Origin of the sequence: Maribacter sp. MAR_2009_72 (genome assembly GCF_007827235.1) — a bacterium.
In the GTDB taxonomy this organism is placed as follows: Bacteria; Bacteroidota; Bacteroidia; order Flavobacteriales; family Flavobacteriaceae; genus Maribacter; species Maribacter sedimenticola.
Genome location: NZ_VISB01000001.1, coordinates 1,960,830 through 2,076,172, shown reverse-complemented (window position 1 = coordinate 2,076,172; position 115,343 = coordinate 1,960,830). Strand labels below are relative to the sequence as shown.

The 115,343-nt window shown below is 37.7% G+C and carries 106 protein-coding genes, 2 tRNA genes and 1 pseudogene (2 of these 109 cut by a window edge); 32 read left to right on the top strand and 77 right to left on the bottom strand.

The features are described 5' to 3' along the window. On the bottom strand, positions 1-287 hold the beginning of the coding sequence (locus JM81_RS08625; protein ID WP_144802359.1) for a head GIN domain-containing protein. The gene continues 394 nt to the left of window position 1, outside the view; 287 of the gene's 681 nt are visible here — the first part of the coding sequence; its start codon is at positions 285-287; its stop codon lies off the left edge, out of view. Positions 288-352: 65 nt separating this feature from the next. Here JM81_RS08625 and JM81_RS08620 point away from each other — a divergent pair, with 65 nt between their 5' ends. From JM81_RS08620 to JM81_RS08605, 4 genes are all read left to right on the top strand, one after another. Beyond that, complete coding sequence (locus JM81_RS08620; protein ID WP_144802356.1) at positions 353-2,776, top strand: glycoside hydrolase family 113; 2,424 nt, start codon at positions 353-355, stop codon at positions 2,774-2,776. A 248-nt stretch (positions 2,777-3,024) separates the two neighbouring features. Beyond that, positions 3,025-3,405: a hypothetical protein gene (locus JM81_RS08615; protein WP_144802353.1), complete on the top strand. Its 381-nt coding sequence runs from the start codon at positions 3,025-3,027 to the stop codon at positions 3,403-3,405. Between the two features lie 86 nt (positions 3,406-3,491). Continuing rightward, a complete protein-coding gene (locus JM81_RS08610; protein ID WP_144802351.1) occupies positions 3,492-4,565 on the top strand; it encodes a sensor histidine kinase in 1,074 nt (357 codons plus the stop codon). Further along, positions 4,562-5,323: a LytR/AlgR family response regulator transcription factor gene (locus JM81_RS08605; RefSeq protein ID WP_144802348.1), complete on the top strand. Its 762-nt coding sequence runs from the start codon at positions 4,562-4,564 to the stop codon at positions 5,321-5,323. Before JM81_RS08610 ends, JM81_RS08605 begins: the two co-directional genes overlap by 4 nt. 13 nt (positions 5,324-5,336) lie before the next feature. On the opposite strand, the gene JM81_RS08600 is transcribed toward JM81_RS08605, so the two are convergent. Together JM81_RS08600 and JM81_RS08595 are read right to left on the bottom strand one after the other, a co-directional pair. Continuing rightward, complete coding sequence (locus tag JM81_RS08600) at positions 5,337-5,882, bottom strand: hypothetical protein (protein ID WP_144802345.1); 546 nt, start codon at positions 5,880-5,882, stop codon at positions 5,337-5,339. A 120-nt stretch (positions 5,883-6,002) separates the two neighbouring features. Beyond that, on the bottom strand, positions 6,003-7,244 hold the full coding sequence (locus JM81_RS08595; protein ID WP_222430298.1) for a DUF2130 domain-containing protein: 1,242 nt from the start codon (positions 7,242-7,244) through the stop codon (positions 6,003-6,005). A 176-nt stretch (positions 7,245-7,420) separates the two neighbouring features. Here JM81_RS08595 and JM81_RS18605 point away from each other — a divergent pair, with 176 nt between their 5' ends. Then, positions 7,421-7,555, top strand: coding sequence for a hypothetical protein (locus JM81_RS18605; RefSeq protein WP_261375001.1), 135 nt, complete (start codon positions 7,421-7,423; stop codon positions 7,553-7,555). 5 nt (positions 7,556-7,560) lie between these two features. On the opposite strand, the gene JM81_RS08590 is transcribed toward JM81_RS18605, so the two are convergent. From JM81_RS08590 to JM81_RS08400, 39 genes and pseudogenes are all read right to left on the bottom strand, one after another. Further along, positions 7,561-8,097 carry a DinB family protein gene (locus JM81_RS08590; RefSeq protein WP_144802342.1) on the bottom strand — a complete coding sequence of 179 codons (537 nt, stop codon included), beginning with the start codon at positions 8,095-8,097 and terminating at the stop codon, positions 7,561-7,563. 432 nt (positions 8,098-8,529) lie between these two features. Next, on the bottom strand, positions 8,530-9,525 hold the full coding sequence (locus JM81_RS08585; protein ID WP_144802339.1) for a family 43 glycosylhydrolase: 996 nt from the start codon (positions 9,523-9,525) through the stop codon (positions 8,530-8,532). 835 nt (positions 9,526-10,360) lie between these two features. Then, complete coding sequence (locus JM81_RS08580; RefSeq protein ID WP_144802336.1) at positions 10,361-10,981, bottom strand: hypothetical protein; 621 nt, start codon at positions 10,979-10,981, stop codon at positions 10,361-10,363. A gap of 347 nt (positions 10,982-11,328) precedes the next feature. Further along, positions 11,329-12,048: a hypothetical protein gene (locus JM81_RS08575; protein ID WP_144802333.1), complete on the bottom strand. Its 720-nt coding sequence runs from the start codon at positions 12,046-12,048 to the stop codon at positions 11,329-11,331. Between the two features lie 208 nt (positions 12,049-12,256). Further along, a complete protein-coding gene (locus JM81_RS08570; protein WP_144802330.1) occupies positions 12,257-13,492 on the bottom strand; it encodes a hypothetical protein in 1,236 nt (411 codons plus the stop codon). A 342-nt stretch (positions 13,493-13,834) separates the two neighbouring features. Beyond that, entirely contained in the window at positions 13,835-14,671 is an 837-nt protein-coding gene (gene blaOXA, locus JM81_RS08565) for a class D beta-lactamase (RefSeq protein ID WP_144802327.1), read from the bottom strand. Between the two features lie 151 nt (positions 14,672-14,822). Further along, positions 14,823-14,996, bottom strand: coding sequence for a hypothetical protein (locus tag JM81_RS18415; protein ID WP_186435551.1), 174 nt, complete (start codon positions 14,994-14,996; stop codon positions 14,823-14,825). A 99-nt stretch (positions 14,997-15,095) separates the two neighbouring features. Then, positions 15,096-15,317 carry a hypothetical protein gene (locus JM81_RS08555; protein WP_144802321.1) on the bottom strand — a complete coding sequence of 74 codons (222 nt, stop codon included), beginning with the start codon at positions 15,315-15,317 and terminating at the stop codon, positions 15,096-15,098. Between the two features lie 225 nt (positions 15,318-15,542). Further along, on the bottom strand, positions 15,543-16,031 hold the full coding sequence (locus JM81_RS08550) for an AAA family ATPase (RefSeq protein ID WP_144802319.1): 489 nt from the start codon (positions 16,029-16,031) through the stop codon (positions 15,543-15,545). Positions 16,032-16,427: 396 nt separating this feature from the next. Then, entirely contained in the window at positions 16,428-16,901 is a 474-nt protein-coding gene (locus tag JM81_RS08545; protein WP_144802316.1) for a GyrI-like domain-containing protein, read from the bottom strand. Between the two features lie 6 nt (positions 16,902-16,907). Then, entirely contained in the window at positions 16,908-17,669 is a 762-nt protein-coding gene (locus JM81_RS08540) for a helix-turn-helix transcriptional regulator (RefSeq protein ID WP_144802314.1), read from the bottom strand. A 164-nt stretch (positions 17,670-17,833) separates the two neighbouring features. Next, positions 17,834-19,060: a DUF418 domain-containing protein gene (locus tag JM81_RS08535; protein WP_144802311.1), complete on the bottom strand. Its 1,227-nt coding sequence runs from the start codon at positions 19,058-19,060 to the stop codon at positions 17,834-17,836. A gap of 527 nt (positions 19,061-19,587) precedes the next feature. Further along, positions 19,588-20,658 carry a hypothetical protein gene (locus tag JM81_RS08530; RefSeq protein WP_144802308.1) on the bottom strand — a complete coding sequence of 357 codons (1,071 nt, stop codon included), beginning with the start codon at positions 20,656-20,658 and terminating at the stop codon, positions 19,588-19,590. Positions 20,659-20,871: 213 nt separating this feature from the next. Further along, a pseudogene (locus JM81_RS18675) lies at positions 20,872-20,958 on the bottom strand (GNAT family N-acetyltransferase); the annotation flags it as partial. 677 nt (positions 20,959-21,635) lie between these two features. Further along, the gene (locus JM81_RS08520) at positions 21,636-22,991 is read right to left on the bottom strand and encodes an amidohydrolase family protein (protein ID WP_144802306.1); all 1,356 of its coding nucleotides are present in this window, start codon (positions 22,989-22,991) and stop codon (positions 21,636-21,638) included. Between the two features lie 391 nt (positions 22,992-23,382). Continuing rightward, on the bottom strand, positions 23,383-24,162 hold the full coding sequence (locus JM81_RS08515; RefSeq protein ID WP_144802303.1) for a hypothetical protein: 780 nt from the start codon (positions 24,160-24,162) through the stop codon (positions 23,383-23,385). A gap of 114 nt (positions 24,163-24,276) precedes the next feature. Then, positions 24,277-24,675: a hypothetical protein gene (locus tag JM81_RS08510; RefSeq protein WP_144802301.1), complete on the bottom strand. Its 399-nt coding sequence runs from the start codon at positions 24,673-24,675 to the stop codon at positions 24,277-24,279. 231 nt (positions 24,676-24,906) lie between these two features. Further along, positions 24,907-25,548, bottom strand: a complete 642-nt coding sequence (locus JM81_RS08505) for an HAD family hydrolase (protein WP_144802298.1) — start codon at positions 25,546-25,548, stop codon at positions 24,907-24,909. A 97-nt stretch (positions 25,549-25,645) separates the two neighbouring features. Beyond that, positions 25,646-26,770, bottom strand: a complete 1,125-nt coding sequence (locus JM81_RS08500; RefSeq protein WP_144802296.1) for a hypothetical protein — start codon at positions 26,768-26,770, stop codon at positions 25,646-25,648. A gap of 88 nt (positions 26,771-26,858) precedes the next feature. Further along, positions 26,859-28,508, bottom strand: a complete 1,650-nt coding sequence (locus JM81_RS08495; protein WP_144802293.1) for a S41 family peptidase — start codon at positions 28,506-28,508, stop codon at positions 26,859-26,861. Positions 28,509-28,723: 215 nt separating this feature from the next. Further along, the gene (locus JM81_RS08490) at positions 28,724-29,503 is read right to left on the bottom strand and encodes a toxin-antitoxin system YwqK family antitoxin (RefSeq protein WP_144802290.1); all 780 of its coding nucleotides are present in this window, start codon (positions 29,501-29,503) and stop codon (positions 28,724-28,726) included. Between the two features lie 499 nt (positions 29,504-30,002). Further along, complete coding sequence (locus JM81_RS08485; protein WP_144802288.1) at positions 30,003-30,446, bottom strand: GNAT family N-acetyltransferase; 444 nt, start codon at positions 30,444-30,446, stop codon at positions 30,003-30,005. Between the two features lie 74 nt (positions 30,447-30,520). Next, positions 30,521-32,041 (bottom strand): serine hydrolase, encoded by a 1,521-nt coding sequence (locus JM81_RS08480; protein WP_186435549.1) that lies wholly within the window; start codon positions 32,039-32,041, stop codon positions 30,521-30,523. Between the two features lie 86 nt (positions 32,042-32,127). Then, positions 32,128-32,805 (bottom strand): DUF6624 domain-containing protein, encoded by a 678-nt coding sequence (locus JM81_RS08475; protein ID WP_144802282.1) that lies wholly within the window; start codon positions 32,803-32,805, stop codon positions 32,128-32,130. Between the two features lie 226 nt (positions 32,806-33,031). Beyond that, positions 33,032-33,430 carry a hypothetical protein gene (locus JM81_RS08470; RefSeq protein WP_144802279.1) on the bottom strand — a complete coding sequence of 133 codons (399 nt, stop codon included), beginning with the start codon at positions 33,428-33,430 and terminating at the stop codon, positions 33,032-33,034. A gap of 230 nt (positions 33,431-33,660) precedes the next feature. Beyond that, positions 33,661-35,388, bottom strand: coding sequence for an AIPR family protein (locus JM81_RS08465; protein ID WP_144802277.1), 1,728 nt, complete (start codon positions 35,386-35,388; stop codon positions 33,661-33,663). A gap of 413 nt (positions 35,389-35,801) precedes the next feature. Then, positions 35,802-39,092, bottom strand: a complete 3,291-nt coding sequence (locus JM81_RS08460; protein ID WP_144802274.1) for a S41 family peptidase — start codon at positions 39,090-39,092, stop codon at positions 35,802-35,804. Positions 39,093-39,338: 246 nt separating this feature from the next. Next, a complete protein-coding gene (locus tag JM81_RS08455) occupies positions 39,339-39,851 on the bottom strand; it encodes a hypothetical protein (RefSeq protein WP_144802271.1) in 513 nt (170 codons plus the stop codon). A 189-nt stretch (positions 39,852-40,040) separates the two neighbouring features. Beyond that, on the bottom strand, positions 40,041-42,335 hold the full coding sequence (locus tag JM81_RS08450; RefSeq protein WP_144802268.1) for a glycoside hydrolase family 3 protein: 2,295 nt from the start codon (positions 42,333-42,335) through the stop codon (positions 40,041-40,043). Positions 42,336-42,346: 11 nt separating this feature from the next. After that, complete coding sequence (locus JM81_RS08445; protein WP_144802265.1) at positions 42,347-43,963, bottom strand: carboxylesterase/lipase family protein; 1,617 nt, start codon at positions 43,961-43,963, stop codon at positions 42,347-42,349. Positions 43,964-43,988: 25 nt separating this feature from the next. Continuing rightward, a complete protein-coding gene (locus JM81_RS08440; protein ID WP_144802262.1) occupies positions 43,989-44,867 on the bottom strand; it encodes a sugar phosphate isomerase/epimerase family protein in 879 nt (292 codons plus the stop codon). A gap of 30 nt (positions 44,868-44,897) precedes the next feature. Continuing rightward, positions 44,898-45,596 (bottom strand): NUDIX hydrolase, encoded by a 699-nt coding sequence (locus tag JM81_RS08435; protein WP_144802259.1) that lies wholly within the window; start codon positions 45,594-45,596, stop codon positions 44,898-44,900. Between the two features lie 208 nt (positions 45,597-45,804). Further along, positions 45,805-46,653: a putative beta-lysine N-acetyltransferase gene (ablB, locus tag JM81_RS08430; RefSeq protein WP_089262563.1), complete on the bottom strand. Its 849-nt coding sequence runs from the start codon at positions 46,651-46,653 to the stop codon at positions 45,805-45,807. A gap of 36 nt (positions 46,654-46,689) precedes the next feature. Further along, positions 46,690-47,889, bottom strand: coding sequence for a glutamate-5-semialdehyde dehydrogenase (locus JM81_RS08425; protein ID WP_144802256.1), 1,200 nt, complete (start codon positions 47,887-47,889; stop codon positions 46,690-46,692). After that, complete coding sequence (proB, locus tag JM81_RS08420; protein WP_144802253.1) at positions 47,889-48,677, bottom strand: glutamate 5-kinase; 789 nt, start codon at positions 48,675-48,677, stop codon at positions 47,889-47,891. The genes JM81_RS08425 and proB overlap by 1 nt, the downstream gene beginning before the upstream one ends. Continuing rightward, positions 48,670-49,485, bottom strand: a complete 816-nt coding sequence (gene proC, locus JM81_RS08415; protein WP_089262569.1) for a pyrroline-5-carboxylate reductase — start codon at positions 49,483-49,485, stop codon at positions 48,670-48,672. The genes proB and proC overlap by 8 nt, the downstream gene beginning before the upstream one ends. Positions 49,486-49,522: 37 nt before the next feature. After that, a complete protein-coding gene (locus JM81_RS08410) occupies positions 49,523-49,714 on the bottom strand; it encodes a hypothetical protein (RefSeq protein WP_143815227.1) in 192 nt (63 codons plus the stop codon). 131 nt (positions 49,715-49,845) lie between these two features. Then, positions 49,846-50,706, bottom strand: coding sequence for an RNA polymerase sigma factor RpoD/SigA (locus JM81_RS08405; protein ID WP_144802250.1), 861 nt, complete (start codon positions 50,704-50,706; stop codon positions 49,846-49,848). 161 nt (positions 50,707-50,867) lie between these two features. Then, a complete protein-coding gene (locus JM81_RS08400; protein WP_144802247.1) occupies positions 50,868-52,208 on the bottom strand; it encodes an MBL fold metallo-hydrolase in 1,341 nt (446 codons plus the stop codon). A gap of 335 nt (positions 52,209-52,543) precedes the next feature. Between JM81_RS08400 and JM81_RS08395 the strand changes: the two genes are divergently transcribed. Next, positions 52,544-54,211 carry a sensor histidine kinase gene (locus JM81_RS08395; protein ID WP_144802244.1) on the top strand — a complete coding sequence of 556 codons (1,668 nt, stop codon included), beginning with the start codon at positions 52,544-52,546 and terminating at the stop codon, positions 54,209-54,211. A 36-nt stretch (positions 54,212-54,247) separates the two neighbouring features. Here the strand turns inward: JM81_RS08395 and JM81_RS08390 are convergent, their stop codons facing one another. Continuing rightward, a complete protein-coding gene (locus JM81_RS08390; protein WP_144802241.1) occupies positions 54,248-55,465 on the bottom strand; it encodes an ATP-binding protein in 1,218 nt (405 codons plus the stop codon). A 149-nt stretch (positions 55,466-55,614) separates the two neighbouring features. Here JM81_RS08390 and JM81_RS08385 point away from each other — a divergent pair, with 149 nt between their 5' ends. From JM81_RS08385 to JM81_RS08370, 4 genes are all read left to right on the top strand, one after another. After that, positions 55,615-56,175: a helix-turn-helix domain-containing protein gene (locus JM81_RS08385; RefSeq protein WP_144802238.1), complete on the top strand. Its 561-nt coding sequence runs from the start codon at positions 55,615-55,617 to the stop codon at positions 56,173-56,175. Between the two features lie 9 nt (positions 56,176-56,184). Then, positions 56,185-56,625, top strand: coding sequence for a response regulator (locus JM81_RS08380; protein WP_144802235.1), 441 nt, complete (start codon positions 56,185-56,187; stop codon positions 56,623-56,625). A 146-nt stretch (positions 56,626-56,771) separates the two neighbouring features. After that, the gene (locus tag JM81_RS08375; RefSeq protein ID WP_144802232.1) at positions 56,772-58,697 is read left to right on the top strand and encodes an ATP-binding protein; all 1,926 of its coding nucleotides are present in this window, start codon (positions 56,772-56,774) and stop codon (positions 58,695-58,697) included. A 280-nt stretch (positions 58,698-58,977) separates the two neighbouring features. Next, complete coding sequence (locus JM81_RS08370; RefSeq protein ID WP_144802229.1) at positions 58,978-59,982, top strand: helix-turn-helix transcriptional regulator; 1,005 nt, start codon at positions 58,978-58,980, stop codon at positions 59,980-59,982. A 77-nt stretch (positions 59,983-60,059) separates the two neighbouring features. Here the strand turns inward: JM81_RS08370 and JM81_RS08365 are convergent, their stop codons facing one another. From JM81_RS08365 to JM81_RS08340, 6 genes are all read right to left on the bottom strand, one after another. Then, positions 60,060-60,482, bottom strand: a complete 423-nt coding sequence (locus JM81_RS08365; protein ID WP_144802227.1) for a BLUF domain-containing protein — start codon at positions 60,480-60,482, stop codon at positions 60,060-60,062. Positions 60,483-60,626: 144 nt separating this feature from the next. Next, the gene (locus JM81_RS08360) at positions 60,627-61,073 is read right to left on the bottom strand and encodes a response regulator (RefSeq protein WP_144802225.1); all 447 of its coding nucleotides are present in this window, start codon (positions 61,071-61,073) and stop codon (positions 60,627-60,629) included. 189 nt (positions 61,074-61,262) lie between these two features. Next, positions 61,263-61,709 (bottom strand): response regulator, encoded by a 447-nt coding sequence (locus JM81_RS08355; protein ID WP_144802222.1) that lies wholly within the window; start codon positions 61,707-61,709, stop codon positions 61,263-61,265. Between the two features lie 19 nt (positions 61,710-61,728). Then, the gene (locus JM81_RS08350; protein ID WP_144802220.1) at positions 61,729-62,586 is read right to left on the bottom strand and encodes an SDR family oxidoreductase; all 858 of its coding nucleotides are present in this window, start codon (positions 62,584-62,586) and stop codon (positions 61,729-61,731) included. A gap of 235 nt (positions 62,587-62,821) precedes the next feature. Then, positions 62,822-63,343, bottom strand: coding sequence for a DUF421 domain-containing protein (locus JM81_RS08345; protein WP_089262597.1), 522 nt, complete (start codon positions 63,341-63,343; stop codon positions 62,822-62,824). A 67-nt stretch (positions 63,344-63,410) separates the two neighbouring features. Then, positions 63,411-63,674, bottom strand: coding sequence for a SemiSWEET family sugar transporter (locus JM81_RS08340; RefSeq protein ID WP_245838970.1), 264 nt, complete (start codon positions 63,672-63,674; stop codon positions 63,411-63,413). 214 nt (positions 63,675-63,888) lie between these two features. Here JM81_RS08340 and JM81_RS08335 point away from each other — a divergent pair, with 214 nt between their 5' ends. The 3 genes from JM81_RS08335 (at position 63,889) to JM81_RS08325 (ending at position 67,184) form a co-directional block, all read left to right on the top strand. Then, a complete protein-coding gene (locus JM81_RS08335; protein WP_144802217.1) occupies positions 63,889-64,329 on the top strand; it encodes a hypothetical protein in 441 nt (146 codons plus the stop codon). A 203-nt stretch (positions 64,330-64,532) separates the two neighbouring features. Continuing rightward, entirely contained in the window at positions 64,533-64,976 is a 444-nt protein-coding gene (locus tag JM81_RS08330; protein ID WP_144802214.1) for a response regulator, read from the top strand. Positions 64,977-64,979: 3 nt separating this feature from the next. After that, positions 64,980-67,184: an ATP-binding protein gene (locus JM81_RS08325; RefSeq protein WP_144802211.1), complete on the top strand. Its 2,205-nt coding sequence runs from the start codon at positions 64,980-64,982 to the stop codon at positions 67,182-67,184. 114 nt (positions 67,185-67,298) lie between these two features. Here the strand turns inward: JM81_RS08325 and JM81_RS08320 are convergent, their stop codons facing one another. Beyond that, positions 67,299-69,116, bottom strand: a complete 1,818-nt coding sequence (locus JM81_RS08320; protein WP_261375000.1) for an alpha-amylase family glycosyl hydrolase — start codon at positions 69,114-69,116, stop codon at positions 67,299-67,301. Positions 69,117-69,130: 14 nt separating this feature from the next. Then, positions 69,131-69,574 carry a hypothetical protein gene (locus tag JM81_RS08315; RefSeq protein WP_144802209.1) on the bottom strand — a complete coding sequence of 148 codons (444 nt, stop codon included), beginning with the start codon at positions 69,572-69,574 and terminating at the stop codon, positions 69,131-69,133. A 256-nt stretch (positions 69,575-69,830) separates the two neighbouring features. Here JM81_RS08315 and JM81_RS08310 point away from each other — a divergent pair, with 256 nt between their 5' ends. Continuing rightward, entirely contained in the window at positions 69,831-69,986 is a 156-nt protein-coding gene (locus tag JM81_RS08310) for a lmo0937 family membrane protein (RefSeq protein WP_143815229.1), read from the top strand. Between the two features lie 92 nt (positions 69,987-70,078). On the opposite strand, the gene JM81_RS08305 is transcribed toward JM81_RS08310, so the two are convergent. After that, positions 70,079-70,152, bottom strand: a tRNA-Arg gene (locus JM81_RS08305). Between the two features lie 106 nt (positions 70,153-70,258). After that, positions 70,259-70,705 (bottom strand): MarR family winged helix-turn-helix transcriptional regulator, encoded by a 447-nt coding sequence (locus tag JM81_RS08300; RefSeq protein ID WP_144802206.1) that lies wholly within the window; start codon positions 70,703-70,705, stop codon positions 70,259-70,261. Between the two features lie 113 nt (positions 70,706-70,818). Here JM81_RS08300 and JM81_RS08295 point away from each other — a divergent pair, with 113 nt between their 5' ends. The 5 genes from JM81_RS08295 to JM81_RS08275 all read left to right on the top strand — a co-directional run bounded on the left by JM81_RS08295 (position 70,819) and on the right by JM81_RS08275 (position 76,504). Further along, positions 70,819-71,922, top strand: a complete 1,104-nt coding sequence (locus tag JM81_RS08295; protein ID WP_144802203.1) for a pyridoxal phosphate-dependent aminotransferase — start codon at positions 70,819-70,821, stop codon at positions 71,920-71,922. Positions 71,923-71,982: 60 nt separating this feature from the next. Beyond that, entirely contained in the window at positions 71,983-73,113 is a 1,131-nt protein-coding gene (hppD, locus tag JM81_RS08290) for a 4-hydroxyphenylpyruvate dioxygenase (RefSeq protein WP_144802200.1), read from the top strand. A gap of 75 nt (positions 73,114-73,188) precedes the next feature. Beyond that, a complete protein-coding gene (locus JM81_RS08285) occupies positions 73,189-74,343 on the top strand; it encodes a homogentisate 1,2-dioxygenase (protein ID WP_144802197.1) in 1,155 nt (384 codons plus the stop codon). A gap of 17 nt (positions 74,344-74,360) precedes the next feature. Continuing rightward, a complete protein-coding gene (fahA, locus tag JM81_RS08280; protein WP_144802194.1) occupies positions 74,361-75,596 on the top strand; it encodes a fumarylacetoacetase in 1,236 nt (411 codons plus the stop codon). 17 nt (positions 75,597-75,613) lie between these two features. After that, positions 75,614-76,504: a flavin reductase family protein gene (locus JM81_RS08275; RefSeq protein WP_144802190.1), complete on the top strand. Its 891-nt coding sequence runs from the start codon at positions 75,614-75,616 to the stop codon at positions 76,502-76,504. A 28-nt stretch (positions 76,505-76,532) separates the two neighbouring features. Here JM81_RS08275 and JM81_RS08270 read toward each other — a convergent pair whose 3' ends face one another. The 9 genes from JM81_RS08270 to JM81_RS08230 all read right to left on the bottom strand — a co-directional run bounded on the left by JM81_RS08270 (position 76,533) and on the right by JM81_RS08230 (position 83,569). Continuing rightward, entirely contained in the window at positions 76,533-77,006 is a 474-nt protein-coding gene (locus JM81_RS08270; RefSeq protein ID WP_144802187.1) for a DUF305 domain-containing protein, read from the bottom strand. Between the two features lie 203 nt (positions 77,007-77,209). Further along, positions 77,210-78,100, bottom strand: coding sequence for a cation diffusion facilitator family transporter (locus JM81_RS08265; RefSeq protein ID WP_144802184.1), 891 nt, complete (start codon positions 78,098-78,100; stop codon positions 77,210-77,212). A gap of 68 nt (positions 78,101-78,168) precedes the next feature. Continuing rightward, positions 78,169-78,711 carry a DUF4287 domain-containing protein gene (locus tag JM81_RS08260; protein WP_144802180.1) on the bottom strand — a complete coding sequence of 181 codons (543 nt, stop codon included), beginning with the start codon at positions 78,709-78,711 and terminating at the stop codon, positions 78,169-78,171. A gap of 92 nt (positions 78,712-78,803) precedes the next feature. Beyond that, complete coding sequence (locus JM81_RS08255) at positions 78,804-79,220, bottom strand: OsmC family protein (protein ID WP_144802177.1); 417 nt, start codon at positions 79,218-79,220, stop codon at positions 78,804-78,806. Between the two features lie 59 nt (positions 79,221-79,279). Continuing rightward, positions 79,280-80,026, bottom strand: a complete 747-nt coding sequence (madM, locus tag JM81_RS08250; protein ID WP_144802175.1) for a malonate transporter subunit MadM — start codon at positions 80,024-80,026, stop codon at positions 79,280-79,282. 2 nt (positions 80,027-80,028) lie between these two features. Beyond that, entirely contained in the window at positions 80,029-80,403 is a 375-nt protein-coding gene (madL, locus tag JM81_RS08245) for a malonate transporter subunit MadL (RefSeq protein ID WP_144802172.1), read from the bottom strand. A gap of 8 nt (positions 80,404-80,411) precedes the next feature. Beyond that, positions 80,412-81,893 (bottom strand): acyl-CoA synthetase, encoded by a 1,482-nt coding sequence (locus JM81_RS08240; protein WP_144802169.1) that lies wholly within the window; start codon positions 81,891-81,893, stop codon positions 80,412-80,414. A 149-nt stretch (positions 81,894-82,042) separates the two neighbouring features. Continuing rightward, positions 82,043-82,771 (bottom strand): hypothetical protein, encoded by a 729-nt coding sequence (locus JM81_RS08235; RefSeq protein ID WP_144802167.1) that lies wholly within the window; start codon positions 82,769-82,771, stop codon positions 82,043-82,045. A gap of 294 nt (positions 82,772-83,065) precedes the next feature. Further along, positions 83,066-83,569 carry a hypothetical protein gene (locus tag JM81_RS08230; RefSeq protein WP_186435548.1) on the bottom strand — a complete coding sequence of 168 codons (504 nt, stop codon included), beginning with the start codon at positions 83,567-83,569 and terminating at the stop codon, positions 83,066-83,068. Positions 83,570-83,715: 146 nt separating this feature from the next. On the opposite strand from JM81_RS08230, the gene JM81_RS08225 reads away from it, so the two are divergent. Then, positions 83,716-85,968 carry an FUSC family protein gene (locus tag JM81_RS08225; RefSeq protein WP_144802162.1) on the top strand — a complete coding sequence of 751 codons (2,253 nt, stop codon included), beginning with the start codon at positions 83,716-83,718 and terminating at the stop codon, positions 85,966-85,968. Positions 85,969-86,237: 269 nt separating this feature from the next. Here JM81_RS08225 and JM81_RS08220 read toward each other — a convergent pair whose 3' ends face one another. From JM81_RS08220 to JM81_RS08190, 6 genes are all read right to left on the bottom strand, one after another. Further along, the gene (locus tag JM81_RS08220; RefSeq protein ID WP_144802159.1) at positions 86,238-86,861 is read right to left on the bottom strand and encodes a hypothetical protein; all 624 of its coding nucleotides are present in this window, start codon (positions 86,859-86,861) and stop codon (positions 86,238-86,240) included. Positions 86,862-87,041: 180 nt separating this feature from the next. Beyond that, the gene (locus tag JM81_RS08215; protein ID WP_144802157.1) at positions 87,042-87,875 is read right to left on the bottom strand and encodes a DUF4886 domain-containing protein; all 834 of its coding nucleotides are present in this window, start codon (positions 87,873-87,875) and stop codon (positions 87,042-87,044) included. 202 nt (positions 87,876-88,077) lie between these two features. Further along, entirely contained in the window at positions 88,078-89,307 is a 1,230-nt protein-coding gene (locus JM81_RS08210; RefSeq protein ID WP_144802154.1) for a transglutaminase domain-containing protein, read from the bottom strand. 482 nt (positions 89,308-89,789) lie between these two features. Further along, positions 89,790-90,689 carry a PD40 domain-containing protein gene (locus JM81_RS08205; protein ID WP_144802151.1) on the bottom strand — a complete coding sequence of 300 codons (900 nt, stop codon included), beginning with the start codon at positions 90,687-90,689 and terminating at the stop codon, positions 89,790-89,792. 156 nt (positions 90,690-90,845) lie between these two features. Continuing rightward, entirely contained in the window at positions 90,846-92,021 is a 1,176-nt protein-coding gene (locus JM81_RS08200) for a P1 family peptidase (protein ID WP_144802148.1), read from the bottom strand. A 666-nt stretch (positions 92,022-92,687) separates the two neighbouring features. Continuing rightward, positions 92,688-92,760, bottom strand: a tRNA-Met gene (locus JM81_RS08190). 188 nt (positions 92,761-92,948) lie between these two features. Here JM81_RS08190 and JM81_RS08185 point away from each other — a divergent pair. The 3 genes from JM81_RS08185 (at position 92,949) to der (ending at position 96,572) form a co-directional block, all read left to right on the top strand. Then, the gene (locus JM81_RS08185) at positions 92,949-94,313 is read left to right on the top strand and encodes an alanine/glycine:cation symporter family protein (RefSeq protein ID WP_144802146.1); all 1,365 of its coding nucleotides are present in this window, start codon (positions 92,949-92,951) and stop codon (positions 94,311-94,313) included. Next, positions 94,300-95,184 carry a GTPase Era gene (era, locus tag JM81_RS08180; protein ID WP_144802143.1) on the top strand — a complete coding sequence of 295 codons (885 nt, stop codon included), beginning with the start codon at positions 94,300-94,302 and terminating at the stop codon, positions 95,182-95,184. Before JM81_RS08185 ends, era begins: the two co-directional genes overlap by 14 nt. 83 nt (positions 95,185-95,267) lie before the next feature. After that, on the top strand, positions 95,268-96,572 hold the full coding sequence (gene der / locus JM81_RS08175) for a ribosome biogenesis GTPase Der (protein WP_144802141.1): 1,305 nt from the start codon (positions 95,268-95,270) through the stop codon (positions 96,570-96,572). An 89-nt stretch (positions 96,573-96,661) separates the two neighbouring features. Here der and JM81_RS08170 read toward each other — a convergent pair whose 3' ends face one another. The 5 genes from JM81_RS08170 to JM81_RS08150 are packed head-to-tail and all read right to left on the bottom strand — an operon-like array spanning position 96,662 to position 99,804. Further along, positions 96,662-97,447 carry a TPM domain-containing protein gene (locus JM81_RS08170; RefSeq protein WP_089262675.1) on the bottom strand — a complete coding sequence of 262 codons (786 nt, stop codon included), beginning with the start codon at positions 97,445-97,447 and terminating at the stop codon, positions 96,662-96,664. Continuing rightward, a complete protein-coding gene (locus JM81_RS08165; protein WP_144802138.1) occupies positions 97,428-97,865 on the bottom strand; it encodes a TPM domain-containing protein in 438 nt (145 codons plus the stop codon). The genes JM81_RS08170 and JM81_RS08165 overlap by 20 nt, the downstream gene beginning before the upstream one ends. A 7-nt stretch (positions 97,866-97,872) precedes the next feature. Continuing rightward, complete coding sequence (locus JM81_RS08160) at positions 97,873-98,472, bottom strand: LemA family protein (RefSeq protein WP_144802136.1); 600 nt, start codon at positions 98,470-98,472, stop codon at positions 97,873-97,875. A 25-nt stretch (positions 98,473-98,497) separates the two neighbouring features. Beyond that, on the bottom strand, positions 98,498-98,827 hold the full coding sequence (locus tag JM81_RS08155) for a MerR family transcriptional regulator (RefSeq protein WP_144802133.1): 330 nt from the start codon (positions 98,825-98,827) through the stop codon (positions 98,498-98,500). Then, positions 98,827-99,804 (bottom strand): M23 family metallopeptidase, encoded by a 978-nt coding sequence (locus tag JM81_RS08150; RefSeq protein ID WP_089262683.1) that lies wholly within the window; start codon positions 99,802-99,804, stop codon positions 98,827-98,829. Before JM81_RS08150 ends, JM81_RS08155 begins: the two co-directional genes overlap by 1 nt. Before the next feature lie 105 nt (positions 99,805-99,909). Between JM81_RS08150 and alaS the strand changes: the two genes are divergently transcribed. From alaS to JM81_RS08130, 4 genes are all read left to right on the top strand, one after another. Next, positions 99,910-102,546, top strand: a complete 2,637-nt coding sequence (gene alaS, locus JM81_RS08145) for an alanine--tRNA ligase (RefSeq protein ID WP_144802129.1) — start codon at positions 99,910-99,912, stop codon at positions 102,544-102,546. Between the two features lie 95 nt (positions 102,547-102,641). Further along, the gene (locus JM81_RS08140) at positions 102,642-103,493 is read left to right on the top strand and encodes a tetratricopeptide repeat protein (RefSeq protein WP_261374999.1); all 852 of its coding nucleotides are present in this window, start codon (positions 102,642-102,644) and stop codon (positions 103,491-103,493) included. Then, complete coding sequence (locus JM81_RS08135; RefSeq protein ID WP_144802126.1) at positions 103,490-104,449, top strand: GSCFA domain-containing protein; 960 nt, start codon at positions 103,490-103,492, stop codon at positions 104,447-104,449. The genes JM81_RS08140 and JM81_RS08135 overlap by 4 nt, the downstream gene beginning before the upstream one ends. Continuing rightward, positions 104,446-105,060 (top strand): DUF4230 domain-containing protein, encoded by a 615-nt coding sequence (locus tag JM81_RS08130; RefSeq protein ID WP_089262689.1) that lies wholly within the window; start codon positions 104,446-104,448, stop codon positions 105,058-105,060. The genes JM81_RS08135 and JM81_RS08130 overlap by 4 nt, the downstream gene beginning before the upstream one ends. Here the strand turns inward: JM81_RS08130 and JM81_RS08125 are convergent. Beyond that, positions 105,050-106,816 carry an aromatic amino acid hydroxylase gene (locus JM81_RS08125; RefSeq protein ID WP_144802123.1) on the bottom strand — a complete coding sequence of 589 codons (1,767 nt, stop codon included), beginning with the start codon at positions 106,814-106,816 and terminating at the stop codon, positions 105,050-105,052. The genes JM81_RS08130 and JM81_RS08125 overlap by 11 nt on opposite strands. 220 nt (positions 106,817-107,036) lie before the next feature. Between JM81_RS08125 and JM81_RS08120 the strand changes: the two genes are divergently transcribed. Beyond that, positions 107,037-107,504, top strand: a complete 468-nt coding sequence (locus JM81_RS08120) for an Lrp/AsnC family transcriptional regulator (RefSeq protein ID WP_089262738.1) — start codon at positions 107,037-107,039, stop codon at positions 107,502-107,504. A gap of 67 nt (positions 107,505-107,571) precedes the next feature. Here the strand turns inward: JM81_RS08120 and JM81_RS08115 are convergent, their stop codons facing one another. Together JM81_RS08115 and JM81_RS18410 are read right to left on the bottom strand one after the other, a co-directional pair. Continuing rightward, positions 107,572-108,141 (bottom strand): DUF4136 domain-containing protein, encoded by a 570-nt coding sequence (locus JM81_RS08115; RefSeq protein ID WP_089262694.1) that lies wholly within the window; start codon positions 108,139-108,141, stop codon positions 107,572-107,574. A 77-nt stretch (positions 108,142-108,218) separates the two neighbouring features. Continuing rightward, positions 108,219-108,377, bottom strand: a complete 159-nt coding sequence (locus JM81_RS18410; protein WP_179213220.1) for a DUF5522 domain-containing protein — start codon at positions 108,375-108,377, stop codon at positions 108,219-108,221. A 192-nt stretch (positions 108,378-108,569) separates the two neighbouring features. Between JM81_RS18410 and JM81_RS08110 the strand changes: the two genes are divergently transcribed. Genes JM81_RS08110 through hemL form a run of 4 tightly spaced genes read left to right on the top strand, consistent with a single transcriptional unit; the run spans position 108,570 to position 111,937 of the window. Continuing rightward, the gene (locus JM81_RS08110) at positions 108,570-108,899 is read left to right on the top strand and encodes a hypothetical protein (RefSeq protein ID WP_089262696.1); all 330 of its coding nucleotides are present in this window, start codon (positions 108,570-108,572) and stop codon (positions 108,897-108,899) included. A gap of 10 nt (positions 108,900-108,909) precedes the next feature. Beyond that, complete coding sequence (locus JM81_RS08105) at positions 108,910-109,815, top strand: 1-aminocyclopropane-1-carboxylate deaminase/D-cysteine desulfhydrase (protein ID WP_144802120.1); 906 nt, start codon at positions 108,910-108,912, stop codon at positions 109,813-109,815. A 14-nt stretch (positions 109,816-109,829) separates the two neighbouring features. Beyond that, on the top strand, positions 109,830-110,651 hold the full coding sequence (locus tag JM81_RS08100; protein ID WP_261374998.1) for a glucosaminidase domain-containing protein: 822 nt from the start codon (positions 109,830-109,832) through the stop codon (positions 110,649-110,651). A gap of 5 nt (positions 110,652-110,656) precedes the next feature. Beyond that, positions 110,657-111,937 carry a glutamate-1-semialdehyde 2,1-aminomutase gene (gene hemL / locus JM81_RS08095; protein ID WP_144802114.1) on the top strand — a complete coding sequence of 427 codons (1,281 nt, stop codon included), beginning with the start codon at positions 110,657-110,659 and terminating at the stop codon, positions 111,935-111,937. A gap of 76 nt (positions 111,938-112,013) precedes the next feature. Here hemL and JM81_RS08090 read toward each other — a convergent pair whose 3' ends face one another. Further along, a protein-coding gene (locus tag JM81_RS08090) for a DUF2194 domain-containing protein (protein WP_144802110.1) crosses the window boundary here: on the bottom strand, positions 112,014-115,343 show its 3' portion. It continues 618 nt past the right edge of the window; only the last 3,330 of its 3,948 coding nucleotides appear in the window; the start codon falls outside the window, past its right edge — the gene reads right to left on this strand; its stop codon occupies positions 112,014-112,016.

Sequence of the window (115,343 nt, the reverse complement as noted above, 5' to 3'; positions counted from 1 at the left end):
GTTAGGGGTTCCGTATAATGAAGTTTTATGGTAACGGTATTCCCGGACAAAAATTCATGGATCGCCATTTTGATCTTTAACTGCCCATTGCTTTCCTGAATGCTAACATCATCTTTGTCCTCGCCACGTATTACAAGCTTGTTCTCGTTGTCCTTGACCAGGCTTACACTGATACGATCGTACACTTTTAGTTCATTGAATTTCTGTAAGGGTATGGTTTGGTTGTGTTGGCCCCAACACGTTATAAACGTGCAAAGGAACAATAGGGGGAGGGTCAAAATTTTCATGTGACTGAGCTTGGTTATGCATCAAAGTTACACCACAGCTTTGGTTATACAAGAAAAGATTTAAAATGAACAATACTATTTTTTTTATAGGAATAGTTAAATATGCCGGTATTGTCGCTTGGTTTTTATCCTTTCACTATCTTAAACAAGTAATAGGGATTAAGGTAGACATGAAAAGAAATCATATTGTCGTTACGTTGGTCATTGCACTTTTGGCAGTGGGTATGGCAAGCGTTCAGTTAATGTCCGGTGCAGAGCATGCCCCAGTTGATACGGGTTTGGATTCCGTACCTACAAAACGCCAACTACGCCGTAGTTTTTTTGATAAACGAGAAATCTTGGTGGTCTACGGCGCTACGGATTCCCTATTGGCACAACGCTATAAGGAACTGTTGAAGCCCCTTTCCCGCCAAGAGGTGACCTCATCATGGAGAAGTGCCAAGGTCACCTTTAAAAATGCGTCATCCGTCAATGAGGAAGATTTGCAACAACAGGTAGTCTTCATGGTCGGTGCCATAGATGAGCATGCCGTCTTACAACGTTTTTTGGCGAATACTCCGTTTTATGTGGATAACGCAAAAATTAAGATCGGTGCCAAGAGTATAGCAAATGACAATGCGCTCCTATCGGTGGGCTTTTATCCTAGTCCCTTGAACCCTACACTGCCCTTTACGTTTATAACGGGCACGGACCCCACACGAATTTTCAACTTTTTTGCCGAACGGGTTACCAATGGCGGACAGGGATTTTATAGACAAAATTTGGACTATGAAGTATACCATGGCCCCAAACGTGTGGTGTTAGGCGATTTTGATGCGCAATGGAAGATAGACGCCACCACCTTTTTTGATTTTTCCAAAGGACCCAAGGAACTGTTGAATACGGAATCCTATAGGTTTGTGGCCCACAATAATGCTGCGGATGTTGCTACTGCACGGGAAACCCTGGACCGTATGCAACGCATGACCGCCACCATCAATGATGTTGTTCCCGGTACGGTAACCGCCTCCAAGATTACCTATCATTATTATGCCAATATGGAGGAAAAGGGCTTAATGACGGGCAATACCGATCAAGCCCATATGGATACCTTGAGCAATACGGTTCATATCATTGCCAATGAAGCGTATAAGGATAATCATACGGGTAAGGATTATGCCTTGTTGTTGCATCGCAAATTGGGAAGTTCCAATACCGATATCCTCACCAAGGGGCTGCCCATATATTTTACGGAAACATGGCAGAAGAAAGGGTATCGTTATTGGGCGGGGCAATTGATAGCATCTGACAATTTTTTGACCGTTTCCCAATTGTTGGACAATGATTTTCTTCAATGGGAATCTGCCCTGGTTCGCGATTGTATGGCAGGTCTGTTCACCGAATTTTTGCTGGATACGTGGGGTAGGGAAAAATATCTTGCTGCCTATGCCGATCTTGACCTAACTCCCAAGGAATTGGAACTTTTGGAACTCCAGTGGCAAGATTATCTGCTTACTGTAGCAAACAATCATTCACCGGAAAAGCGACCCGTCAAAGCGCTTCCGTACGTAAAAGGATTCAATTTTGCCCATGAGGGGTACAACATCTACAACGGTTATGGCTCCGGTAAGGCAACGGAATCCTTACGCAAGCAAAAGGATATGGGCAGTAATGCCGTAGCTATCGTACCCTATAGTGGGATCAATGATATCCATACCCCCACGGCGTTCCGTTTTAGCGACCATGCCGGAGGTGAGAATGACGAGTCCGTTGTACATGCGGCATCCGTGGCCCGTACTATGGATATGTATACCGTACTGAAGCCACAAATATTTGTGGGCGGTAGTTGGCCCGGAGGTATCGATATGCAGACCGATGCGGATTGGGAACTGTTCTTTGACCACTATTACCGCTGGATCAGGCACTATGCGTTTTTAGCCGAGATTTATGATATAGATGCGCTATGTATCGGCGTAGAATTTACCAAGGCCACTTTGTTACACCCCGATGCCTGGCGCAAAATGATTCAAAAAACCAGGGGGCTGTACTCGGGCCAGATTACCTATGCGGCAAACTGGGGAGAGGAGTTCGAGAATATCGCGTTTTGGGATGACCTGGATTTTATTGGCCTTAATTCATATTATCCGCTCAGTAAAAAGGACAATCCTACCAATGTGGAAATGGCCGCAAAGTTCGATACCATCAAGACCAAGATCAAGACCGTTTACGATCGTTTTAAAAAGCCCATAGTATTTACCGAAATTGGGTTTAGAAGTATAGATGCCCCTTGGAAGAACCCACATGCCGAGGCAGATGAAAGCATCAACCAAGAAATGCAGCAGCGGTGTTATGAAATCATTTTTCAGGGTATAGAAAATGAACCTTGGTGCCAGGGCATCCTTTGGTGGAAATATCCCAGCTACTTGGAATACCGCGGGGTGGACAATAATGCCTTTACCCCCAACAACAAATTGGCCGATGAGACCGTGCGGAAATGGTTCTCCAAATAAATCCCTTTTTACATACCGGTTAAGGTTATACGGTTCAAGTGAACAAAATGGTGTAGGTGGTTCCTATGTGGTTCAACCCTAATCAATTGCCATAAACGTGCATGTTTTTTAACAGGTGGAAAAATTCATTTTGTCCTCTGGTTGCTTTACTTGGTAATATGGTCGCTTCGGGTATATAAATACTTATTGGGGGAGCTTTAGGAATACCTTTGGGGTATAGAAAATAAGTACACCTAAAAATAAGTATCATGAAACATATCAAGAAATTAGTAGTCGTGGTCGTAGTGGCCGTAGGATTTTTTTCCTTTAAGGGCATACACCAACACCACCAAATGGAGCATCAGGTCAATGAACTTTTTGCGGATACCATTGCGGCCGTAGAGCAGGAAATGAGCACATATATTCAACCGGAACTTACGGACCTAAATGAATTAACGGTCCTTGAGGACGAACAGGCCGTAGCATTGGGTTTTGAGGTCTATAATTATTTGCCCATTGGTTTTGATGCCTATGCAGGTGCCAATTTGACCGAGGCGGATTTTCAGGTATTTGAACAAGAAGAACCAGTGGAGCTAGGGTTCAATACCGCCGCGTATCTGCCCAAAGACTTTTCCGCGCATGCGCTTTAAGAAGTTTGTTTAGTTTTTGTGCAGGTCTTCAAGTTTTTGGGGGCCTGCACATTGTTTGTAAGAATTCACTATAGAATACAGTACATTTGAAAAAACCTTTTCCAATTACAGATACATACAAATACATGGGCATTACCAAGGTCAAGCAAGGAGAAATTGTCAAGACGGCATTGCTCTTGGGTATTTTGGTTTCCCTGCCCAAGACCATTTACCTCTACAACGCTATAATGGAGGGTAATATGGATTTCTCGTTTTTATGGGTGGCCGATTTTTTATACCGATATCTCTTCTTTTTTGGGTTTTCATGGGCCGTTATCCAGCTGAATACCAATGTGGATTTTGATAGGTTTCAATGGCCGACCCCTGTAAAATGGATGGTGGTCGTGCTTCTAAATGTGCTCATATTACTTTTGGTCATTGTACTGATAAGGATGCTTTACCCCGTATGTTTTGGCAAGGAAATGGACCATAGGGAAATTGGCTTCGTCAATTTTACCTTGATCAACCTGTCCGTGGTATTGTTTTTTATTGCGCGATCCCTTAGGCTTAAGACCGATCGGCAAGATGATCGTATAGAGAACGAACAGCTAAAGCAACAGAATCTGGAAAACGAGCTGGCCGCACTGAAAAACCAGATCGACCCCCACTTTTTGTTCAATTCATTGAATTCATTGACCTCCTTGGTCCGTGAGAACGAAAAGGCCACACAGTTCGTGAACAAGCTGTCTTACATGTACCGCTATATATTACAAAGCAGTGATACCAATTTGGTAACCTTGAAAGAGGAGCTTAAATTTTTGGAAAGCTATGCCTTTTTGATGAATACAAGGTACAGGGACCGTTTACGTATTGCAATTGATATTGCCCCGGAAGTATTGGGCCACCGGTTACCGCCCTTGGCCTTGCAGTTGTTGGTAGAGAATTCCGTAAAGCACAATGAAATATCCGCTACCAACCCATTGACGGTAAAGGTATATTCGCACAACGGAAAGATTATAGTGGAGAATCCCATTCGTGGCCGCAGTACCTTGGCGGAAGGGACCGGCACAGGATTGATCAATCTAAAAAAGCGCTATGTACTGCTTTTGAAACAGGAGGTGGTCGTTTCCACAACAGATGGTATTTTTAAAGTAGAACTCCCCTTAATTGAAAAGTCATGAAGGTAATTATTGTGGAAGATGAGCTTGCGGCAAGTGATAACCTGTCCTATCTATTGACCAAGATCGACCCGGAGATTGAGGTCATTGCCACTCTTGATACCGTAACCGCCACGGTCGCATATTTTTCCCAGCCCCATGAGGGAGAGCTGGTCTTTATGGATATTCATTTGGCAGATGGCTTGTCCTTTGAGATTTTTGACAAGGTAACGCCCAATATACCCGTCATCTTTACCACGGCCTATGACCAGTACGCCTTAAAGGCCTTTAAGGTAAATAGCATTGATTATTTGCTAAAGCCCATAGATGGGGAGGAACTGCAGGATGCTTTGGAGCGGTTTAAGGCACAGCGTCAACAAACGGGCATGGATGAGGGGCAGATGAAAAGCCTGTTGCAGCTTATACAGCATAAACCCATGTCCTACAAACAGACCTTTCTGGTGACTATCGGTGATCAGTTGTTGCCCATAAAAACATTGGATATTGCCTATTTTTATATAGATACGGGCGTAGTTAAGGCCGTAACCGCTCAGGACAGGTCCTATGTGTTGGATATTAAGTTAGAGGATATAGAAGATGCTTTGGACCCCAATTTGTTCTACAGGGCCAATAGGCAGTTCATCGTTAGAAGGGAAGTCATCACCACCATCAAGTTCCATTTTAACAGCAAACTTTTGGTAGAAGTGCATCCGCCCTGTGCGGAGCGTATTGTGGTGAGCAAGGCTAAGGCATCGCATTTTAAAAGTTGGATAGACCGTTAAGAAATCCCACTGGTCAGGGTATGGTAGCCACTTCCTTAAATTTCCATCCGGCATCGGTTTTAATAAACGTAAAACTGTACTGGGCACCTTCAAAATTTAGTGTTGGCGGGGTGGTGGTCACTAAAATATCTGCCGTAATGGTATCATCAATAGTATCCGTTAGTTGTATTGTTTCATTGGTGCGAAGTAGATTGATGAACGGCTTGTTGAACATAATATCATAATCCTTCGCAATAAAACTATCCACGGCAATATAGATGAGGTCCTGATAAATGGTCTCGTACCAGAGTGAATCCGTATCTCTTAGCCTACTGATGTATTCCCTTTCCGTAGGGGTGTTCTCCAGGCAGTCATAGCAACGGATGACGTTGCCCGATGCGTTTTTAAATGCCACCTTATCCCTTGCCGCTAAATCGGATAAAAAGGAGGACCACATGGTGGACAGTTCATCATTAGACCCTTTTTTCTCCTGTTGGCAGGACCAAGATGAAGTGAACAGCAAGAGAACAAGTATCCTCAACAATGGTTTTATAAAATACGTTTTAAACTTTTCTGCCATAGCGGTATCCTGTGGTGTACACGTGTATAAGGGCCGCGTTCAAACTAGTAGGAATGACCGCTGGTCCCGTTTTAAAATCAGCAAGGACATCAAGGTTGCCCGGCACCCTGTGTACCAATGTTAATCATCGATTTCCGCATCCGGTAAATTAAGGATGGTAGAGGTAGAAAGGGAGTTGCCCGCAATACCTTTAATGGAGCCAAAGAGCACGTTAATGTTTTCCTGTACGCCCCAAATCTGTTTCTCCCGTACGGCAAAATTCTTGTAGGCCGCTTTCTTCTCGTAGTTCAGCTGTTTGATCATGGCATCATAGTTCTCAATGATGCGGTTAATGTTCTGCACAAATTCGTTGCTGGTCAGGTAGGTGTAGAGCAGCTCCATTTTATCGCCCTTGTTCTCGTCAGATGATTTTATGGATTGGGTCTTCAGCAATAGTTCCCGCAATACCAAGGACACACTTTTTACTTCGTTAAATCCGCAGATCCACACCCCGTTCTTGGCACCAAAACGGTCCATATCCGGTGGAAAGGTCTCCGTAACGATCACGGCAAGGTCTGCCTTGCAGTTGATCTGGTCCTGTTTTAATTTATTGATCCAGTCGTTGCTGAAATTTTTGGTACGCTTGCTTTCATAGACAATGGATCCGCAGGTCTGTTGCAGGGAATTGATGACCGTTTGTATACAGTCCGCACCACGTATGCCTTTGCCCACCTCCTCGATCTCGTCAAAGGGGTAGGAGCTCCTCAACAGTTCCTCTAGGGCAAGTTCCTGAACCTCTCCCTGCATTTGCATGGATCCCTGTTCCGCCTTGCGCTTCATTTCGTCAATGAGCTTTTTCTGGTCCTCCAATTGTTTTTGGTATTCCTTTTCCTTCAATGCCATGGCCTCACGTTCCTTGGCCTTGGCCTTTTCCTCTATGACGGACTGCTTTTCCAGCAGTTCTTTCTGTACGTTCAGCTTTAGGTCCTCCGCTTTTTCCTTGAGTTCGTTCTCCCGTTTTAGCAGGTCCAACTCTTGGGCGCGCAAGGTCCTGTTTTCCTCCTTGCGCTTTTCGTTTTCCTGTTGCAGGGCACGCAGTTGCTGCTCAAAGGTTTCATTGGTCTGTTTCTGTATTTTTTCCGATTCCTTGGCAAGGCGCTGCTCCAACTTTTCCTTAAAAAGCTCGTTTTCCTTTTCCTTCTTTCGTTCAAACTCCTCTTTCTCCAGGGCAAGCTTGTTACGCTCCTTGTTGAATATTTCTGCCTGTTCTGCCACTTTACGCTCATACTCGGCCTTAAAATGCGCCTGCATTTTGCCGGATAGGGCCTCTTCCACATCAAACTCGTGTGCACAATTGGGACACTTAATTTTATCTACCATCATTTTAATACTACCAAATTCAACTATAAAAATACAGAACCCATGCCAAGCCTACAATGTTTGGCGGTACTCTTATGCCATGAACGGGAACAAATTTTAAAAACGGTTTCTTTTCCTGACAATGGTCATATCCTAGGTGGCCGGCCCGTGTTATTTTTAGACCCTTAAAAGTAGAATCTATGATGTTACAACAGCTACCCTTGGTCAATTGGAGCAACGGCGTGATCATGATCATTGTATTTGCAGGCGTTTGTATTGCCCTTGTGGGTATTGTGCTTATGCTCATGAACGGCGATAAGAAAAAGCAGGAATAGCTTTCTTATTGGTACAGTACATAACGGGGCGGCACTAGACCGTTCAACCGCATGGATACCAGCATTTGGGCCCTGTGGTGGGTAATGTGGTCCGCCAGGAGCATAACGATCTGTCGCTTGGTTCTCGTAAGTCCAAAATAGTCCAGCTGCTCTTCCAGTACCGCGGGGTCTACCTGCTGTAATAGGGCTATGGCCTCGGTAAAGGTCTGGTCCAAACGTGCCATCATCTGTGCCTTGGTCTTATTGGCCGGTTTAAAAATAGTATCGGTTTGGTATACGCGTGCCTCCCTACCGCCAATGAGCGACTGGCTATGCCAGTCCAGCGCAAAACCTATATGCATAAAATGTTCCGAAAAGCTTAAGGACTCCTCCGTGGCCTTGTACCCATATTTTTCCTCTGGCATCATTTCCGCAATGAGCAACAGGTAGCTACGGGAGTTTTCCAAGCGTTCAATAGAATCTTCCAAAAATGCATTTTGCTGGGCAAGTATTGGAGTTGATGTAATTAGAATATACGAGAGTAGTATAATTGTTGTTTTCATAGGGATGGTTAGCTAACGTCACTTTTATGCATTATTTTACTTTTTTGAACTAGTTACAATTTTATAAATTAAAAAAAGTGGATTTAACATGAGTATTATGCGCAGAGCATTTTTCTTATAAATAGAGGCCACAATACCAATAATTAATATGGCAGCAAAAAAGCCGATCAATGCGGCATTGATCAATTGTCTTTTTCAATTTATTTTTTTCACAATTTTGTCATTAAAACAGTACTTGCTTTAAACCTGTTTTAGGCTAAGAGCAGTTACAGATTTCTATTTGCGAAAATTTTGGTCATGTAATAGAGGGTGTTATATCGTTATACATTCTTGATACCATTTTTATCGCCATTGTACACTTTTTAAAGTATTTATTTTAATCAGAAAGCTTGTTCCAATTTTTATTTTACGAGCTTAAGTTCATTGTAGTAATTAATCCTCTTTGCTTTGCATAAAATCTGGAAATCCACTTTTTGTCCAATATACTATTCTTGCTCTTGTGGCCCTGTTTGGGTCATCCAATTCATGCCCAATTATTTCCTTATAATTTCGAGCATGATAAATCATAACTACATCTTTACCATCTTCAGATGATGTAAAAGAATTATGTCCAGGGCCAAACCTATTAAAATCATCATTTGTAGAAAAAACCGGTGCAGGAGATTTATGCCAATTAGAAATATCCATTAAATCTTCTTTTTCATCTATCCATAATAAACCCATACAGTAATTATGGTTTGTGGCACTTGCAGAGTAGGATATAAATATTTTTCCGTTTTTAATTAAAACAGCCGGTCCTTCATTTACATTATATTTTTTTCGTTCCCACTCATATTCAGGTATTGAGAGTACTATTTCAGGTCCAGTCAAAGTGGTTGGGTCTTTCATCTCGGATAGAAGAATACCCGTGCCGTCCCCAACTCTTTGCGCCCATGCAAGGTACCTTTTTCCTTTAAATTCAAATGTTGTTGCATCCAAGGAAAATGAATCATTTTCTGTTTTGAGCTGACCTTCTTTTTTCCATTCTCCCTGCATTGGGTCTTGAGAAGAATTAGAAAGTATCCATATTCTTATTTTCCATTTATCATCAATAGGTGCTGCTGCAAAATAGATATACCATTTTTCACCAATTTTGTGCAATTCTGGAGCCCAAATATGTGTTGACATTTCTCCCTTATCATACTTATGCCAAACTTCTGTTTCCTGTGCGGTACCAAGTCCATTTATAGTCTTGGCTTTTCTTATGACTATTCTGTCATATTCAGGTACTGTAGCTATTAAATAATAGGTGCTATCTGTATCTTTCCAAACCCAAGGATCGGCACGTTGTTCTGCAATAGGATTATTATACGCAGTAGTTTGAGAAAAACTTTTACTAAAAAAAGTAATTAATATTAAAAATGTAGTTAATATTTTAATCGTTTTCATGGTATTCCTATATAAGTTTTAAATATAATCTAAATTCTTTTTGTTGATTTTTAACATGAAACACAAAGGTGTAAGTTATGGACAATTTTAAACTGGAAAATGTCAGCTTAAGAGTAAAGGTAATTGGTTAAAGGAATCTTTCTAATGGTAAGTCTTACAATCATGAACTATCCAATTAGTCCCCTACTATATTCATCCAGTTCAAATCGATAAATTATTCCTTTTACCATTCTACAATAATTAATGTTCTATAATTCAGAATTAGTAATGGTTTTAATTGGTTTTTAGTGTATTCTCTTTTAATCGGATTAAAGATTATTGGTTCAGCAAGCTCGTACATTTTATACTTGAAGTCACTTTTTTCCGTTAATCCATTTATTTCAAGTAGGATAGACAAATAGTGTTCTCCTATATGTCACCTATTAATTCGGATATGATCTGCTCAACCGTTTTAGTATCACTTGTCATTTCACTTTTTATAATGTCGTTTTACAAAATAGTTTCCAATAATTTGATGAAGGATGATTTATCTACGTTTTCTAACTTTTTAGTTTAAATTAAATGGTTTTCAAAGTCCGTAATAAAGTTTATAAGAAGATATAGGTCTTCTAAAAATAAATGTTGCCAGTTATTAATACGCCCTATGAGTTTTGCCGTTTGACATCGGTTAAGTTTTTGGTCAAATTCTTAGTGGTTTTTTTTTTAATGAAACTCTAGCCGAATTTATAGGTAGTTAAATACTCGAACTATTCTTAATATATTTGATTTAAAAATGTTTTTAATTGAATAGTACTTTTAGTCTTCCCTGCTTTATTATTGAATAAATCAAAGAACTTTATTCAATGATTGATTCTAAAACAAGTTGTCCCATATTTAATAGTTCATTATCTTTTGCTACACAATAATTCTTATTAGTTTCTATATAGATTGCAATATTGTTAAATAGTATGGTCAATTTCTTCACTTCAGGATTACTTAAATTATTTTCACTAATGACTGCATAATATTTAAAATCTTCCACAATTTTATTGTTCTTAAACATCATCTTTTCAGTCATTATATATGCTTGTTTCTCGGAGTTAAGCCTATCATTGGTTTCTTCCGGTTTTGTGTTTGAGTAGTCCTTAAAAACAATTCCTAGTTCAACCTGACCATCTGCTAATGTAAATTGACACCTGTTTTTCGTAAAAGACATATCCCCAGTTTTATATACTGGTGTATTTTCATCGGTAAAGCATAATGATGAGAAATTTATTTTTTTAAAAGTTTCTGGACAATCTTCTTTTAAACTATAAATTGTAGGGTTGTCAGTATTCGTTACTCTGTCATCATTTTCAATTAATAGGGTATTTTCATTTTTTTCGTTTTTTCCCTTTTTGTTGTTGCATGAAATAAAAGAAAAAACACAAAAAATTACGAGTAAAGCTTTAAGTATTTTATTAATTGAGTTCTTCATATGCTAATTGGTTATGATATTTTTTGTTAAGATATTTATAGAATATAGTTTTTACTAATTTGAACTAGGAATAATTATTGAATTTAAGGGTTTTCTTAAATAACTTTCAAACAAATTTTTAGTTGAAAATTTAGTAAAGTTATTAATTGTGTCCCCTAATATGTAGTTTGTTCGTTAAGAGACATAGTTTACACAAGTTAAAGATTAGGGTTTTGTGTATGATTAGTGGCGTGTTTAAGCACCTAATTTAGCAAATAAAAACCGAATAGAAAATCCGTAAGGATTTTTGTCTGTAAGCGAGAACTAGCCATTAATTATACAAGTTGTTGCCACACGTTTTTATTCCTCTAATCTTTGTCAAATCCATTAAATTCCATTCTTTTCATAGTCGGGCAATTATTTACAATTATATCAAATTCCGATACTTTATCGTTTGTCGTAACGAACTGTTTACTCACAACTTTATCAAAACTATAAGTCAATTCATAAACGTTTTTAAATTCAGTTGGTATTATTGTTAATTCGGCTTTTTCGGATTTAGTTTTCTGTGGAATAGTATTTAATTCTAAAGCAATTTCGTTTTCTCTCAATTTTTTCAATTCAGATATTAAGTCAGCATCTGCTTCGAGTTGATGAAAGAAAAGAACTGAACTTTCATTGATTTCATATGATGGCGTATTTCCGTCACAAGGTTCGTAAATCACGAATTCATTGTTTAACTTTTTTAAACTAATCCAATGTCTTGGAAATCCTTTTAAGTAAACTTTATTCGGTTTGTGTTTTTTGGAAATTTCTTTCTCGTAATATGAAATTGCGTCATTATCCATCCGATTCGGTTTCCAGTTAATTACCTTTTCGTAAATCTCCGAATTTCGTGTAGTATCTATAAAAAGTTGATGTTTCGTTAAGTCAAGACTTTTCGGATTATTTCTTTCCAAAATAGTGTCTAAATCAATTTTCCACGCAGGAATTTCAGTCGGTTTATTTTCCGCCTGTTTTGGTTCTTTTTTCTGTTTGCAAGAAATTAGAATTCCTAATATTAATGTTATGTAGATTGTTTTTCTCAAATGTGTGCCCAACGGTCTAGGCTAAGCGTAGTGCGGAGGCAAGGAAACTTTTCGTTTCCGTCTGCCGAGGCAGCTAAAGCTTATTGTTTTGCTTTTTCTTTTTTTGTTCCAAAGCTAAATCCATAAGATTTAGCGACTTCATAAATATACACAGACCTTTCGGTTTTGCCCTAAAGTCCGCATTACGTTTAGGCATTGTTAGCAATAGTTATTCCACGTACAGTTGAAATTTCCGTGCGTTTCCATCTAGATTTATTGCAACAATTTCATATTCTCCTGTTCTAAGCGCAAGGTTAGTCGAATCCGATTTATTTTCGATTTCTACAATGTCCATTGGAACGGCAGTTGTTATGTCCTCTCCTTTTTTATATGCCAGCACCATAACTGGAAATGAAATGTCAATATCATTTAGTTGTAAGTTTATAGCTTTGTTTTCATTTGAAAATAGCCAATTGGGTCTGCCATTTTCATAAGTTGTGTTTGGTTGCAAAACAGCCACATCAGAAAAACTTTCCCCATATTCATATTTCATTGGACTGCCATCGCCATCTATCAAAACTGTCGATTCTTTTAAATCAAGTGCTTTCAATAAAGGATGATTAAATTCAGGCTTGCTCTTTTCAGAATAGTAAACTTGATAAATCGTCAAAGGGTCAATTCCCGTGAACTCGGTTAGTCTACCAGCCATGGCTTTGCCCCATGCGGGATAGTTGCCTTCTATGGCATGACCAAACCCACAATGGATTAAGAACTTTTCATTCGGCTTTTGCTCTATTATCCGTTGAATATTTTGAGCTTGTTGAATTTCTCTTTCTGTACCGTTGGAGTCGGTAGCGTCTTCATATGAAAAAACCTCATAGCCGATTTCCAAAGCCGTTCTAACTAAATCCCCAAACTGAGGGTCTTTTATGTAATAACCTGTTTTTTGAACTGGATATTTTCTATAATTTAATAATGAATCTTTGTCTTCTCCAATTGACAATGCTTCAAATCCAACATTTTTATAGCCAATTTTGTAAAGGTTTTGCAAAAGTGATTTTGTAAAAACTCGATGCATGGAACTGTGGTGTGCCTCGTTTATAATTAAAACTTGATTTTGCTTTGCTTGCTCTGTTATGTAGTTAATGGCATTGACCTTTTTGTATCTTTTATTAATTGAATCAATCTGAGATTGGTTATAGGTCTTTTCCGATGTTCCCATTGCCAAATCCCATGTAACTAAAGCATTTTTATAGTTTCCTTTTGTGGCATAATCAGCAGCTCCAATTTGATACTTAAATCCATCTCCAAAATGTGAGTTTTTCATTGAATCAGATTGAATTTTGCTTTCTATTTCTGAATTAAACAAGTAGTCTGTTTCGAAATCGATTTTTTGGTATTTTTTTTTGTCTTGTTTGCATGAAACAAAAACTACGATTAATGTGAATACTAAAATGTTTTTCATAATTATTGCCAACAAGTATATATAGTTACCAGTGATTATATATTGCTATATCAAGATGTATAATCACCAATACCTATTTAACTTTTGTAAACTATTTCCACTAAAGTAGTTGGGGGAGCGTACTTTGGTCGGTACTACAAGTATAAGAAGTTTCCCTTACAAAAACTTACGCTTTTCCGTAAAATTGTAGGAATTACACTTGTTTTGTTGCGGAGTGTGGTGGGGTGTTTAGGCCATGCTCTCGTTTATATGACGTTATTCTTAGTTTATCAATAACGAAACTCTAAAGGTTTGTTATACTATTTGGTACTTACGTTTAGGCATTATTAGCACCAGTATTTATTACAGAACATTCAATTTTCTAAGACCAAGAAGAGTTAAATCCAACCTTTTTTTAATAAAAGTATCAAAATCAAACTCTTTTTTAGGCTCTAGATTTGTGGCAAATAGATATGTGTTATTCTTGAATTCAACAAACCCAACAAACCAACCATTATATTCTCCGTTATTATTTGATAAACCAGATTTTCCACTAAGTTTATATTGGTCAGTTTCTTCAATGAGCATAATATTCCTCATTATACGCTCAGTTCTTTTAGAAATAGGAAGTTCAAAATTGTAGAACCTTTTCAGGAAGTCTATTTGTTGCATTTGACTTATTCTTGATTCTCCTTCTAACCAAAATTTATCGATGTTGGTAGAGTCAATTTCTAGATTCCCATAGTTAAGTTTGGATGCATAATCGTTCATTCTTTGTGAACCAATTTTTCTTGCAACTTCTTGGTAGCAATGAACACAGGAAAATTGAAAAGCATCTCTAAGAATTAGGTCTTGTTCCCAATTTTTCAACCATTTTTTTTTTCCATCCCATTTAAATATGACACTATCATTTTCAATGACACCAGTTTCAAGTCCGATAATTGAATTTGCGATTTTGAATGTAGATGCTGGTAAATTTCCGTTGTTTGCCCATTCAAAGTCATTTGAATAATAAATGTCTTTGTTTAAATCGTAAATCAATATTGAACCTTTAACATCAGAAGAATCAATAATGGACTGAAATTCTTGTTTTAAAATGTTCTTATTTACCGCTTGCTCTTTATTTAGAGTATTGGTTCCTTTGTTTTCTTTGCAAGAAATAAAGAGAATTAAAAATACTGCTATCGTTGTTGTTCTCATTTTTTATATTGGTGCTAACGGTCTTGGCTAAAAGTAGTTGGGTGGGTTAGCACGTATCTTTGCAAGTACACACCACGTTGGAAATTCTACAGGAATTTCCAAAGTAGGCGAGAACAAGCAATTACTTAAAGTCATTTTAGGCTGTCTGGCTTTATTTACTTTTACCTATAAATTCAGTTTCAAGAAATTTTTGTGTCCATTCTCCATTTTCATAAACTCCTACAATGAAGTCGTATGTTTTTTCATCTTTATAAATCCACATTTCCGTAACAAATGTTCCTCCGTAATCATACATGTATTTCAAGTTTTTTTCTTCGCTCTCCACAATTCCTTCTGTTAGATTGCCAAAAACATCGAACTCCCAAAACCTTATTTTTTTTAATTTTTCGTCATATTGTCTAATTCCATGATTTCTTAAACCGAATTAAGTTTGTTCTTTATTCGTGAATCCCAAGGATTCAACTATAACTATTTTGTTGTCTAAAGAAAATTTCAAACTTATCTCTTGTTTGAATTTGCTTCCATCTCCCCACGTTCCTTCTGCTTTCCAAGTGTAATTTTCCAATGATTTAAATATTGTCAAAGAATTATCTTGTGCCATTAATACAAATGGCATAAGAAAAAGTAGAATGATTAAATTTTTCATAAGGTTCTTTCAATTGTTTCAGCTTGCAGACAACGGTCGTGTAGATGGCTGGTAGCGTGTAAATTAAATAATTATTTTCGGATGAAGCACAAGCCAGATTTTTAAATTTTCCTATTTATTTTGGGTAATCGTCAAATTTAAAAAATTGGCGACTTTCCAAATATGCCTAAACTTCGATTAAGCAACTGCCAAGCTATGAGCTATATATGTTGTTGCCACATATTATTATTCCGTAATTGTTATTCCGTCTTTTATTTCATTTTTACTCGGTTTCTCAAACCAACTTTCCATAAAATCAAAATTTTCTTTGGTTACTTCAAATTCAAATGTTTTTCCTTTTTCGTTATTTCGTTTCATTACTCTTTCCAAACGAGTTTCTTTTGAAATATCTAAAAAATGCATTTTCAGTTTGTATCCATTCGATTCAGCAAATTGTCTAAATTTCTCTCTATGCTCGAATTTAGAAAATCCTAAATCCAGAATAGAGTCAGTTTTTGCGTTTTCCAATTGCGATACTAACTCCATTATCATTTTTTCTGCTCTTTCAATTCTTTCTAAAAACCAGTCCAATCCGTCAGTCGGTTTTTTATCGGTCAGAAATAGCGTCTTATTCCACTTGTCAATCGAAAAAATTATTCCATTATTTCTTTCTTTCAATTTCGCTGAATAAGTTGTTTTTCCAGAACCAGTATTTCCAACTATTAGATGTATCATTCGGGTTTTTTTAATGTGTGGCAATGGTCTCGGCTATGGCAAATGGGGCAGGCAAGGAAACTTTTTGTTTCCGTCAGCGCTCGTAGCCAGTGCTTTTTGTTTTGTTTTTATCTGTTTCATTTTAAAAGCCAAATTCACAAGATTTGGCGGACTTAGTAAATATACACAGTCCTATCGTTTTTGCCCTATAGTCCGTATTACGTTTAGGTTTTGTTGTGCTTAGTGTTTTGTTTTCCCGCGTTATAATTTCTTCCAGTTTTGAAACCGCAATAGGCTAGCAAAATAAGAAGTATGATTTGGAAGATAAACATAACTTTTGATACGATTCCGATGGCGTACGCAGCGGGACTTTTGTCCAGCGTAATAGTTTCACTAGGGTCTGTCCTTAAGCTTAGCTTACCCATTTATTCCTTGTTTTATACCTACGTAAAAATCTATTTCCGCATCTGAAGGATTTTGTGCTTTTTCACCGAAAACTTCAAAATCGGCATCATAGGTTCTGTCCCATTCCATCTCAAAGATTTTCGACCATTGGTCAACGACCAATCCGTGCATTAGGTCTCCTTTTACAGTTGTCTTGGCGTATGTTCCACCACGAATTGATTTACCGACCATTCCGTTGGGAATATTGTCCAAATTTTCAACTTTGCAACCAAGTATTGCGGTGTACGGTTTTGTATGATCACCTTCATAGTCCGTATAAAGTGAATAAATTTCATGATCGACTTTATAAGGAATTTTTTCCAACGTACTCTCTGACATAAACTTACCCCAAAGTTGTGCAATTTCTTTGCTTGCCTGTCCGTTCTCGTTTGTTGTTCTAATCGAGATTCCGATAATGTTAAAAGGTTCAATTTTTACAGTTTGCATTTTTATTTAAATTTTATCATTTATTGCAAAAGTAGATTGACCTTGTGCCAGAGGTGTGTCAGGGGTGTTTTTATATTTTTCACTACAGTTTTCCAGATATTGTTGCAGTGTTATTTTGTGAGGCTCAAAATTACTTTCCAAAACGTATATTTTTTGAATGCAATCAAGACGGAATGCTCTAAAGTCGTTTCTTAATTTACAAAAGCCGATAAGTACCCAATTGTCCTGGGTGGTGTAAAGTGCAAACGGTTCTATTTTTCGTTGACTTTGCTTATTTTCCAATGACAGGTAATCAATTTTAATTGTTTGATAATTTGATATGGTCGATTGAAGTTGTATTAGATAATTGCTTGTTTTTTCATTTTCAAGATTATTGCGTACTTGTATTCTGTTCGTCAGTAATTCCGCTTTTTCTTTTTGGGCGTAGTTTAAGACCGACTTGATTTTTGTTACAGCACTTTCGTATTGTTCGGTCAAGGATTGGTCTTTATTTTTTCTGATTAGTTGTTCTGCTGTTATTAAGGCATTCGCTTCGCCTTGGGTAAACATAACGGGTGGAAGTTTATAACCTTCCATGACGGAATACCCTTTTCCTTCTTCCGTCACGATGGGAATTCCCGATTTCTCAAGAGTGCGGATGTCCCGATAGACCGTTCTGATACTTACATTATGTTTTTCGGCAATATCCTTTGCAGTTACAATCCGTTTTGATTGTAATTGGGTTAGGATCGCTGTCAATCTTGCAAGTCTGGGTTTTTCTTTGTCCATTCGTTTTGAGCTTGTGGCTAATGGTTGTTATAGCAATAGTAGCCAACTGCGTGGTACATACCGTTCAAACAAGAACGTTGAAGCAGTCTGCAAGTCTGAATTTACTACTCATTAGGCTATGACTTATGCATTGTGACCATATGTTAATTTCATCATTTGTTCAACTAGTTATTTGGATAACGGATATTTACCCTTTTTTTATAGGTCAGGCTACGCCAAATCCATTCCAAGGGGCCAAATTTATAATGTCTTAACCAGATAGTGCTAAGAATAATTTGCAATACTAAAATAAGAATGGCAATACCTGCTGTAGGTAACAAACCAATTTTACCAATTAAATTAAATCCAAAATTGTAAAATATAATAATCATGATTATGGTCTGAAACAAGTAGTTGCTCAGAGCCATTCTCCCCACAGGGATTAAATATTTAAATGCTCTTCTACCTATTGAAGTTTGAACAATTTTAGAAATGGAGGTTATATAGAAAATGCACATAAATATCTGGCCGGCCAATGCTAAGAGCTTATAAAGCATGTTTAATGGCGTTGATGGGAACATAAAGGAACTTCCACCAATCATTTTAGCTGAAAAAGTAGCCAAAAGACCTACGGTTAAACTGGTAATCAACAATAAAGTTGATTTTGGCTTTTTTGTAAAAAATTCAATTGAAGCCAAATAGTAACCAAGAAGAAAGATTCCAAGGAATTTAAAATACCCTCCTGATGGTATATAACCTAAGTATTTCCAGACAAGATTATGAATGTTTAAAAAGAATATGTCTACAATTGAACCATTCTGGAATGTATTGATAACCGCTTTAACGGTCATATCTGGATATTGAACATGTGCAATGGCAGTTGCTTTTTCAGAACTGGCAGAACTCAAGGAATCAAAAAATGGCAAAAGGGATAAATCGATTAACAATGGAAATAACAGAAACAATAACGACCAGAGAATAAGATTTTTTGACTTGACATTCCGGAATAAAATGAGGATAAAACCAAATATGGAATAGGCAAGTAGAATGTCGCCAAACCATATTAAACTGTGCAAAAAACCTATCAATAATAGCAGAAATAGTCTTCTTCTATATGTTTTTAAAAAATTTAAAGAATCTTCTTTGTTCTTTTCATATTGAATATAGAACCCAACAGCAAAAAGAATTGAGAAAAGGGTGTAGAACTTTCCTGTGACTACAATATTTAAAAACGCATATAATTTTTCGTCTAACTGAAAGTCGGTTATTTGTTCAAGGTCATCAAAGGGCATAAAAACGTATCCACTAAAAAATCCCATATTCATGAAAATGATTCCTAGTAAAGCGAAACCTCGTAGGATGTCTAGAATTTCAATCCTTTGTTTAGGTTCAATTGGTTGATTAGATGTCATTTGTTCAATATTTTATTTAAAAGCAGAATTATATTCTTATCTAAAATTTCAATAAGGTGGTTTTGACCATATGCATGGTAAAAAGTATATATAGTTACCAGTGATTATATATTATATATCAACATATAAAATCACCAGTACCTATATTCATTTATATAAAATTTCCACTAAAGTAGTTGGGGGAGCGTACTTTGACCTGTATTGCAAGTATAAGAAGTTTCTCTTAGAAAAGTTATGCTTTCTATATAATTGTAGAAAATGCACGGGTTGTTTGGTTACGGAGTGTGGTTGTGCATTTTTTGGCTACGCTCTCTTTTATATGATGCTTTTCTTAGTTTATCAGAAGTTAAATTCAGAACGTTCATTTCATTAATTGGTAGGTAACTGTCTTGACGATGAGTAGTTGCGGGGGTTAGCACTTAACGTTGCAAGTACACAACAAACTGAAAATCAGTGAGAGTTTTGGGGGGTAGGAGAGCACAAGCAACTACATATAGTCATTATTGTAAAAACTAATTTTATGATTCTTAATCATCTAACAACATTTCCAGTCCTTCTTTTAGAAGTAGTTCAAAATATTTTCCGTGTTTAATTTTGACGCTTACTACTTCAGCATTTTTAGATTTGAGGAATGCTATTTCCTTTTCTGTTAGTTTACCAACGCTTTGGTCAATTTCACTGTAAATGTAGGTGACATTTGAGAGGTCGGTGTCTTTTAATAATTCGGTATATTTTTCATCTCTGCTCAATGCTGAAGCTATTTTTCGCATATTTACCGTGTAAATATTATCAGACTTTTCGCCTATTATAGGTGTTACAGCATCTTCTTCAAACGTTGCTTTTAATCCTTTTGAATAAGCATTACTTACTTCCTGTGTCATATCCAATCTGCCAACCATAAGTAAATAACCATCTGCGGTATTTTTATAATCAACTATGGATTTTAAACCCACAAATGAACCATAAGAACCACCAACAACATATACTTTTTTATTTTGCGATTTAAAGAAACCAATAAGGTCATTGAGTGTTTTGGCCGTTTTAGCATTATACATTTTTGCCTGATCCCAAGATATTTCCTGCTTTTCCGTTTCCTCTGGGTATAGTGTTTGTGATTCACGCATATTTATCAAGAAATAATTGTTTTCATCAATTCCACCTTGAACGTTAAATGTAAATTCAAACACATATGTTCTAAGATCATTTTCAGGACCACCATCTATGTTTATGATTACCGTGTCACTGTCAGGGTTTCCAAATGAATAGCCTGACTTCGCTAATGATTCAGGAATGTTTTCATATACAATTCTTATGTCTTCATTTTTAAGCGTGCTTTTAACGACCAACGCTTTGTATTCTCCATTCTCATTAACAAACATGCGTGGTATTAATTTTTGGTCCATTATTAGTGGCAACACCTCTTTAAAGGCTACTTGTGTTCCATCCTCATAATAAACTGGTTCAAAATCTGCAGGTGGTTCTTTTTTTACTAGTTCTTGCATGGGTAGTAATGTTAAATCATCAGAAATAAATGTGTATTCTTGACCTTGTGCTAAAATGCTTGTCAACAAACTTGCAATTAGGAATAATTTTTTCATTGTCTTGGTCTTTATGTTTGATTATATTTTGTACATGTTGTTAGTAGCTAGCTTACTTTCATTTGTCCAAGTCCTTAGATTTTTCAAGGAAAAATAAGTTCAAGTTTTTCATTTATCTATTGTTTACGAAATTCGGGATATCCAAGTCTATTATATAAAGATATGTTCCCAACACTTTTGTGTCCAGTGAATAATTCGTATCGATTTGCATTCTCAAACCCATTTTATAATCTGATTCATTAATAGTTTGCCTAATCCTTTATTTCGAAAATCCTTGTCAACAATTGAGCTGCCAATTTTAAAAGTGTTAGATTCTAAAAACCTCTAACCGAACCTACTATTTTTACATCACATTCAACTTTTAAGATTTTTTCGTTTACATAATCAAGTTCAATCGATTCCAAGGTTTAAGTCAACGGAGGAATTGAAAAATCATCATATAGTTCCGCTTCTTCTACATAGCAAGATTTTTGTAATTTTAATATTGCTTTGAGGTCTTTTTTTTCAGCTATAGATATGTTCATTTTTTTGCTTGCTACCAAGAAGTATATATAGTTACCGGTAATTATATATTGCCCTGTAGAGATATATAATCACCAATACTAATATCCAATTTATAAAAACTAATTCCGCTTAAGTAGTTGGGGGAGAGTACTTTATCTGTATTGCAAGTATAGCAATTTTCTTTTACAAAAACCTGAGCTTTTGTATAAACTGTTGAATACACTGATTGTTTCGTTGCGGAGTGTTGTGGGGCGTTTAGGCTATGCACCCTTTTATTTGAAGTTTTTCTTAGTTTGTCAAAAAACGACATTCTGAAGGTCTGTTTTACTATTTGGTAGGTAACTGTCTTTACTATGCGTAGTTGGGTGGGTTAGTACTTTACCTTGCAAGTACACACCACGTTGGAAATTCCGCAGGAATTTTCAACGTAGACAAGAACAAGCAATGATGTATGGCCATTGTTGGCATACGTATTATTCATTTACTTTATATTCAATTCCGTTTTTATAAATTGATAGCACAGTTCGGATGTTCTCAATGTTATTTAATGGATTTTCAGTTAGCACCACTAGATTTGCGTACTTTCCCTCTGAAATTGAACCATATGAATTCTCAATACCAATAACTTTGGCATTATTTAAAGTTGCCGCCTTAATAGCATCAATGCTGCTCAAACCACATTCAGTTAATAATATAATTTCATCTTGAACCCATTTAATATCTGAATTAAAGTCTGTTCCTGCAGCGATTGTAACACCATTTTCATAAGCTGATAAAGTAATTGTACGTGCCCAGTTGTCCATTGAGGCAACGTCCATTTTATTTGCAGCATTTGAAAGCTGTTTGGTTGGATTTACTTTTTCAATACTTTTATTTGCTTTAGGTTTTTCAGAACGTAATTTTAAACTCCAAGCTGATAATGTCGGTTCAAAGATTGTATTATTTGATTTCATTTTCTTGAATAGTTCTATAAATTCAATGCTAGAAGCGTCAGTATTTTTAAAGTCTTGTAATGGTACAGAGATTCTTATGGCCTCATTAAATGAATCGGGCATTTCACTTTCCATTTCAAAAATCATCCCAACGCTATGCGATAATACGTCCACTTTGGCATTTACTGCGTCAGAGGGTCTGCTAGGGAAAATACTAGAATGACTCCACATCTTAAGGTCGTTTTTATGTGCGACATTACTAATTTTAGCAAGTAATTCCGGATTTACGTTAGAGTATACTTTTAAACCGGTGACGCCGGCTTCTTTGGCTTCAAGTACTATTTTTTCCAGATTGGAATTTTCTTCCACTAGCCGCATCCAAGGGGCTGAACCCGGTTCAAATCCCATATTGGAAAATTTGGTTCTTGGGTCTTTTAGAAAAGTAGGGCCAAAAACATTTGCAGAATAGTATATGTCAGGTCCAATTAATTTGCTCTGTCCAATTTCTTTATTCAGCGATTGATATACCCTTGCATCTCCACCCATATCACGAACCGTAGTTATACCCGAATACAACAGTTTGGTTAAAATCTCTTTCCGATTTTTTGGTCTAAAAAGATGAACGTGTGAGTCAATAAGTCCGGGAATCACATAATTTCCTTTTAAATCAATTTTATTTGTAATTCCTTTTAAATCTATTGAGCCGCTCGGATTTATAGAGAGAATTTTGTCTTTTTCAATGATGATGGTCATATTCTCTAACTCTTGAGAACTTTCAACATCGATTATTGTAACGTTGGTTAATGCGATAGAATTTTTAGAAATTTCTTGAGAGTTGATTTGACAGACAAAAGTCAAAAAGAAAGCGATCACTAAAACTATTTTAATTTTTTTCATTGCTCTGGGTTTTTTATATGTATGCCAACAAGTGTTTATAGTTACCGGTAATTATACATTTCCCTGTAGAGATATATAATCACCAATACTAATATCCAATTTATAAAAACTAATTCCGCTTAAGTAGTTGGGGGAGAGTACTTTATCTGTATTGCAAGTATAGGTATTTTCTTTTACAAAAACCTGAGCTTTTGTATAAACTGCTGAAATTTACTGATTGTTTTGTTGCGGAGTGTTGCGGGGCGTTTAAGTTACGCTACCTTTTATTTGAAGTTTTGCTTAGTTTGTCAAAAAACGACATTCAGAAGGTTTGTTTAAATATTTGATATGTAGCGGTTTGTGTATGATAAGTTGTGGGTTTTTCCAACGAAAAATGTCCGCCCGCAATTAATTATACACCGTGTTTCCTGCTGGTTTTTAATATTTCCATTTCGAACTTCTGTTTATCAGTAAGTTTGATGTCGTAAAGTGAAATTGACAATGAAAAGTCAGTTGTCTTTTTAAGTGATAAATTTTTTATTTTTTCCTTTTTTATTAAATCGGCTACTTTTTGGGAGCAGAACCTAAACATTGTTGATTCCCCATTTTCATCTGTTTTACACATAAATAGGTCCGTTCCGTCCCAATAATTGTCCTTAAAATAAAATCCTTTTGCATGCGGTTCGGTCGTAATTCCAATTTTGTCCATCACGATAGAGCTCTGAGAGAAATCTTGATATCCACATCTTCCAGTTAATATTAGTCCATGATATTTTTGGTCGATAAGCTCATTCTTTTTTGAGTAGATTTTAACGGTATAAGTTTGCCAACCCGTAATTCCGTTTGATTTAAATAATTCAATTACTCTATCACTCACAATAAGTGGAAATGCATTAGTTGTCCAAATAACATCATAAAGAGTTTTTCCGCCCATTGAATGTTTGACAGGAACTATTTCAGACACTTTATTTTCTCCGCGAGAAATTTCAGGTTCTGCCAAATCGTACTTGTCAATTTCTCCTCTAAATGGTCGACTGGAATGTGTTTCCCCAATTAAATATATTTTATCGTAGTTCAGCATTTTTTTTAGCTTGCAGGTAACGGTTGGGCTAAGCGTAGTGCGGAGGTAAGGAAACTTTTCGTTTCCGCCTACGCACGAAGCTAAAGCTTTTGGTTTTGCTTTTTTTTCCAAAGCTAAATCCCAAAGATTTAGCGACTTTATAAATATACCCAGACCTTTCGGTTTTCCCTAAAGTCCGGATTACGTTTCGGTTTTGTTGTGTGTAGTTTTTTAATTACAGATTTGTCAACAACCACAAAGTCCATAAACGTTATAAATCTGTTTATTCCCTTTTTTATCAACTATAATCAGTTCCGCATTGTATGATGTATGCTCATACCCTTCGTCAATCTGTATTTTATTTTGAATGTAAGCAGTAAAATACGCATTGCTGTAGTGATTTCCATTTGGTTTGAGAAAAACAATTTTGTTATCAATTGAGATTAAACAATTGTCTCCAAAGTCATCAAAGTATATATATTTTTCCGATTCAAATTCTTCTTTAGTTTTTGAAAAAAGGCACGAACATCCATATAAATACTCTGGTATTTCAGATAATTCAAATGCAGTACTATTAATTTTCTTTTTAGGATCATTACAACTCAAAGCAAAAAAAAACGTCAGAAGCAAAGAGAAATATTTCATAGATTTTTTAATTAAGTTGGTGGCGTTCTTAAATTACGTTTGGAGCTATGAACAGTACGGGAGCAAACTAGCGTTTACTTTCCACCACACACATAGCGAATTTTTTTTTTCTTTGTTTCACTATAAAACAAAATTCAAAAGATTTTGCGGACTTCATAAAAATACACAAACCTAATCATTAAGCCCGTGGCCCGTATTGTTTATAGGTTGTGTTGTAGCACGTTTTTTTATTTATATAATCTCAATTAAGTTTCTAAAACTATCTATTATATAGTTAGGTTTTTGATTTTCTAATTTTTCCCTTGTGTTGTTACCATATGTTACACCGCACGTATCTACATAAGCCCTTTGTCCCATTTCAATGTCAAAGATTGTATCACCAACAACTAAGCATTCATTCAATTGGTAACTGTATTTATCGATTATGAGATTTACAATGTCAGGTGCTGGTTTTTTGTTTTTTGCATCCTCTTCTCCACCTACAAATGAAAATATATCATAGATGTTTTGCTTTTTAAGAATCTTAATTAATGCAGCTTTACCTTTACTTGATGCAACAGTTAAATTTATTCCTTTAGAATGAAAATCCAACAAGGTTTCTTTTACACCATCAAAAAGAGAAATTGTATCGATTACAATTTCATTATAATGTTCACGATAAATCAAAATAGCCTCCTCAATCAATTTTTCGTCAAGTGAAAAGGCTTTTTCGAAAGTAGTTTTCAATGGTAACCCTATCAAACTTTCTATTAGATTTTCATCAACGTTTTGGAGGTTATAACTATGGGCAACAAATTTCATAGTTTGTATAATGCTTTCTTTTGTGTCGGCTAATGTGCCATCAAAATCTAGAATAAGAGTTTTATATTTCATTCTGGTTTACATTCTTTTCAAATGCATTACGTTAAGTATATGAAGCGTAGCATCTAGAAGGGTGCAATGATTTCATGTACATTGTTTACAATAGTTTTTATTCAACCTTATTATTTTCTATGTCAAAGTTTGTTTTACCTAGATACTTCCCTTCCGAATTATAATTATAGACAGACATAGCTACACCATTCCCATCTACTGTTCTTTCACCATATCTATCATAATAAGTAATACTTTCTCTAGTCATATTAAGACGATATTTAATAATTCCAAAGGCTCTATTTTCATGAGGATAGCCTATGCTATTCATATAATAAATTCTAGAAGGTTTACCATATTTGTTAAACTCTCTCCAATTTATTTTTGCTAAATCAAACCTTGGGTGCAAGAATAATTTATTGTTTTCATCCAAAAACTGCTCCTCAAAGAACATCCCATTTTGGTCAAATTGAAAAATAACTGTTGCATAGCCATTGCTTCCATTGATAATTTCTCCTTTTCCATTTTTGTTTTGGCGATGAAGAGTCAATCCATCCTTATTGTAGAGGAAATGGACAATTTTGAATCCATTTACATCTGGAATAGTATCTCCTTTAGAAGAGAACTGAATTTCAGTAGCTATTTCATTTTTTTCATTTCTTGTTACTTGTGAAAAAGCAATACCTTCCGGTAATAGCTCTCCGTTATTATAATTTTCCTTTCTTGTCCAATATCCGTCTGAATTTAGATAGTATTTTCTTTCGTGTGCTTTACTCGAATTTTCAACAAATTCGCCTAAGGTATTCTTGTATTTTTCAGTAACGTAGCCAGAATGATATTCTCTAATTAATTCAAATGCACCAAAGTTGCTATAATTACTTGGCTTGCCAGAAAAAAAATACTTCACGCTAATTAACCTATTCTTATTATCAAATTCGACAAAGTAACAGTTAATGATTTTTGCCTCTTCTTTAGAAATTGGAATGCTCGGTTTTACAAAGGTTTCAGCATGATTAATATCCCAATTGATATAATAACCTGATTTTTCCTGTGAATAGGTAACAAATGGAAGAAAAATAAAAAGGTATATTATGTTTTTAATTTTCATTCTCTCTCTTTTTATTATTGTTAACGGTTGGGCTATGGCAAGTAGGGCAGGCAAGGAAACTTTTCGTTTCCGTCTACGCACTAAGCTAAAGCTTATTGTTTTGCTTTTTCTTTTTTGTTCCAAAGCTAAATCCATAAGATTTAGCGACTCAATAAATATACACAGACCTTTCGTTTTAGCCCCAAAGTCCGGATTGCGTTTAGGTTGTGTTGGCAATAGTTTTTTATTGAGAGGCTAGTTCTATTGCTTTTTCTAAAACTTCATCTTTACCATTTAACAATCCTTTTATTGTTGGTTTTACCTCAACATCTATTTTAATTCCTCTTCGTTGGGTTTCGAAACCATCAGGATATAGAATTCCATTACCTGAGATAGTCGTTTTATAACCTTCCATATATTCGAAAACAACTACGTCACCATCTGCCCCAGCTGTCTGATTTCCAATTGTAGTTACATTTTTAGATGTTTGAAAAGCCATAGCCGTAAATTCTGATCTACTTATTGTTTTATCGTTTACCAGCAAGTATACTTTACCCTTGAACGCTTTCTTACTACTTCCTGTTTGTAAATTTTTTTTAAAAATGAATTTTCCTGGATAACTGATGTATGGGCTATAAACTTTTGCGAAATCCTTTCTTTCATGATTTATATACCTTGAAAACAACTTATAAATGAATGCTGGATAATTTCTTAAATCAATTATTATTGCTTCCTTATTTTCAAACATCTTGAATATATCTAAAATATCTTCGCCTTTAACATATGCCATATCAATATAGCCAATGTTGTTGTTTATTGATTTCGATTTAATTTTTGTTAGATTATTGTTGTTTTTATAATCATCGAAGTTGTATCTCCTAGCTTCGATTTCTTTAACTATGTCATCTCTTAGTATTGTCAATTTTATTGTGGAATCAATTCCATTAAGAATCTTATAATAGCTATTCCTTATTTTGATGTTAGTATTAGACCCAGAAACATACTTTGATTCGTTAATTACTTCCGTAGCAATATCTAAATCGTTAATTTTTAATATTACGTCACCTAACTTTAATTGGCTAAGATTGGCAAGAGAATCATTGCGAAAAGCAGACACTACTGCCTTATTCTCAATTCTTGAGATTTCTACAGGAAGAAATTTTGATCTATTATCAGTAAAGTTTATCCTAGCATGAGTATCGTCTAACTTTGCAATAAGTTCTTTTATCGCATATTGATATTCATATTTATTAGATGCGTTACGAAATTTTGGAATCATTTCTAACAAAACTGAGTTCCAATTTTGGTCGGTAAGATATTTGTAAGGATAAAAATATTCTATGATATTCCAATATTTGAAAAGCCCTAATAATCTGTATTCCTCGTTTGGATATTCAAATTCACTGTAATTAGGTTCATTGGTAACTTTTATTTTCCCAACAGGTTCGTTAGTAATGTAAAAATTTTCTTCCAGAATTCTATTCTCTTCTATGTACTTTAATTTTGAAGCAAGTTTAGTAGTAAAGAGGTGAGTATCTTGTGACCATGATAAATCAAAATTTTTAGTAAAATAATTGCCGTTTAAATCACATTTTTTACAGGCCTCTACTTTTCCGAGATTATCAATCCAACTAATGTAAATTGATGACAATGATTGTTTATCTGTAGTCGCTAAAACTTTTGGCAGGTACTTTATAAACTCTTTGTCCCAGTTGTACTTTCCTTTTCCTACTTCAGGATGGTAATATTTTAGGAATCCATAAATTTTTCCTAGCGATGCTATTTTTTCGGTTTCGGAAATTGTACGTTCTGTAGTTGAATTATTAAAATGATAAACAGCCAAAAATAATAGGCTAAAAACTACAAAAACTATTAAAGTAAAAGTCTTTCTCATATTATTGCCAACGTCTCGGCTAAGCGTAGTGCGGTAGTAAGGAAACTTTTCGTTTCCGTCTGCGCACGAAGCTAAAGGTTATTGTTTTGCTTTTTCTTTTTTGTCCCAAGCTAAATCCATAAGATTTAGCGACACTATAAATATACACAGACCTTTCGGTTATGCCCTAAAGCCCGCATTACGTTTAGGTTTTGTTGGCAAACGTTTTTTTATTTTTAAGTCATTAATTTATCGTCTTTGTAATGTTCTTCATAAATCAATTTTCCATTTTTGTCCCATTCTTTTACTGTTCCATGTATTTTATCTTCTATAAAAAAGGTTTCGTTTTCCAATTGTCCATTTTCATACCAACTTCGAGAGCAGCCATGAAGCATATTATTCAGATAAGTTTGCTCAAAGTTTAATTGTCCATTTATATACCAACCTTTGAATACTCCGTTCTTCATGCCTTCTTTGTATTCTTTTATACTAGACAGTTGTCTACTGCTAGTTTCTTTTTCTGCATTTTTAGCGGATTCATTAATTATATTTACATTGTTTTCTGTTGACAATACATAATATGGTAAATTCGATAAAAATTCATCATGGTATCGCTCTACTTTTCCAGTAACTAGATTTTTATTTGTTTTAAAGTAATATAATCCATTTTTGAATTCAATATCACTTCCTCTAATTTTTCCCTTTAAAATCCTATCACTAAGAGCTAATTCCTGTTTTTGATTTATAGAATGTAAATGATATTGTACTGCTATTTTACTATCGTGAATTTGGTTTTCTAATTCTTTAATTTCGGTTAATTTTTTCTTTTGGCTTTTCTTTTCTTCATCTGCCTTTTTTGAATAATGAGCCCAAATCATCATTATACCCATTAAACCAAGGGTAGGTAATACAATGTGCATAAATAGCCATGCATTTAAACCTGTAGGGGCATCGTCCATTGATGTGGATCTTGCGCCTCTTTGCAATAAGAATAATGTTGAATTAAGTATTTTCATTGAACTTAGTGTCTCAAATTGGATGAATACCTTTTTTAGGAAAGTTCATTTTATAAATGTTTGCCAACAAGTATATATAGTTACCGGTAATTATATATTGCTGTATCAAAATATATAATCACCAATACCTATTTATTTTTTATAAACTATTCCCACTAAAGTAGTTGGGGTATACTTTTGTCGGTATTGCAAGTATAATAAGTTTCTCTGACAAAAATTTACGCCTTTCTATAAAAATTTAGGAAATACATTGATTGTTTTGTTGCGGAGTATGGTGCGGGACGTTTAAGTTACGCTACCTTTTATTTGAAGTTTGCTTAGTTTGTCAAAAACGAAATTCTGAAGGTTTGTTTTAATATTTGGTAGGTAACGGCCTCGACTATGAGCAACCATGTGGGTTAGCACTTAACCTTGCGAGTATAGACCAAGTTAAAAATTCCGAAGGAATTTTCAAAGTAGGAAAGAACACGCAATTAGGTATGGCAATTGTTTCCAGTAGTTATTCTTTTAACTCCATATGTAAAGTGGGATAAGGTTTTCCGGAAGAATCCAATTCAGAGCGTTTAATAGTTTCAAACCCAAAATGCTTATAAAAACCTACAGCTTGTTCATTCTGTTCATTTACATCAACTTTTTTTACACCCATTTGTTGAATTGAATAATCCAACAACGTTTTTCCTATTCCTTTTCCCCTAAAGTCAGGATGAATAAATAGCATTTCCAAATTTTGGTCCGCCACTCCAAGAAAACCAACTATGTTTTTTTCATTATTTCTTACGCATCTTAGTTCTACAGCATCTAAATAGGTATTTAAAATCAGAGGTTTAAAATATTCAATATCTGCCTCTTTTAGAAAGTGGTGAGTCGCTCTAACGGAAGACTCCCAAACACGTACCACTTGTTGGTATTCAGATTTATGTATGGTATCTATTTCCTGTATCATTTTTTATTACGGCCAAAGGTCTTGTGTTACTACCGTGACGACCTATTGGAGCACAATGTTACACAATGGTATACTCAGTTTTTATTTTTCAAAATGTTCAATTCCCCAAAATCAACATCAAGTAGGTTTTCTTGGTCAATGGAGAATCCTAGTATTTCTCGTTTTGCATTAAAGTTGAACGTCAAAAATCCATCAGGAACTCTTATATCGTCCCAGTCTATTTTAAACGTATCATAATGCCAATGCTCCAGTTTACCTTTGAATACTGCAGAATGAGAAAATGAAATTTCTAATCCGCCACCCTCGGTATTATCTATTAAAATGTCACCATACATGCGGTCGCTATATTTTCCGGCATATTGTTGAATTTTTAACGAAGGTTTTGTCTTGGGCGTTTTGGCAATGGTCAATGGGCTTTCTTTATGCTCTTTTAAGTTGGCGTCTCTCCAATTCTTTATCCTGGAATATAGGTCATACGACTTATCATCAAGGAGCTTTTCTAAAATTTTTGCAGTTAATAAAAATGTGGCCGGCTCTTCCCCTTCATTGGTAAGTATTACAAACCCTAAATTCATATCCTTTATCATCACAAGATTTGCTGCCATACCATCAATACCACCACTATGTTCAATTATTTTATGGCCATTTTTCGGTGTTAACCACCAGCCAAATCCATACGATGTAAACTCATTGTTAAAGGGAGGCCCCATAATAGGATATATTATTTGAGGCTTAAAAATTTCATCAATTATTGAGGCACTTACAATAGTGTCATTACCTATGACTCCATTATTTAACAGCAGTCTCATGTAATTGGACATATCGTTAGATGATGAATAAATAAAGCCACCAGGAGCAAGATTGTCCCCTTTTTCCTGTTCAATGGCCACTTTTTCATAATCTTCGTTCCAAATATGGGGCTGGGCCAGATTACTGTTAGCTTCTCTTTCTGCGGATAGGGATGTGGTGTTATCCATTTTAAGTGGATCAAAAACCCGGGTTTTCACGAAATTATCCCATGATGTTCCAGAAACTGTTTTCACGATTTCTGAAGCAACCACATACATTACATTTTGGTAGGCTGGCTTTTCCCTAAAGCCAGATACAGGTTCTAAATATTTTAGTCGCTTTATGATTTCTTCCCTAGAATAATCCGAGTGATACCAAAGCGTACCTCCACTAACATCTTTAAGCCCGCTTCTATGGGTGAGTACATCTCTAATCGTAAAATTGTCCGTTACATACGGAGCGTATAGTTCAAAATAGGGGAGATACGTTTTAACTTTATCGTCCCAATCAATTTTCCCTTCATCTACCAAAATACCCAACGTTAAAGCTGTAAAGGACTTGGAAATAGAACCTATTCCAAAAATGGTATTTTCATCGACTTTATCTTTTTTATGTAGTTCTAAGTTTCCGTAACCTTTAGAAAATAGTAGTGAATCGTTCCGTACAACACCAATGGAAAGACCAGGTATGTCAAAGTCCTTTATCAGTTGGTGAATTTGTGCATCCAGTGAATCTAATTGTATTTGTTGGGCGGATGCATTGGCGAAGAGCATTAACCCCATTACGGTTGAGAAGAATAGTTTCATTTTCATTTTTTAGTGGTGTTTAATGGTTGGTATATAAAGCGTAGCGAGGAAGTAACTATGATTTTAAAGGTATTGTTGGCATTTCGTTATTTTTTCTTGTCACGGTCTCTTTTAAACTCTTCCGTACGTCTAATTTGCTCTTTAAGATTCCATTCAAAATCAAATCTATTTTTTAGAAAGATATGGATTGAATCCAGTCCTATATCCGTTCTTCTTTTATCTATATTTTCTGGCTCAAAAACAGGCCACAGGTTAAAGCTCTTGGTTTCTGGGTAGTACTTCATTTGTCCGCCATAAATTTGTAGATCTCCGCTTTCGGTGGCTATTCTATCCTCTGCTCTAACTAAAAACCGAGGTTCTAACTTTTTCTCTTTAACAGCCTTCCTCATCATGGGTAGATAGTGTATTCTGACCTTGTTATCAGAATGTTGTATCACATTGCATATGGTCCAATTTCCTTGCTCACCTGCTATTTCTTTCGAAGGCCATCCATAGGTATCTAGAATATCCTTTACTTTTCTTTCATTAACGATATGGTTCTTCTCATAGATTTCTTGTTGTTCCTTAACTAGTTTAGATTCGGCACCATAAATTTTCATAAGGGAATCCCTTAGTGTAATTGGTCGTTGCTCAGCATTCCATATCGTGTCAAGAACTGCAATTAAATTTCCTTGACTCTCCAATGGGCTTGAGGTTTTTTCAGATTTGGTTTTATTGGAGCAACTAATTACGAATAGTAGACCGATTACTAAAATAGATTTCATTCTTTACTACTGTTAGTTTATAGTGTTGCCTAACTACATGCAACGGCTTGGTTAAGCGTAGTGCGGTGGCAAGGAAAATCTTTCGTTTCCGCCAGCCTGCCGGCAGGTAGGTTTGCTTTTTTAATCAAAGCTAAAACCCTAAGATTCAACGACATTATAAATATACACAGACCTTTTGGTTTTGCCTAAAGTCCGCATTATGTTTAGCTCTTGTAAAATGTATTTTTTAGATGTTGTGAATCCGGCCTTTTAGTTTTTTCCGATTGAAGGAACTCACTCTTACTTGGTCTTGTTTTTTTATGATACCGTATGCAACTACTGGGACAAGTAAAAATCCTCCAACTATGAAAATTACATAATGATTCCGACTTCCTGTAAATATGGGGCTTACAAATAGGAACATAAGCGGTGTGCCTATGAAGAAAATAAGTCCGGCACCAATTTTCGCTAAATGTGATTCTTTAGCATTAAGTTCGTCCACGTGAAAATCCGTAGTCCGTCCGCAATTTTTACAAGTCAGTTTTTTATTCTCTCCGTCTTGCATCGCAAACTCCACTCGCGTATTCGCATTTGTTGAATATCCTAGTTCATTTTTACATTTAGGACAATTTACATATACTTTCATTTGTTGGATGTGGACTTTTGATATGTTTAACGGTCGTGGCTATGAGTAGTGCGGGAGTAAACACGTACTTTCCTTTCAATTGAACACAGAGCCAAAACCTTGTTTTCTGGTTTTTATTTTATTATTTCAAAAAGCCAAAATAAGGTTTTGGCGGTCGTTGAAAATTAGCAATTTATTTCGGGTTAAGCACTTAATCCCGCATTACTTATAGCCGTTGTTGTGAGCTGGCATTACTCACATATTTTTTCAGCAAATTCCTCAAATGCGATTGAATTGGCAGTTTTCACAGCGGAAACTAATTGTTTAAATTGGCTTAAGGCATTATTAATTTTTTCTTCATTTTTAATTCCATCGGATAGTCCTGTGTTTAACGTTTCACTAAAAGAGGAAAGTATAGTAATTATTGGATTCCAATTTTCGATTCCATCTTCAATACTCATATCGTCACAGAATTTTAATTTAAAAAGGTTTGAAACCGGTTTCCCTAGAATTTCTTCTATACAAGTTGAAACTGCCGTAGTAAAAAGTACGATTGAACCTCTTGAGCGTAAAAATTTAAGTAAGCCCTCTTGATTTTCTGTCATAGTTGATGATTTCATTAAGCCAAACTTTAATTCCTCAATTGCTCTTTGAAGGCTATAAACTAAAAAAATGTGTTTAGCTGTAGTATTTTCATTGAAAAATCTTGGGTAGAAATTATCGGATTCCCAGATTTTACTTTTTTGATTATATGCAATACTTGGCTGTCTGTGAAATGCTGCTAATACTTGTCCTGCTGTGACGGAAGGAATGACACTAGGATTTCTCTTAATAATATCAACTGAACCACCCCTACGGGAAGAATAATTGACATGTCGAAGATTATCGAACTCTCTGACTAAACGTTTTTGTATTTGGTCATTGCTTCTAAAATCTGGTGCATTAACTTTATTCTGACTATTGTTATACTTGACTATTGAAGCAATAATGTTTTCATCTTGACATTTAATTAGTCTTAATGGCACTTTTACTTTATCGTCTAATTCATTTGAAAGCGAGCCTATTGCGCCTGTAGTTTGTGCTCCATTTACTATTGAAATTCCTTTTATAGTCAGAGTGTTTTCTTCAAAAGTAAAATCATTTACTAAAGCCGTAACACCATTATTATAGACATAAAAATTTTCAGGGGTTTTTTCAGCAGAAAGTTTAATTCCATTATTTATGTTTGAATCAGATTTCCTACTTCCTAAATAGTCTCTTACATTAGCAGAAAATAAATCAGTTCCATATTCTTCATATAGTTCGTGCAATTTTGTTGCAGGCATTACGGTTGAGAAAGAAGTCCATTTATCTTCTTCAAGTTTAAAACCACTTACATTTTCAATAGTCAAAACATCTGTTACTAAAATAGGTGTTGTCAATCCTTCATACCAATTTTCTAAAGTTTCTAAACCAACTTCCAGAGATAAAGATTCAACATTTTGGGAAGGAAAATTTGTGGATAAAATTGAATTTAAAGTGTTTTCAGCAGATTTTAATTCTTCATCTACGTTAGTGGATTCTGGTAGATTGTGAGAATACCAGAGAGTAATTCTATCAATCTCATTATCTTTTATTCGGTTTCTCAGTTCTAAAGCTGCCGCCTGAATACGTTCTGGTATTTCATTAATGTTTCTAGTTAGCAGCCAAGTCACAGATGTATTTAAGTCAGAAGCCTTATTAGATGGCGCAGAATCTTTGTCCGTTGTAGCCACGTATCCCTGCCCAATCACGGCCTCCCTTCGTTCTGTATCTATAAAGACTATGTCAGTTTTCTTATCGTCACTACCATCAACCAAAGCTGTTGCAGCAACTTCCATAATATCTTCAATTCCATATCTCAATTGCAGAGAGTAAAGTAAGAGAGCATTACTTTCGAACTGTTTTAAATCATCTCTGCTATCGAAATTTTGATAAAATTTATATTCCTCTTGTTTCATAATTGTTTGTTTTGCTTGCTCACAACAAGTATATATAGTTTACTAGTAAACTATATATTGCCATATCAACATATATACTCACCAGACATCTATCTTAAATAAAAAACTTTCCACTAAAGTAGTAGGGGGGTGTACTTTGGTCGGTACTACAAGTATAAGAAGTTTCCCCTACAAAAACTTACGCTTTTCTGTAAAATTGTAGGAAATACACTTGTTGTTTTGTGAAATAATTAAAAGGGCGTGTAGAAGATAGCTTCCCTAACGCACTATTCTTAAACTGTTGCAATCCGTATGGGTCATTGCGGAGCATCTTTTTACTTCAGAAAAAATGCATCGGGAGAACGGGGGAATGCCCTATTTTCCCAATGCATATGTCACTTTTTAGTGTAGATGCTAGTCGTCACTAAATGGCATCAATTACGGTTATTGTCAAACGATTTGTCCGGGTAGGCCGGTGGTGCAGGGACTTCCCTTGGGTCTTCCTTGATCTGCTTTTTAAGGAATTCTATGGCGGCATTCAACTGCGCATCTTCCCCGTTAAAGGTAGCATGGGGCAGGTTGTCCACAACAATATCGGGCTCAAAACCGTGTCCTTCTATGATCCACTCTCCATCTTCACTATAAACGCCCAACATGGGAGCTCTGGCCAGTCCGTTATCGCTCAATCGGTTACTGCTGTCCAACCAAATTTCGCCGCCCCAGGTGCGGGTGCCAATAGTGGTGCCCAGGCCTAATTTCTTAAAGCCGTCCGCAAAGGCCTCACCGTCAGAATAGGTATTCTCGTTCACGAGGACCACAATATGTCCCCTAAAGGCGTAGGGCATGTTCCAGAACGCTTCCCCAGACCTTCCTTTCCAGTACATCCAGGCTTTTCGCAATAATTTTTCGAGCACAAAACTGTCAATGTTGCCCCCAAAATTATACCGCACGTCCACGATCAGGCCAGATTTGTTGAAGACCGGGTAGAATTCCCGGTAAAACTGACTGATATCATTACTGCCCATGGCCCGTAAATGCAGGTAGCCAATGTCCTGGTCGCCCTTTTCCTCTACCTTGAGCCTGTTGCCATATTCCCAATCGCGATAGCGTAGGTTATAGGCATTGCTGATCGGTTTTACGATGATGTCCCTAGAAGTGCTGCCCCGCATAACGGTAAGGCGTACCTGCTTGCCGGCCTGGTTTCTAATTAACTCTCCCATATCCAAGGCAGTAAGGGCATTTTTTCCGTTGACATGGGTAATGACGTCCCCAACCCGTACATCTAGGTAAGGGTCGTCCAATGGCGATTTTTCATCGGGGTAATCGGGGTCCGCCTTATAGATATAGTCAATGACAAAGCCCATTTTGGGTTCGCTTCTACTGAACAGGGCGCCCAAGGTGGCCACCCCAATGTCGGCATCATCGGTCCTTTCGTCACCGCCCCTTACACTGGTGTGCAGTGCGGAAAGCTCGCCCACGAACCTGCCGATAAGGTCGGAGAGTTCATTACGTGTGGTTACCCGGTCTACCAAGGGCAGGTACTTGGCATGCATGGCATCCCAATCTACCCCGTGCATATTTTTGTCATAGAAATAATCGCGTTCCATGCGCCATGCATCGGTAAAGATCTGTTTCCAATCTTCCCTGGGCACAATGGGAAATTTCCAATTGCTAAGATTCACCTGGTGTTTGGACAGGTCGCTGATTTCAGACGTACCCGCATCTACCATATAGATTTTGGAATCCTTGGAAAGCAGTAGGTTGGCGCCCTTGCCGGCAAGCTCAAACCCATTGATGTCCTTGGCCATGGTCTTAAGGGCAATGTCCTCGTTGCCAATGGATACAAAGGATAGGTGGCTTTTGGCCTTTACCCCGGTATCACTGGCCATGAGGTACAGGGCCTTATCGGTTACCTGTAGCGCGGCATAATTACCGGCCGCAACAGGTACTTCCATAATCCTTTCCTGTATACCTTCACGGTCTATGTTTACGGTAATGGTTTCCTTGTCCCCGGCATCACTGTCCTTCTTCTTTTTATCCGTTTTTGCGGAGGGTTCCGCTTTGGTGTCGTCCGTTACAAGTTCATCATTTTCCCTAAACGGGGAGCGGGTGCCTTTTTTCAAGGCTACATGGTATATTTTTTCACTGGCATCAAAATACGGTTCCGGCTGCCTGGGTCCCCACGGACTACCGACCAACGAGGTAAAACTTCTATCCGATAGAAAATAAATGAATTTTCCATCTGGGCTCCATTGGGGGTCGGTGCTATTGGCCCTATCCGTGGTCAGGTCAAACAGGTCACCGGTCTTTACATTGTACACCTTGATCTGCGCCATGGTATTAGAGGCTACCTGTACAAATGCCAGCCAAGTGTTGTCCGGCGACCATGAAAAGGTACCAATGCCTTCTTGATTGGTAGAGATTTTGGTGCTGGTGCCACTTGCCAAATTAAGCACGTACAGGTTGTTTTCCAGGTCGTTGTAGGCCATATATTTGCCATCCATGGAAGGCGTGCCCCCAAAACGTAATAGGCTGCCGTCACCGGTCAACTTTTTTTCTTCTCCTTGGCCATTGGCGGGCATACGAACAAATTCAAACTCCCCCGTTTGGTCAGATAGCGCATAGATATTTTCTCCGTCATGGGAGAAAACGGCATCGCGGTAGCGTACGCCCTTTTGTTCCGTAAAGGATACGAACCTGCCGGATTTTACGGGCGCCACAAAAATTCGTCCCCTTGCCGTAATGACAATATGTTCTCCCGCAGGGTCCGGATGTACGGAGGTGATGTATTGAGAGGGGTTGTCATCCCACTTTTGGCGTAGCTGGTCCAAATCGGACACCAATTTTATGGTAATCTTTTTGTCGGACTTGGTGTTCAGGTCATAATGCCAAAGGTCCGCCGCCTTTTGGTAGACCAGGTTTCCGTTAGAGATACTGGCGGCGCGGACATCAAAATCCTTATGGTTTGTATGTTGTTGAAGGTCCTCCCCATTTTCGGTCATGGACCAAATATTCATCATACCGTCCCTATCCGAAATAAAGTAGACCCTGCCGTTAAACCACATGGGGTGATGACTTTCGCCCAGGTAGTCGGTAGTCAGTTTTACGGCCTCCTGTGTGCCTTCGGTAAATTTATAGATTTGCCTTGCGGTACCGCCCTTATATCTTTTCGTCACGTTCCTGTGGTATGCCGGTCTTACAAAATATAGGGTTTTGCCACTGGCGTCATAGGTGGCCTCACTGGCCTGTGCCAACGGAACTCTTTTCTTTTCTTTGGTCTTAATGTCTATGGAGACCAATTGGTTGTCCGGAACTTTGGAATAGGCACGTGTATGGTAGACCACAGCACCATTAGGCGTCCAGGTATTGGTATAGGAAGCATCCCGTTCATACGTCCACCGAACGGGCAGGCCACCTTCCATGGGCATGGTGTACACCTCAATTGGGCCCTCGTAACTTGCGGAAAAGGCTATGGTTTTCCCATCTGGGGAGATGACGGGGAAGTTTTCATCTTCGGCATGGGTGGTAAGCCGTTGTGCCATTCCGCCACTTAAGGCTACTTTCCAAAGGTCGCCCTCAGCGGCAAAAACAATGGTATTGTCGTGCAGGGCCGGATTTCGGTAATATCCTTCAAAACCTTGTGCAAAGCAATTTGTAACGGATAATAGGGTAAGGCTGGCCAGTAAAAGAGTCTGTGGTGTTCTTAGGTAATGTGATATGCCCATAGGATTGGTTTTTGTAATTAACGGGTTATAGGATGCCAGAGGCAATTAGTTATTTTTTTTATGTGGGATTTCCGGTCGCGTGTTCTGTATGCGAAATGGTCCATAAAAGCAACTGAGGGAATGAATGTTGGCTATTACACTACAAGATACTAAGATCACGGTATTAAAGTGCCAGGATGCTACAAAAAAACCTTCATGAATTTTTATGCCATGAAGGTCGATGCTTTATAGAACTACTAGGTTTACTTACACAAAGAGCAATAGAATGGTCAGGACCATGCCGCCCAAAGTGAAATAGAGCCCTTTTTTAAAGACCGTTGTTTTTGGCATGAACATCCAAAAAGAGGATATTACGAAGAAAAGCAATGATAGGCCAAAAAAGATGTTCAGAAAATAGACCGGACTATTGGTCGTTGCCTTGTGCAGATGTTCCATTTTATCTAGGATAAAGGGCAGTTCCATTTTTTTGACGGTGGCCAGCCCCGTTTCGGTATTGTATTCTCCCTGTTTAAAATAGATAACGTCCCCTAAGGTCCTTTCCGGTTTTACCCCGCCTTTTATCCGTAGTGCGCCGCTAAGTTCCTCAGCGGACATATTGGGCTTTAATTGTTGTGTGGTTATTTTTTCGCTCTTTAAAAAATCGGTCGTCCTAAAGATCATAATGATTCCGCTAATGGCATACATGGCCATAATACCTGCCAAAAAAAAGCCTAGATAGCGATGTATAATTCTCATGCGTAATCCGGTGGTCATTCTCATTGTAAATAAAATTATAGGGTTGTGTTGTTTTGGGCCAATACCTCACATGGAAATTGACATTGGTTTAGATGCATATATGGGCGAAAGGTTTAATGGCGATGTTTATTTTTTTTGAAGGATTATACCGGTGGCATAAAAAAGCCCCGGTAAAAAATATCTACCGAGGCTTCAGGTTGCAAGTTGAGCGATTTATTTATATTTCTTTACTCTTGCATCGTTAATTATGCCGTTCCAATTTAGTCCGTATGCAAAATCGTATGAATTTCCATCAGCATCCGTATAAGGTTTCATATCCCTGGGTACATCTTCCAATTGTGCCTCTACGGTCAACATATCCGCCGGCATCTGAAAGGGGAGAAGGGCAGAAGGTTCCGCCGCACCCGTAAGAATTTCCATTAACGCCTGGTCCTGAACGCCCATATGCACCAAAATGGAAGCGGCACTAGGTTCTATTTCGGCGAAAACCATAGGTTTGGCCACTTTTACGGAGACAATGACCGGCTTGTCGCCCATTTTTTTCTTGGTATCGTTCACCAAATCCATATCCGTGGTATTGATCGTGGAGACCGATTTTCCTTTGTACGTACGGTTGGTAAAATCCTCCAGCGGACTACCCCCGGCCAAACTGACCTCCCGTGCGGTATCTGCGGTATAATCGCCATATTGTAAATTGATCGGTACATAGCCATTTCCTCCTTTTTCCAAGTCGGCACTATCATATCCTACACCGCCATCCGGACTATGAATGCCCACCAAGGCAAAATCTGCTTCCTCCGGGGTGCTTACCACTTCAAAAAATTTGGCGACAACCTCCATGTTAAAGGCATCTACCGTTTTTGGTTCTGTGGTGATCCCCCACCAATTGGTAGTGGGTGCCACATAGCGTTGAGGTACGTATACCTTCATTTTTTCCTTTAGCGGTAAGGTCTTGTTGTGGTTTTTGAGCATGACGATAGACTTTAATTGTGCATCGTAACCCGCTTTCATATATTCGCTATTCCCTACAATTTTAGTAGTTTCCGCTACATCTAAATACGGATTTTCAAAAAGTCCCACTCTAAATATATTGGTCAATAAACGAACTGCAGACTCTTCAAAACGGGCACGCATTGCCGTTTCGCCTAGTTCAGCAACCCCTAATTTATAAGCCTCCAAAACAGGTCCCATATCATTATTGCCTCCAAACTGATCCATTCCTGCTGCGATAGCCTTGTAATGGCGTTCAGCAACGGTCAAATTTTCTACACCAAAAGGTTTGCCTTCAAATTTAGATACCGAAGTCATGTCTCTTGTAATGCCCCAATCGGTACATAATACCCCTTCATAACCATATTTGCCTCTTAGAATATCGGTTATTAAGTATGAATTGTATCCATTGGCTACCTTTTCTCCTTCACCATCAGAAATGGTATAGTAAGGCATAACGGCAGCCGCCATTTTAGTAGGGCCATCTAGCTTAAAGGCACCTTCGGTAAATGGTTTCATGTGATCTGAAATATTCTTACCAGGGTAAACGGCGTATGCGCCATAGCCAAAATGTCCGTCACGGCCGCCTTCTTCGGGTCCGCCACCGGGCCAGTGCTTTACCATGGCATTGACGCTCTCCATGCCCCAATCGCCGCCATCTGTAGACTGAAAACCATCTACATAGGCACGTGCCAGGTCCGTAGCCAGATCAGGGTCCTCGCCCATGGTGCCGTCAAAACGGCTCCAGCGTGGTTCTGTGGCCAGGTCTATTTGGGGCGATAGGGCCGTGGCGATACCAAGGGCCCTATATTCGGTTGAGCCTATCTCGCCAAATTGTTTCATCAAGGCGGGATCAAAAGAAGCCGCAATGCCTAAAGTACCGGGCCACATGGAAATGTCACCACCCGCACCGGCATTGAATTCCGCATAGGAATCGCTCCCATGCCTTGGGTCTGAACTGGTGTTTACAGGAATGCCCAAGTATAGGCCCTCCGCAAAGGCTTGTGCGTTATTGTTCCATTGTGCGGCCACGGCGGGACTTTCTACCGAGGTGATCAGTACATGACGTAAGTGGTCATCCGTCAAAAATTTCTTTTGTTCATCGGAAAGGTCACTGGCTTTGGCACCACTTTCTGGAAATGGTTTACCATCATAAGTAGAAGAACCAAAACCACGGCTCCTACCGGGAAGAGATTGATGTGAGCTGTACAGCATTAGACCCGCAATATCCTCTAGGCTCATTTTTTTTGCCAGGTCCTTGGCACGCTGCGCTACCGGAAGACGCCAGTCCTCATACTCGTCCAAGGTTCCATTTTTGTTCAAATCTTTAAAGGCATACCTGTCTAAGGTCAATAGCGTTACCCCAGAGGTATTGGAGTATCCTAACGTGGCACCCTCCTCGTTATGGACAAAAGTAAGTTCCTCTTTGACCTCAGTGGTATATTTTTCGCCACATCCGGTAAGGATTACACCTGCAACCAGGGCGGTCAAGACATTTAAATGGTTCTTAATTTTCATATTCCGGTACATTATTTATTTCTTACAATTTCAAAAAGTTCTTTATCTAACTGTGGTTTCACTTCACAGGTAGTGTCAAAATGCATGGTGGCCGTATTCTTGCTGTTGTAGGCGGGCCATTCCGGTAACCCATCATGGTTGGGATTGCCCGTTCTGGCAAAATTAATCCATGCCTTGCTCATTTTTTTAGCTAGTTTATGGGCTTCCTCACCGCCACCGGTCATATGGTTGGCAAGGTCAATATTGTCAAACACAAAAGGAAGTTCCATACAGTGCAGCGCCTTATATTTACCATCAAATACCGGAGACTGCCAAGTAAATAGATACATATACACCGGGGCACCGTTAAGTGAGGATTTGTCGTTGGCCTCCATAACTGCACCGGGCCTGAACATGGTATCCACATCCAATAGGTCCTTAGGGTCGGTATCTTTTGGATAGGCCTTTTTAACGGCACCGATATAGGCATCTGCCTTGTCCTTATAGGTTTCCTTGATATGTGCCATTATGGTTTCTTCCGATGCACCTACAAAACGCATGTTTGCGAACGGGGCAAACTCATTTTTTGCGGTACCGATCATGAACGGAATATCCTTGGAGACGGCCAAGGCTTCCTTGGTACCCAATTGATAGGGCAGTACATTGCCATCTTTGCTTGGTCCCCAATTAAGGCCAAAACCGATTACCGGTTTCCCGGCGGCCCTCATTTGTTCTGCAACAATTTTTAAGGCCTGGCTACTGGCGCTGGCCAAGGTCTCATACGGGATATGTTGAATACTGTCCACCGTATTGGCATTGAGCCCTAAAATGGTCAAGGTTTCCTTTGCAATGGCCTGCGTATCCTCTTTTTCCAACATTGCGGTTCTGAACGAACCACTCTGGTTAATGGCCTTATGGAAAAGATCTTTGGCCTTGGGCATGGCCATGAGCGTACTCACTTTTGCACCGCCGCCAGATTGCCCAAAAATGGTAACATTGTTGGGATCACCGCCAAAATTGGCAATATTGTTCTTGACCCATTCCAATGCCTTGACCATATCCATGATGCTATTATTGGCAGACTGTGCGTATTTATCCCCGTAGGCCGATAGGTCCAAAAACCCAAGAACGTTTAAACGATGGTTGATGGATACGACCACCACATCCCCATTTTTGGCCAAATTTTCACCATCATAGGAAGGTAGTTCATGGCTGGATCCAGTGGTAAAGCCACCTCCATGGATCCAGAACAGAACCGGTCTTGTTTTACCGTCCGATACGTTTGGAGACCAAACGTTCAAACTCAAACAATCTTCATTTGGAAACCCCCAGTCATGATCGAATACAAATTCCGATTCATCTTGAATTGTTGTTGTTGGGTTTATTAATGGAGAAACTGGTCCGTACATGGTGGTACTCCTTACGGCATCCCACTTTGTAGGGTTTGTTGCCGCCTCAAAGCGGTTGGCTTGTGCGTAAGGGATGCCTTTAAACGTATGTACATTGTCGTGAATGTACCCACGTACGGGTCCGTTTTCGGTTTCAATTACCGGAACCTTGGAACCGGTAATTACGATATCTTGTGCCGATGCTATGCCCGTCATCATACATAGGGCAAGCGTTAATAAGCGATAAAATGGAATTTTCATGATGTATAGTGATTAGGTGTTTCGTTTATTTAAATCCGATTTCCTCTAGCCCATCATGACTAATTTTTATGGCATCCAAAGGTTTTAATCCGTCAAAGGTCATATCCTGTTCTACCATATAGTATTTCATTCCGGAAAGTTCCTTATTGTCCAAAATATTCTTAAACCCTATGTTACCTTTGCCTACCGGAGCAAATCTGCCCTGCTCGTCCATATCCTTTACATGCCAGATTTTAAACCTACCGGGATATTGGTGGAAATAGGCAATAGGATTGGCACCTGCTTTGGTAACCCAGTACAGGTCCATCTGAAAGTTCAATAATTTAGGATCTACATTTTCCAGTAGATAATCTATAGGTACAATACCCTCGGCATTTTTCTTGAATTCAAAATCATGGTTATGGTACAATAGTTTTAAACCGGCCTTGTTGGCTTTTTCACCTAGTTTAGTTAGAATTTGAGCCAGGTCCTGAACCGTACCGGTCATACCCATTGTCCTGTTTTCCTGGTTGAACGTAAACATTCCCATTGGTGGAATAGGCACGACAAAATATTTGAAACCGGCAGCCTTGGCATCTGCCATCATTTGGTCTGCATTGTCTAGGGTAACGGCACTTTGGTGCGTACTGATCGGTTTTAACTTGAGCGATTTAAGCAAGTCCTTAAAATCTGCCGGAGTCATACCGTAATATTTTCCGTCTTCATAGCCCGCGGCTTCAATATTTTTATAGCCTGCATCCGCTACGGCCTGTAGGGTAGCTTTGGCATTCGTACCCATATCATCCCTAACGGTGTAAAGGGCAAGGCCGCCAAATTTTTTCTGTGCATAGGTCGTTAAGGTACCGCACATGAATAGGATCAGTGCCATACCTTTAAAAAAGTTGTTTAAGATAGATGTTTTCATAAGTGTTGTTTTAAGTATAAAGTTTTCGTTTTATTTAAAGCTATAGAGATAGGGGGCTTTGTGGGCCTTACCTTGAAAAAGTTTTTCGTGTCGTTCAAGAATATCCAAAGAGAGCATTTTACGCTGAAAAGTTGTTCTTCTTAGTTTTTGGTCCAATATGGCCTCAAACACGGATTGTAACTGTTTCATGGTAAATTTTGGCGGTAACAAGTTCATTCCGATCAGTTTTTCACTGAGATTGTTGCGGAGCACGATCAACGCTTTTTCCACAATTTGGTTATGGTCCATCATAAGATCCGGAAGTTCATCAATGGCGTACCAACCTATACTGTCCGAAAATTGGTCTGGGGTAGGGGTTACCTCCTCATAATTGATCAGGGCGTAATACCCTACCGTGTTGAAACGATCCAACATCCATTCATTCTCCTTTGTGAGGTCATTGTTGGCAATCAGTATCTGGCGCATATGTTCAGGATCGGCACGGTCAACTTCCCCAAATACATGAAATTGCTCCAAAAATACATTGTCCAGTCCCGTACGATCTTTGACTCCTTTTTTTGCGGCCTCATCTATACTTTTGTCAACCTCTATAAAACCTCCCGGAAGCGCAAAAAATCCCGAGTTGTGATATTCCAGTACAAGAATTTTCAACAATTTACCGTTGAACCCAAATATTACACAGTCAAAAGAAAGATTGGGTATGAAATTCTTATTTTCTAAACCTTTCATTGATTGATTTCATAAAATTTAAATGCATTTTTCAAATAAAGCATAAAATTCAATGTAAACAAAGGATTATTGTCATAAAGTGAGACAATAATAAAAAAGTACTGATTTTGAATTAATTTTCATTCAAAATCAGTACTTGATCGGGGGAAGCGGCATAGTAAATACTAGCCATTAAATACCCTATTAAAACATGGGTAAAATGTTGATGTTACTCGTTTTTATAATACCATACGTTCATGCTTTCCATGGTATTGCGCACCATACAATTATTGGTCAGGGTACCGGCAAAAGTAAATCCGTGTTTACTAAAGGTGATGTTCAACCCATAGGAAGTGGCCCTTACCATGGCATAAACGGTTTTGCACCCGGTGGATTTCATTTGCTTTTTGATATCCTGGACTAAAAAGTACGATAGGTTTTGCCCCCTATAGTCCGGGTGGGTCACAAAATCCACGATTTCCATATTGGATTCATGTACATGGATATCCAAGATAGCGGATACCAAAAGCTCATTATTTTCAAACAATCCGTAAAAGCTATGGTTAAGTTTTTGCAGCGTTAGAAAATATTCCACATCCTTTATCTGGTCGGGGTGGTATTTGTACGCTTTTCTATGCAATTCTTCCAGTAAGGGAAAATCCTTGGCATCCAATTCTCTAATGGTGGTTTTTGATGGAATGGAAAAATGCGGGTCTGTCTGCGGTTTGCTCGCCGCAAAGGCGATCGTTTTAACCGAATCTATAGTCTTACGGCTTTTTTCATCATTAATGTGCCGTTCCTTCTTCACATAATCCGCCAAAAAATAGCCGTCAATACTACCATTGTACAAGCCGGGAATTTTTGCTTCTACCGTAAAACCGTTGGATTGCAGCACACCTCTCGCGCTTTCTGGTGCCCGCCCCAGGATTTTTTCATAATTTCTTTGCTTGGCAAGGGCCTTGATCTTTGGAACAAAGGTATTTAGGTCGGTATTATCCGCATCGGTAAAATAGATACGGTTATGCATATTGCCATGGTATACCAAGGCACCTTCTATGTTTTCAATTTTCTCGAACATGAATATAGATTTTTAGTCTTTGAAAGAGTGAATTCGTTATGCCCTGATCTGGCCATCGCCAAATATGTAGTATTTGTTGGTGACCAATTGTTTCAAGCCCAGGGGCCCTCGGTGATGCAATTTGTCCGTACTGATCGCCAACTCCGCGCCAACGCCCATTTGTCCCCCATCGGTAAAACGGGTAGAGGCATTTTGGTACACGGCCGCGCAATCTACCTCCTCCATAAATTGCAATGCATTTTCCTTGTTTTTAGTCATGATGGTTGCGGAATGTCCACCGGAATTATGATTTATTTTTTCAATGGCCCCATTTAGTGAATCCACAGCGCCCAAACAGCATTTCATGGCCAAAAATTCCTCTTTCCAAATCTTTGGGTCTTCAATAGGGTCTGCCTCCGTAAGGAATTCATTCACTTTGGAATCTACCAAGGTCTCCACACCGTTTGCGGAGAGCAGTTTATAGAGGTCCTTTAATTTATGGGCATAATCCTCAATATTGGAACTTATCAATATTTTGTCCAAGGCATTACACGCCGATATTTTTGCGGTCTTTGCATTTAGGATCACTTGAACGCTTTGCTCCCAATTGGCATCTTCATCTATAAAAAGAAAGTTATTACCACGACCACTTACCAGTACGGCACAATTGGCATGTTGCTTTACAAACGCAATAAGTCTTTCTCCGCCCCTGGGAACGATTAAATCCAATTTCTCTGGAGGGTTCATTAAAAATTGTTGGGTTTCCTGTCTATTGAGGACCAATTGCTGAATATAGTTGGTAGACAAGTTGTTTTCCTCCAATGCTCGGTGCCATAGGTTGGTAAGTGCCTTGTTGCTATGTAGGGCTTCCTTACCACCTTTTAGATAAATTTTATTATTGGCCTTGAATGCCAATACCGCTGCCTCTATGGTAACATCTGGCCTGGACTCGTAAATAATCATAATTGTGCCAAACGGTGCGGTCTTGTTCGTAATATCCAATCCGTTTTCCAATTTTTGGGAAGAAATTGTCTGTCCTACAGGATCTTCCTGGGACCTGACCTCCTTAATGGACATTATCATGGCATCTATTTTGGCATTGGTAACGATCAATCTATCGTACATGGCCTGATCCTCAAGATCAAATTGATCCAAGTCCTGTTTGTTCGCCTTTAAAATGGCCGTCCTGTTTTCGTCCAAAAGACGCTCCATACTTTGTAAAACATTGTTTTTTATTGTTGTGGATAATAATTTCATTATGCTTCTATTTTTTCTTCGAGGGTAACTTTGGTACCCACATTTTTTCCTTCTATAATATCTATTATGGTACGGGGTTTTTTGCCATTGGCTATAAACGTAGGGATATTGTTGGCAGCGGCCTGTTGGGCATAGTCCAGCTTGGAACCCATACCGCCACGGCCTTCGCCCGCCTTTTTGTTACTGTCCTTTATAAAATCATCCAGATTGTCCTCTGGGTTGACATGCTGCACAAGGTCGCTGTTGTCCGCATTGGGGTGACCGGTATATAAACCGTCAATATCGGTAAGGATAATAAGTTTGTCCGCATCTATCAACTGTGCAATTAAACTTGCCAGCTCATCATTATCCGAAAACATGCTCATGGTTACCGAAACCGCATCGTCCTCATTGGCAATGGGTATAACCCCTTCCGATAGTAGCCCCTCTACACAATTGATCATGTTCTGCCGGTGTATCCCAGGAGTAAAATCCCGTTTTGTGGGCAATACCTGTGCGCATTTCATACCATAATCGTTAAAAATGTTATAGTAATGGCGCATCATACGGGGTTGTCCAATAGCGGAATAGACCTGTCTACGCTTGGTGTCATGTTCTATACTACTTGTGCCCAAAACCTCCTTACCGGCAATAACAGAACCAGATGATACAAGTACGGTAATAATATCCTGTTCATACAATTCTGCAATCTGTTGTACCAAATTGCGCAGAACCGGTCTAACGATACGGTTATCCTTATTGGTCATTACATTGGTACCTACCTTTATAACTATCTTTTGTTTATACATGTACTTTTTCTTTTCCTAGTTCCACGGCACGCTCAAAAGCTGCGAAAGCCGCATCCTTTATTAATTCACCTACATTGTTGTTTTCCATTGAGTCCAGTGCCGCACGGGTAGTACCACCCTTACTGGCCACCTTGTCCATCCAAGAATTTGGGGATAGCTCATTTTGATTGAAAAGCTCAATGGCCCCTGTAAAGGTCTGTGCCACCAAAATTTTGGAGACGTTTGGGGTAAATCCCATTTTTAAGGCGGCTTCCATCATACTTTGCATAAAGTAAAATACATATGCCGGTCCGCTTCCGGAAATTCCGGTAGAGGCATCGATAAAATTTTCATCGCTTACCAAAACAGATTTCCCTGTGGTATCCAAAAGGCTTTCAATGGTCAACAGTTCTATTCTGGACACATCTTCAGAGGCCACAAAAGAAGTAAGTCCCCTACCTATTTGTGCAGGTAAATTGGGCATTGCCCTTACAATCTTGGTGAGTCCCGTAAGATGTTTAATGGTATCTATGGTGACACCGGCCATAATGGAAATGAGTATTTGGCCAGGTTTTACCAATGGGTTCAATTTTAGGAATACACTTTCTGCATGGTACGGTTTTACCGCAATAAAAATGATATCTGCCTGTGGGGCACATTTCTTTAAATCGTCAAAGGCATCAAACTGTGGATTATTCCTTAATTCCTCCAGTTTTTCCTCAGAGGTGTCTAGCACCATGATATTTCTTTTCTTAAGTAATTTTGATTTAGACATGCCTTCCGCATACGTCAACCCCATGTTTCCAGCTCCTATTACTAGTATTTTCATGAATTCTAATGATTAAATGGATAAAATATATTTCCGATTAAATGAATAGCATTTTCTCTATTGCGTTGTTCTTGCGCTTATGATAGATTTGTTGATAGCTATGGATTTTTTTAATAGGTATTCCCAAGAAATATCTTGTAATAGAAGTGACCTTGGAATTTTTTCTGCCGGTCTTTGTTCTATACAGTTCCTTGATAATACTTTCTCTTTTTATATAAATAAGTTTCATGTTTTCATTTCTTGTTGTAACATAACATAAGCCTATCCATCACCAAATATGGCATGTTAAGCTTGTGTTATAATGATTAAAAATTGGGTAAAGCTGCTTTGCGGAAATTGTAGAACCACATTACGGTCTAATTACAGGTACGCCCTTAGAACTTCGGTATCGGTTTTACGTCTTAGTGCCCGTAGACCTTTGTCCTTTATTTGTCTGACACGCTCACGTGTGACATCGAAAATTTCGCCAATTTCAATTAGGCTCATGGGAGGTTGTCCCTCAAGTCCAAAATAAAGTTTGATGACATCGCGCTGGCGTTCTGGAATTTTGTTCAGGACTTCGTCAATATCGGTTTCCAATGATTCGTGAATAACCGCTTTATCAGGAGTGTCCATGTCATTGGATTCAATGACATTGTGTAAACTGGCGGTTTCTCCTTCCCTAAAGGGTGCATCCAAGGAAACGTGTTTTACCGAAGAATTAATGGAACTTTTAACTTTGGAAACATCAATATCAAGTTCAGATGCAATTTCGCCGGGGCTGGGTGGTCTTTGAAAAGTCTGTTCCAGGGTAGAATAAACCTGATAAATTTTGGAATTGGTAGCAATCTTGTTCTGGGGCAAACGTATAACCCTCGATTTTTTGGAAAGCGCCTGTAGAATGGACTGCCTGATCCACCATACGGCATAGGAAATAAATTTAAACCCTCTTGTTTCGTCAAAACGCTTAGCCGCCTTCACTAATCCAAGATTTCCCTCATTGATGAGGTCTGTAAGGCGTAGTCCTCTATTTTGATATTGCTTGGCGGCAGAAACTACGAACCTTAAATTGGCATTGACCAGCTTATCCAACGCTTTTTGATCACCTTCACGAATTTTTCTAGCTAGCTCCACTTCTTCATTTGCAGTAATCAAATCTATTTTACTGATTTCCTGAAAATATTTTTCCAAAGATTTGGCATCGCGGTTAGTTATTTGTTTAGTGATTTTTAATTGTCGCATAGCGTACTTTTAAATTAATCTATAACATAGTATTTTAAAGTTAAAAAACAAGAAAAAGACGTTTTTTATGACTTTTTTGACTCTTTTTAATGATTTTTTGTATAATTTTAATTGTTTTTGGTCAAAATTGTGGCTTTTTTGAATTTTTACCCTTTTTTGACTTATTTAAATTCTTTTATCTTCTCACTAAGGTCAAAAATCTTTGTTTCTTGAATATTTTTCGATAAGATACTAAATCCTACAGCACTTCTATAACCACCTGCACAATGCACAACAATAGGTTTGTCCACAGGAATTTGGTCCAAATTATCACGCAAATCGTTGAGGGGAATGTTTAATGCCTTATCAAAAACTTTATTTTGTTCAACCTCACTTTTATTTCTTATATCAAGAATGGTATAATCATCCGTATTGTTTTTAAAATGTTCAAATTCTAACGGTGAGGATACTATCATATTAAAAGAACCCAAGGTCATTATTGTTTGTATGTGGCTTTCATACCCAATTTTGGCTATTCGGTTTAGAATTTCCTGCCTGTTGGTCGCCTTGTCAACGATAAGATTGAATTTTTCATTAGGTTGTACAATGGCTCCTAGCCACGTTTCTATTTTGTCATCTTCGTTACGGGCCATAATATTTATGGAGTTGGATAGATGACCGTTCTTAAATTCTTCCTCATCCCTAGTATCAATTACCAAATGCTGGTTTTCACATCTGCTAACATTCATGTGAAATGGAATATTATATATTTCTTTTTCAATGTTTTTTGCACCTTGCTTATTGAGGTCCACATCATAACCAAAATAAGAGGGAATAAATGGTTGTTCCGCCAAAAGGTGGTCTATAAATTCCTGTTCCGTTAATTTTTTGAACGCCCAATTTTGTGTACGTTCCTTACCTAATGTGCTTGAGGAGTCTGAGCTCATATTCTTACCACATAGAGACCCGGCACCATGGGCTGGGTATATGATGGTTTCGTCGGGTAGGTGGTTAAATTTGTTGTTTATGGTTGAAAACATGGCTTGCGCAAGTTCTTTTCGCTTCGCTTTTTTATTTCCGGCCTTCTCTCTTAGGTCCGGTCTACCCACATCACCAACAAACAAGGTATCTCCCGTAAATAGTACAGGGGTATCCTTATCGGTTTCCGCTAGTACCGAAATACTGTCCGGAGAGTGCCCTGGTGTATGCAAAGCGGAAAACCTTACTTCGTCCATTGTTAGAACATCACCTTCATCAAAGCTTTCATGGGGATAATCCGCCCCTATCAATTTACTACAATATATGGTGGCTTTGGTTTCTTTGTGCACTTGTAAATGTCCACTTACAAAGTCGGCATGGGGGTGTGTTTCAAATATGGCGACAATATGTGCGTTGTGCTCATCGGCAAAGTAATAATAGGGTTTTGGGTCCCTGCTTGGATCTATAAGGGCAATACTTTTGTTGCTTAAAATGGCATATGAATAATGAGCCAAAGGTTTGTCCTGAAATTGTTTTATAATCATGATCGTTTTGTTAGTAGTTAAATGCTAAATTTAGCTTTTTGATATGTTCTTCATGGTAACAAAAGTTACGCAACTGCTTGTTTTTAAAATTGTTAATAGTTGTGATGTTGGTTGGTTCAATGCATGTAGCTATATATTTCTCCTCATGTTAACCCATCTAATTATGGATGCTATTAGAGAAAGGTTTCACTTCTATAAGCTCTAAAACAATTGCTTAAATTTTTAACGCTATCGAATTAATTTTTAGAATAAAGTAGGCGTATGTACTTCAATTGATTTAATTTTAAATTTGATTTTAACGGGGAACCTAATTCCAGATTAAAAATTAAAACTTAATGGCGGACACGAATAAGAATTTTTATTTTTTGGAGGATGGTGGTGAAATGAGCCAGCTAATGCGCAATAGGGACTGGTCAAAAACACCCATTGGATATCCCGAAACATGGCCCCAGACCTTAAGGATGACCATTAGCATTATGTTGAATTCTCCTTTTCCCATGTTTTTGTTCTGGGGTAAAAAATTAAAATGTTTTTATAATGATGCGTATAGGCCAAGTTTGGGAATAAATGGAAAACATCCATCTATTTTAGGAATGAGCGGAAAGGAAGCTTGGCCGGAAATTTGGGAAGATATTGCACCATTGCTTCATTCGGTCTCAGAAAAGGGGGAATCTATTTGGAGAGAAAATCAACTTATTCCGATTTTTAGAAATGGACGTATAGAAGATGTGTATTGGACATTTAGTTATAGTCCCGTAAAGGATGAATCCGGTAATATAGCCGGTGTGCTTACGGTGTGTACGGATACTACGGAAGCAGTTAAAGCCGCCAACAAATTAAGGGAAAGTGAACGGCGATTTCGTGAAATTGCGGATTTGTCCCCTATTTGGATTTGGATAACCGATGCGAAAGTCAATGTGGAATATGCCAACAAAGAACTTTTAAAATATATAGGATTGGAAAAATCTTCTGACTTTACGGGGCAGACTTGGGAGAAAATGGTACACCCAGATGATATTCAGTTGGTGTATGATGGCTTTGGGGAAGCTGTTCGTAAAGAGGAAAATTTTGCCTTGGAATACAGGGTCAAAAATGCAAGTACCGATCAATTTGAATGGTTTAAGGTGTTGGCCGTGCCCAGATATGAGGACAAACAACTAAAGGGTTTTATTGGCACCGCTATGAATATAGAGCAGCAAAAGTCTTTTGCCAATAACCTGAAGAGCGAGGTGGAGATACGTACCAAGGAGCTTGAGGACAGTAATATTCAATTGGAAAAAATGAATAAGGAACTGCAGTCCTTTGCCTATATCTCCAGTCATGACCTACAGGAGCCGCTTAGAAAAATACAAATGTTCGCAGAGGTGTTGTTGGATAAGGAAATTGATAACCTTTCTAAAAAAGGGAAGGACAAGTTTGAAAAGATACAATCTGCAGCCAATAGAATGCAATCGTTGATCAATGATCTTTTGGCCTATTCCCGAGCCGATACCGAAAAAAGGATATTCAAGAAAATTGAATTGCAACATATTATTGATGAGGTCAAAAATGATTTAGCGGAAGAATTCAAGAAAAAGAACGGACATTTAACCGTAGAGGAAAGTTGTTCCCTAGAGGTAGTGCCATTTCAATTTAGGCAGTTGATGTACAACCTTGTTTCCAATTCCTTAAAATACTCAAAACAAGATGTTGCGCCAATAATTACCATAAAGGGCGAAATTGTCAATGAGCTGACAATTTCAGGCCTAGTATTAAAACAGAATACCAAATATGCCAAAATAACCATTACCGATAATGGTATTGGGTTTGAGAATCAATTTTCCGATAAAATATTTGAAGTGTTTCAACGCTTGCACGGAAAACAAGAATATGTAGGTACCGGGGTAGGATTGGCAATTGTTAAAAAAATAGTGCAAAACCACAATGGGTATATTAGTGCATCTGGAGAGCCAAATGTTGGATCCGTATTTCATATTTTTATACCGGAAATCCATAAAGGATAAAACCTTATAAAATACGGTTTGGTAAATTGAAAATAATTAGGCCTGGGGCAAGTATATTTTGAATGTTGCACCTTTGTCAGGCTCGCCATACGCAAATATTCGCCCTCGATGGTTTTCTACGATCCTTTTTGTAATGGCAAGGCCAATACCTGTAGATTTGTCATTGTTATCAGCATTTAACCGTTTGAACATTCCAAAGATACGTTCGGCATATTTTTGTTGAAAACCAATACCATTATCCTTTACGGTAACCATACAATATGTAGTTTGGTAATTGAGTCCCTCCACGTTAAATGCGCCACCTTTGCCCGAAGTGCATGCAATGGAAATGGTTAAAGGCCTATTGGGGCATCTATACGCAATTGAGTTGGCCAATAGGCCATAAAATAATTGTTCCAATTGTATAGGTATGGCGTTTACCTCTTCCATACTGGTCAATGATATGGTACCCCCACATGCGTTAAGGTCCTGTTGAATACGGGTAATGGCCCGCTGTACTATTTTCTCTAAATGGGTAGTCTTAAAACGATCTACAAATTCCTCTGTTTCGGAATAGTCCAAAAGGTCTTTAAGGATTTTACGCATTTTATTGGCTTCGCGTTCAATTCCCTTAAAATAAGTGGCCACGTTTGGATGAAGGTTATTGGCTTCCCGTTCACGAATAATCGTTGAAAATGTCTGAATCTTACGTAGCGGTTCTTGAAGGTCATGACTTGATATAAATTCAAAAGCCTCTAGGCGCACATCTTGTTGTCTAACTCTCTGGCGAATTGCCCGTAAGTTTTCTATGGCCTGTAAATGAAAGGAAATAAGGTCTGCATATAGCGTAAACATGCCAATGACCTTATCATTGTTCAATTTATTGGGTTTAGGGTCAATAGCGCACAAGGTGCCAAAAAAATCACCATTTTTTAAGATTATGGGAACGGAGATATAGCTCTGAAAACCATATTGCAACGGGGTAGGGTGGTTGCGGTAAAAAGAATCAGTCTCCACATGGTCTATGACAACAAGTTTATTGGCCTGTCTTATTTCATGGCAAATGGTAGTCTCCACTACCAGTTCATCACCCGGTTTTAATCCAAAATTGACATTATCCAATGCGCTACAGGTCAACCATTTTTCTTGGGTTACCCTGGCAACCGCAATAAATCCCATTTGCGTGGTTTCTCTAATTACATTAAGAATGATAGGGAGGACATCAATAGATTGTATGTCTTCTATATTTCTTTGAAAGGATTTTTTCAACGGCATATTTAAATATAAGATTAATTTAAAATGCTAATTCTTTTATGCATCAACTTTCTTCATTAATGATAATGTTTAACTTGAAATTGTTATGTTATTACTGCCAAAATGGATAATTTAGCCAAATTAAAGTAGAATTAGTTTACTTAAAATGAATGGAATTTAATCTAGTATTTGACCCTGATAAAATTGTTTCCGCTTTAATCGCGGAAATTTTGGGTAAAGTAAAGATTGATTATGAAATCATTGAGGGTAGGACAATTAAGATTACCGAAAATATAAGTAAGGAAGATTTAGCGCTTATTAAAGAAAGTCTAGAGCGTTTTTCCATTGAATTGCGGTCTAAAAATGATCTTGATTTGGTAGAGGATATAAAATTGTGCGTTAGGGAGATGGTTAGGCAAGGGAATACCAGGAACATAAAAATGTCTGAGCGGTTAACCGATCAGTTAGGTTTTAGCTATTCCTATTTATCCAATCAATTTTCTAGTCAGACCTATACTTCAATTGAGAATTTTTATATATTAGTGCGTATTGAGAAAGTTAAGGAAATGGTATTATTGGAGAATGCTAAATTGAGCGAGATTGCCTATGAATTAAATTTCAGTAGTGTACCACATTTATCAAATCAATTTAAAAAAGTGACCGGGCTTACCATTACCCAGTATTTAAAATTTAAAAAGAAAAAGGAGAAGAATTCTTCAGCCAACACCTAAAACAACGAAATGAATAAATTAAGAATACTTCTTGTAGATGATGATGAGGATGATAGGCAGTTTTTTGCCGATGCCCTAGATGGTATAGAATTAAATACCCAGTTGCATTTACTTGAAAACGGCAAAAGCTGTATGGAATATTTAAACAAGGAAACGGAAAATTTACCGGATCTGATATTTCTTGATTTGAATATGCCGATTATGAACGGTTTTGAATGTTTGGAGGCTATACGCAGTACACCCCATTTAAAGGATATTATGGTAGCCATATATTCCACGAGCTCAGCGGAAAGGGATATAGAGGAAACTTTTGAGAAAGGGGCCAATATCTATATTAAAAAACCGTCTAGTTTCAACGAACTTAAAAAGTCGTTAAAGCAAGTGGTGAAAATGAATTGGTCGTACCACTTAAATGATTTCAAGAAAGAAAACTTTTTATTGAAGGTTTAATTGTTATCCTAAAGAATTAATGAAAGTTGTTTCCATAGAAACAACTTTTTTAGTTTTAGCATTAGTCGTTTTAATTCATTTTTACGTATTTCGTAGTTGATTGTTATTCTTCGCTTACTTTTAAAATATCCAAATTTGTTATTAGCATGAGTTTTTTGAAAAATATTGTGGACGATTCCAAGGACGCAATAGTATATGTAATGCCTATTGATCCACAAGAAAGTAACAATACGGATTTCAAGATTGTATATGCCAATGTTGCTGCGCACACACTATTGGTTTCATCAAAAAATACATTGGTTGACCACACAATAGCCGAAATAGAAAAATTATCGTTGATCGAAGGATTGCAAAATGCATTGCAAGAGGTTTTTGAAAGCCAAGAGCAGGTAAACATTCCCTTATATGCGGCATTGGCAGAGCAAACAGGGTATACCTATGCCACATTAAAGGGGAATGGGGAAGGAGTTGTGCTAACGTTTTTGTTCAATATAGAAAACGATATATTGAAGACCAATGCGGGCTTTTTGGAAAGTGCCAATGATAAGCGCATTATCAATGAACAGGAGTTGGCAGGTATAATCAACAATAGTGTTTTGGATAGCTTTAATAATATTATTTGCTATGTGAAGCCTACCTATGATGCCAATGGTGAAATAGAGGATTTTAAAATAGAATATATTAATAACAGAATGGTGGAGATCACTAGGGAAGAACCTAGTTTGATCATTGGCAAGACATTATTGGAATATTATCCTCAGAATAGTACTAATGGGGTTTTACAGTTGTTGAAGGATTGTTACACCACGGAAGAGAATGTAGAATTTCTAAGGCAGTACCATTTTAACGATGAAGATTTTTGGTTCAGCAACAGGGCCATAAAAATGAATGATGGGATCATGTTGTTTTCCAAGGATGTTTCTAGGGAGAAAGAATATGAGGAACAACTTTTTGTTCAGAATAGATTATTGACAGAGGCGGAATCTGTAGCCAGTATTGGAAGTTTTAGATGGAATCTGGCAAAAACGGACGTAAAATATTCGGACAATGTATATCGCCTGTTCGGGTATGAGCCCAATGAATTTGAATCTAATTATGAACGTCTACTTTCCTTTGTCCATGTAAATGATGTAGAAAGGGTAAAAAAAGGGTTTAGGGACGCTCGTGAACACAAAGGTAGAACGGACCTGGTCTTTAGAATAGTGACCAAAACAAAGGAAATCAAGTATTTAAATACCATAGGAGAATGTTTTAAGAAGGATGTAAACTGGTATATGGTTGGTGTTATACGGGATGTTACCCAGCAAATTGAAATAGAATCCAATTTACAGGCCAGAAATGCGGAGCTCAAAAGAACCAATTCTGACCTTGAGGCCTTTAACAGGGTGGCCAGTCATGATTTACAGGAACCATTGCGAAAAATTCAAATGTTCATTAGTAGGTTGAGCGAAGAGGAAAAGGGACGTATGAACCAAAAGTCCCAAGGATATCTTGAAAAGGTAAAATCCTCGTCTGACCGAATGAGAAACTTGATCAACAATTTACTGTCGTACTCCAAAGTGGAGGAAGTAGTAGAATTGCCCAAAAGCGTAAATCTAAATGATATATTGGACAATGTTTTGGATGATCTGGGAGAACGTATCAATGAACTAAAGGCACAAATTAGTGCTGACGACTTGCCCATTGTCAACGGAGTGCAATTTCAATTAGAACAATTGTTTACCAATTTAATTTCCAATTCCTTAAAATATATTAAGCCGAATACGAAAACCAACATACAGATCAAGAGTACCATAATTTCTAAAAATGAATTGCCCCAAGAATTGAGTTTGAGCAATGATGTCTATGTAAAATTGCAGTTTTTGGATAACGGAATTGGTTTTGAAGCGCAATATGAAAAGAAAATCTTTGAAATTTTCCAGCGCTTGCATGGTAAAAACGAATTCACCGGTACGGGATTAGGGTTGTCTATTTGTAAAAAAATTGTAGAATCGCACAACGGTGCCATAATGGCCAAGGGCAAACCCAACGTTGGCGCTGAGTTTATCGTGTATTTGCCCGTACTTATTTAAGTACATTATTTCTTCAGTCTTACACTATTAATTGGCCAATCTTAAAATTGTGTAACTCATTCTTAAAATGATGTAACATAAAACCCCATCAATACCTAGATATTTGTAACAGAAATTATTAGTCAGTTATGAAAAATCTACAATACGCCAGAGTTGGCTCGGTAAGAAAAAAGATGGTGAGTAAGTTGAATGCCATGAACACTCCACAGGAAATGGGTGTGCCAACAAATATGGGCACGACTAATAATGCATTAATTATTAATTCTCAAAAACCATTATTATGCAAGTAGTCCACAACCAGTTAAATTATTTTAATAACGTATTAGGAGGAAGTATTTCTAGTTTTGAAGGAGATCGTATTCTTCAATACGATAATGAAAAAGGAACCGGCCGTATACAGACCGTAGCGTTGGAATCTGGAATCTCTTATACGGAATACGATTTAAGTTTGGCCCAGGACTTTAATTTTTCCCTTGAAATGAACGGTCATAGATGTTTATATTTCATCTATTGTTTAGAAGGTGATTTTACCGTACAACGTAATTACGGTACTACTAAATCCTTAAAAGTGGAGGCTTTGCAAACCGTGTTGATCGGTGGTAAAAACGATACTATTGATATAAAATTGAAAGAGGGAACAAAATCTAACATTGCCATTATCAGGGTTTCTGAGGACGATGCCCCAAAAATTCAAGGACAAAAAGGCAGTGACCTTTATCAGCAGTTGTTTTCTTCTTTTTTACAAGAAGACAGTTATGAGCATATTGGTACGTTTAATTTGAAAATAAAGGAGCAACTGTTACAGATACGTTCCATACATCAAAAAGGGTTGGTTAGAAAATTGCTTATTGATGGTATTGTGAGCTTTACTTTGGCACTTGAAATTTTACAGTGTAGAGAAGATATCAACAATGAAGGTCAAGTGTCAACCATTTTAACCAAGAGTGAGTTGTTGAGAATTGAGGAAGCGGTGAATGCAATTAAAAGAAAACCGGAATACCCTTATACCGTTACCTATTTAAGTAGGGAATATGGTTTATCCCCAACAAAATTGCAGGAAGGATTTAAGGTAATGGAAGGTACTACGGTAACCAACTTTATTAGAAATGAGAGATTGGTTCTTGCCGAAGAATTGATACAGACCTCAGATTTAAATATTTCCGAAATTGTATATACCATTGGTTTTACCAGCAGAAGTTACTTTTCTAAAATATTTAGAAATAGATTTAACTGTACGCCTAAGACCTATTTAATGAATACTAGAAAAGTATCGTTATCCGCATAATTTGAAATAAAGGACAGACATGTAAAAAGCGCCAACTATATCATAGTTGGCGCTTTTTTATATAGGTTACATTAAAATCAATGTTCAAATATTAAGGATTTTATTTGTTTCCAAAACAACCTTACCGATGCGGAATCGTTGTTGTGGTAGGAGGATAATATTAATAGATTGTTTTCAAACACCTTTAATTCAACCTCATCGGTTTTTTCGTCCGGTGAATAATATGCCATGTGCCATCCGTCAAAAACCGCTTTGGTTGCTGATCCTTCCCATAATAAATTCACCTCAACATGGCGCATATCGGATTCAATATTGTTAAACACATTAAAGATGTGATCTTTTGCACCTTGTAGGGTTTGAACAAACATACCTTTGTGGTAGATTAGACACCCTGTAATGTTCAAATTTTTATTGTTAGCAACTGAGGTCGTTAGAATATTTTCTAAATCATCTTTTGTGAGGTTGGACTTGGCCGTGGAACGATAGGTTAATTCGTGCATTCTTTTATTTTGGATTTATCTATAACAAGATATTTATATCTAGCCCACAAAGTTAACCATTAACAATAGCCATAAAGTTAATTTGTATTACTATTAACTAAATATAATAAAGTTTGTATAGAAAATGAATGCGGTAATTGAAATTTAAATAGATATCACGAACTCAGGCTCTGCAGTTTCGCTTTTGGAAGTGTTTTTAATATAGCTTAAACATTTATGCAATAATGTCTTAAGCTGATTGTAAGATGATGGTTTTTGAAGATATAACGAAGCACCCATTTCCTTTAAACGTGTAATTTCCTTTGGGTGGTAGGATGTTGAGTAAATAATGATCGGTGTGTCTTTAAACTCTGGTAGTTCCCTGATATCCGCCAGGCATTCAAAACCGTCCATCATTGGCATTTTAAGGTCTAAAAATATAACATCTGGGCGTGTTTCATTTTCGGATACCAAATCGGCCATTAAGTCAACACCATTGTTAAATTCGGAGACTTTGGTTTTAATGGGTATTTCTTTCAATGCATCAGAAAAGAATGTTCTGTCATCGCTATCATCATCTGCGAGGTAAACATTTATGAGGGTTTGATTCATAGTAACTAACAATTGTACAATTTAAACGCTTTTACTTGGTAAAGAATTGCATGATTTATTTTATTTATGTTAATCTATTTCTTAGGTCGTTGTTTTGCTCAATTGCATTGCAATATAAAAAAAATACTAATTTTTTTATATCCCAATTAACTCAATTGATAACTCAATCCATATCTAAAATTACCTCATTTAATCGGCATAATGTATAATGGCTGTGCCACCTAAGCTATTGTTTTTAATAGAGTGTATGGTTCTACTTAGGGCAGTTGTAAGAATTTTAAACGAGGCCGGTTTATGCAAATATCGATTAGCACCCAATTCAAATAGGTTGGATATTCTTTCAATATCATACAGATTGGAATAAACCACAATGGGTATGTTGTCAAAGGAACTGTTGGCCCGCAATTCCTTTAGACATTCCTCTCCATTTTTTTTAGGCATTAGCAAGTCTAGGAATATGATATTTGGTAATGTAGAGGTCGTATCCATTTCGTGTAACACTGTTTCTCCATTATCAAAAAGTTGAATATTGATATTCTGGTCGACCTCTGCTATAGTTTCCGTAAAAATTTGCTGATCGTCGGTATCGTCCTCCGCCATAAAAATTAGAAAATCTTCATTATCGATCGTGCCCATAATTGCATGCCATTTTAAGTTAACCCCCTATTATTTCTCCGCCATTGATATGAATAACCTGTCCTGTCATGTAGCTACTGTCCTTACTGGCCAAAAATACGTAAGCCGGACCTACTTCAGCCGGTTGTCCCGCCCTTCCCAAGGGTACATCCTTACCAAAATTTTCAAGGTCTTCGCCCTCAAAAGTTGCCGGTATAAGCGGGGTCCAAATTGGGCCTGGGGCAACAGCGTTTACCCTAATGTTTTTAGGTGCTAATGCTTTGGAAAGACTTCGCGTAAATGAAACTATGGCTCCTTTGGTGCTAGCATAGTCTATTAAATGTTCAGAACCACGGTATGCCGTTACAGATGTAGTGTTGATAATGGTATCTTCAGCGGTAAGGTGAGCCATAGCCGCCCTGGCCAAATAGAAATAAGCGTATATATTCGTTTCAAAGGTTTTTTGAAAATTGGACGAACTTATGTTTTCCAATCGTTCCGCAGGAAATTGCATGGCAGCGTTATTGACAAGAACATTTAATTTTCCATAATGTGAAACGGTCTTGGCAATGGCAGATTTACAGAACTCCTCGTCCTTTACATCTCCTTTAAGCAATAAACATTTACTTCCCTCGGCTTCAATTTCTTTTTTGGTCTTTTCAGCATCTTCATCCTCGTTAAAGTAGATGATGGCAATCTTGGCGCCTTCCCTGGCAAAATGTAATGCGGTACTTTTACCTATTCCACTGTCACCGCCAGAAATCAAGGCTATTTTGCCAAGTAATTTTTCGCTCCCCTTATAATCTTCTCGTATAGTAATGGGGGTAGGGTCCATCTTGTGTTCGTTGCCAGGTTGTTCAGCCTGTTCTTCACTTTTTTTTATATCAATATCTATCATTGTTTAATTTATAGTTATGAAAGGTTAAGATGCATCTTGGGTTATATCGTTTTAATTATATAATTATCCTAGAGATGTTGTTAACCCTGTATTTTTTAATAACCTAAAATTAAAACAGGATTTTACTTTGGAATAACTCAAAAAAAATGAAGTTGAACGGTAAAGAATTTACGATCGTTTTTTAAGAAAAAGGTGTCTATGTCGTTTTAAGAAAATTACTTTTTTTGAATATGTTTCATGCCCTCATTACATCTTGCATAATCCATAAGCTAAGGGGTTTGTCATCTTTTTTGTGCAATACGGAAATATCTCCCGTAGTCTCAAAAACCACCGCTTTGATCTGTTGTAGGTCGGTTACGTTTGCTTCACGTAATTTTGAACGAAGGTCGCCCTCCGTAACCCTTGCCTTTAAAAGATTGGCGTCGATAATTTTTTCGCCATCCATTAATAATAGGGGAGAATTGTCCACAAGTTCTTGTATGCTTTTTTTTCTACGAGCCAACGCAATGGAAATTTGTAAACCATAAATGGCTATTAGACCAATAATACCTTCTATCAATTTTACGGAGGACGATAGTATGGTTGTCGCCACAATGGAACCTACAGCAACGGTCATCGCAAAATCAAAACTGGACATTTTTGAAAAACTACGCTTGCCACTTATTCTTGTCAAGATTATGATTGCTAAGTAAATACCAATAGCGCTTGCAATGATCAAGAGTACATTTTCCCAAGTAGTATCAAATAATGTTTTCATGATATTGTATTTTTAATTTGTGCGTAAATAGAACAGCCAATTAAGAAGCGTGGCCCTTTGAATTGAATTATCCATTGAACACCGTACGGTATCTGTAGATCAATACGAGCATGGTACAATTTAGTACTACGGATATTCCATTGGTTACGATTATGGGTACATCGGCCTTTAATATGCCGTATATGGTCCAAAGAAAAACACCAATAGTAATGATATAGAACATTTTAGGAGAAACATCATCAACCTTCTTGGAGCGCCATGCTTTATATATTTGTGGCAATGCCGCTACGGTAGTAAAAAATCCAGCGAATGTTCCTATAAGTTCTTCCATACGCATACACATTTTTTTAGAGGGCTATAACTAAAAGATAGTCGCAACGCTATGTGCGTTTTAGCAAAGTTAGTAGCATAAGTGAGATGCCTTTAATGATAACCGCTCAACTTTTAGCGCATTCACATGAATTGTTTGTTCAATTGATATTGCCATGCGCACATTATAAAATTTTGTATGATTTTTATATTTGGATATCTTTTTTAGCATGGGTATGGACGTAATACTGATCATATTGTCTGGAATATTGGGAACTATGGTAATGACCGTTTTTAGCCATATTTTGGAAAAAATGAGCGGTCATAAATTTAATGAGGCCCATCTTCTAAATAAATTGATCGATCGTTGCGGTACTTTTGATTCTGATGCAGAGGATAATGATATTAGGGGGTGGGCCATACATTTGGCCATTGGGATACTTATGGCCATGGGTCTGTATTTTTATATAAATTACGCCAAGGAATTCAGTGTATTGATTTCTGGAGTGGTTATAGGATTTTTTCTAGGTATCATAGGTGTACTGGGATGGACAATTATGTTTAAAAAACATTCCGATCCACCAGAGATCAATTTGGTTTATTTTTTTGTTCAGTTGATCTGTGCACATATGATATTTGGGGTATCGGCATTGTGGATATTGACCAAAGTAGGGTAGCATACCAATACATTTTAAAGCGGTGAATTTTGGGGTTCACTTCTAATATTGAATTTTTGTTTATAAAGAATGCCAAAATCTAAAAATTGCTTTAATTTTTTGGTTTAGATGAAAATTTTTATGAGGATTTACGTAAATATTATAGAACATTTAATCGCTACATAATAGATAATCGACTACTTTTAGCAATAACCCCCTTATAGATGAAAGAACATAAATTACATATAGCCTTGGTAGATGATGATGAGGATGATAGGTCCTTTTTTGAAGAAGCTATAGAAGAAATTAACATAGCCACCCAACTCTTTCTTTTTGAGAATGGCCAGGAAATTTTGAAGTTCCTGAACCTAAACCAACCCATTTTGCCAAAATTGATTTTTTTGGACTTGAACATGCCAATAATCAATGGTCTGCAGTGTCTAAAGGAAATCCGATCCCATAACCATTTGGATTTAATAAAAGTGGCCATATATTCTACATCTTCATCTTCTACGGATATTGAAAGTGCATTTGCCGAGGGGGCCAACCTATATGTGACCAAGCCGGATTCCTTTAAAAAATTGACGGAAATCATACATAATATACTACGGATAGATTGGTCCAAGAGCGATAAGGAGTTAACCAGGGATAATTTCATTTATAGCTAACGTATGGACATTAAACGAATTTTAGCCTCTACCAAAACGTATGTATTTTTATTGATACTGGCTGCGGCCTTATTGCTATATACCGCCGGTGTAGGCTATAAGCAGGTAGAGCGGCTTTATAGTTCTGGGGAAAAGGTAACCCACACGCTTGATGTACAGCGCGCCATAGTAGAATTATCCGCAAATTTTTTATTACTGGAATCCATTCAGCTAAAAGCGCAAATACAGCAAGATCAAGAAAACTTGGGCGATATGGTCATCATTGAAATTGACCAAGGGCTAGAGCGTTTGCAAGCGTTGACCAAGGACAATGATTCCCAACAGGAACGGGTAAAGGTATTAAAGGCCCTGAGGAACGACATGATATTTGAACTACCGGTCACACCTATATTGGATAGTACGATAGTTGCCAATAAACAGCCCCAGCTAGACCGTTTGGAACGTATTTCCAAAATTGTGAACAAGGCCCAGGTAATCAAAAAGAATATGTTATCCGAGGAAAACTATTTAATGGTCTCCAGAAGGGAAGAGTTTACATCCCAATCATTCTTAACGCCACTGTCTTCATTATTGGTAGCCATTACATCAATGATCATATTTGTCATTGGTTTTATTAGCATTTATAGTCAAAAGCAGGAAATTACCAAGGTCAATGACCATATTATTGAACAGAATAAAAAATTGCAGGAGACAGAAACGTTTTTAAAGGGTGTCTATAAAAGTTCCAATAATGTAATCAGTCATTTTGAACCCATTAAAGATGATCAGGGTAAAGTAATTGATTTCAAATTTGTGTACGCCTCCAACGCCATTCTGGAAGTTACTGGAAGCGATCAAGCTGAAAATATTGGTAAATCGTTGGTGGAGATGTACCCTATGGTAGTAGAAAATGGTCTTTTGGACCTTATGAAACACTGCTACAATACCGGAGAGGCCCAAGAGCATGAAAATGAATATGTCTTTGCAGATAGTACAAAGACTATTTGCAACACCATTGTAAAATCTGGTGGAGGTATTACCAATACGGCATGGGATACCACCAATATTAAAAAAACGGAAAAAGCCCTTTATGAGCTTAATGAGGAGCTTAGTTTGCAGAATACCATATTTAAGGAAGCGGAAATCGTAGCAGGTATTGGGAGTTATATATGGTATTTAGATGATGGCTCGGTAACCATATCGGATAATTTTTATAGGTTATTAGGGTATGAACCCAATAGTTTTCCCATTACCTTGGAGAACTATCGGAATATGGTTCATCCGGATGACAGGGAAGATTATGATACCTTATGTGCGGAAACCATTGAAAACGGAACCTCTTCCATTTCTACATTACGGATAATCACGAAGGATAAAAAGGTACTGCACCTTAATATTAATGGGCGTTTAATACAGATAGAAAATCAACCGGTCTCTGTGGGCATTGTACAGGATATTACCGAGCAAGTCAAGAAAGACAATCAATTAATTGAAAGTTACGATAAACTTAAGTTGAGCAACGAGGAATTGGAATCCTTTAGTAGGGTGGCTAGTCATGATTTACAGGAGCCGTTAAGGAAAATTCAGGTGTTTATTTCCCGTATAGAGGATGATGCGCGGGAATCCCTGCCTAAAAAATCTGTGGTCTATTTTGAAAAAATAAAGATTGCGGCCCTAAGGATGCGAGATCTTATTCAAAATCTGTTGACCTATAGCGGTATTGAAAGACAGGATGGTGAATTTGAAGATGTAAATCTCAACGGGGTGGTGAGTAAGGTAACCGATGAACTGTCACAACTGATCAAAGAAACCAATGCCCAAATAAGCAATGGCCCTTTGCCAAAGGTGAAAGGAGTTGCTTTTAAATTAGAGCAGGTATTTGCCAATCTAATCAGCAATTCCATTAAATACAGAAAGAATGATGTAGACCCTATCATCACTATTTCATCTACGAAGGTGAACGCTCAGGAAATACAGGAAAAATTTTCCAAAAACTTTACGGTATATCACAGAATTGCGTTGGCCGATAACGGAATTGGATTTGCGCCAGAATATGCAAAGACCATTTTTGAGGTATTTCAAAAGTTACATTCCAAAACAGAATATTCCGGTACCGGTATAGGGCTATCTATTTGTAAAAAGATAGTTGAAAACCACCAAGGCCATATTCATGCCGTTAGTACGCTTGGGGAGGGCGCCACTTTTGTAGTGTATCTTCCCGTACATTGATTATGTTGTTTCTAAGTTAAACGTATTCAACTATACGGTCGGTAGGGATTAAAAAATATGCCCCGTTCAAATTATATGGACGGGGCACATTGTTATTGCTCCAAAGGATATTACTTATTTGGTGAATATCAAAGCGCTATAAGCGGGAATATCCACAAAACCTGTCCATTTTTTATCATCGGTAGATTCCTCTTCAATATCCAGGTCCTTGATTTCTTCTGCTGTAAACGCATGGTCATATTCCTTGTAAACGGAATTGATTCTTAGTTTCCAATCAGAATTATCTTCAACACCAATACCGTATTCCGTATAATCCTTGTTGGTGAAATTTAAAATGATCAATACCGGTTCATTTTGTTCATTTTCATCATGACGTACATAGGCAAGGATCTTGGTTTCTTGATTATAATGCAAGATGGTAATGCCTTGGGCCCGTAGACCAAAACTACGATCGCTCTTTCCGGTCCGAAGATTGATCAGGTCACGAATTAAATTTTTAATACCCGTATGCTTTTCCAATTTAGTCCAGTCTAATCCTTCCGTATCTTGAAAATACTCGTCCTCTATAAATTCCTGACCTTGGAACAGCATGGGTATACCGGGTGCGGTTAAAGTGAGTACCATACCTAGAATGGCCCTTTTCTTTGCAAAATCGCTTTCGGCATCCCCTGGTTGTATTTCCTCAGGAACCCTTGCCTTACCGTTGGCTACCTCGTCATGAGATTCCGTATAGACAATACGTTTAAAGTAGTCTCCGCTGTATTTAAATTCAAGGGCATTCACAATTTTTTGTAAATCCCTGCCATCATCATGGGTATCTTGGATTACTTCCCTTACCGGATGTACAAATTCCATATCCCATTGGCTTCCATATCCTAGTCCGCCATCTATTGGGTCGTCCGTTACACGGCTATCACCTTTTAAATCTTCTGCAATGGTAAGTACATGCGGGTATTTCTCTTTTATTTCCGCATTGATATCGCGCATAAGTATATTCCCTTCCTCAATCTCGGTATCATATCCTAAGCCTCCACCTTCATAGCGTATATAGGATGTTGCATCCATTCTAAGTCCGTCACAATGGTATTTTTCTATCCACATAAGGGCATTGTCCCTTAAGTATTGGCGCACTTCCTTTCTACCGTAATCTGGTCGGGTATCGCCCCAAGGGGTATCACTTCTATGGTCATTGTAGAAATATATTCCTCCCTTGTCATTTTCGCTCCAACCATCAAACTGCCATAGGTCAACATCAGAGGGGCCAAAATGGTTATAAACGACATCCATAATTACGGCAATGCCCATTTTATGGCATTCGTTCACCATTTTGGCAAATGCGTCCGGGCCACCATAATCCTGTTCAATGGCAAATGGGTGGGCCGGGTTGTAGCCCCAGGATATACCTCCGGCAAATTCAGCAACCGGTAATAGTTCAATACAATTGATACCCAATTCCTTTAAATAGGGTAACTTCTCTATAACATCGTTGAATGTTCCTACCTGGTCCTCTTTTTTGCGGTTAAATGTACCTACATGAAGTTCATAGATGACCAGTTCGTTCCATGCCGGAATTTCAAAACCGTCATCTTCCCAATCAAAGTTCAACTGTCTGATGATAGAGTTGCCGTTACTATTGGTAACTTCAAAAGCATATGGGTCGTTGCGTTCATATGTAGTGCCGTTATTATGGATAACATATTTATATTCATCGCCTTCTTTTGCCAATTTGGTTACCCCTGCCCAATATCCATTGGATTCAGATTCAAGTGCAACCCCATCATCCTTCCAATCATTAAAATCCCCTTTTACGAATACATTTTCCGCATGGGGTGCCCATACCCTAAAGGTAACCACGCCATGCGCTATGATAGCGCCCATGCCCGCAGACTTTTGGATATCCATATCCATAGTCACATTATTATCTATTTCCATATTTTTAATTCTATTTAAGTGTCATAATTATATAAATCCGTGTGTATTTGATTTCGTTGAAGATGAAGTACATTGGCCAGATTGCAGGGAATATCCGTAGTGCCAAGAAGTTGATCATATTGTTGAAGCTGTTCATAGGTAGCCACTTGCAAAAGATGTTCAATTTCTAACATGCTCTGTGCCGAAAATAGCTCTTGTATATCTATCCATTGTTTGGCGGGCGGCCTACATAAACTAGTTGAGCAACCATGGACCATCTTTAATTTTTTAAGTTCCGTAGTAATTTCAACGTAGAATTTATGCACGTTGGAATAGCGTTGTTTTAGTCTCAGATTTTTGGACAACCTATAATCCATCCTGTCCAATAACTGCTCTAGGACATAGAGTAGGTGGGCAGATTTTTCAGAAATCTGATACAATCTGTTGTACGTTTTATTAAATTGATTTGCAGCATTCATTATGGTGCAATTTCCAACACCTAGGGTATGCGCATTAGCATTATCAGCTTATATGTTAGTCCAAAAAAAAATAATTCAGGAAAAAATTAGGGGTAAAATTGGTTTGGGATATTTACGCTTTTGATAGGATTAACAAACAACCTTTTAGAACCAATCTCATTTAATCTACCATGGTACTTTTAGCTTTGAACAATGCAATCTTCTGGCAATTGGCAAAAAATGCCGACAGTTATAAGGTTGTCCAAATAAAAGTAGGATGAAAAAAATTCTTTGGACCATTATCGTTATTCTTGTAATAGGCTGGATGCTTGGCTTTTTAGTATTCAAAATACTAGGAGCGGTCATCCATATTTTACTTGTTTTGGCCATTGTTCTGGCCATATATAATTGGTTGAACCACAAGAATACATAAGAATAAAAATGGGCGGAAGTCCTGTAGCGGCAATCTACTAAATTCGGAAAGAAATAGGTGTAACAAAAAAGCCCCTAAAAGGGGCTTTAGAGTGATCGCAGGAGGATTCGAACCTCCGACCGTCTGCTTAGAAGGCAGATGCTCTATCCAGCTGAGCTATGCGACCGTACACTGTTTTTTCAAATGTGGGTGCAAACTTAGTGAAATTTATAGACTGGTAAAACCAAAATCACTTAAAAATTTTAATATTTCCCAATAGCCAAGTTTTAGGGCTATGAACGGCCTTCGTATTGGTCAAAATTCTCATATAATTGGTCGAGCACTCTATAAAAAGTTTCAAATTCCTCTTCGGTAATACCTTGGGTACTTGCTTTTCGCAAATCCTTTATAAAAGGCATTACTTGTTGTATAAGCGCCGCACCTTCTTCTGTCATGACCAATTTATATCTTTTTTGGTCATCCCTAAACCTGGATTTTCGCAACAGGCCTTTTTTGCATAAGCCGCTAATTACTCTTGAAGTAGTAGCGCGATTCCTGAAATTGGATTTTGCAATATCCGCTTGCGACGCATCTTTTCCTTCTAGGTGTACCCGTTGTAAAATTACCCATTGCTCAATGGTAAGGTCAATGTTGTTTTCGGCGAACACCTGCAAGAACGTGCTCTGTACTTTTTTTAGGGTGCGGTCTATATACACCCCAAATCCCTCGGTCCTGTCCATAGTAAAATGATTGTAATTTCAAAAGTAACGGAGTTTATCGATAATTTTGTTGTTAATGCAACAAAATTAATTTTTTTTTGTAATTTTATATTTTACAAATAGGTAGAAAAACTATGCAATTAGGATATAAGAGTTTCATTTTAGAGGACAGTACCTATAAGGGTGGAGGTAAAAAGATTGTTATGCCAGATGGTGTAGAGGTTCATAAGCTTTCTTCCAACGAAAATCCTTTGGGGTATTCCCCAAAAGTTAAGGAAGCTTTGGCAAGAACCTTAGATGATTTGAGCCTGTATCCGGATAATACCGATATACGATTACGTGAGGCATTGGTAAAAGATTTTGATGGTGTACTAACAGCAGATAATTTTATTACCGCAAATAGTGGTTCAGAAATTATAGACATGATTTCCAAGGCCTTTTTGAACGAAGATGATGAGGTAATTGTGAGTCAGCCATGCTTTTTGCCTTATACGGCCTTTACCCGTTGGATGGGTGCAAAGGCGATCAACGTACCCATGACCGAGGATTATGATTACAATTTGGACGGTATTTTGGAGGCAATTAACGAAAAAACAAAATTGGTGTTTCTTGCATCGCCCAACAATCCGTCAGGAAATTATATTCCACTGGCAGACCTAAGAAACTTCATTGATAAATTACCTGACCACGTGGTTCTGGTTTTAGATGAGGTGTACAGACATTTTGCCGAAGATGAGGATTATACATCGGGAATTCCTTTTGTTATAGAAGGTAAAAATGTAATTGCGATCAATAGTTTTTCAAAGACCTATGGTTTGGCAGGTCTAAGGGTTGGTTATTGTTATGCCCCATTGGCTATTAGCAATTATATGCGGAAGATTTGCAAGCCCTTCTTGTTGTCTTCATTGGCGTTAGAAGGAGCAATTGCTGCCCTGGAAGATGTAGAGTTTGTCAATAAGACCGTAGCATTGGTTAAGGAAGAAAGAGGGTTTGTTTTATACGGACTTGATACAATGAATATAAAATACTGGCCAACACAGGGTAATTTTGTACTCATAGATCCGCCGATCAATGATATGGAATTCACCATTTTTTTAGAAAAAAGAGGAATCATGGTACGCCCTGTAGGCAATTTTGGAGCACCTGGTAAAGTGCGTATTTCCTTTGGTACCAGAAAAGCGAACAAAGCACTTTTGGCAACCATGGAAGAACTTATAAAGAGCGAGATTACAACATAAATTTTTTTGTTATAAATGTTGCATAAGCAACAATAATTAGACTATAAAAAAACTAAAACTATGTCAACTTCAACAGTAGCAGAAAACAAACACAAAGAGGCACAAGATTTTATGCCTATTAACGGTACCGATTATTTAGAGCTTTATGTAAGTAACTCTAAACAAGCGGCACATTATTATAAAACCGCTTTCGGTTTTAAATCTTTAGCTTATAAAGGTCTTGAAACCGGTAGTAGGGATTTTGAATCTTATGTGGTAGAGCAAGATAAAATTAGATTGGTTTTGACCTCACCGTTAAAGAGTGGTACAGATGTGGGTAGGCACATAGATAAGCATGGTGACGGAGTTAAGGTAACGGCACTGTGGGTAGATGATGCTACCTATGCATATAACGAGGCTATGAAAAGAGGAGCTAAAAGTTACATGGAGCCAAAAACCGAAGAAGACGAGCACGGTAAGGTGGTAAGTTCTGGTATTTATTCTTATGGTGAAGTAGTGCACATTTTTGTAGAGCGTAAAAATTATAATGGTACATTTTTACCGGGCTACCAAAAATGGGAAAGCGGTTACCAGCCAACGTCTACTGGATTAAAATTTGTAGATCACATGGTAGGTAACGTGAACGAAGGTAAAATGAATTATTGGGTAGATTTCTACGCCAATGTAATGGGCTTTAAGCAAATCATGTCTTTTGATGATAAAGATATTTCTACCGATTATACCGCACTTATGAGCAAGGTAATGAGTAATGGTAACGGTAGGATTAAATTCCCAATCAATGAGCCTGCTCCAGGAATGAAAAAATCTCAAGTAGATGAATATTTGGAGTTTTATGAAGGTGAAGGTGTTCAACATATTGCCGTAGCAACCGATGATATCGTGAAAACGGTTTCTGATCTTAAGAGTAGAGGTGTGGAGTTCTTGACCATACCTACAACGTATTATGATGTATTGACAGAAAGAGTTGGTGAAATCGATGAGGATATTGAATCATTGAGAAAACTAGGTATTTTGGTAGATCGTGATGATGAAGGATATTTGCTGCAAATATTCACAAAAACGGTACAGGCAAGACCCACCATGTTCTTTGAAATTATTCAGCGTAAAGGAGCAACTTCTTTTGGAAAAGGAAATTTCAAGGCTTTGTTTGAAGCTATTGAGCGTGAGCAAAAATTAAGGGGAACCTTATAAGTTCAACAGATTTCTTGACAAGCCAAGAATAGTTTAATTTTAATAAAATAGTAGTAACTAACAAAACGAACGTATATGCCTATCTATCATAAGCAAGGTGCGTTGCCGCCAAAAAGGCACACGCAGTTTAGAAAACCCAAAGGGGAGTTGTATTCGGAACAATTGTTCGGTACCATTGGTTTTGACGGTATGTCCTCTTTATTATATCATCATAATAGACCTACCATGGTCAAAGAGATCGTAAAGAGTACAGATGTGTCTCCTAAAATTGCTTTGGAGAAGAATATACGTTCGTTAAAGTTGGTTAGTTTTAATGCGCCTGCAAAAGATGACTTTTTAGTCGCGCGCGAGCCACTTTTGGTCAATAGTGATATCATCATTGGGGTAGCCGCACCAAGAAAGTCATTGCGTGAGTATTTCTATAAGAATACCGATGCCGATGAAATGTTGTTCATTCATAAAGGCTCTGGTACCTTAAGGACTATTTTTGGACAAATTCCTTTTGAATATGGTGATTATCTGATTATTCCCAGAGGAACCATTTATCAAATAGATTTTGATAGTGAAGACAATCGTATATTATATGCCGAGTCATATTCACCGATCTATACGCCAAAAAGGTATCGCAATTGGTTTGGGCAATTATTGGAGCATTCTCCGTTCTGTGAGCGTGACTATAAATTGCCGCAGAATTTGGAAACCTTTACAGATACCAATGAGCAATTAATTAAAGTAAAAAAGCAAGGGGTCATGCATGAAATGGTGTATGTTGGGCATCCTTTTGATGTTGTTGGTTGGGATGGTTATAATTTCCCGTACGGATTCTCCATTCATAATTTTGAACCGATAACCGGTAGAATTCATCAGCCGCCACCAGTGCATCAGACTTTTGAGACAAATGCCTTTGTCATCTGTTCTTTTGTTCCAAGGTTGTACGATTATCATCCGCAGTCCATACCGGCACCATACAATCATTCTAATATAGATTCTGACGAAATGCTATATTATGTAGACGGTGATTTTATGAGTAGAAACGGAGTGCAACCGGGTAATATTTCTTTGCATCCTGCAGGTATACCACACGGTCCGCATCCAGGTGCTGCAGAACGTAGCATAGGTCAAAAAGGGTCTGAAGAATTAGCGGTTATGATAGACACCTTTAAGCCGTTGATGGTTACTGAGAATGCCATGAAATTAGATGATGGCGATTATTATCAATCTTGGTTATAACAGAAATAAGAAAACACTTGACAACACTAAAAACATGGGTCAACATACCCCATAATTCAGATTTTTCCATTTACAATCTTCCTTTTGGCATTTTTTCGGTGAACAATGATCAGCCAAGAGCCGGTATTGCTATTGGAGCGCAAATTGTTGATTTGGTCGTGGTATCAGAGTTAGGGTTGTTAGAGGTCAATGCCAACTATTTTAAGCAATCAATTTTAAATGAATTTATCGCTTTAGGAAAGGCGATTACCAATAAAGTACGTTTAGATATACAGCAGTTGCTGGTGATTGAGAATTCGCCATTAAAAAATCATCCGGAAGCATTTGTGCAACAGAAAGACGCTGCTATGCATTTACCGGTGCATGTAGGCGATTATACCGATTTTTATTCGAGTATTGAGCACGCTACCAATGTGGGTAAAATGTTTCGTGATCCAGAAAATGCTTTGTTGCCCAATTGGAGACATATTCCGGTAGGCTACCATGGTCGCGCTTCTTCCATTGTGGTAAGCGGTACAGATATTCATAGACCTATGGGTCAAGTGAAAACCAATGAAATGGAAACACCGGTATTTCAAGTATCGGGGCGTTTAGATTTTGAATTGGAAATGGGGTTTATAGTAGGTAAACCTACACAATTAGGAGAACGGATTGCCGTTGAAAATGCTTCGGAACATATTTTTGGATTAGTATTGTTCAATGACTGGTCTGCTAGGGATATTCAAAAATGGGAATATGTACCTTTAGGTCCGTTTTTGGGCAAAAGCTTTGCATCATCAATGTCTCCATGGATTGTTACGTTAGAGGCACTGGAGCCATTTAAGGTTCAAGGTCCTAAGCAGGAACCAGCCGTACTTTCGTATTTACAATATGAGGGAGCCAAAAATTATGACATACAATTAGAAGTAGGGATGTCTTCCAAATCTTCGGGAGAAACTATAATCAGTCGCTCAAACTTTAAGTACATGTATTGGAATATGATGCAGCAATTGGCGCACCATACCGTAAATGGGTGCAATGTAAATGTAGGCGATGTCATGGCATCGGGTACCATATCGGGCAAAGATGAAAGCTCCTATGGGTCATTGCTGGAGATTTCGTGGGGAGGTAAAAAACCTTTCGAATTAAAAGACGGAAGCAAACGCACTTTTATTGAAGATAATGACACCATAACCTTGAAAGGATTTGCCAAAAAAGAAGGCGTAAGGGTTGGTTTTGGTGAAGTAACGGGTACTATTTTACCCAGTAAGTAATTTAGAATATGAGCACAATGTCACAACACGAAGAAATAAATACAATAGACCCGGCAAGTATATCTCAACAAGAACTGCATGGGTATTTATTGTCTGCTGTAGCGCCAAGACCTATTTGTTTTGCCAGCACAATTGATAAGGACGGCAATGTAAATTTGAGTCCGTTCAGTTATTTTAACCTATTCAGTATAAACCCTCCGATCATGATTTTTTCACCTTCAAGAAGAGGTCGTGATAATACCACCAAGCATACCTTGGAGAATGTATTGGAAGTAAAGGAAACGGTAATCAATATTGTGAATTATGACATGGTAGAGCAAATGTCATTGTCAAGTACGGAATACGGTGATGGTGTAAATGAATTTGTAAAATCAGGATTAACGCAAATACCAAGTGATAAGGTAAAGCCACCAAGAGTAGGGGAAGCTCCCGTAGCTTTTGAATGTGTGGTGGATCAGGTAATAGCATTGGGTGATGGTCCAGGGGCAGGAAATCTAGTGTTGGCAAAAGTAGTTCAGATACACGTAAAGAAAGCATTTCTAGATGCCGAAGGAAAATTGGATACTCCCAAGTTGGATTTGGTTGCCCGTATGGGTGGTAATTGGTATTGCAGGGCTAATGGCGATGCTTTGTTTGAAATACCTAAACCTATACGAACCAAAGGTATTGGGGTAGATATGTTGCCAGAAGCTGTGCGAAACAGTACGGTACTGACAGGTAATAATTTGGGTAGATTGGGGAATCTAGAAGAGTTACCTACCAAAGAAGCAATAGCTGCTATTGCAGAACATCCTGAGGTGAAATCTATATTGAACGGTGATGAAGATGCTGTAGCATTGCACCAACTGGCACAACAGTGGTTGGCAGAAGGCAATACGGAAGATGCCTTGGCCTTGTTGCATCTATAGCAGGCATTTAATATAGCTTACATTTTATTTATTGATTCTCTAGCCGCTTGATCATTTCTTTCATTTGCATAATTTCGCGCTCTTGAGCTTTTAGAATATCATTGGCCAGCTTTTGCACCTCTGGGTCATTGATATTGGCGTTGTTACTTGTAAGTATTGCAATAGAATGATGTGGAATCATTGCTTTCATCCATGCAATGTCGTTAATTGGTAGTTGATTCCTGACCAAAAATGTGGATATCCCCATTATCAATAAACTTACACCTACAATGGTCATATTCTTTATTTTGTTGGTATACATTTTACGCATAAATAGGAACATGATAATAGCCATTCCGGAAACGCCAATTAGGGTCATGTATAAACGTGTCCAGCTAAAATAAATATGGCTAATTTCATAAGTATTGAAATACATGGTTATATACATGGAAAATGCAGAGCAAATACACATTAATAAAAACGTGGTATATTTTTGGTTTTTATTGTTTTCAGGATGTTCCATAAACTTCTGTTTAATTATTATTGTTTAAATTATGGTACGGGTTTAAAAGATGCCTAGATAAAGGGGAAACAATGTAGTTTCTTTTATGCCTTAATTTAAAATATGAGACTAACAATTAAAAACGATGAAGTCCTTTGTGTTAGAAATTTTATGAAACGCATCAATATTTTTTTGAAGGACTAATCTATTTGAAAATATTGGGGTTAAAAATAGTCTTGATGTGTGGCATCATTGGGTTCAATATGAATATGGACATGGCCCAAAACGGGAATTTTTTCGCATAAATGGTCCGTTAGGTTATGTGCAATATCATGGCCTTCGGTAACGGTAATCTTTCCGTCTACCAAAGCATGTAAGTCTACATGAAATTTCATTCCAGCTTTGCGGATAAAACATTTTTCTGTTCCCGTTACACCGGGCACCTGTAAAGAGGTAACACGTATTTCTTCCAAAAGGGAATCATACCGTTGTTCGTCCATAATTTCACCCAGAGCAGGTCTTAGAATTAAATAGCTATTATATAAAATAAATCCAGCAGCAAGCAAAGCGGCCCAATCGTCCGCGGTTTCATATCCCTTGCCGAAGATAACGGCAATGGATATACCAACAAATGCCATTATAGATGTAATGGCATCACTTCTGTGGTGCCATGCATCTGCCTTTAAGGAAGTGCTATTGGTCTCTATACTTTTTTTAATAACTATTCGGTATGAGATCTCTTTCCATAAAATGATGGCACCTAGAACAAATAATGTCCAAGGTTTAGGAACTTTATGGGGAGTAAGAATATTGTCTATGCTTTCATGAACAATAACCGTAGCGGAAATGACCAAGAACGCAACAACCAAAAATGTAATTATGGGTTCAATTTTACCATGTCCATATGGATGGTTTTTATCTGCAGGTCTTTCTGCATACTTAAAGCCCAATAACACCAAAATAGAGGAGAAGATGTCAGTGGTAGATTCAATGGCATCTGCAATCAGTGCATAGGAATTGCCAAAAAAACCTGCCAACCCTTTTATAAGGGCCAATAGAATATTACCTATAATACTAAAGTATGTTGTTTTAATGGCAGTCTGTTCAATACTCATATAACAAAGGTACAGTGCCAAGAAAATGTATGATAACTTTATACGATATAATTGATGAAAAGGTTGTGTTAAACAGCATTTTCATAAGCCTCTTTCAGCCAATCAATTAATTCAGTATCCACTTGTGAAACTTCGGTAAGTTGAACTCTATGGGTACACATGGTGCCGAACGGACCGGAATTTTGCAAGCGCTCTGTAGTAGGTTTGTCTTTTATTTTAAGCCCTAAATCTATTCTGGTTTTAGTAGCAGGTTTTATCAATGCAAATTGCTTTTTGCGAATAATACTAACTGTAGTTTTCTTGGGAGTTATGGTAATATTGTCGCCAAGAGGTTTAATCGCAAGAAGGAGCTTTTCATAAATGGGTAATAAGCTTTCTTTTCCTTTATATTGCTGATCGACCAAATCTGTTGGAGCGTGGTTTTCTTCTTTTGAAAGGGTAACAATGGTATTGGCAAAACCGTGGGTGACACCATGTTCTTTCTTTAAATAGTTAACACCCTCAGAATGTTTGGCAAATGATTTTTTCTTGAGAATGGTCTTCCATTCATTCAAAGATTTACCTGTTTTTTCAGGCATGTTGTCGATCATGGTTTGTAAGGCCTTTTCCATTGGTAGCGGTTTAAATGTGGACAAAAAAGATACAAAATTTTAGGGATGCATTCAATTAGGATTTAGATATCCAAGGAATGTATTATCAAAGTTTAGGTATTTGGTTGGCCGGTTTTAATTTCAATTGTACCATTTATGGCACAGGACTTCATTACCGTATTATATATTGTTCCAAATTTTTCTATATTTTTTTTAAGTAAGGATAGGTTGATATGTTCGTCCGTACTATGGATATGCAAGATGTAGTTTATATCATCCATACGTGGTGGTTTTTCTAGGCGTGTAGCGCTCAGTGTAATTTCTGCGTTTGTATACTCAAAATTCATAAATTCAGAAAATCGTTCCACATTTTTTAAGATACAGGCGGCCAACGAAGAAAGAAAGAGTTCTGCCGGGTTGGCCAAGGTTTCTGAAGTAGCTGGAGTAATGCCAAAAACAATGGTCGTTTGTTTAATATCTAGTGTAGCCTTTAATTTTGAAGTTGAGGTTGCGGTGACGGAATATTGCATATAAGGGAATATTGATAAATGAATATTTAGGGGTGCTATTAAAGTAAGGAATTTCTATGCTAGAACCCTAATAAGGTAAGTAATAAATAAAATACGGAGGGAAAGAGCAAGCAGCCTAGCCCGGTATAAAAAGTAGCGGTTAAGGCACCGTAAGGTACAAGTTTCTCGTCAGTTGCGGCCAAGCCGGCCACTACACCACTTGTTGTACCTATTAAACCTCCAAAAACAACCGCTGCATGGGGATTGTCCAGCTTTATTCTTTTTGCGATAATAGGCGTCATTATAGTGGTAAATATGGTTTTCATGACACCTGTAGCCACACTAATGGCTATTACATCTGAACTTGCGCCTATAGCCGTACCTGTAACAGGACCAACAATATAGGTGCCTGCCCCGGCCGCAATGGTGGTCATGCTAATCGCATCTGTATATCCCATGAAATAGGCGATCGTTGCACCAAGGGCAAAGGTAACCGTCACCCCTGCGCATAGTGCAATTATTCCCGCCAAACCAGCTTGTTTTATTTTTGAAATATCAGCACTCATGGCGGTAGCGACCACTGCAAAATCGCGAAACATGGATCCCCCAAGAATGGCCATACCCGCAAATAGGGGAATATTGGCAATACCTTTTTGGTCCCCCAAAAATGCCAAGGAGAGCCCTGCAAGTATGGCAATGGCTACCCCAGGAATTTTATTTCGCAATAATTTCCTGGAAATTATAAATGAAAAAAGCATTACAAAACCAACAAAGAGAAATGCGAATATGAGTCCGTTTTTGGCAATGACCTTTTCTATAATATCCATTTCTAAAATTTTGGATGTTTGTTATTTTGGCCAATTTTGGAAAGTACGGGCACAAGTAGCATACATGCAAACGTTGTTACGATACCGGCCACAACTGCCACAAAGCCGCCAGATAGCGCGGCTTTTACATTTAATGTCGCAGCCATGGCTACAATTATGGGAATATACATAGAGCTCCAAAAAAGTATGCCTTTTTCGGTTTCCGGAATTAGCCAGCCTTTCTTTCTAAGATAAATACTTGATCCGATCAAAAGAATCATGGCAAAGCCCACACCACCAATATCACTGTCAATACCAATTAGTTTGCCCAACAGATTTCCTAAGAATTTACCCGTTAGAAAGCAAACGGCCAGTAATGCTACTCCATATATTTTCATGTTGTGTTTTAAGAGGTGAACATTTTTTTGATTTCGTTTTTGGTTACTTTGCCCATTACATTTCTTGGCAGATCTTCCTGAAAAATATATGTTCTGGGCGTTTTATATGCCGGTAATTTTTCCTGAATCCACTTGGTCAATTCATCTGTAGACAGTTCACCATGTTTTAAAATGATACTGGCACCTATAATTTCTCCCCATTCCAAATCTGGTATGCCAACAACTCCGCAATCCTTTATTTGTGGATGTGTACGAAGAACTTCCTCAATCTCTAGGGCAGATATCTTATACCCTCCGGATTTTATGATATCTACGGAATTTCTTCCTAATATTTGATAGCTGTCCTTATCATAAATGGCAATATCTCCAGATTTGAACCATCCGTCCTTGGTAAATGATTCTGCGGTAGCATCTGGTTTTTCCCAATATTCTTTAAATACGTTGGGGCCTTTAATCTGTATTTCTCCAGGTTCACCTTCGTTTACGGTTTGGTCATTCTCATCGGCTAGTCTAATGGAAACACCGTGTAACGGCTGACCAATATGGCCCGGTCTTCGTATACCGTTATAAGGGTTGCTTATTGCCATTCCCATTTCGGTCATACCATAACGTTCCAATAAAATATGTCCGCTGATTTCCTTCCATTCTTCCAATACACTTACAGGAAGGGCCGCTGAGCCAGAAACCATTAACCTAAATCTTGATAAATGTTGTGATATGGCCGTTTTTTCCGATGGTGGTAATTCATTATAATAAGTAATCAGTTTAAAATAAATGGTAGGTACGGCCATGAACACATTGACTTGTTTCTTTAAAACGATGTCAAAAATAGCTTTGGGGTTGAATTTTGGCAAAAACTGACAACAAGCACCGCTCCACAAGGCGCAGCTTAACATATTGATGATACCATGCACATGATGAAGAGGTAGCACGTTTAACACATGGTCGTCTTTGTTCCATTCCCAAGAGGTGGTCAAAGCCGTAATCTGTGCTTCAATATTGGCATGAGTGGTTACTACACCTTTGGGTAACCCTGTAGTTCCACTGGTATATAAAATCAGTGCGCTACGGTCTAGACTTATTTTAGGCAGCTCACATTTTTTAGGAGCAATATCCGCATAATTTAGAAATTGAATAGTGGTGTTGTTAAAAAGAGGTGAAAGCAATTCTTCAAATGCTTCTGTATAGATGACTGTAGTAGCTTTAGTATCCTCCAGTACATATTGAATAGACGGTAAGGGATGCTTTTCACATAACGGAACCGCAATTCCACCGGCTTTCCAAACGCCCCATTGGACAGCGGCATATGAAAAACTAGCAGGAACTAAAAAGCCTATTCTAGCTTGATTTAAATCTTTTTGGTCTTGAAGTAGGTGAGCGGCAACAGATGTGGATTGCTCTAATAATTGATTGTAGGTATAATTTTGGCTATCACTTTTAATGGCTATACGGTCAGTAAATGAATTAGCTCTTTCAATTAATGTAATCATTTTATAGGTGCTTAAAAATTGTGTCAGCATAACAAGGTAAGCACCATAATTGAATATGCCAAAACTGAATACATATTTACTTTTTTCAAGAGTATTTTATAATGATGGTAATTTTTAAGTTGAAAATAAGATTTAGTTTGTAGTATGGTTTAATGCAATTCTTCAAAAAAGAATTCATGTAACTCAATGAGACTGCTTCGCTTTATTTGCACTAAGTCTTTTGTGTCTTTAAGGAATATACCGAGTGATTTTTCATTGTACACAAATTTCATTTCATTATTGTAATCTGTGACTACATACATATCACCAGATAGTTGATAAAATGGAATTGTCATTTTATTTTTTAATCTAACTCCTTTATTTACTATTCTGCCGTTCTGTAATGTCGATTTCACATTAAAGTCACTGGTTTCTCCAGAAGCAACTTTTACATATGAAACCATCATTTTTGTCCATTCGGGTTCATCGATTAAAAACCATTTAATTTTATTGAAATCAATACCATATTCATTAATCCAACCGTGACTTGTAAAACCTAACAATACTTGTTTTCTGCCATTTAGTTCTGGTTTGTCACCTGGTGTAAATTCTTGAATTTTAAATGTGATTACCGATGCAGAAGACATATCCTTTAATTTTTTGCCTTCAAAATCGATTGTTTTTAAGGAAAAGCTTGTAATATCTGGATTGTTGGCTAGTAACCATTCTGTAGCTGTTAATTCTGCACGTTCTTTCATTTGTTCAACGGCAGCTACTCCAGCGCCAATAGCAGCCAAAGCACCTACGGCGCCAGCAACCACCGCTCCACTATCTTGAGCATTATTTTGTTTAGGAACAAAAATGAGTACAGTGAGAATGATAATGAATAGTTTTTTCATAGAATTTGGTATTAATTTTTTTAGAATAAAGGCCATACCTACCAAATCAGTTAGTTCCCCCGAAATACTTTTTCAGTAGGATGGCCAAAATTATATGTAGTATTTACGCCCCAAACCTAAGTGCTAAAACTTTAAAATTTTTACGGTATTCCGTAATGAATTATAAAAATTACATAATACCCTTATTTTGTTGGTATTTCTAAATGGGTCAAATACAAAAACGGTTTGTGTTGTCACAAACCGTTTACGGTATTCAATATTCAATTTTCTTTTTCAATTGTAAAATATGGTGCATTAGTTACCGCTTTTTGCCAATTTTTTATACATATCATATTGTTCCGTAGTAAGTATTTCCTCTAATTGCCTTTTACGTTCACTATCTATGGAACCCATCATTTCTCCACTGGCCATATTTTTTTGCTGTTTCTTAAATCTGTCCATTGCCGCATTATAGGTGTTGATTTGATCTTTTGTCATTCCTAATGTGGCAAATAACGTTTTGTCGTTTTCCAGGCTTTCTGTTGAGCTTGATTTTGCCAATTGGTTGTTCATTGCACCGTTAGAACCATTGGCTTGGGCAGCCGGGCTAACATTTAAATGACCGGGTGTGTTATCCGTATTTTCCATATCCGTAGGGTCTTCGGGAGCTTGTGTCTTCGCGGTGTTAGTGGTTACTTCTATTGTAGAACTAGAAGAACCGGGATCAGTGGCAACCGTTTGTTTGGAACTGGAACAGGATGCCATAATGAGTGTAACCGCAATGGTGCTTATTGCATATTTGATCATGATTGTTTTCATTTTTAGTTTCTATTGGAAATTTAAAGCATATTTTATGCATAGAAAGACCCTATCAATTAGATAATTGACTGATATCGTTATTAAGGTGGGTAAGGATCTTATATCAGGATAATCATGCCTAACTTTACATTGTAAATCTGTAATTAGTGAAGGAGAAACTTACGCAGTTGGAGTTGTTTTTTAAAAGCTCAAGTTTTGACCGAGGGCTAAGGTTGGGTGTGGGTATTATTGTGCCATTTGCCATTCTTTACGCAGTGGGGTATTTTGAATATGCGCCCGCAATTGTAGTAGGAGTGTTGTTAAATGCCCCAAGTGATGTACCGGGTAGTGCTACAAGGAGGGTAAATGCCATACTTATTAGTATTGTGTTGACAATGCTCGTTACACTATTGGTCTTATTTGCAAAACCAATATTTTTCATTTTAGTATTGGTTATTGCCGCTGTCTCCTTTATGGTCTCATTAATTGCCGTTTATGGATTTAGGGCGTCCTTACTTTCTTTTTCAGGTCTTTTGTCCATGGTATTGGCATTTGCTATCCAAAAGGAAACACCTTTGGAAATTTTTATTCAAGTAGGCTTAATGGGTGTAGGCGGTTTGTGGTATTTGGCGGTTTCCCTAATTTTTCAAAAATTGGCTCCGGAGAAAGATCAAAACCAATTACTATCCGACACCTTACATGCATTAGGAACTTATTTAAGGTTACGTACCCAATTATGGGCAGGTTATGACCAACAGGATGAACTTTTACGGGAATCATTTTTTCTTCAAAATCAGATAAACGATAAACAAGAAACTTTGCGGGAAATTTTACTCACCCAACGTAAGCGTTCGGGACTTTCCCCTTATGAGGAAAAACAATTGCTAATGTTGCGTGCTTCGGTAAATATATTTGAGCTTATAGAAGCAATGCATATCAATAATAAAGTGGTTCATAGTATTCATGCGGAACATCGCAACTATCTACTACCTTTTAAAGAGGTCAACAACATTTTGGGCAATCATCTTATCCACCTTGCGGAACTATTGATCCAGAAAGATAAAATTCCAAATAAACATGTGTTGCTGAACGCATTGGAAAAAGCCAACGAAACAATTGCTTCATATATTGCGGAAATAGGTTTGCCGGCCGCAAGGGAAGGTGCGTTGACCCTTAAGACAATTTTTGATTATCAAGAGCGATTGGTAGCCGAAATTAGGGTTGTACGGCGTATTATGGCGAATGTAAAGAATACCCCGGGTCTATCCTTGAAAAAAAAGGACTCTGCTTATTTTTTGACCAATCAAGAATTTGGTCTTAAGGTATTGACCCAAAATTTAAGTTTTAAATCTACCTTGTTTAGGCATGCATTCCGGTTCAGCGTAGCGCTCTTGTTTGCGTATTTGTTGGGGTATTTTTTGGATATACAGAATACCTATTGGATTCTCTTGACCATTGTGGTTATTATGCGGCCAAGTTACGGTCTTACAAAGACACGTTCTACAGATAGGATTATAGGAACGCTCATAGGGGCCTTGTTCGCGATAGGGGTGGTTCTGTTGACCCAAAATACAATTGTGTATGCCGTTTTGGCATTTGTTTCCTTGATTTTGGCCTTTTCCTTGATACAGAGGAATTATAAGTTTGCGGCCGCTTTAATTACTATCAGCATTGTATTCGTGTATTCACTGATAAACCCCAATGCGTTTGAAGTAATCCAATACCGTGTAATAGATACCGTATTGGGCGCCATTATTGCGGTGGTGGCCAATTATACGATATTCCCTAGTTGGGAAGCGGATAATTTTAAACAAGTGTTGCTAAATGCGTTTAAAACCAACAATGGTTATCTCTTGGCAATGCAAAAATTTTATACGGATACCGCTACGCATAAATTGGCCTATAATGTGGCAAGAAAGGAAGCCTTTTTGGCCATTGGTAATTTAAATGCCTCGTTTCAAAGGTTGACCCAAGATCCAAAATCAAAACAGAAAAATTTTCAACTGTTATATGAGATGGTAACCTTGAACCAAGCTATTCTTTCCGCAATTGCCGGCATAGGTAATTTTGTGGTCAATCATAAAACCACACCCGCATCTGCGGAGTTACAGCGTTTATTCCATAGAATCTCTAGTACCCTTGGTATTGCATATGAAATTTTGGAACAGGGTAGTGCATCCAAAAATGTACCTACAGAGGCATTAATGGACGCTGAGGAAAAATTACTGGACAAGTATGTTCAATTATCTAATAGACGTGATGAGGAAATTAGCCTAGGCAAAACTACAATGGATACGGATACCTTGCACGGACTCCAAGAAGCGTATTTAATTTCCAACCATATAATTTGGCTCAAATCGCTTTCGGAAAATTTACAAAAAACAACGGAACACTATGTAAAAACTACGGTACAGGAATAGGTTGATGGGTAATCTTTTTTTTTCTTCATATTCAATGAAGTCTTAAGGGGTTTAATTGGCATTAAAGGCATTATATCTCGCGTCGATTTTCGAAAGTAGCTTAGAACTGGCCATAAATTATATACGGTGTCAGCCAATGGGTTTTCTTGTTTTTTCATTGACGGTCCAGAGCAAAATTCCAAAGATTTGGCGGGCTTTATAAAAATATACGAACCTTTGGTTTTAAGCCCGAATCCCGAAATGTTTAAAAGTTTTGTTGCAATGCGTATTTATTCCGTCCGAGTAGCTACAACTTCTCCAGTTTCATTCGGGACACCATAGAATTTCAAAACATTTTCATTTACCTCACTAATTGGTAAAGTGACTCCTTTTCTTCCTCGTTTAAATATGGAAATAAAATAAGTTGATTCTAATTTTTCTATTATCCATTTCGAACCTTCTTTCCATTCCAATTCTTTCAATTTTTTCTTATCCCCCAGTTCTTTGTTGAAAGCTATTTTGGTTTTTGATTTACCTTCTACTTGAAATTCAAAATTTAAGCTTTCAATTTCTTCCTGGGGTAAGTCCGTCTTAGTGGGTAGAAGTCTTACAAAGTCCATTTCAATAATAACGTTATCATCGTTAAAAGTTCCATTCACTAGAAGTCTCAAAAAGTTTTCATTGAGCAACTTTAAATCCGCATATTTTTCTCCATTTTCGAGAATTAGCGTATTATCTTTTACGTTTAAATCCAATTCAGATTTTGTCAATTGCAAATTGGTAAAAAGTCCTGCTTTATTAGTTTCAAAATTTAGAATTTGAAGTCCGGGATTTTTTTTGAATTCCTTATAGCCAACTTCTTTCAGGATCCATTTTCCATCCAATTGTTGACCATTAGTTGTTTTGAAAATCATAAGTGTTGTTATCAGCAGTTTTCTTTTTTTCCAAATGCGCCACAACGGCTAAGCTATGAAAAGTTGCGGTGTGAAATCCGACAGGATTTTGGCCCGCAGACTAAATGTATTAAATATGTGTGGATTTTCTGTAGGTAAAATCCGACCGGAATTAATTGTAGGTGTTGTTACCTGTAGTTTTTATTCTGCTATTCTCTTTAATAATTCCGCTGTTTTTGATTCAATTGCTCCAATGTATTTTAAATCAGTTGCTTTTTTGTGAGTCAGCATTTTATAGAAAACACAAGCATTTAAAAAAGAACCGTTCGCATTTGGATGACTATCATCATCGTAAAGTTCAATATCTGGATATTCGGTTAGGATTTCATAGTATTTAGTTCCGTTGTCGGATTTCTTAATTCCATTTTTTTCTGCAACTAAATCATAAGATTCGTTAATCAGTTTAATTTCTTGTTCTAAATTTTCAATCTTTGGCGAACAACACTTATCCTTTTCAATTGATATGTCAATCATTCTAGATTCATAACAATATTGTTTTGGATATTCCTTTTTTGAAGGCCAAGTATTGAACAATATAAATTCGCAATTAGGATTGTCTGCCAAATCTTTGATATCTAAAACTGCTTTATTTACTTTTAGTTCCCTGTTTTCAGGAATAAGGACACTTACAGTCCCAGTTTGTAGAATAATAATGTCCCATTTTTTTTCTTTTAACTTTATTTCCGTTTCTGTGATTTCGCCATCTTTTTTTTTCCGAACGCTAATTCCGTTCTCTGTTCTTAAGGTTACAATGTCAGTTAAATGTCCAGATAAAGATTGTCCAGGATTTGTCATTTGGTCAATTTTTATGTTCGGATTGGTTTCATCCAACATTTTTTGAAGCGTTTGAGGCATATCGTAAAAATAAGTCAAACTATTTCCAATGAACAAGACATTCAGTTGGTATGATTGTTTTTTTTGAGAGTTACAACTAATAATTGTAAAAGATAAAATGATTAGCAGAATGTTTTTCATAAATTATAGGTAGCGGTTGAGTTAAGGCTTAAGGCCTTCCTGCCGGCAGAAAGGTTTATTTTTCTTTTCTTGTCCAAAGCTAAATTTGAATATTTCGCTAACGCGTAATTTTCAATTTAGCGACTTCATAAATATACACAGACCATTCGGTTTTGCCCTAAAGTCCGCATTACGTTAAGGCTGTGTTGGCATAGGCTTTTCTTCAATATGGCACCATGTCCCTAAGAGGTTTCCATTTTTTCAAATATCTTTTAGCATAATCCGTGTCTTTAATTATTGAAGGTTCAACCTCCAATATTTTATATTCCAATTGAATTATAAAATCAATAAGTCCTTTTTTATGTTTTTCGGTTAGTTTTAAGTTTTCTATATTTTGCCCTGAATATTCAAGGCCATATAAAAGTTGCTTTGATTTTTTTAGTTGATTTTTTCCCTGATAAAAATGAAGGTTGGCCTTTTCGATAGTGTTTTCTATTTGGCTGTCCTCAATTTTAGGGTTACGGAACCTCTTATTCGTATAGCCAATGAATGTGTTATCAAAATTAATCCCCATATTTATTTCATCTCGGGCTTCATTAACTCTTTTGTTTATATCATTAAAGTTTGAAATCCATTTGTTGTATTTAAGATTTTCAACAAGTTCTTCATCTTCTTTAATTTCTTTTTGAATTAATCTATGGGTAATTCCTGATTTTTTAATGCGCTCGATTTTTTTCTTGATTTGGGTTAAAATGTCCATTTTTTCAATTGTGGAAATGGAATCTTTATAGGCAAAATTTCCAACTTTACTAAGCTTGGAGAAATCTTTGTTTTTAAAATCTACATTGCTTATTGGGTTATCTAGAAATTGCCAGATTGGGTCAAATGGAACGTGCGTTTTTATAAAGGCCTTCGGTGGGATTAAAAAGTAATCATCCGAAAATTCATGTATATAATTGCCTTTGTAGTCCAGAAACCCAGCTGCTAGAGTATTGTCAACAAATAGATAATTACCATTGATTTTCACGGCATTCCAAGCATGGTCCAATTCCGAAATTTCGTAGCTGTCCAATTGTCGAGTGTAACCAGCAATCACAAAGGATTCAATTCCTATGGATTTGCACATGGAATGGAAAAGTTGGGCATAATGGCCACAAACACCTTTGCGAGTTTTTATAGTTTCCTCCACCATTTTATCATAGGAACTGTATTGAAACTCACTATTAATTTGGCTTAAATTATATTTAATATTGTGGGTAATCCATATGTAGAGTGCCCTTATTTTTTCATCTTCGCTATTTAATTTTGAGGTTAGGTATTCAGCGATTTCATCTGTAGTTTTTAATGAATCAGGAACGCTTTTTGAATCCCTGTCAATTTTCTCATATTTAGGATTTCCCCAAACATTTGTAAATGAAAAAAGGAGAATTAAGATGTAAAGGTATTTCGCCATGTATTTTATTTCAAGCTTATGCCTAACGCAGCGCTATGTGTAGTCCGGGTTATTTTATGGAAATATAATGAAAACCTTTTTTGGTTTTCGATTGTATTGGGAGTAAAATGACACGGTTCTTCCGAGCGTAGCGAACACATGAATTCGTCAATAAATAAACAGTTATGAATAAATTACGTATAGTGACTATATGTTGTGTTGTTTTCTTCCGTTAAGCGTCGTGTTTGGCAAATGACCTCTTATCCTACGGTTTAATGTGATCTGACATAGCGCTGCGATGATGTTGCATTTCCCTTTTTGTGGGCGACATCTGCGAAAGCAGTGGGCGAGTAGTAGCGTTGGCAAAACGAGATGTAGCACATAGGGTCGACGTAGGAGAATGCAACATCATCGGTTTGGCTAAGCTGCGTTTTAATGCAGTTTAGGTGTTGTTACCAAACGTTTCTTCGTTATTTCTCTTTTCAATTCTTGCATATTCCTTTTTATTCGCTGTCTTTTGATTTTAGATTCTCTATAACCTTAACATCAACCCAATGTTGTTTTCCGATGTAAGTACGATTACCGTCTTCATTTAACTTCCAATCTCCTCGTATAAAAAAGAAATATTTACCATCAGGCGATATTTGTGGAGAGCTCTCCTGCTTATCCGTATTTATTATTGGCCCCATGTTTATGCTCTTTGACCAAGTGCCATCATTTTTCTTAAAGCTAATATAAAGATCACTTTGCCCATAACCACCTTCTCTTTCCACACTCCAGATTAAATAGGACTCATCGGGGGAGATTCGAGATCCCGCAATATATTTTCCTCTATTGATATCATCATTTAATCTGATAGGGTCTTCATATTTACCATTAACAAGTCGTGAATAATAGATAGCACCAATCGAGTCCTGCTCTTTGTATGCTGTGAAATAGTAAGTGCCCTTAGCAGAGACAGATCGACCATGTGCCATATGCTTTAGAAAAGCACCAGGACTTTTAGGTTCAGACCACCCATTACCCTTTCGTTCTTTATACAGTTTGCCAATGAACATCTTATTACCATCAGCTGAAAATTGTGGCCATCTTATGTCTGTCTCAGATTCCTGACCCCAACGATTATTTTCATATTTGATAACGAAAAAAGTGCGTTTACCGTTATTCCGTACAAAGTAATACGATTTCATATCTGACGTATATGTACCTTCTTCAAAACTGCTTTCTGGAGAAAGAATATCAGGAGTAAAAGGTTTTGGAATTAAACCCGGTGGCTTTTGTCCAAAATAGCGATTTTCCAGGGCTGGAAAATCAGAATCGTTTGCTTTTTGGTTTTTAGTATTGCAAGCATTTATAAATAGGGTTAATAGAAGTAATAATAGAATAAGTTTGTAGTTTTTCATTGATTAATCGTTTATAATGTTTGGTAACGGTTAGTATATGGAAAGTAGGCGATTTCGAAGCACGAAACTTTCTGTTGAGAACAAAGTTTGACACAAGCCTAAAACATAGATTTTACTGATATTTTGCCTATTTTTTATATACATTGTTGTACCACGTTATTCTTTTATCCGATTATATTTTTTGAGTGTTTCAATGAGTAAATCGTGAGGTAAAGCATAAGCCTTATTTCCATTAATACCTTCCATAGTTTCAGCTGCCACCATTGCATTGATAATTGCTTCCTCAACAGCCTGCACAGTTGCTTCAAAAACAGGCATTAGTTGGTCATTTGACATTGATTCTACAGTTGTTGTTTCATCCCGATTAAAAGCACTTTCATTTGCAGTTGAGAAAGCTAAAAATATGTCTCCAGAACCATTACTTCCTCGTCCACCTACAATTCCAACTCCTAAAGGAATTCTTTGAGCGATTCTTTTTAATTGGTGTGGTAAAAGTGGAACGTCCGTTGCTACAATTACTATAATTGAACCATCTCCTTCTTGTCTCCTTGATTTTGGTGGTCCGTTGAATTCATAGTTTAAAGTGTCTTTTAATTCAACTCCAACTGGTACACCAGCAATTGATAAGTTCCACTTTGCCCCAAAATTGGACTGAACGATTGCCCCAACAGTATAAGTTGAATCCTTTATTTTAAAAACTCTTGAAGAAGTTCCTGTTCCTCCTTTATATCCCAAGCACATCATTCCAGTTCCTCCACCAACATTCCCTTCTGCTATTTTTCCGCTGGATGAATTTTTTATAGCTTCTAAAACATGTTTTTCTTCTACGTGAAAACCATAGATATCATTAAGGAAACCGTCATAAGTTTCTGCTACTACAGGATAGGTATACCACCAATCTTCTCCACTATACCAATCTGTATCTACGTACCATTTCAAAACTGCATCTCGAACAACTCCAACACTGTTGGTATTTGTAATCATAATAGGTGTTTCTAAAAATCCTGATTCAGTTACCCAAGTTGTACCTGTCATTTCTCCATTTCCATTAAGACTGTACCAATTGGCATAAACAGGACTAAATTTCTTGGCTTTTCCCCTCGGAAATATTGCCGTAACTCCAGTTCTTATAGGTCCTTTACCTGTTATATTTTCTCCGTTACCAGAAATAATAGTGCTATATCCAACCTCGACTCCTTCAATATCTGTAATAGCATTAAACTCACCGGTTTCGCCAACAAATGGAACTCCTAAATCTCTTGCTCTAGGTTTTTGTCCGTAAGAATGGAAACAAATGAACATTACTATAAAAACTAAAAATATTCTTTTCATGTTGGATGGTTTTTAATGTGGTACAACGTAAGAATATAGATCATATGATCTATATATATTTCATATGTGGAACTAAGATAAAAGATTTTTATACCACTAAAGGAGGATTCTGTCAATGGGTGTAAATTTCTGTTGTTTTGGTAGAACTATGACCCAATAATACTTGTATATGCCGTCTTCCATAAGGTGTGTGGCAAAACTGTGCTTGAGCATATGGGTGGAGCTATTTCTTATGGGTTCCCATTCTTATGGCGGCCATGGAAATCAGTTTCAATCCGCAGAATGGCGTATAGGCCTTTTATTTTGGTCCTAAAAAAAGTAAGACCTTTGGGTTTGTATTTCTTGTAATAAGTACGAAGTTTCTTCAATAAGGTAGGGCTTAGTACGGTCATTCTATCTTTCTTGTGCTTATATCTATACGCGTCCCTCTAAAAGGGCGTTTAACGCTTCAATTTTCCGGCTTTTAGGGTCATGAAACGAAAAATAGGTTTACCACTGCTTTGTAAGATCACCATTGGCGGTATATATTTTAGGGACAGTAAAGTTTCGTCTTATGAATCATATGCACTTTCGTATTCATTACTGTATTCAAAGGTGGGCAACTTTTTGAAATTAGGCATAAAAAAACGGTCTAGCGAAAGCTAAACCGTAGATTTTGTTACTTAGTAGCGGGGACTGGACTCGAACCAGCGACCTTCGGGTTATGAGCCCGACGAGCTACCTACTGCTCTACCCCGCGATATGGGTTTCATCTATCTTGTTTTTCAACCTCAGTTCATTACCCTGACAAGATGAACGCTACTATTTGTAACGGGCGACAAATATACAACCAATTTATTCTATTTTCAAAACTTATTTAAAGAATCTTTTTTGGTGCACCTGCCACTAAAAAACTTAAAATCCATAACTTCGAATTTTAAGCAATTTATGGAGACAATCAACGATTTTATTGCCAGTGCATTACCTTATACGGAATGGCCAATGTTTCTTTTACTTATTGGGGGCGGACTTTTTCTGGTCTTTTATTCTAAGTTTATGCCGTACCGTTTTTTTGGTCATGCCGTAGCGATTACAGCTGGTAAATATGATAACGCAAATTCAGTAGGCGAAGTAAGTTCGTTCCAGGCATTATCATCCGCAGTGGCGGCCACAGTTGGTTTGGGTAATATTTCTGGGGTGGCAATTGCTATACATGATGGTGGTCCGGGGGTTGTGTTTTGGATTTGGATGACCGCATTGATCGGTATGTGTATAAAATTTTATTCCTGTAGCTTATCAATAATGTATAGGGGAACTGATTCTGATGGTAAGTTACAAGGAGGCCCTATGTATTATATTACTAAAGGTTTGGGGGAGAAGGCCCGTCCTTTGGCAACCTTTTTTGCCGTATGCGGACTATTTGGTTTTCTGGGCGTATTTACGGCAAACCAGTTTACGGAAACCTTTATGAGTGTGGTAGAGCCCTCAACTACAATTCTTGATATGGGAGATGAAAATTGGAAATGGACTATTGGCATTGTTCTGGCCATTGTAACCTCTTTTGTTATTTTTGGCGGACTCACAAAAATTGCCAAAGTTGCATCTGCTATAGTACCTTTTATGGTGGCGCTATATCTAGTAGCGGTTGTAGTGGTCATGGCATTAAATTCGGAAATGATACTGCCTTCGTTAAAAATGATCATCACCCAGGCATGGGACTTGAAATCTGCCGCAACCGGTGGTTTCTGGGGTTTGGTGATTATTGGTGTGCGCAGGGCCATGTTTTCCAATGAGGCAGGTTTGGGTAGTGCACCTATGTACCATGGGCAATCTAAGAATGATGAGCCCATAAGGGAAGGGCTGGTTGCAATGTTGGGTCCTTTTATAGATACGATTTTAGTATGTACGTTTACGGCAATAGTCATTATATTGAGTGGGGCCTACTTGGAAGATGCCAGTGGCATTGTAATGACCTTGTCCGCTTTTGAGACTACACTTTTTGGTTGGGGAGATATGTTATTAATGGTCATTGTTACCGCCTTTGCATTATCTACACTATTTACCTATTCATATTATGGCGTAAAATCCCTTTCGTTTTTGACCAATGCCAAAATTGGTAAACTGTACAATTGGTATTTTGTTGTCATGATCGTATTTGCAGCGGTAGCTTCATTGAATTTGGTAAAGAATTTAATTGATTTGTCTTACGCACTTATGGTAATTCCCAATATGATTGCCGTACTTTTGTTGGCTCCCAAGGTTAATGCGGAAATGAAGAAATACCTAATAAAATTAAAAGATGGCAGAGCATAAGGCAGGATTCGTAAACATAATCGGTAATCCCAATGTGGGCAAATCCACATTAATGAATGCGTTCGTAGGGGAGAAGTTATCAATAATTACTTCAAAGGCACAGACTACAAGACACCGAATTTTGGGAATCGTCAATGGTGACGATTTTCAAATGATATTGTCGGATACTCCAGGTATCATAAAGCCGGCCTATGAGTTGCAGAGCAGCATGATGGATTTTGTGAAATCTGCATTCGAAGATGCGGATGTCTTGTTGTATATGGTAGAAATAGGTGAAAAGGCACTAAAGGATGAAGCTTTTTTCGAGAAAATAAAGAACAGTAAGATTCCTGTTTTGTTATTGTTGAACAAAGTGGATACCGCCACACAGGAACTATTGGAAGAACAGGTGCAGTATTGGCAGCAAATGTTGCCCAATGTAGAGTTGCATCCTATTTCAGCGTTATCAAATTTTAATATTAAAGGTGTTTTTGAGCGCATTATAGAATTGTTGCCCAACTCGCCCGCTTACTATCCAAAAGACCAATTAACGGATAAACCGGAACGCTTTTTTGTAAACGAGACCATACGCGAAAAAATCCTATTAAACTATAAAAAGGAGATACCCTATGCCGTAGAAATCGAGACCGAAGAGTTTTTTGAAGATGAGGATATTATTAGAATGCGGTCCGTAATAATGGTTGAACGCGATTCTCAAAAAGGTATTATCATTGGTCATAAGGGTGCCGCATTGAAACGTGTTGGAATTGAGGCAAGAAAGGATTTAGAACAATTTTTTGGAAAACAAGTGCATATAGAGTTATATGTAAAGGTGAATAAAAATTGGAGAAGTGATTCCAGACAGCTTAAAAGATTTGGATATAACAAATAGCACGATCCATAATTTGATCATATACATAAGGTAATCAGTCAACTATTGTTGGGATTATACTACCTTTGCGCCAAATTTAAGCTATGAGTGCAATTGTTGCCATTGTGGGGAGACCCAATGTAGGTAAATCAACGTTTTTTAACAGATTAATTCAAAGACGCGAGGCTATTGTAGATGCCGTCAGTGGCGTTACCCGTGATCGTCACTATGGTAAGAGTGATTGGAATGGAAAGGAGTTTTCTGTAATAGATACGGGTGGTTATGTTGTTGGTAGTGATGATGTGTTCGAAAAGGAAATTGATAGACAGGTTGAGCTTGCCATTGAAGAGGCAGATGCCATAATTTTCATGGTTGATGTAGAAACAGGGGTAACGGGTATGGATGAGGATGTGGCCAAACTGTTACGTAGGGTCAAAAAGCCTGTTTTTTTAGCTGTGAACAAGGTGGATAATGCTAAAAGGGCAGAAGATGCCGTAGAATTTTACTCATTAGGATTGGGTGAGTATTATACACTTTCCAGTATAAACGGTGGTGGTACAGGAGATTTATTGGATGCGCTTGTAGAGGAATTGCCAGATGTGGTCGAGGAAAAGAGCGAGTTACCAAGATTTGCTGTTGTAGGTAGGCCCAATGCAGGAAAATCTTCGTTCATAAATGCATTGATCGGGGAGGAAAGATATATAGTGACAGATATTGCCGGTACTACCAGGGATAGTATAGATACCAAGTACAACCGATATGGATTTGAGTTCAATTTGGTGGATACGGCTGGTATACGCCGAAAGTCGAAGGTAAAGGAGGACTTGGAATTTTATTCGGTTATGCGTTCCGTAAGGGCAATTGAGCATTGTGATGTATGTATACTCATGCTAGATGCCACCAGAGGTTTTGATGGTCAGGTAGAGAATATTTTTTGGCTAGCACAACGTAACCATAAAGGAATTGTAATTCTGGTAAATAAATGGGATTTGGTAGAGGATAAGGAGACCAATACCATAAAACATTATACACAAAGAATTAAAAAAGCAATTGAGCCGTTTACAGATGTGCCAATTCTATTTGTTTCGGTATTGACCAAACAACGTATTTTCAAGGCTATTGAAACTGCCGTAGAAGTCTATAATAATAGAAACAGAAAAATCATTACGCGTAAATTCAATGAGATCATGTTGCCTATCATTGAAAATTATCCTCCACCGGCTTATAAAGGAAAATTTGTAAAGATCAAATTCTGTACACAGCTGCCTACGCCTTACCCACAATTTGCATTTTTCTGTAACCTCCCGCAATATGTACGTGAACCCTATAAACGTTATTTGGAAAATAAAATCCGAGAGGAGTTTGATTTCTCCGGTGTACCCATTACAGTATTTATGAGAAAGAAATAGTGTAATACTATCTGTTTTATTAATGGTCAAATGATTTTATTAGGTAAAATCGTTTAATCATTTTTATTGGTATTTGCCAACAATCGTAACTACCAACCACCAGAAGCACCGCCGCCGCCAAAGCCGCCGCCGCCGAAACCTCCACCAAATCCTCCGCCGCCAAAGCTTCCGCCGCCACCGCCAAAACCTCCTGATCCGTTGGAGCGTCCCATATTGCTAAGAATGATCATATCCCACGGGCTAAGGCCTTTTCTTCTACCTCTACCGTTATTGTTATCATCATCTTTTCTGCTCCACAATAAAAATAAGATCAGGATAAATATTATAAACGGCAGATAAGAGGAGAACGGAGTACCACTACCGGTATCAAAGGAACGTTCTTCCTTAAACTCACCGTTCAATACCTGAAAAATGACATCTGTTCCTTTATCCAGGCCTGCATAATAGTTTCCGGTCCTGAATTCAGGAAGAATAATGTTTTCTATAATACGTTTAGATAAGGCATCGGTCAACGAACCTTCAACACCATAGCCGGTATTAATGGCTATCTTTCTATCATCCTTGGCCAATAAGATCAGTATACCGTTATCCTTGCCTTTTTGTCCAATGCCCCAGGCTTGTCCCCAATTTGCACCAAGGTAGTTGATGTTTTCGCCCATGGTACTACCAATAATGGCAACTACAATTTGGGTAGAGGTACTGTCGGAATAGCGCACCAGTTTCTGACTCAACGCAACTTTTTGTTGACTATTTAATAGGTCTAGATAATCATATACGCTGGTTTCTAGCGCTGGCTTTTCAGGAATTTCAAATTGACTCCAAATGGGGTTGCACCAAAAAAAAAGAATTAAAAGACTAGCCTTTAGATATCTCATTGCTCAATTCATTGGTGTCGTCCGTTTGCCACGGAAAATGCGCTTTTAATTCCAAACCTGCCTTAAGGATTCCTGCTTTGATACCTTCTTTGTAAGCACCTTTGATAAAATGTTTTTGAATGGTATCTTTTGTAGTTTGCCAAAAATCCGCAGGAACTACCTTATCTATGCCCTTATCGCCGCAGATAACAAATTTTCTATCATTGACCGCCACATAGAGCAAAACACCGTTCTCCTGTTTGGTGTTATCCATTTTTAAGATATGGAATACCTCCTTGGCCCGTTCATAATGATCTTTTGTGGTATGTGCCTCTATATGCACCCGTATTTCGCCCGAGGTATTGTTTTCGGCCTCTATAATAGCCTCCACAATTTCTTGTTCTTCGGTTTGTGTCAAAAAATCTTCTACTCTGGACATATAGGGATCAATCAAATTCAAAATTCACGTCAGGTGCGTTTTCAGAACCTACATCCGCTTTGTAGTATGCTAGTTCATCAAAATTCAGAAAACCTGCCAATATTGAATTTGGGAATTTTTTAATGTGCAGGTTGTAAGGCTCAACGGTTGCGTTGAATCTGTCCCTGGCCACGTTTATTCTGTTTTCAGTGCCTTCTAATTGTGATTGAAGTTCAAGGAAATTTTGGTTAGCTTTTAAATCAGGGTAACGTTCTACGGTCACCAATAATCTGCTTAAGGCACTGCTAAGACCACTTTGTGCCTGGTTAAACTGCGCTAATTGCTCTGGGGTTATATTGGCAGGATCAATACTAACGGAAGTTGCTTTTGCTCTTGCTTCGATGACATCGGTCAAGGTACCTCTTTCAAAATCTGCTGCACCTTGTACGGTTTTCACTAAATTGCCTATTAGGTCATTTCTACGTTGGTAGGCACTTTCCACATTCGCCCAACTTTTAGTGGAAGTTTCCTTTAAAGCTACGGCTGTGTTGTTGAATCCTACGCCCCATTGGTATAGCCCAAATGCAATGACGACAATTACGATTAATGCAATAATTCCTTTTTTCATAATGGTAGTGTTATATAGTGTAGTGTTATAATTGGTCCTTTATTTTGTTCAGTTCTGCTTTAACCCGTTCCAGCTTTTGAATGATATCAAAATTGGAAAGCGTTTTTTGCTTTTCTTCCTTTAAATGTATTTTGGCACCCTCCAAGGTAAAGCCTCGTTCTTTGACCAAATGGTAGATCAGTTGAAGGTTCTTTATGTCTTGAGGTGTAAATTTTCTATTGCCCTTGGCATTTTTTTTAGGCTGTAAAACGTCAAATTCCTTTTCCCAAAAACGAATTAATGAGGCATTGACATTAAAGGCCTTGGCCACTTCGCCAATTCCGTAATATCTTTTTTCTGGGAGTTCTATCTGCATTAATCCAGTGATTGGTTTTCCTGATTAGCGAATTTCAACATGTTTTCAAATTCTTCGGCAGATAAACTACCATAGTAGAAATTGATCGGGTTTATACGGTCATTCTCTTTCCAGACTTCATAATGTAAGTGTGGGGCCTCTGAACGCCCGGTACTTCCTACAAAACCAATTAAATCCCCACGTTTTACCTTTTGGCCCTTTTTTACATTGTATTGACTTAAATGGGCATAAAGACTTAAATAGCCGTATCCATGTTCAATTCTAATGTGTTTGCCATAACCAGATGAATTATTGTCGGCCCGGGTGACCTTGCCATCTCCAGAAGCGTATACCGGCGTGCCCTTAGGGGCGGTAAAATCCATGCCGTAATGCATTTTTCTGGCCTTGGTAAAAGGATCGGAACGCCAGCCGTAACCAGACGCCATGCGCGTAAGGTCTTCATTGTTAATAGGTTGTATAGCGGGTATTGACATTAACAATTTTTCCTTTTCCTCCGCCAATTTGGTGATTTCATCCAATGACTTGGACTGGATCGTCATTTGTTTTTTAATGATATCAAGCCTTTTCGTGGTGGCAATAATCATTTCGCTATTGTTGAAACCTTCCAAGGATTTATATCTGTTTATACCTCCAAAACCTGCCCTACGTTGTTCGTCAGGAATAGGGTTGGCCTCAAAATATAAACGGTAGATATTATTGTCGCGTTCTTCAATATTGCCCAAGACCTCCTCTATCTGTTCCATCTTCTTGTTCAATAGTTCATATTGAAGTTCGTAGTTCTTTACCTCACGGGAAAGTGAAAGTTCCCTTGGGGTATTGACAAGGTCTGTATTTAAAAGTAAGATAAGTCCAAGAAGTCCAAAAAGGCAAGATCCCAAAATAAAGAAGGTTATATTTCTATAACGTCTAGATTTTTCGGGCTCTATTTTACGGTACGACAGGGTGTCTGGGTCGTAATAGTATTTTACCTTAGACATGAATGTTATTTATCCTATTTTTGTGATTTAATTTTTAACGGAACAAACAAATATAAAAATTGTTTTATATAAACGGTTAAAATTTGTAAAAGCTTAGCATTTTAGATGAATTCCAAGGATACAAGAACTCAATTTCTGAATTTTTTTAAGGAAAAGGCACATAAGATCGTGCCATCTGCACCAATGGTCATTAAGGATGACCCCACCCTTTTGTTTACCAATGCGGGCATGAACCAGTTTAAGGAATATTTTCTGGGAATAAGCCAGAGTAAAAGTCCCAGAGTGGTAGATACACAAAAGTGTTTAAGGGTAAGTGGTAAACATAATGATTTGGAAGAGGTAGGTAAGGATACGTACCACCACACCATGTTTGAAATGTTGGGGAATTGGAGTTTTGGCGATCCTGCCGGCGGGTCAGGCGGGTATTTTAAGGAAGAGGCCATTAATTGGGCTTGGGAATTGTTGACCAAGGTGTATAAAATTGACAAGGACAGTCTTTATGTTTCCGTATTTGAGGGTAGTACTGATGCAGATAAGTTGGCCATGGACAATGAGGCATATGACCTATGGAGAAAAATTGTACCTGCAGATAGAATAATCAAGGGAAATAAAAAGGATAATTTCTGGGAAATGGGCGACCAAGGTCCATGCGGTCCATGTTCTGAAATTCATGTAGATATTCGTTCAAAGGAAGAAAAGGCAAAAGTGCCGGGAGCTAGCTTGGTCAACCAAGACCATCCGCAGGTCGTTGAGATTTGGAACTTGGTATTTATGCAGTATAATCGTAAAGCAGACGGTTCTTTGGAAAGTTTACCGGCAAAACATGTAGATACCGGAATGGGTTTTGAGCGTTTGTGCATGGTGCTGCAAGGTGTTCAGTCTAATTATGATACCGATATTTTTACACCGTTGATCCGTGAAATAGAGACCATCACCAATACCGATTATGGTAAAAAGGAAGAAGTGGATATTGCCATTCGTGTTATTAGTGACCACATACGCGCCGTAGCATTTTCTATAGCAGATGGTCAATTGCCCAGTAATACAGGTGCTGGTTATGTAATTCGTAGGATATTGAGAAGGGCGGTACGTTATGGTTTTACGTTTTTGAATACTAAAGAGCCGTTTATGTTCCGTTTGGTAAATGTCTTGACCAATTCGTTGGGAGATGCCTATCCGGAATTAAAGGAGCAGAAACAATTAATTGAAAACGTAATCAGGGAAGAGGAAAATTCTTTCTTGAAAACCTTGGATCAAGGATTATTGTTGTTAGATACCATCATCAAAAATGCAAAGGATAAAACTATAGATGGGGGCAAGGCGTTTGAATTGTATGATACGTTTGGTTTTCCAATAGACCTTACGGCGTTGATCTTAAGTGAAAAAGGTTATCAATTGGATGAGGCCGGTTTCAATGAGGCCATGCAGCAGCAAAAAAATCGTTCCAAATCGGCATCGGCAGTGTCAAAACAAGATTGGGAAGTACTGCAAGAGGATAACGAGCAGGAATTTGTAGGGTATGATATGCTCGATGTTGAGGTGAAGATTACAAAATACCGTAAAATCGTTTCAAAGAAAGAGGGTACCCAATATCAATTGGTGTTCAATCTTACGCCATTTTATGCAGAAGGTGGTGGGCAAGTTGGCGATAAAGGGTATTTGGAAGATGCCCATGGTGATGTAATCTATATTACCGATACCAAAAAAGAAAATAACGAGATCATCCATTTTGCAAAGAACTTGCCTAAACATTTAGGGGAGACTTTTAAGGCTGTGGTCGATAAAAAACAACGTAATAGAACTGAGGCCAACCATACGGCCACACATTTGTTGCATCAGGCCTTGCGAGAGGTGTTGGGCAGTCATGTGGAGCAAAAGGGGTCATCTGTTCATTCCAAATACTTGCGGTTCGATTTTTCCCACTTTGCAAAATTGACCCAGCAGGAATTACAGGATGTGGAAAATTTTGTAAACGCCCGTATAGATGGCCAATTACAACTGCAGGAAGAACGTAATGTGCCAATGAAAACAGCAATTGAAAATGGTGCCATTGCCCTATTTGGGGAAAAGTATGGCGATGCGGTAAGGACCATTAGGTTTGGACAATCCATAGAATTGTGTGGGGGAACCCATGTAAGGAACACTGCGGATATTTGGCAGTTTAAAATCAGGTCAGAAGGGGCCGTAGCGGCTGGGATAAGAAGAATTGAGGCCATAACCGGAGATGCCGTTAAGGATTTTCATTTGGACAATGATAAATTATTGTCTCAGATAAAGGGTATTTTGGGGAACACACAAGACCCGGTAAAATCGGTTTCCAGTTTGCAAGAGGAAAACAGCGTGCTCAAAAAGCAGGTAGCGGAATTGTTAAAGGATAAAGCGAAGAATTTGAAAGGTACATTACTGTCCCAATTAAATGAGGTCAACGGAATTCAGTTCTTGGCCACGAAAGTAGATTTGGATGCTGCCGGAATAAAGGACCTTAGTTTTGAAATGGGTAATCAGAAAGACAATTTATTTTTATTGTTCGGTACCGAGCAGAACGGAAAAGCCTTATTGTCCTGCTATATATCCAAGGAATTGGTTGCTGCCAAAAATTTGAATGCAGGCACTATAGTGCGTGAACTTGGTAAGTTTATTCAAGGAGGAGGAGGTGGTCAGCCGTTCTTTGCTACAGCAGGTGGTAAAAATCCAGAAGGTATAGACAATGCCCTTTTAAAGGCAAAGGACTATATTGCCTAAAAGAACTACTATTTAAATTTTGGTTGGGCCAATTCCCTTATTGAATTGGGTATTTGGGCGAGTACGAATTTTTAACAATTGATAATACATAAATTATGAAAAAATTCTTGTTCGCTTTTATTTTGATTACGGCTTGTACCAATGAAAAAAAGCCAGATCAGGTTCGTAAGTTATCTGGTGAGGACAATAAGGTGGCGTTGACAAGGAAAGATTCCATGCAGATAAGGAAGTTTGTGGAACTGGCATTCAAAGCTCCTTTGCATTCCAAGGAGCATCAGGTCTTTTTGGATAGCGCCTTGCATATACAACCGGATAATGCTTGGTTATGGCAGCAAAAGGCCATGCCGCTATATAAATCCAGAAAATATTCATTGGGGAAACCATTTTTGGAAAAAGCAGTGGAATATGATGCAAAACGTTGGCTGGACTATAGTGGGTTCATGAAATGTATATTTTCCAAGGAATATTTAGAATCCATTACAGATTTCGTTAGATTTAAAAATGAGTTTGGTGATGGCTATGTTATGGACCACACCTATAATTTTTACATAGGATTAAGCTATCTGCAGCTTAATGAATTTAACAAGGCAAAGGAATTTTTGGAATTGAGCAAGGAGCAACAATACGCCGACTTTTCAAAAGATGCTCCTCATGAAGCCTGTCATTATTTGGATTGGTACTATCTTGGTATTGCCAATTTTGAACTGGGCAGTTACCAAGAAGCTATTTCATCTTTTGATATGGCTTTAAAAGGTTATGGTAATTTTGCGGATGCACTTTATTTTAAAGGTAGAAGTTTAACCAAATTAGGAGATCCGGAAGGTGTGGAATGGGAGCGTAAAGCATTTGAAAATGCCAACAATACCATTAACGAGGATTACGTAATCTATGAAATTTACCCCTATCAGGTATTTCATAAGTTGAATGAAAGTGTTCGCCCAAAATGAATTTTTTTACCAAAATATCTTTAAGCAAGCAACGGAATACAATAGACTACACCAGTCGTATGCTTTTATTGGGCTCATGTTTTGCTGAAAACATAGGTGGTAAATGCAGTTATTTTAAGTTTCGGACCCTACAAAATCCATTTGGTATTCTTTTTCATGCTATTGCCATAGAAAATTTGATGGCAAGGGCTCTATTGGACAACAAATATGAAGAGCAAGATGTGTTCTTCCATAATGGCAATTGGCATTGCTATGATGCACATTCGTCATTAAGTTCAGGGTCTAAGGAGCAACTGCTGAACCGTTTAAATGCGGGATTGTCACAATTACGTAATTACATGCGTAGCGCTACCCATATTTGTGTTACCCTAGGTACGGCTTGGGTCTATCGTCATAAGGATAGTGAAAGGGTGGTGGCAAATTGCCATAAAGTTCCGCAAACCAAGTTTCAAAAAGAATTGCTTAAAGTTGAGCAACTGCAAGAAAGTATAGGTCGTATAATACAAATGGTGCATGATGTACAACCAAGCGTTCAGGTAATTTTCACGGTGTCTCCTGTACGTCATTTAAAGGATGGGGTTGTGGAAAACCAACAAAGTAAATCACACTTAATAAGTGCCGTTCATCAGTTATTGCAAAAAGATAAAATCTCTTATTTTCCAAGTTATGAGATTATGATGGATGAATTACGGGATTATCGGTTTTATACTAAGGATATGATTCATCCCAACGATATTGCCATTGATTATATCTGGGAACGTTTTCAAGAAAGCTGGATAGCTGACGGTATTTTAGGAGACATGAAAAAGGTAGATGACATACAACGGGGCTTAGGGCATAAACCCTTTCATCCGGAAGGGGAGGCGCATCAAAATTTTTTAACATCGTTACAGGGTAAAATTGCGTATATAAGACAGAAGTATCCGTTTATGGATTTTAATAGTACAAAGACATGAAAAGATTTATAGCCGGCGTTTTGGTTGCATTGACCTTGGTTTTTGTTATTCGTTCATGTAATGAGGGTAAGGAAGACAAATCAATTCTAGAGGAGAATTCAATGCTTATTCAGCAGGAGATATCCAATGTTTCCAAACTGATCGTTACAGAAGGGCATTTTGCGGAAGTATACAATTACAAAGATTCTAAAGAGCTTTTTGGGCCGTTGTTAAGGGCTGAGAAAAAAGCTTTGGTAGTGGTCAATGCAGATGTGACCGTAGCATATGATTTAAGTTTGATAGATTTTGAGGTGGATGAAACCGCCAAAACAGTACGGATCAATAGCATACCCGATGCCGAAATTAAGTTGAATCCAGATTTTGAATATTATGATGTAACCGCAGATTACCTAAATCAGTTTGATGCTGCGGATTATAATAAAATAAAGAAAACCGTAAGTGCCTCTTTAATGAAAAAGATAGAGGCGTCTTCATTGAGAAGCAATGCCGAAAATAGGCTGATCAGTGAACTCCAAAAGTTTTATATTCTAACCAATTCCATGGGGTGGCGTTTAGCATATAGGGAAAACACCATTGAAACCATGGAGGAAGTTAAGGAGTTTAAACCGTAGCTACCATGGTATTGCTTGCTAATGCCAAGCCATCGTCAATAAGTTGTCCTAATTTGGGTTGCTCTAACTTTAAATGTTCCAGATGGACCTTAATTTTCTGTGCCAATTGTTTATCATCGCTTTTAATGGCCAATTCATAAATTTCTATGGGTAGGAGCCAATCTGTCGGAAATTTTTCCTGAACCTCTTGAAAGACTTTGTTTCTTGAAACAATAGTGTTCTTTCCGTTTCTAAAATCCCTTATGGTCTGGTAATATAGTTCAAGTTCGCTTAGGGAGTTGTTCAAATCGGTTTGTTTTGTTTTGCTGAGTGTGTGGTCTAGTAGGTCAAAGCTTTTTAAATCTGCCGGACCATGAAAGGCAGAGACAATCTCTTCTCCTATGGCCATATTATACAATTCTTGGTTAGATTGAAAAAGTACCTTATCCTTATACGTAACCTTACAATTTTCAAATGTAATTAAGATGATTCTGCCTTGCAGGTTCCTGGTACCCGTAATAATTTTTCCGGTAACATTTATGCCTCCCGTAAAATCCAAGGAGACAATTTCCCCTTCGTAAATTTTGTAGGCTTTTAAGTCCCTTGGACTCATTTCCTCAATAGGTATATTGATTCCTTTTAATCTGCCTATTGGAGAACCAAATCCCGTTTCATGTTGATTTACGTCTTGCCCTACCAATTCCTTTTCCCTGTAGGCCAAAGCAGATTTGCCTTTGGTCTGGAAGTAAATAGGTTTGCCATCATGAGCGATCAAGGATTCAAAATTACCAGAAACTTGAAGGCCTGTACTTAGTTCAATAGTTCCTAATTCCTTGGAGTTGATCAGTTTCTGTAATCCGGATAGACCGCCTGTCCTTAATGCCATGGTATTGGCAAAGTCTTCCAGTACCTGACTTAAAAAAGCAAAATCTGGGGTTACAAATAGCTGTGGTTGCGGTTTGGTAATGTCAAATGAAGTTCTTGCCGCTTCAATGGAATAGGGCAGCTTTTTTACTTGGTCCGTCATACACCATTCGCTTTCACCAATAGACGACAGTAAGCCGGCTCCATAGATTTTAGGTTGTTCCAAAGTACCAATGAGTCCGTATTCAACAGTCCACCAATGCAGGTTTCTAATCAGTGCCATTTCACTTGGTTCACCCATATTGTCTTGTAAATGCGCTATATGTTTTTCGGCACTTTCTATTTCTGAGATTGGGGTGCCATTGGCTTCCTTTATAATGGAAAGGTGGCGCACAGCCTCGTATAGTTCAAAATCCTTTGCGCTGGATATCGCCTTGGAACCTATTTCGCCAAACCTTCTCAAATAAGCGGCATATTCAGGATTAGCAATAATGGGGGCATGACCGGCACCTTCGTGGATAATGTCCGGGGCCGGGGTATAGGCAATGTTTTCCAATTGACGAATATCCGAAGCGATCACCAAAACATTGTAGGCCTGGAATTCCATAAAAGCTGCTGGTGGAATAAAACCGTCTACCGCCACTGCCGCCCAGCCTAAATCCTTTAAAATTCGGTTCATGCCGTACATGTTGGGTATGTTTTCTATGGAAATACCGGTTTTTTTTAATCCCTCTACATAAGATTCATGGGCAACCTTGCTTAGGTACGCCACATTTTTACGCATTACATACCGCCATACTGCTTGATTTACTGGGGTGTACTCCTCATAATTCTGAGGTTTTATATACTGTAGTAAATGTTGGGGAAGCTTATCTAAAATAGCATTGCTTTCATAACCTGTGGTATTGTTCATTGTTAAGGTTTAAATGTTCAACTTCATCATCTTGCCAACCTTTTGCTGAAGCTCCGATATATTTTGAGCCATGTTGCTGTTCAAGGTCTATTAAATATACATAATTAAGTCTTATTAGACGGTATTTATAATATTAATGGGAAAAATTACCTAAAATATGTATAAAGTAAGGAATAATATCTTTTTAGGTATATTTGACTTGCTGAAAACAGGAATTTTTATGAACGAAAAATTAGATGCCATCGACAGGGCTATTTTAGGCATATTGCAAAAGGATGCCAAAACGGTCGCCAAATCTATCGCAGAACAATTAGGATTGACAAAAACACCGGTATATGAACGTATAAAGCGGTTAGAGCAGGAAGGTTTTATAAAGAATTATGTAGCTATTTTAAACAAGGATAAAATAGCAAAAAGCATCACTGTATTTAGCTTTGTTTCCTTAGAGGCGCAAAAAGGAGCAATGATGGATGATTTTTTTGAACAGGTAAAGAAATATCCGGAAGTGGTAGAATGTTTTGTAGTGGGTGGAGAGTTTGATTTTCTACTTAAGGTTGTGGTTGAAAACTTAGATGCCTATTACGATTTTGCCAAGTTTAAGATTGCTTCATTACCTAGTATAGGGGGGGTAAAGAGTGCATTTGTACTTAATGAGGTGAAAAATAGTACGGATTTTCCGTTGTTGTAATAATATTTAAATAAAAAAAGGGCTTGAGATATATATCAACAAACCCTTGTTATTCTTTTCTGTCAATTTATTTCATGGCTACGGCATTTGGAGGATACTGCTCTAAAATTTGAGAAACAAATTCTTTGATCCGTTCTTCTTTTTTGGCAATATTTCCTGTATTTGATAGTGTGCCCACACCTTTTCCTTGCCATACCAGTTCATTGGTATTATTATCGATTAGATCTATGTAAAGAGAACCTTGTGTTCTTGTACTTACATTAGAACCACCCCATCCAAAGCCAGGTCCCCAGGCCCAAGGGTTATAACCCCAGCCCCAAGCTCCGCCCCAGCCATAGTTGTTATTGTAAACATCAACCCTTTCCTGCTCTTTGGTAAAGATACTTACCAACAAATCTGGGTTTTCGGATTTTACGAAACCCCTAGAACTCATTTCTGTTTCAATAGCACGGAGGATACGTTTTTTATCCAAATCTGAAATTTGGGCCTGATCAATTCCTGTTTTGTAGAAAGCATAGGTTTTATAACCATTAAAATCTGCTTTTTGGTCATAATCAGAAAGAACGCTAACTGATGAACAGGAAGTAATAAAAACCAAAAGGAGCAGAGGTAAACCGAGTAATTTGATGTTTTTCATAACGTTATATGTTTTTTAAGTACTTATTTTCACTGTTTTAACTAATCACAAATATCATGCCGAGCTATGTTAATATTTTATTGACTATTGGTTTTTGCATCATAACCATAAGGGCAATGTTTGCAGCCGCTTTCACAACAATAACCACGTTTTAAATGATATTGCTCGGTAAATACCCTAAATCCGCCCTCGGCCCAATAAAAATCACCTTCTTCAATAGGTATAATTTTTTTCATCTATACTATTTCATCTCAATGGAATAAAGGTACTTCATTAAAAAGAATTTGACATCTGCTTTAACGTATTGATAATACAGGTAGGTTTTTATGTTTTTGGTGTTTAAACGGTTTTGTTTGCACTAAATCCTAGTAGTTTTCTTACAAATTATTTTGGCCTTATCTTTGTATAACAACAACCAAAAGATAAGTATGATATTGGTTTTTAAACATTTCTTCTATAAGAATTATGTAGGCTTGTCCTTATGGCCTTTTATATTTCTTAAGAATGGAAGTCTAAAAGAAGATATTGTTTTGATCAATCATGAAAAAATACATCTAAAGCAACAACGGGAATTATTTATTCTACCCTTCTATATATGGTATATCACGGAATGGTTGATACGAACGATATGTTATATGGATTCCTATAAAGCCTATCAAAATATAAGTTTTGAGCGCGAGGCTTATGCTCACGAACAAGATTTGACCTATTTGTCCAGAAGAAAAACCTTTAGCTTTATTAAATATCTTTGTCGTTAAAATACGGCCATTGCAAAGTATCAACCAACTTGTACATTTACCACTGCTTGACAAAAAACAGGTAACCCTTGTTTTAAAACGGGAAGATTTGTTGCACCCGTACATTTCTGGAAACAAGTATAGAAAGTTAAAGTACAACCTGTTGGAGGCAGGTAAACAAAACAAGAGTACGTTGTTGACTTTTGGAGGGGCTTATTCCAACCATATAGCGGCCACGGCCTATGCGGCTAACGAGAAAGGTTTTAAATCAATAGGTGTTATACGTGGGGAGGAATTACAAAATTCCTGGCAAGGCAACAATACCTTACGTCTGGCCCATGAGCAAGGCATGGAATTTAAATTTGTAAGCAGGCAAGCTTATCGTTTAAAGGATGATTTGGAATTTTTATCACAACTATCCCAAGAATATAAGGGGTTTTATTTGGTACCCGAGGGTGGCACCAATTATCTGGCCGTAAAAGGATGTACCGAAATTCTGACCCAGGAAGATATGGGTTTTGATGTAATCTGCTGTAGTGCTGGTACGGGGGGTACCGTTGCAGGCATTATAAATTCTGCTGGAGACCATCAACAGGTATTAGGGTTTTCTGCTTTAAAAGGAGATTTTTTAAAAAAAGAAATTCAGGGTATGGTTCAGGGGCAAAATTGGAATGTTATGACCGATTATCATTTTGGGGGCTATGCAAAAATGACCAAGGAATTGGTAGATTTTATAAATGAATTCAAGGAACATACCGGTATTCCTTTAGATCCGATCTATACGGGAAAAATGCTATTTGGGTTGTTCAATATGATCAAGCACAATACTTTTGCAGCGGGTACAAAGATACTTGCCATACATACTGGTGGCCTTCAAGGAATTACTGGCATGAATAGTGTGCTGAAGAAGAAAAATTTACCTTTGTTGAATATATGAATAAGAAAATTATAATGTTTTTGATAATTGGAGCGTGTTTGGCTTCCTGTAAATCAAAAAAAACGTACTCCGATCAGTTGCGTACCAAAAATGTACTTAGCGAACGTAAAAAATCCACGACGGTCAAGAAAGAGACCAGGCCAGGTAATGTAGATTTACCCAGTGAACCATCTAAGTTCATTCCATTTAGAATAGAGTCCGTAGGAGAGTATATAGAAACTTTTGCAGAAACGGCTCAGTTGGAAATGATGGGTTATGGAATACCGGCTAGTATAACATTGGCACAAGGTATACTGGAAAGTGGAAGCGGAAAAGGAGAGCTTGCCATGAAGACCAACAATCATTTTGGCATAAAATGTCATAAAGGATGGGAGGGAGACTATGATTTTCATGACGACGACGAAAAGGGAGAATGTTTTAGAAAATATAATCATCCCATGTATTCGTTTAGAGATCATAGTATATTTTTAACTACACGTTCCAGATATGCATTTTTATTCAACTTAAGACATACGGATTATAAGGGATGGGCCAAAGGACTACGAAAAGCAGGGTATGCCACTGACCCTAGATATCCGCAAAAACTTATCTACCTCATAGAAAAGTACCAGCTTCACAAATATGACATACAGGTAAAGAAGGCCGGATATGACAAACAGACCATTGTGGCTACCCAGAACGATAAGGTGCATACCGTTGAAAAAGGGGATACCTTGTATTCATTGTCAAAAAAATATTATATGACGGTAAGTGAACTAATGCAATTAAATAATTTGCAAAGTTCTAATCTATCCATTGGTCAGCGTATAAAAGTGAAAGTCAATAATATCAATTAAGTTTTATGATCTATCAAAGAAGTAGTGCCTTGTTCGCAGAGGCAAAGAACTATATACCCGGTGGGGTAAATTCACCGGTGAGGGCCTTTAAGGCAGTAGGTGGTAACCCAATATTCGTTAAAGAGGCCAAAGGAGCCTATTTGTATGATGAGGACGGTAATAGGTTAATTGATTATATAGCATCTTGGGGACCTTTAATTTTGGGTCACGCCTATGAACCGGTCATTAACGCGGTAATCGATAAGGCAAAAAAAGGTACTTCTTTTGGAATGCCAACGGAAATAGAGACACAATTGGCGCAATTGGCTATATCCATGGTTCCGAATATTGATAAAATTAGGTTTGTGAACAGCGGTACAGAAGCCTGTATGAGTGCGGTACGGTTGGCAAGGGGTTACACGGGAAAGGATAAGATCATCAAATTTGCAGGGTGTTATCACGGTCATTCAGATTCGTTCTTGATTCAAGCCGGTAGTGGTGCCGTAACTTTTGGTAGTCCTAATAGTCCCGGAGTTACCCAGGGAACAGCAAAGGATACCTTGTTGGCAACGTATAATGACCTTGATAGTGTAGCGACTTTGGTAGCGGCCAACAAAGATGAAATTGCCGCAATTATCATAGAACCTATTGCGGGTAATATGGGTTGCATTGTACCTACGGAAAAATTTATACAAGGTTTAAGGAATATCTGTACCCAAGAAGGTATTTTATTGATATTTGATGAAGTAATGACCGGTTTTCGTCTTGCTAAGGGAGGCGCACAGGAAGTTTTGGACATTAAGGCTGATATTGTAACCTATGGTAAGGTTATTGGCGGAGGTTTACCTGTGGGGGCTTTTGCTGCCAAGGCGGAAATTATGGATTATTTAGCCCCAGACGGGCCGGTATATCAGGCAGGAACATTAAGTGGGAACCCATTGGCAATGAGCGCTGGTTTGGCAATGCTAACTGCACTTAACGATAATCCTGAGGTTTTTAAAAGTTTGGAAGAAAAAGCGGCATACTTGCATAAGGGTATTGCGGAAGTACTGACGAATAAAGGTGTAGATCACCAGATTAATAGGTTTGGCAGTATGATTTCAGTACACTTTACTGATGAGCCCGTGGTAGATTTTTCATCATCTGCCAAAGGCAACAATGAAACGTTCAAAAAATATTTCCATGGTATGTTGAACAAGGGTATTTATTTGCCGCCAAGTGCCTTTGAAAGTTATTTTTTAAATGATGCCTTAAGTTATGCGGATTTGGATGAAACCATTAATGCCTTAAAGGAAATTGTCCTATAAAGATCAGCTTAAAATATGTGGTATAATAAATTAAAAAGCCCTCTAAAAGAGGGCTTTTTAATTTAAATTCGTTCTGTTATTTAAAATTATATTGTATACCTAACTGAAACGCATTGGAAAAGAATTCATCAATGGTATAATATGTATAGTTAAGGTTGATTTTGGTAAAGTCCTTAATACGGTAAGATAACTCACCTTGATAACGTTGAAAAGTAGGTTCGTCCTGTTCCGCAAAAAGGGAGAAATCACTACTTAGATTAAAATCAGAATCCTCATCCCCGATCTGTAAAAGAAGTCCGCCACCACCAAAAAGTCGTTCTTTGGTCAACCAATAGGGGAAACCGTTTCTTTGTTCCTCAGAACCTATAGCGTAAGCTCCTTCCAGTACAGGTCCCAATTTAAATGTATCTACGTTCAACAGATGATATTCCAATCGGGTACTACCTATGGTGTAATATTGACTATCCGTATAATAGGTGGCATCGAGCATAAACGAATGTTTTAAGCTGGACGAGTAATTAAATTGTTGTTTGGCCATTACGGACAGGTCATAAATATTGAGTGCATAACCAGGAGCATTTGTAACTGGGTGTGCGTTTATTTGTAAAGTAGTTTTTGCCGCTTTTCCAATAAAATCAATGCCGGAATTTAAGTGATAAAAGACATTGTTAAAATTGTCCATTTCAACCTTTGCGCCAATATAGAACGGGTTTTTTAAGTTGGATTCTGTCCTGTAGAGGTAGCCAACACCCAATAAATCCCTACCCTTGTCATTGACAACTATAGTATCTTTTAACACAGCGTAAGAAGTACCTTGTTCTATTGAAAAACGATGAAAATCGAATTTCTTGTTATAGAATCCAAAATAGAAATTATTGTTGAACAGGGTAGGATCAAATTTGTCTGTAATGGCAGAAGAGGTTATCCCAATAGAATGACCTTTTTTCTTTCTGGTCTCTATGGCAGATTTTCTAACGATGGCATCGTCCATTAAAATTTTAAACTTACTAATGTATAAGGTCTGTTCTTGGTCTGTATCCTCTTTGACCTCATTATTGAAACCAATCTTAAAATCAGAATCCAGTTTAGAGGGGGGTATGGTCATGGCAACTTCACCGGCAGCTTCTATATCCCCTTTTAATAAAAGTAATTTTGCCATGTAGTTCATGGTGTCATAATCCTTGGGATTGTCCTTAATGTAATCTTTATATATGGTCTGCAACTGGTCCATTTTACCGGTTTCCATATGCCAGTCCATCAAATTGGTAATGGGAATATTAGTGGCACATGAGCTCCATTGCAATGCTTTTTCATATTGTGCATATTCTGAAAAGAGCTGTGCAATATTATTGGACAAGTCTTTTAGATCTTCCCTACAAAATTCAACAAACTGCATTTCTTCAATGGCCCTATCCCGGTCATTGACCATCATGAACTGAATAAAATATGGGAAATCTGTTGCTCTTTTACCTTCAATGGATTTTGAATTTTGGGACCACTCCGCAATTATGTCCTGATCGAGTTCAATGCCACATTTTTGCCATTGCAATGCTTTGTCAAAATTGAGCAGATCGGCATATGCTTTGGCCATTTTAGTGGCGAAAGCTTGGTCATTTATGGAACAAGGTGCTATTTCATCCAATTTGGACAAAAGTTGTGTATTGCTAGTACGTATTAGAAAGTCATAGTAATTATTGCGGTTTTCTTGACTGGGTTCTTGCTCGTAGACAACTTCCAGCACCTGTTCTATGATAACGGTGTTATCGTCCGTATTAAAATTTGTATAGTAGTCTTTTAAAAATTCCACATCTTGGCTTCCCCACTCCATTTGGCGTTCCATCCATAGCTTTTTTAGCTCAGGTGATGGGTAGTCGCTAATAGTGCTGATATCCCTTGAAAAATCGGCATAGGACGCAGATGGGTTCTTCAGGTACATGGTATTTAATTGCTCCCAAAGTTCTTTGGTCTTACCTTGTGTCTTCATTGTTTTGGCGTAGGCAATGACCTGTTGCGTATTGATGAAATTGTTGTCTTGGAACAATTCTTCCATAAGTTCCGAAGCCTTTTCGTTTTTCTCTTCTACAATGGCCCGGTCTATTTTTTCCTTTAATGGTACCATGGTACTCTTACTTTCGTTAAAGGCTTTGTATTCCTTGTTCATCTTGGTAATCAAAGAAGACGTTGTTCCAATCAAGGTTCTTATTTCTGGCCTTATATCCGGCACACTTATACTAGGTGAATTGGTCTTTATATTGTAGATGAAACCATTCAATAAAGGAACTGATTGAAATTTTATTTGTTCATCGTATAGCTTTTTGTTTAATCTGTCCTTGTTGACCGCATCGACATACATTAACCAATAGGATTCTTTTTTGGCATCCCCGTTTATGGAGCTCGTTACTTCATACTGGCCTTCAAAATTCAAGTGTCTAACGGTTTGGTACCTCCAATCCATTACTGTCTCGGTGGACTTTTTTGCGGGTAAAAATCGTATGAACGGGTGCCTGCTCTTATAATCCACGATATGGACTTTTAATTCATCTATTGCTTTCTCGGCACTTGTTCTGTCAGTAATGTGCGAGGTATTCAAGGCATGGGACCATATACCAGTATAGAGATATGTAGATTCCAATGCCCATTTTTCCTTGTCGGATATTGTATAGCCGCTGCTTAACCGTGGGTAATCAAAAAACCGGGCATTTAAGGGGTCTGGATCAAATTCCCTATTGCCCCCTTTATCCAAATCGCCCAAGAAAGAGGTGTGCATATAATTTATGCTGGGAAACCCTTTTTTAAGGGCAGCCAATCCTAAACTATCAATTTGATTGTTTGGTGCTACATATGAGATCGGACTATTTTTAGAAACGCTTTCCTTCCACTTTTTATCAGAGGCTTTGGTAACGTCTTCCATTAAATCCGTGTCTTTCCATAAATTCTGTAATAAGGGCAAATCATTATAGCCCCTTAAACCAACTTCATGACCGGCTTTTATGAATTCATCATTGATCCAGGCATTGGCAATTTCATCATTTTTGCCATCTAAGAGGGTAGATTTGTCCCAGCTTTTAAAATTGATATTGTCCTTATTGCTTTTGTCTGCGTTGAACGTCACAAAAGCTGCATATTTTAAATCTTCCTCTATGGCCAATTCTTTCATCTTGGGCCACCAGTCCGATTTTAAAAACTCTGATTTTTGTTCTCCATTTTTTAATGCTATGGGCGCACCACTTGAATCATAAACAGATGAAGGAAAATCATCTAGGAACATGGTTCCTATATTTGCAATAGGGTAGGGAATACCTTCTAAGCCTAATAATGTAGCGGCAAATAAGAGACCCCTCATTTCTTTCTTTAAAATTTCAGATGAATTATAGAATACCACTTTACCGTTACCTATTCTATTTTC

Coding starts and splice junctions, on each gene's coding strand:
- JM81_RS08270 (WP_144802187.1), bottom strand. CDS start 77,006: ATGGAACATCCTGAAAACAATAAAAACCAAAAATATACCACGTTTTTA.
- JM81_RS08150 (WP_089262683.1), bottom strand. CDS start 99,804: ATGTCTAAGGTAAAATACTATTACGACCCAGACACCCTGTCGTACCGT.
- JM81_RS08480 (WP_186435549.1), bottom strand. CDS start 32,041: ATGAAACTATTCTTCTCAACCGTAATGGGGTTAATGCTCTTCGCCAAT.
- JM81_RS08320 (WP_261375000.1), bottom strand. CDS start 69,116: ATGGAAATAGATAATAATGTGACTATGGATATGGATATCCAAAAGTCT.
- JM81_RS08300 (WP_144802206.1), bottom strand. CDS start 70,705: ATGGACAGGACCGAGGGATTTGGGGTGTATATAGACCGCACCCTAAAA.
- JM81_RS08140 (WP_261374999.1), top strand. CDS start 102,642: ATGAAAAAATTCTTGTTCGCTTTTATTTTGATTACGGCTTGTACCAAT.
- JM81_RS08345 (WP_089262597.1), bottom strand. CDS start 63,343: ATGAAAACATTATTTGATACTACTTGGGAAAATGTACTCTTGATCATT.
- JM81_RS08165 (WP_144802138.1), bottom strand. CDS start 97,865: ATGTCCAGAGTAGAAGATTTTTTGACACAAACCGAAGAACAAGAAATT.
- JM81_RS08545 (WP_144802316.1), bottom strand. CDS start 16,901: ATGCAAACTGTAAAAATTGAACCTTTTAACATTATCGGAATCTCGATT.
- JM81_RS08325 (WP_144802211.1), top strand. CDS start 64,980: ATGGACATTAAACGAATTTTAGCCTCTACCAAAACGTATGTATTTTTA.
- JM81_RS08185 (WP_144802146.1), top strand. CDS start 92,949: ATGGAGACAATCAACGATTTTATTGCCAGTGCATTACCTTATACGGAA.
- JM81_RS08315 (WP_144802209.1), bottom strand. CDS start 69,574: ATGAATGCTGCAAATCAATTTAATAAAACGTACAACAGATTGTATCAG.
- JM81_RS08605 (WP_144802348.1), top strand. CDS start 4,562: ATGAAGGTAATTATTGTGGAAGATGAGCTTGCGGCAAGTGATAACCTG.
- blaOXA (WP_144802327.1), bottom strand. CDS start 14,671: ATGAGAACAACAACGATAGCAGTATTTTTAATTCTCTTTATTTCTTGC.
- JM81_RS08125 (WP_144802123.1), bottom strand. CDS start 106,816: ATGAACAATACCACAGGTTATGAAAGCAATGCTATTTTAGATAAGCTT.
- JM81_RS08395 (WP_144802244.1), top strand. CDS start 52,544: ATGGCGGACACGAATAAGAATTTTTATTTTTTGGAGGATGGTGGTGAA.
- JM81_RS08340 (WP_245838970.1), bottom strand. CDS start 63,674: ATGGAAGAACTTATAGGAACATTCGCTGGATTTTTTACTACCGTAGCG.
- JM81_RS08555 (WP_144802321.1), bottom strand. CDS start 15,317: ATGAAAAATTTAATCATTCTACTTTTTCTTATGCCATTTGTATTAATG.
- JM81_RS08585 (WP_144802339.1), bottom strand. CDS start 9,525: ATGAAAACGATTAAAATATTAACTACATTTTTAATATTAATTACTTTT.
- JM81_RS08465 (WP_144802277.1), bottom strand. CDS start 35,388: ATGAAACAAGAGGAATATAAATTTTATCAAAATTTCGATAGCAGAGAT.
- JM81_RS08200 (WP_144802148.1), bottom strand. CDS start 92,021: ATGAAAAGAATATTTTTAGTTTTTATAGTAATGTTCATTTGTTTCCAT.
- JM81_RS08455 (WP_144802271.1), bottom strand. CDS start 39,851: ATGAGAATGACCACCGGATTACGCATGAGAATTATACATCGCTATCTA.
- JM81_RS08530 (WP_144802308.1), bottom strand. CDS start 20,658: ATGAAAAAATTATTCCTAATTGCAAGTTTGTTGACAAGCATTTTAGCA.
- JM81_RS08425 (WP_144802256.1), bottom strand. CDS start 47,889: ATGAAATTATTATCCACAACAATAAAAAACAATGTTTTACAAAGTATG.
- JM81_RS18410 (WP_179213220.1), bottom strand. CDS start 108,377: ATGAAAAAAATTATACCTATTGAAGAAGGTGATTTTTATTGGGCCGAG.
- JM81_RS08510 (WP_144802301.1), bottom strand. CDS start 24,675: ATGAAATATTTCTCTTTGCTTCTGACGTTTTTTTTTGCTTTGAGTTGT.
- JM81_RS08460 (WP_144802274.1), bottom strand. CDS start 39,092: ATGGGCATATCACATTACCTAAGAACACCACAGACTCTTTTACTGGCC.
- JM81_RS08220 (WP_144802159.1), bottom strand. CDS start 86,861: ATGATTTTCAAAACAACTAATGGTCAACAATTGGATGGAAAATGGATC.
- JM81_RS08490 (WP_144802290.1), bottom strand. CDS start 29,503: ATGAAAATACTTAATTCAACATTATTCTTATTGCAAAGAGGCGCAAGA.
- JM81_RS08255 (WP_144802177.1), bottom strand. CDS start 79,220: ATGCAATATTCCGTCACCGCAACCTCAACTTCAAAATTAAAGGCTACA.
- JM81_RS08400 (WP_144802247.1), bottom strand. CDS start 52,208: ATGATTATAAAACAATTTCAGGACAAACCTTTGGCTCATTATTCATAT.
- JM81_RS08375 (WP_144802232.1), top strand. CDS start 56,772: ATGAGTTTTTTGAAAAATATTGTGGACGATTCCAAGGACGCAATAGTA.
- hemL (WP_144802114.1), top strand. CDS start 110,657: ATGATCTATCAAAGAAGTAGTGCCTTGTTCGCAGAGGCAAAGAACTAT.
- JM81_RS08535 (WP_144802311.1), bottom strand. CDS start 19,060: ATGACATCTAATCAACCAATTGAACCTAAACAAAGGATTGAAATTCTA.
- alaS (WP_144802129.1), top strand. CDS start 99,910: ATGAATTCCAAGGATACAAGAACTCAATTTCTGAATTTTTTTAAGGAA.
- JM81_RS08500 (WP_144802296.1), bottom strand. CDS start 26,770: ATGGATTTAGCTTTGGAACAAAAAAGAAAAAGCAAAACAATAAGCTTT.
- JM81_RS08600 (WP_144802345.1), bottom strand. CDS start 5,882: ATGGCAGAAAAGTTTAAAACGTATTTTATAAAACCATTGTTGAGGATA.
- JM81_RS08570 (WP_144802330.1), bottom strand. CDS start 13,492: ATGAAAAACATTTTAGTATTCACATTAATCGTAGTTTTTGTTTCATGC.
- JM81_RS08615 (WP_144802353.1), top strand. CDS start 3,025: ATGAAACATATCAAGAAATTAGTAGTCGTGGTCGTAGTGGCCGTAGGA.
- JM81_RS08115 (WP_089262694.1), bottom strand. CDS start 108,141: ATGAAAAACATCAAATTACTCGGTTTACCTCTGCTCCTTTTGGTTTTT.
- JM81_RS08620 (WP_144802356.1), top strand. CDS start 353: ATGAACAATACTATTTTTTTTATAGGAATAGTTAAATATGCCGGTATT.
- JM81_RS08580 (WP_144802336.1), bottom strand. CDS start 10,981: ATGAAGAACTCAATTAATAAAATACTTAAAGCTTTACTCGTAATTTTT.
- JM81_RS08365 (WP_144802227.1), bottom strand. CDS start 60,482: ATGCACGAATTAACCTATCGTTCCACGGCCAAGTCCAACCTCACAAAA.
- era (WP_144802143.1), top strand. CDS start 94,300: ATGGCAGAGCATAAGGCAGGATTCGTAAACATAATCGGTAATCCCAAT.
- JM81_RS08210 (WP_144802154.1), bottom strand. CDS start 89,307: ATGGCGAAATACCTTTACATCTTAATTCTCCTTTTTTCATTTACAAAT.
- JM81_RS08380 (WP_144802235.1), top strand. CDS start 56,185: ATGAATAAATTAAGAATACTTCTTGTAGATGATGATGAGGATGATAGG.
- JM81_RS08265 (WP_144802184.1), bottom strand. CDS start 78,100: ATGAGTATTGAACAGACTGCCATTAAAACAACATACTTTAGTATTATA.
- JM81_RS08310 (WP_143815229.1), top strand. CDS start 69,831: ATGAAAAAAATTCTTTGGACCATTATCGTTATTCTTGTAATAGGCTGG.
- JM81_RS08355 (WP_144802222.1), bottom strand. CDS start 61,709: ATGGGCACGATCGATAATGAAGATTTTCTAATTTTTATGGCGGAGGAC.
- madM (WP_144802175.1), bottom strand. CDS start 80,026: ATGGATATTATAGAAAAGGTCATTGCCAAAAACGGACTCATATTCGCA.
- JM81_RS08350 (WP_144802220.1), bottom strand. CDS start 62,586: ATGATAGATATTGATATAAAAAAAAGTGAAGAACAGGCTGAACAACCT.
- JM81_RS08445 (WP_144802265.1), bottom strand. CDS start 43,963: ATGAAAATTCCATTTTATCGCTTATTAACGCTTGCCCTATGTATGATG.
- JM81_RS08235 (WP_144802167.1), bottom strand. CDS start 82,771: ATGAAAAAACTATTCATTATCATTCTCACTGTACTCATTTTTGTTCCT.
- JM81_RS08275 (WP_144802190.1), top strand. CDS start 75,614: ATGTCACAACACGAAGAAATAAATACAATAGACCCGGCAAGTATATCT.
- JM81_RS08405 (WP_144802250.1), bottom strand. CDS start 50,706: ATGCGACAATTAAAAATCACTAAACAAATAACTAACCGCGATGCCAAA.
- JM81_RS08450 (WP_144802268.1), bottom strand. CDS start 42,335: ATGAAAATTAAGAACCATTTAAATGTCTTGACCGCCCTGGTTGCAGGT.
- proC (WP_089262569.1), bottom strand. CDS start 49,485: ATGAAAATACTAGTAATAGGAGCTGGAAACATGGGGTTGACGTATGCG.
- JM81_RS08485 (WP_144802288.1), bottom strand. CDS start 30,446: ATGATACAGGAAATAGATACCATACATAAATCTGAATACCAACAAGTG.
- hppD (WP_144802200.1), top strand. CDS start 71,983: ATGTCAACTTCAACAGTAGCAGAAAACAAACACAAAGAGGCACAAGAT.
- JM81_RS08590 (WP_144802342.1), bottom strand. CDS start 8,097: ATGAAAACAACAATTATACTACTCTCGTATATTCTAATTACATCAACT.
- JM81_RS08285 (WP_144802197.1), top strand. CDS start 73,189: ATGCCTATCTATCATAAGCAAGGTGCGTTGCCGCCAAAAAGGCACACG.
- JM81_RS08135 (WP_144802126.1), top strand. CDS start 103,490: ATGAATTTTTTTACCAAAATATCTTTAAGCAAGCAACGGAATACAATA.
- JM81_RS08130 (WP_089262689.1), top strand. CDS start 104,446: ATGAAAAGATTTATAGCCGGCGTTTTGGTTGCATTGACCTTGGTTTTT.
- JM81_RS08260 (WP_144802180.1), bottom strand. CDS start 78,711: ATGGAAAAGGCCTTACAAACCATGATCGACAACATGCCTGAAAAAACA.
- JM81_RS08230 (WP_186435548.1), bottom strand. CDS start 83,569: ATGAAAACAATCATGATCAAATATGCAATAAGCACCATTGCGGTTACA.
- JM81_RS08410 (WP_143815227.1), bottom strand. CDS start 49,714: ATGAAACTTATTTATATAAAAAGAGAAAGTATTATCAAGGAACTGTAT.
- JM81_RS08170 (WP_089262675.1), bottom strand. CDS start 97,447: ATGAGATATCTAAAGGCTAGTCTTTTAATTCTTTTTTTTTGGTGCAAC.
- JM81_RS08120 (WP_089262738.1), top strand. CDS start 107,037: ATGAACGAAAAATTAGATGCCATCGACAGGGCTATTTTAGGCATATTG.
- JM81_RS08540 (WP_144802314.1), bottom strand. CDS start 17,669: ATGGACAAAGAAAAACCCAGACTTGCAAGATTGACAGCGATCCTAACC.
- JM81_RS08385 (WP_144802238.1), top strand. CDS start 55,615: ATGGAATTTAATCTAGTATTTGACCCTGATAAAATTGTTTCCGCTTTA.
- JM81_RS08495 (WP_144802293.1), bottom strand. CDS start 28,508: ATGAGAAAGACTTTTACTTTAATAGTTTTTGTAGTTTTTAGCCTATTA.
- JM81_RS08360 (WP_144802225.1), bottom strand. CDS start 61,073: ATGAATCAAACCCTCATAAATGTTTACCTCGCAGATGATGATAGCGAT.
- JM81_RS08160 (WP_144802136.1), bottom strand. CDS start 98,472: ATGAAAAAAGGAATTATTGCATTAATCGTAATTGTCGTCATTGCATTT.
- JM81_RS08215 (WP_144802157.1), bottom strand. CDS start 87,875: ATGAAAAACATTCTGCTAATCATTTTATCTTTTACAATTATTAGTTGT.
- JM81_RS08595 (WP_222430298.1), bottom strand. CDS start 7,244: ATGATGGTAGATAAAATTAAGTGTCCCAATTGTGCACACGAGTTTGAT.
- JM81_RS08240 (WP_144802169.1), bottom strand. CDS start 81,893: ATGATTACATTAATTGAAAGAGCTAATTCATTTACTGACCGTATAGCC.
- JM81_RS08335 (WP_144802217.1), top strand. CDS start 63,889: ATGGACGTAATACTGATCATATTGTCTGGAATATTGGGAACTATGGTA.
- JM81_RS08475 (WP_144802282.1), bottom strand. CDS start 32,805: ATGAAATCTATTTTAGTAATCGGTCTACTATTCGTAATTAGTTGCTCC.
- JM81_RS08370 (WP_144802229.1), top strand. CDS start 58,978: ATGCAAGTAGTCCACAACCAGTTAAATTATTTTAATAACGTATTAGGA.
- JM81_RS08155 (WP_144802133.1), bottom strand. CDS start 98,827: ATGCAGATAGAACTCCCAGAAAAAAGATATTACGGAATTGGCGAAGTG.
- JM81_RS18605 (WP_261375001.1), top strand. CDS start 7,421: ATGATGTTACAACAGCTACCCTTGGTCAATTGGAGCAACGGCGTGATC.
- proB (WP_144802253.1), bottom strand. CDS start 48,677: ATGTATAAACAAAAGATAGTTATAAAGGTAGGTACCAATGTAATGACC.
- JM81_RS08390 (WP_144802241.1), bottom strand. CDS start 55,465: ATGCCGTTGAAAAAATCCTTTCAAAGAAATATAGAAGACATACAATCT.
- JM81_RS08550 (WP_144802319.1), bottom strand. CDS start 16,031: ATGATACATCTAATAGTTGGAAATACTGGTTCTGGAAAAACAACTTAT.
- JM81_RS08330 (WP_144802214.1), top strand. CDS start 64,533: ATGAAAGAACATAAATTACATATAGCCTTGGTAGATGATGATGAGGAT.
- JM81_RS08110 (WP_089262696.1), top strand. CDS start 108,570: ATGATATTGGTTTTTAAACATTTCTTCTATAAGAATTATGTAGGCTTG.
- JM81_RS08435 (WP_144802259.1), bottom strand. CDS start 45,596: ATGAAAGGTTTAGAAAATAAGAATTTCATACCCAATCTTTCTTTTGAC.
- JM81_RS08470 (WP_144802279.1), bottom strand. CDS start 33,430: ATGAAAGTATATGTAAATTGTCCTAAATGTAAAAATGAACTAGGATAT.
- madL (WP_144802172.1), bottom strand. CDS start 80,403: ATGAAAATATATGGAGTAGCATTACTGGCCGTTTGCTTTCTAACGGGT.
- JM81_RS08520 (WP_144802306.1), bottom strand. CDS start 22,991: ATGAAAAAAATTAAAATAGTTTTAGTGATCGCTTTCTTTTTGACTTTT.
- JM81_RS08505 (WP_144802298.1), bottom strand. CDS start 25,548: ATGAAATATAAAACTCTTATTCTAGATTTTGATGGCACATTAGCCGAC.
- JM81_RS08100 (WP_261374998.1), top strand. CDS start 109,830: ATGTTTTTGATAATTGGAGCGTGTTTGGCTTCCTGTAAATCAAAAAAA.
- JM81_RS08295 (WP_144802203.1), top strand. CDS start 70,819: ATGCAATTAGGATATAAGAGTTTCATTTTAGAGGACAGTACCTATAAG.
- der (WP_144802141.1), top strand. CDS start 95,268: ATGAGTGCAATTGTTGCCATTGTGGGGAGACCCAATGTAGGTAAATCA.
- JM81_RS08205 (WP_144802151.1), bottom strand. CDS start 90,689: ATGAAAAACTACAAACTTATTCTATTATTACTTCTATTAACCCTATTT.
- ablB (WP_089262563.1), bottom strand. CDS start 46,653: ATGTTCGAGAAAATTGAAAACATAGAAGGTGCCTTGGTATACCATGGC.
- JM81_RS08440 (WP_144802262.1), bottom strand. CDS start 44,867: ATGAAAACATCTATCTTAAACAACTTTTTTAAAGGTATGGCACTGATC.